General features: G+C 56.1%; 105 protein-coding genes, 4 pseudogenes and 1 riboswitch (1 of these 110 cut by a window edge). Of the genes and pseudogenes, 60 read left to right on the top strand and 49 right to left on the bottom strand.

The features are described from left to right. Nucleotides 1-1,288 carry the 3' portion of a fibronectin type III domain-containing protein gene (locus tag PEH01S_RS09860; RefSeq protein ID WP_025852116.1) on the top strand. Its footprint begins 521 nt before the window's first position, so only the last 1,288 of its 1,809 coding nucleotides appear in the window; its start codon lies off the left edge, out of view; its stop codon occupies nucleotides 1,286-1,288. A gap of 269 nt (nucleotides 1,289-1,557) precedes the next feature. Next, nucleotides 1,558-3,573 carry a right-handed parallel beta-helix repeat-containing protein gene (locus tag PEH01S_RS09855; protein ID WP_164827760.1) on the top strand — a complete coding sequence of 672 codons (2,016 nt, stop codon included), beginning with the start codon at nucleotides 1,558-1,560 and terminating at the stop codon, nucleotides 3,571-3,573. Between the two features lie 78 nt (nucleotides 3,574-3,651). Here the strand turns inward: PEH01S_RS09855 and helD are convergent, their stop codons facing one another. Continuing rightward, nucleotides 3,652-6,012: an RNA polymerase recycling motor HelD gene (gene helD / locus PEH01S_RS09850; protein WP_127485175.1), complete on the bottom strand. Its 2,361-nt coding sequence runs from the start codon at nucleotides 6,010-6,012 to the stop codon at nucleotides 3,652-3,654. A gap of 439 nt (nucleotides 6,013-6,451) precedes the next feature. Between helD and PEH01S_RS09845 the strand changes: the two genes are divergently transcribed. The 3 genes from PEH01S_RS09845 to PEH01S_RS09835 are packed head-to-tail and all read left to right on the top strand — an operon-like array spanning nucleotide 6,452 to nucleotide 10,823. Next, nucleotides 6,452-8,704, top strand: coding sequence for a putative bifunctional diguanylate cyclase/phosphodiesterase (locus PEH01S_RS09845; RefSeq protein WP_025852113.1), 2,253 nt, complete (start codon nucleotides 6,452-6,454; stop codon nucleotides 8,702-8,704). Nucleotides 8,705-8,728: 24 nt separating this feature from the next. Further along, on the top strand, nucleotides 8,729-10,375 hold the full coding sequence (locus PEH01S_RS09840) for a thiamine pyrophosphate-binding protein (RefSeq protein WP_127485127.1): 1,647 nt from the start codon (nucleotides 8,729-8,731) through the stop codon (nucleotides 10,373-10,375). 37 nt (nucleotides 10,376-10,412) lie between these two features. Beyond that, complete coding sequence (locus tag PEH01S_RS09835; protein ID WP_025852111.1) at nucleotides 10,413-10,823, top strand: carboxymuconolactone decarboxylase family protein; 411 nt, start codon at nucleotides 10,413-10,415, stop codon at nucleotides 10,821-10,823. Between the two features lie 71 nt (nucleotides 10,824-10,894). On the opposite strand, the pseudogene PEH01S_RS09830 reads toward PEH01S_RS09835, so the two are convergent. Beyond that, nucleotides 10,895-11,074 (bottom strand): annotated as a pseudogene (locus PEH01S_RS09830) (cupin domain-containing protein); the annotation flags it as partial. Between the two features lie 367 nt (nucleotides 11,075-11,441). Next, a riboswitch (purine riboswitch) is annotated at nucleotides 11,442-11,541 on the top strand. Between the two features lie 77 nt (nucleotides 11,542-11,618). Here PEH01S_RS09830 and PEH01S_RS09825 point away from each other — a divergent pair. The 6 genes from PEH01S_RS09825 to PEH01S_RS09800 all read left to right on the top strand — a co-directional run bounded on the left by PEH01S_RS09825 (nucleotide 11,619) and on the right by PEH01S_RS09800 (nucleotide 16,778). Beyond that, nucleotides 11,619-13,052 carry an NAD(P)/FAD-dependent oxidoreductase gene (locus tag PEH01S_RS09825; RefSeq protein ID WP_127485125.1) on the top strand — a complete coding sequence of 478 codons (1,434 nt, stop codon included), beginning with the start codon at nucleotides 11,619-11,621 and terminating at the stop codon, nucleotides 13,050-13,052. A gap of 163 nt (nucleotides 13,053-13,215) precedes the next feature. Beyond that, a complete protein-coding gene (locus tag PEH01S_RS09820) occupies nucleotides 13,216-13,839 on the top strand; it encodes a uracil-DNA glycosylase (protein WP_174807118.1) in 624 nt (207 codons plus the stop codon). A 237-nt stretch (nucleotides 13,840-14,076) separates the two neighbouring features. Further along, nucleotides 14,077-14,757: a stalk domain-containing protein gene (locus PEH01S_RS09815; RefSeq protein WP_025852106.1), complete on the top strand. Its 681-nt coding sequence runs from the start codon at nucleotides 14,077-14,079 to the stop codon at nucleotides 14,755-14,757. Nucleotides 14,758-15,029: 272 nt separating this feature from the next. After that, nucleotides 15,030-15,575 (top strand): general stress protein, encoded by a 546-nt coding sequence (locus PEH01S_RS09810; RefSeq protein ID WP_051570570.1) that lies wholly within the window; start codon nucleotides 15,030-15,032, stop codon nucleotides 15,573-15,575. 181 nt (nucleotides 15,576-15,756) lie between these two features. Next, the gene (locus PEH01S_RS09805; protein WP_025852103.1) at nucleotides 15,757-16,197 is read left to right on the top strand and encodes a MarR family winged helix-turn-helix transcriptional regulator; all 441 of its coding nucleotides are present in this window, start codon (nucleotides 15,757-15,759) and stop codon (nucleotides 16,195-16,197) included. Nucleotides 16,198-16,253: 56 nt separating this feature from the next. After that, the gene (locus PEH01S_RS09800) at nucleotides 16,254-16,778 is read left to right on the top strand and encodes a hypothetical protein (RefSeq protein WP_127485123.1); all 525 of its coding nucleotides are present in this window, start codon (nucleotides 16,254-16,256) and stop codon (nucleotides 16,776-16,778) included. Between the two features lie 75 nt (nucleotides 16,779-16,853). Here PEH01S_RS09800 and PEH01S_RS09795 read toward each other — a convergent pair whose 3' ends face one another. Then, nucleotides 16,854-17,327 carry a hypothetical protein gene (locus tag PEH01S_RS09795; protein ID WP_025852100.1) on the bottom strand — a complete coding sequence of 158 codons (474 nt, stop codon included), beginning with the start codon at nucleotides 17,325-17,327 and terminating at the stop codon, nucleotides 16,854-16,856. Nucleotides 17,328-17,558: 231 nt separating this feature from the next. On the opposite strand from PEH01S_RS09795, the gene PEH01S_RS09790 reads away from it, so the two are divergent. After that, nucleotides 17,559-18,821, top strand: a complete 1,263-nt coding sequence (locus tag PEH01S_RS09790; RefSeq protein ID WP_127485121.1) for a Glu/Leu/Phe/Val family dehydrogenase — start codon at nucleotides 17,559-17,561, stop codon at nucleotides 18,819-18,821. A gap of 473 nt (nucleotides 18,822-19,294) precedes the next feature. On the opposite strand, the gene dapA is transcribed toward PEH01S_RS09790, so the two are convergent. Then, nucleotides 19,295-20,167: a 4-hydroxy-tetrahydrodipicolinate synthase gene (gene dapA / locus PEH01S_RS09785; protein WP_127485119.1), complete on the bottom strand. Its 873-nt coding sequence runs from the start codon at nucleotides 20,165-20,167 to the stop codon at nucleotides 19,295-19,297. Nucleotides 20,168-20,294: 127 nt separating this feature from the next. Between dapA and PEH01S_RS09780 the strand changes: the two genes are divergently transcribed. After that, nucleotides 20,295-21,167 carry a LysR family transcriptional regulator gene (locus PEH01S_RS09780; protein WP_025852095.1) on the top strand — a complete coding sequence of 291 codons (873 nt, stop codon included), beginning with the start codon at nucleotides 20,295-20,297 and terminating at the stop codon, nucleotides 21,165-21,167. Between the two features lie 140 nt (nucleotides 21,168-21,307). On the opposite strand, the gene PEH01S_RS35385 is transcribed toward PEH01S_RS09780, so the two are convergent. The 4 genes from PEH01S_RS35385 to PEH01S_RS09760 all read right to left on the bottom strand — a co-directional run bounded on the left by PEH01S_RS35385 (nucleotide 21,308) and on the right by PEH01S_RS09760 (nucleotide 24,409). Further along, a complete protein-coding gene (locus PEH01S_RS35385; protein ID WP_084159703.1) occupies nucleotides 21,308-21,406 on the bottom strand; it encodes a dihydroorotate dehydrogenase in 99 nt (32 codons plus the stop codon). 189 nt (nucleotides 21,407-21,595) lie between these two features. Then, entirely contained in the window at nucleotides 21,596-22,096 is a 501-nt protein-coding gene (locus PEH01S_RS09770; RefSeq protein WP_025852092.1) for a DinB family protein, read from the bottom strand. Between the two features lie 72 nt (nucleotides 22,097-22,168). After that, nucleotides 22,169-23,110, bottom strand: a complete 942-nt coding sequence (locus PEH01S_RS09765) for a helix-turn-helix transcriptional regulator (protein ID WP_025852090.1) — start codon at nucleotides 23,108-23,110, stop codon at nucleotides 22,169-22,171. A 174-nt stretch (nucleotides 23,111-23,284) separates the two neighbouring features. Beyond that, nucleotides 23,285-24,409: a PdaC/SigV domain-containing protein gene (locus PEH01S_RS09760; protein WP_127485117.1), complete on the bottom strand. Its 1,125-nt coding sequence runs from the start codon at nucleotides 24,407-24,409 to the stop codon at nucleotides 23,285-23,287. Nucleotides 24,410-24,618: 209 nt separating this feature from the next. Between PEH01S_RS09760 and rsgA the strand changes: the two genes are divergently transcribed. Together rsgA and PEH01S_RS09750 are read left to right on the top strand one after the other, a co-directional pair. Beyond that, nucleotides 24,619-25,698: a ribosome small subunit-dependent GTPase A gene (gene rsgA / locus PEH01S_RS09755; protein WP_127485115.1), complete on the top strand. Its 1,080-nt coding sequence runs from the start codon at nucleotides 24,619-24,621 to the stop codon at nucleotides 25,696-25,698. Nucleotides 25,699-25,836: 138 nt separating this feature from the next. Next, a complete protein-coding gene (locus tag PEH01S_RS09750) occupies nucleotides 25,837-27,108 on the top strand; it encodes an MFS transporter (RefSeq protein ID WP_127485113.1) in 1,272 nt (423 codons plus the stop codon). Between the two features lie 56 nt (nucleotides 27,109-27,164). Here the strand turns inward: PEH01S_RS09750 and PEH01S_RS09745 are convergent, their stop codons facing one another. Together PEH01S_RS09745 and PEH01S_RS09740 are read right to left on the bottom strand one after the other, a co-directional pair. After that, nucleotides 27,165-27,773: a methylated-DNA--[protein]-cysteine S-methyltransferase gene (locus PEH01S_RS09745; RefSeq protein ID WP_025852084.1), complete on the bottom strand. Its 609-nt coding sequence runs from the start codon at nucleotides 27,771-27,773 to the stop codon at nucleotides 27,165-27,167. Continuing rightward, entirely contained in the window at nucleotides 27,767-28,408 is a 642-nt protein-coding gene (locus PEH01S_RS09740) for a bifunctional transcriptional activator/DNA repair enzyme AdaA (RefSeq protein WP_127485111.1), read from the bottom strand. The genes PEH01S_RS09745 and PEH01S_RS09740 overlap by 7 nt, the downstream gene beginning before the upstream one ends. 158 nt (nucleotides 28,409-28,566) lie before the next feature. Between PEH01S_RS09740 and PEH01S_RS09735 the strand changes: the two genes are divergently transcribed. Then, nucleotides 28,567-29,526 carry a DNA-3-methyladenine glycosylase 2 gene (locus PEH01S_RS09735; RefSeq protein ID WP_127485109.1) on the top strand — a complete coding sequence of 320 codons (960 nt, stop codon included), beginning with the start codon at nucleotides 28,567-28,569 and terminating at the stop codon, nucleotides 29,524-29,526. 1 nt (nucleotide 29,527) lies between these two features. Here PEH01S_RS09735 and PEH01S_RS09730 read toward each other — a convergent pair whose 3' ends face one another. Then, entirely contained in the window at nucleotides 29,528-31,852 is a 2,325-nt protein-coding gene (locus tag PEH01S_RS09730) for a bifunctional diguanylate cyclase/phosphodiesterase (protein WP_164827758.1), read from the bottom strand. Between the two features lie 220 nt (nucleotides 31,853-32,072). Here PEH01S_RS09730 and PEH01S_RS09725 point away from each other — a divergent pair, with 220 nt between their 5' ends. The 4 genes from PEH01S_RS09725 to PEH01S_RS35125 all read left to right on the top strand — a co-directional run bounded on the left by PEH01S_RS09725 (nucleotide 32,073) and on the right by PEH01S_RS35125 (nucleotide 35,354). Continuing rightward, the gene (locus PEH01S_RS09725) at nucleotides 32,073-32,780 is read left to right on the top strand and encodes a hypothetical protein (protein ID WP_127485105.1); all 708 of its coding nucleotides are present in this window, start codon (nucleotides 32,073-32,075) and stop codon (nucleotides 32,778-32,780) included. 103 nt (nucleotides 32,781-32,883) lie between these two features. Next, the gene (locus PEH01S_RS09720; protein WP_025852079.1) at nucleotides 32,884-33,576 is read left to right on the top strand and encodes a response regulator transcription factor; all 693 of its coding nucleotides are present in this window, start codon (nucleotides 32,884-32,886) and stop codon (nucleotides 33,574-33,576) included. After that, nucleotides 33,573-35,069: a sensor histidine kinase gene (locus PEH01S_RS09715; protein ID WP_127485103.1), complete on the top strand. Its 1,497-nt coding sequence runs from the start codon at nucleotides 33,573-33,575 to the stop codon at nucleotides 35,067-35,069. The genes PEH01S_RS09720 and PEH01S_RS09715 overlap by 4 nt, the downstream gene beginning before the upstream one ends. Nucleotides 35,070-35,228: 159 nt before the next feature. Further along, on the top strand, nucleotides 35,229-35,354 hold the full coding sequence (locus PEH01S_RS35125) for a sporulation protein YjcZ (RefSeq protein WP_216713110.1): 126 nt from the start codon (nucleotides 35,229-35,231) through the stop codon (nucleotides 35,352-35,354). 102 nt (nucleotides 35,355-35,456) lie between these two features. Here the strand turns inward: PEH01S_RS35125 and PEH01S_RS36290 are convergent. Beyond that, nucleotides 35,457-36,178, bottom strand: a pseudogene (locus tag PEH01S_RS36290) (transposase); the annotation flags it as partial. 545 nt (nucleotides 36,179-36,723) lie between these two features. Beyond that, nucleotides 36,724-37,845, bottom strand: a complete 1,122-nt coding sequence (locus PEH01S_RS09705; protein ID WP_127485101.1) for an amidase domain-containing protein — start codon at nucleotides 37,843-37,845, stop codon at nucleotides 36,724-36,726. Nucleotides 37,846-38,007: 162 nt separating this feature from the next. Here PEH01S_RS09705 and PEH01S_RS09700 point away from each other — a divergent pair, with 162 nt between their 5' ends. Beyond that, nucleotides 38,008-38,304, top strand: coding sequence for a hypothetical protein (locus PEH01S_RS09700; RefSeq protein ID WP_127485099.1), 297 nt, complete (start codon nucleotides 38,008-38,010; stop codon nucleotides 38,302-38,304). Nucleotides 38,305-38,309: 5 nt separating this feature from the next. Here PEH01S_RS09700 and PEH01S_RS09695 read toward each other — a convergent pair whose 3' ends face one another. The 4 genes from PEH01S_RS09695 to PEH01S_RS09685 form a co-directional block, all read right to left on the bottom strand. After that, nucleotides 38,310-38,549 (bottom strand): hypothetical protein, encoded by a 240-nt coding sequence (locus PEH01S_RS09695; RefSeq protein ID WP_246062863.1) that lies wholly within the window; start codon nucleotides 38,547-38,549, stop codon nucleotides 38,310-38,312. Beyond that, the gene (locus tag PEH01S_RS09690; RefSeq protein WP_127485168.1) at nucleotides 38,546-38,728 is read right to left on the bottom strand and encodes an aspartyl-phosphate phosphatase Spo0E family protein; all 183 of its coding nucleotides are present in this window, start codon (nucleotides 38,726-38,728) and stop codon (nucleotides 38,546-38,548) included. Before PEH01S_RS09690 ends, PEH01S_RS09695 begins: the two co-directional genes overlap by 4 nt. A gap of 176 nt (nucleotides 38,729-38,904) precedes the next feature. After that, nucleotides 38,905-39,468: a hypothetical protein gene (locus tag PEH01S_RS36000; protein WP_307720087.1), complete on the bottom strand. Its 564-nt coding sequence runs from the start codon at nucleotides 39,466-39,468 to the stop codon at nucleotides 38,905-38,907. Beyond that, nucleotides 39,414-40,322, bottom strand: coding sequence for a helix-turn-helix domain-containing protein (locus tag PEH01S_RS09685; RefSeq protein WP_307720086.1), 909 nt, complete (start codon nucleotides 40,320-40,322; stop codon nucleotides 39,414-39,416). Before PEH01S_RS09685 ends, PEH01S_RS36000 begins: the two co-directional genes overlap by 55 nt. A gap of 388 nt (nucleotides 40,323-40,710) precedes the next feature. On the opposite strand from PEH01S_RS09685, the gene PEH01S_RS09680 reads away from it, so the two are divergent. Further along, complete coding sequence (locus PEH01S_RS09680) at nucleotides 40,711-41,049, top strand: helix-turn-helix domain-containing protein (protein WP_127485097.1); 339 nt, start codon at nucleotides 40,711-40,713, stop codon at nucleotides 41,047-41,049. Nucleotides 41,050-41,500: 451 nt separating this feature from the next. On the opposite strand, the gene PEH01S_RS09675 is transcribed toward PEH01S_RS09680, so the two are convergent. After that, a complete protein-coding gene (locus PEH01S_RS09675) occupies nucleotides 41,501-41,905 on the bottom strand; it encodes a VOC family protein (protein ID WP_025852076.1) in 405 nt (134 codons plus the stop codon). 365 nt (nucleotides 41,906-42,270) lie between these two features. Here PEH01S_RS09675 and PEH01S_RS09670 point away from each other — a divergent pair, with 365 nt between their 5' ends. Both PEH01S_RS09670 and PEH01S_RS09665 read left to right on the top strand, forming a co-directional pair. Further along, the gene (locus PEH01S_RS09670) at nucleotides 42,271-42,867 is read left to right on the top strand and encodes a TetR/AcrR family transcriptional regulator (RefSeq protein ID WP_025852075.1); all 597 of its coding nucleotides are present in this window, start codon (nucleotides 42,271-42,273) and stop codon (nucleotides 42,865-42,867) included. Between the two features lie 203 nt (nucleotides 42,868-43,070). After that, complete coding sequence (locus PEH01S_RS09665; protein WP_127485095.1) at nucleotides 43,071-43,397, top strand: YnfA family protein; 327 nt, start codon at nucleotides 43,071-43,073, stop codon at nucleotides 43,395-43,397. 81 nt (nucleotides 43,398-43,478) lie between these two features. Here PEH01S_RS09665 and PEH01S_RS09660 read toward each other — a convergent pair whose 3' ends face one another. Continuing rightward, nucleotides 43,479-45,152: a glutamine--tRNA ligase/YqeY domain fusion protein gene (locus tag PEH01S_RS09660; protein ID WP_025852073.1), complete on the bottom strand. Its 1,674-nt coding sequence runs from the start codon at nucleotides 45,150-45,152 to the stop codon at nucleotides 43,479-43,481. A 279-nt stretch (nucleotides 45,153-45,431) separates the two neighbouring features. On the opposite strand from PEH01S_RS09660, the gene PEH01S_RS09655 reads away from it, so the two are divergent. Continuing rightward, nucleotides 45,432-46,010, top strand: coding sequence for a hypothetical protein (locus tag PEH01S_RS09655; protein WP_025852072.1), 579 nt, complete (start codon nucleotides 45,432-45,434; stop codon nucleotides 46,008-46,010). Nucleotides 46,011-46,096: 86 nt separating this feature from the next. On the opposite strand, the gene PEH01S_RS09650 is transcribed toward PEH01S_RS09655, so the two are convergent. From PEH01S_RS09650 to PEH01S_RS09620, 7 genes are all read right to left on the bottom strand, one after another. Beyond that, nucleotides 46,097-46,435 (bottom strand): hypothetical protein, encoded by a 339-nt coding sequence (locus PEH01S_RS09650; protein ID WP_127485093.1) that lies wholly within the window; start codon nucleotides 46,433-46,435, stop codon nucleotides 46,097-46,099. 206 nt (nucleotides 46,436-46,641) lie between these two features. Next, nucleotides 46,642-47,961 (bottom strand): 6-phospho-beta-glucosidase, encoded by a 1,320-nt coding sequence (locus PEH01S_RS09645; RefSeq protein WP_127485090.1) that lies wholly within the window; start codon nucleotides 47,959-47,961, stop codon nucleotides 46,642-46,644. Continuing rightward, nucleotides 47,954-48,940, bottom strand: coding sequence for an N-acetylglucosamine kinase (locus PEH01S_RS09640; protein WP_127485088.1), 987 nt, complete (start codon nucleotides 48,938-48,940; stop codon nucleotides 47,954-47,956). Before PEH01S_RS09640 ends, PEH01S_RS09645 begins: the two co-directional genes overlap by 8 nt. A gap of 27 nt (nucleotides 48,941-48,967) precedes the next feature. Continuing rightward, entirely contained in the window at nucleotides 48,968-49,978 is a 1,011-nt protein-coding gene (locus tag PEH01S_RS09635; RefSeq protein WP_025852066.1) for a LacI family DNA-binding transcriptional regulator, read from the bottom strand. Between the two features lie 133 nt (nucleotides 49,979-50,111). Then, nucleotides 50,112-51,482 carry an ABC transporter substrate-binding protein gene (locus PEH01S_RS09630; protein ID WP_025852065.1) on the bottom strand — a complete coding sequence of 457 codons (1,371 nt, stop codon included), beginning with the start codon at nucleotides 51,480-51,482 and terminating at the stop codon, nucleotides 50,112-50,114. 42 nt (nucleotides 51,483-51,524) lie between these two features. Then, a complete protein-coding gene (locus PEH01S_RS09625; protein ID WP_025852064.1) occupies nucleotides 51,525-52,406 on the bottom strand; it encodes a carbohydrate ABC transporter permease in 882 nt (293 codons plus the stop codon). Continuing rightward, the gene (locus PEH01S_RS09620; RefSeq protein WP_025852062.1) at nucleotides 52,403-53,296 is read right to left on the bottom strand and encodes a carbohydrate ABC transporter permease; all 894 of its coding nucleotides are present in this window, start codon (nucleotides 53,294-53,296) and stop codon (nucleotides 52,403-52,405) included. Before PEH01S_RS09620 ends, PEH01S_RS09625 begins: the two co-directional genes overlap by 4 nt. A 377-nt stretch (nucleotides 53,297-53,673) precedes the next feature. Between PEH01S_RS09620 and PEH01S_RS09615 the strand changes: the two genes are divergently transcribed. Continuing rightward, the gene (locus PEH01S_RS09615; protein WP_025852061.1) at nucleotides 53,674-55,017 is read left to right on the top strand and encodes a DUF2252 domain-containing protein; all 1,344 of its coding nucleotides are present in this window, start codon (nucleotides 53,674-53,676) and stop codon (nucleotides 55,015-55,017) included. A gap of 187 nt (nucleotides 55,018-55,204) precedes the next feature. On the opposite strand, the gene PEH01S_RS09610 is transcribed toward PEH01S_RS09615, so the two are convergent. Both PEH01S_RS09610 and PEH01S_RS09605 read right to left on the bottom strand, forming a co-directional pair. Further along, on the bottom strand, nucleotides 55,205-56,071 hold the full coding sequence (locus tag PEH01S_RS09610; protein WP_127485166.1) for a hypothetical protein: 867 nt from the start codon (nucleotides 56,069-56,071) through the stop codon (nucleotides 55,205-55,207). Between the two features lie 129 nt (nucleotides 56,072-56,200). Further along, nucleotides 56,201-57,094: a LysR substrate-binding domain-containing protein gene (locus tag PEH01S_RS09605; RefSeq protein ID WP_127485086.1), complete on the bottom strand. Its 894-nt coding sequence runs from the start codon at nucleotides 57,092-57,094 to the stop codon at nucleotides 56,201-56,203. 170 nt (nucleotides 57,095-57,264) lie between these two features. Between PEH01S_RS09605 and PEH01S_RS09600 the strand changes: the two genes are divergently transcribed. From PEH01S_RS09600 to PEH01S_RS09585, 4 genes are read left to right on the top strand one after another with little or no spacing between them, the layout of a single operon-like run. Beyond that, complete coding sequence (locus PEH01S_RS09600) at nucleotides 57,265-58,236, top strand: ABC transporter ATP-binding protein (RefSeq protein WP_127485084.1); 972 nt, start codon at nucleotides 57,265-57,267, stop codon at nucleotides 58,234-58,236. A gap of 18 nt (nucleotides 58,237-58,254) precedes the next feature. After that, nucleotides 58,255-59,346 (top strand): ABC transporter substrate-binding protein, encoded by a 1,092-nt coding sequence (locus tag PEH01S_RS09595; RefSeq protein ID WP_127485082.1) that lies wholly within the window; start codon nucleotides 58,255-58,257, stop codon nucleotides 59,344-59,346. 12 nt (nucleotides 59,347-59,358) lie between these two features. After that, on the top strand, nucleotides 59,359-61,029 hold the full coding sequence (locus PEH01S_RS09590; protein ID WP_127485080.1) for an ABC transporter permease: 1,671 nt from the start codon (nucleotides 59,359-59,361) through the stop codon (nucleotides 61,027-61,029). 5 nt (nucleotides 61,030-61,034) lie between these two features. After that, entirely contained in the window at nucleotides 61,035-62,327 is a 1,293-nt protein-coding gene (locus tag PEH01S_RS09585; protein ID WP_127485078.1) for an MBL fold metallo-hydrolase, read from the top strand. Here PEH01S_RS09585 and PEH01S_RS09580 read toward each other — a convergent pair. Then, entirely contained in the window at nucleotides 62,324-63,184 is an 861-nt protein-coding gene (locus PEH01S_RS09580) for an EcsC family protein (RefSeq protein ID WP_025852053.1), read from the bottom strand. The genes PEH01S_RS09585 and PEH01S_RS09580 overlap by 4 nt on opposite strands. A 500-nt stretch (nucleotides 63,185-63,684) precedes the next feature. On the opposite strand from PEH01S_RS09580, the gene PEH01S_RS09575 reads away from it, so the two are divergent. The 6 genes and pseudogenes from PEH01S_RS09575 to PEH01S_RS09550 all read left to right on the top strand — a co-directional run. Continuing rightward, nucleotides 63,685-65,421 (top strand): proline--tRNA ligase, encoded by a 1,737-nt coding sequence (locus PEH01S_RS09575; protein ID WP_127485076.1) that lies wholly within the window; start codon nucleotides 63,685-63,687, stop codon nucleotides 65,419-65,421. Between the two features lie 63 nt (nucleotides 65,422-65,484). Next, nucleotides 65,485-65,751 carry a hypothetical protein gene (locus PEH01S_RS09570; protein ID WP_025852051.1) on the top strand — a complete coding sequence of 89 codons (267 nt, stop codon included), beginning with the start codon at nucleotides 65,485-65,487 and terminating at the stop codon, nucleotides 65,749-65,751. Nucleotides 65,752-65,787: 36 nt separating this feature from the next. Continuing rightward, the gene (locus PEH01S_RS09565) at nucleotides 65,788-66,633 is read left to right on the top strand and encodes a DUF72 domain-containing protein (RefSeq protein WP_127485074.1); all 846 of its coding nucleotides are present in this window, start codon (nucleotides 65,788-65,790) and stop codon (nucleotides 66,631-66,633) included. A 368-nt stretch (nucleotides 66,634-67,001) separates the two neighbouring features. Next, nucleotides 67,002-67,241, top strand: a complete 240-nt coding sequence (locus tag PEH01S_RS09560; RefSeq protein WP_127485072.1) for a hypothetical protein — start codon at nucleotides 67,002-67,004, stop codon at nucleotides 67,239-67,241. Next, entirely contained in the window at nucleotides 67,232-67,735 is a 504-nt protein-coding gene (locus tag PEH01S_RS09555) for a HEAT repeat domain-containing protein (RefSeq protein ID WP_127485070.1), read from the top strand. The genes PEH01S_RS09560 and PEH01S_RS09555 overlap by 10 nt, the downstream gene beginning before the upstream one ends. Before the next feature lie 207 nt (nucleotides 67,736-67,942). Then, a pseudogene (locus tag PEH01S_RS09550) lies at nucleotides 67,943-68,158 on the top strand (SMI1/KNR4 family protein); the annotation flags it as partial. A gap of 311 nt (nucleotides 68,159-68,469) precedes the next feature. Here the strand turns inward: PEH01S_RS09550 and PEH01S_RS09545 are convergent. After that, complete coding sequence (locus tag PEH01S_RS09545; RefSeq protein WP_025852045.1) at nucleotides 68,470-68,697, bottom strand: helix-turn-helix domain-containing protein; 228 nt, start codon at nucleotides 68,695-68,697, stop codon at nucleotides 68,470-68,472. A gap of 264 nt (nucleotides 68,698-68,961) precedes the next feature. On the opposite strand from PEH01S_RS09545, the gene PEH01S_RS09540 reads away from it, so the two are divergent. The 3 genes from PEH01S_RS09540 (at nucleotide 68,962) to PEH01S_RS09530 (ending at nucleotide 70,544) form a co-directional block, all read left to right on the top strand. After that, entirely contained in the window at nucleotides 68,962-69,195 is a 234-nt protein-coding gene (locus tag PEH01S_RS09540) for a hypothetical protein (RefSeq protein WP_127485068.1), read from the top strand. Nucleotides 69,196-69,276: 81 nt separating this feature from the next. Then, a complete protein-coding gene (locus PEH01S_RS09535; RefSeq protein WP_127485066.1) occupies nucleotides 69,277-69,579 on the top strand; it encodes a hypothetical protein in 303 nt (100 codons plus the stop codon). 560 nt (nucleotides 69,580-70,139) lie between these two features. Further along, nucleotides 70,140-70,544 carry a hypothetical protein gene (locus PEH01S_RS09530; protein WP_025852043.1) on the top strand — a complete coding sequence of 135 codons (405 nt, stop codon included), beginning with the start codon at nucleotides 70,140-70,142 and terminating at the stop codon, nucleotides 70,542-70,544. 312 nt (nucleotides 70,545-70,856) lie between these two features. Here PEH01S_RS09530 and PEH01S_RS09525 read toward each other — a convergent pair whose 3' ends face one another. From PEH01S_RS09525 to PEH01S_RS09515, 3 genes are all read right to left on the bottom strand, one after another. Next, nucleotides 70,857-71,615 carry a DUF4367 domain-containing protein gene (locus tag PEH01S_RS09525; RefSeq protein WP_164827756.1) on the bottom strand — a complete coding sequence of 253 codons (759 nt, stop codon included), beginning with the start codon at nucleotides 71,613-71,615 and terminating at the stop codon, nucleotides 70,857-70,859. Between the two features lie 191 nt (nucleotides 71,616-71,806). After that, nucleotides 71,807-72,370 (bottom strand): RNA polymerase sigma factor, encoded by a 564-nt coding sequence (locus PEH01S_RS09520; protein ID WP_246062862.1) that lies wholly within the window; start codon nucleotides 72,368-72,370, stop codon nucleotides 71,807-71,809. 145 nt (nucleotides 72,371-72,515) lie between these two features. Continuing rightward, nucleotides 72,516-74,543 carry a peptidoglycan D,D-transpeptidase FtsI family protein gene (locus PEH01S_RS09515; RefSeq protein ID WP_127485062.1) on the bottom strand — a complete coding sequence of 676 codons (2,028 nt, stop codon included), beginning with the start codon at nucleotides 74,541-74,543 and terminating at the stop codon, nucleotides 72,516-72,518. Nucleotides 74,544-74,781: 238 nt separating this feature from the next. Between PEH01S_RS09515 and PEH01S_RS09510 the strand changes: the two genes are divergently transcribed. Further along, entirely contained in the window at nucleotides 74,782-75,855 is a 1,074-nt protein-coding gene (locus tag PEH01S_RS09510) for a YiiG family protein (protein ID WP_025852037.1), read from the top strand. A gap of 64 nt (nucleotides 75,856-75,919) precedes the next feature. Here PEH01S_RS09510 and PEH01S_RS09505 read toward each other — a convergent pair whose 3' ends face one another. After that, nucleotides 75,920-76,198, bottom strand: coding sequence for a DUF3784 domain-containing protein (locus PEH01S_RS09505; protein ID WP_025852036.1), 279 nt, complete (start codon nucleotides 76,196-76,198; stop codon nucleotides 75,920-75,922). Nucleotides 76,199-76,305: 107 nt separating this feature from the next. Between PEH01S_RS09505 and PEH01S_RS09500 the strand changes: the two genes are divergently transcribed. Beyond that, nucleotides 76,306-77,397 carry a M24 family metallopeptidase gene (locus PEH01S_RS09500; RefSeq protein ID WP_127485060.1) on the top strand — a complete coding sequence of 364 codons (1,092 nt, stop codon included), beginning with the start codon at nucleotides 76,306-76,308 and terminating at the stop codon, nucleotides 77,395-77,397. Nucleotides 77,398-77,478: 81 nt separating this feature from the next. Here the strand turns inward: PEH01S_RS09500 and PEH01S_RS09495 are convergent, their stop codons facing one another. Both PEH01S_RS09495 and PEH01S_RS09490 read right to left on the bottom strand, forming a co-directional pair. Beyond that, nucleotides 77,479-79,212: a sensor histidine kinase gene (locus PEH01S_RS09495; protein WP_127485058.1), complete on the bottom strand. Its 1,734-nt coding sequence runs from the start codon at nucleotides 79,210-79,212 to the stop codon at nucleotides 77,479-77,481. After that, complete coding sequence (locus PEH01S_RS09490; RefSeq protein WP_127485056.1) at nucleotides 79,209-79,934, bottom strand: response regulator transcription factor; 726 nt, start codon at nucleotides 79,932-79,934, stop codon at nucleotides 79,209-79,211. Before PEH01S_RS09490 ends, PEH01S_RS09495 begins: the two co-directional genes overlap by 4 nt. A gap of 172 nt (nucleotides 79,935-80,106) precedes the next feature. Here PEH01S_RS09490 and PEH01S_RS09485 point away from each other — a divergent pair, with 172 nt between their 5' ends. From PEH01S_RS09485 to PEH01S_RS09475, 3 genes are all read left to right on the top strand, one after another. Then, on the top strand, nucleotides 80,107-80,793 hold the full coding sequence (locus PEH01S_RS09485; RefSeq protein WP_025852031.1) for an ABC transporter permease: 687 nt from the start codon (nucleotides 80,107-80,109) through the stop codon (nucleotides 80,791-80,793). Further along, nucleotides 80,793-81,707, top strand: a complete 915-nt coding sequence (locus tag PEH01S_RS09480) for an ABC transporter ATP-binding protein (protein WP_127485054.1) — start codon at nucleotides 80,793-80,795, stop codon at nucleotides 81,705-81,707. The genes PEH01S_RS09485 and PEH01S_RS09480 overlap by 1 nt, the downstream gene beginning before the upstream one ends. A 105-nt stretch (nucleotides 81,708-81,812) precedes the next feature. Continuing rightward, entirely contained in the window at nucleotides 81,813-82,598 is a 786-nt protein-coding gene (locus PEH01S_RS09475) for an endonuclease/exonuclease/phosphatase family protein (protein ID WP_127485052.1), read from the top strand. A gap of 124 nt (nucleotides 82,599-82,722) precedes the next feature. Here PEH01S_RS09475 and PEH01S_RS09470 read toward each other — a convergent pair whose 3' ends face one another. From PEH01S_RS09470 to PEH01S_RS09440, 7 genes are all read right to left on the bottom strand, one after another. Next, on the bottom strand, nucleotides 82,723-83,592 hold the full coding sequence (locus tag PEH01S_RS09470; protein WP_025852028.1) for a carbohydrate ABC transporter permease: 870 nt from the start codon (nucleotides 83,590-83,592) through the stop codon (nucleotides 82,723-82,725). Nucleotides 83,593-83,604: 12 nt separating this feature from the next. Further along, nucleotides 83,605-84,489, bottom strand: coding sequence for a carbohydrate ABC transporter permease (locus PEH01S_RS09465; protein ID WP_025852026.1), 885 nt, complete (start codon nucleotides 84,487-84,489; stop codon nucleotides 83,605-83,607). A gap of 80 nt (nucleotides 84,490-84,569) precedes the next feature. Then, nucleotides 84,570-85,937, bottom strand: coding sequence for an extracellular solute-binding protein (locus PEH01S_RS09460; protein WP_127485162.1), 1,368 nt, complete (start codon nucleotides 85,935-85,937; stop codon nucleotides 84,570-84,572). A gap of 127 nt (nucleotides 85,938-86,064) precedes the next feature. After that, nucleotides 86,065-87,351 carry an extracellular solute-binding protein gene (locus PEH01S_RS09455; protein ID WP_127485050.1) on the bottom strand — a complete coding sequence of 429 codons (1,287 nt, stop codon included), beginning with the start codon at nucleotides 87,349-87,351 and terminating at the stop codon, nucleotides 86,065-86,067. A gap of 50 nt (nucleotides 87,352-87,401) precedes the next feature. Further along, a complete protein-coding gene (locus tag PEH01S_RS09450; RefSeq protein WP_127485048.1) occupies nucleotides 87,402-88,388 on the bottom strand; it encodes a substrate-binding domain-containing protein in 987 nt (328 codons plus the stop codon). Nucleotides 88,389-88,402: 14 nt separating this feature from the next. After that, a complete protein-coding gene (locus tag PEH01S_RS09445) occupies nucleotides 88,403-90,184 on the bottom strand; it encodes a cache domain-containing sensor histidine kinase (RefSeq protein WP_127485046.1) in 1,782 nt (593 codons plus the stop codon). Further along, nucleotides 90,181-91,803 carry a response regulator transcription factor gene (locus PEH01S_RS09440; protein WP_025852019.1) on the bottom strand — a complete coding sequence of 541 codons (1,623 nt, stop codon included), beginning with the start codon at nucleotides 91,801-91,803 and terminating at the stop codon, nucleotides 90,181-90,183. The genes PEH01S_RS09445 and PEH01S_RS09440 overlap by 4 nt, the downstream gene beginning before the upstream one ends. Nucleotides 91,804-93,044: 1,241 nt before the next feature. Here PEH01S_RS09440 and PEH01S_RS09435 point away from each other — a divergent pair. Next, nucleotides 93,045-93,710, top strand: a complete 666-nt coding sequence (locus tag PEH01S_RS09435; protein WP_127485044.1) for a hypothetical protein — start codon at nucleotides 93,045-93,047, stop codon at nucleotides 93,708-93,710. A gap of 357 nt (nucleotides 93,711-94,067) precedes the next feature. Here PEH01S_RS09435 and PEH01S_RS09430 read toward each other — a convergent pair whose 3' ends face one another. The 5 genes from PEH01S_RS09430 to PEH01S_RS09410 form a co-directional block, all read right to left on the bottom strand. Next, entirely contained in the window at nucleotides 94,068-94,796 is a 729-nt protein-coding gene (locus tag PEH01S_RS09430; RefSeq protein ID WP_025852018.1) for a GntR family transcriptional regulator, read from the bottom strand. A 69-nt stretch (nucleotides 94,797-94,865) separates the two neighbouring features. Next, nucleotides 94,866-95,648, bottom strand: coding sequence for a fructoselysine 6-kinase (gene frlD / locus PEH01S_RS09425; protein ID WP_127485042.1), 783 nt, complete (start codon nucleotides 95,646-95,648; stop codon nucleotides 94,866-94,868). A 63-nt stretch (nucleotides 95,649-95,711) separates the two neighbouring features. Continuing rightward, nucleotides 95,712-96,734, bottom strand: coding sequence for an SIS domain-containing protein (locus PEH01S_RS09420; RefSeq protein ID WP_025852014.1), 1,023 nt, complete (start codon nucleotides 96,732-96,734; stop codon nucleotides 95,712-95,714). A gap of 79 nt (nucleotides 96,735-96,813) precedes the next feature. After that, entirely contained in the window at nucleotides 96,814-98,172 is a 1,359-nt protein-coding gene (locus tag PEH01S_RS09415; RefSeq protein WP_025852013.1) for an amino acid permease, read from the bottom strand. A gap of 32 nt (nucleotides 98,173-98,204) precedes the next feature. Continuing rightward, nucleotides 98,205-99,029, bottom strand: coding sequence for a sugar phosphate isomerase/epimerase family protein (locus PEH01S_RS09410; protein WP_025852011.1), 825 nt, complete (start codon nucleotides 99,027-99,029; stop codon nucleotides 98,205-98,207). A 324-nt stretch (nucleotides 99,030-99,353) separates the two neighbouring features. Between PEH01S_RS09410 and PEH01S_RS09405 the strand changes: the two genes are divergently transcribed. From PEH01S_RS09405 to PEH01S_RS09350, 12 genes are all read left to right on the top strand, one after another. Further along, nucleotides 99,354-100,340 (top strand): cation diffusion facilitator family transporter, encoded by a 987-nt coding sequence (locus PEH01S_RS09405; protein ID WP_127485040.1) that lies wholly within the window; start codon nucleotides 99,354-99,356, stop codon nucleotides 100,338-100,340. Nucleotides 100,341-100,405: 65 nt separating this feature from the next. Beyond that, entirely contained in the window at nucleotides 100,406-100,678 is a 273-nt protein-coding gene (locus tag PEH01S_RS09400; RefSeq protein ID WP_025852009.1) for a hypothetical protein, read from the top strand. 222 nt (nucleotides 100,679-100,900) lie between these two features. Next, complete coding sequence (locus tag PEH01S_RS09395) at nucleotides 100,901-101,791, top strand: SMP-30/gluconolactonase/LRE family protein (RefSeq protein ID WP_127485038.1); 891 nt, start codon at nucleotides 100,901-100,903, stop codon at nucleotides 101,789-101,791. Next, nucleotides 101,781-102,449 carry a serine/threonine protein kinase gene (locus tag PEH01S_RS09390; RefSeq protein ID WP_246062861.1) on the top strand — a complete coding sequence of 223 codons (669 nt, stop codon included), beginning with the start codon at nucleotides 101,781-101,783 and terminating at the stop codon, nucleotides 102,447-102,449. Before PEH01S_RS09395 ends, PEH01S_RS09390 begins: the two co-directional genes overlap by 11 nt. A gap of 118 nt (nucleotides 102,450-102,567) precedes the next feature. Then, complete coding sequence (locus PEH01S_RS09385; protein WP_127485036.1) at nucleotides 102,568-103,341, top strand: sporulation protein; 774 nt, start codon at nucleotides 102,568-102,570, stop codon at nucleotides 103,339-103,341. Between the two features lie 137 nt (nucleotides 103,342-103,478). Further along, nucleotides 103,479-105,833: a PAS domain S-box protein gene (locus PEH01S_RS09380; RefSeq protein WP_025852002.1), complete on the top strand. Its 2,355-nt coding sequence runs from the start codon at nucleotides 103,479-103,481 to the stop codon at nucleotides 105,831-105,833. 96 nt (nucleotides 105,834-105,929) lie between these two features. After that, nucleotides 105,930-106,370 (top strand): Dps family protein, encoded by a 441-nt coding sequence (locus PEH01S_RS09375; RefSeq protein ID WP_025852001.1) that lies wholly within the window; start codon nucleotides 105,930-105,932, stop codon nucleotides 106,368-106,370. Nucleotides 106,371-106,562: 192 nt separating this feature from the next. Then, nucleotides 106,563-106,841 carry a hypothetical protein gene (locus PEH01S_RS09370; RefSeq protein WP_025851999.1) on the top strand — a complete coding sequence of 93 codons (279 nt, stop codon included), beginning with the start codon at nucleotides 106,563-106,565 and terminating at the stop codon, nucleotides 106,839-106,841. Between the two features lie 93 nt (nucleotides 106,842-106,934). Then, the gene (locus PEH01S_RS09365) at nucleotides 106,935-108,122 is read left to right on the top strand and encodes a PQQ-dependent sugar dehydrogenase (protein WP_127485034.1); all 1,188 of its coding nucleotides are present in this window, start codon (nucleotides 106,935-106,937) and stop codon (nucleotides 108,120-108,122) included. A 28-nt stretch (nucleotides 108,123-108,150) separates the two neighbouring features. Then, nucleotides 108,151-109,356: a class I SAM-dependent methyltransferase gene (locus PEH01S_RS09360; RefSeq protein WP_127485032.1), complete on the top strand. Its 1,206-nt coding sequence runs from the start codon at nucleotides 108,151-108,153 to the stop codon at nucleotides 109,354-109,356. A gap of 235 nt (nucleotides 109,357-109,591) precedes the next feature. Further along, on the top strand, nucleotides 109,592-111,574 hold the full coding sequence (locus PEH01S_RS09355) for a methyl-accepting chemotaxis protein (RefSeq protein ID WP_127485030.1): 1,983 nt from the start codon (nucleotides 109,592-109,594) through the stop codon (nucleotides 111,572-111,574). 115 nt (nucleotides 111,575-111,689) lie between these two features. After that, nucleotides 111,690-112,220 carry a DNA-deoxyinosine glycosylase gene (locus PEH01S_RS09350; RefSeq protein ID WP_246062860.1) on the top strand — a complete coding sequence of 177 codons (531 nt, stop codon included), beginning with the start codon at nucleotides 111,690-111,692 and terminating at the stop codon, nucleotides 112,218-112,220. 31 nt (nucleotides 112,221-112,251) lie between these two features. Here the strand turns inward: PEH01S_RS09350 and PEH01S_RS34525 are convergent, their stop codons facing one another. Further along, a complete protein-coding gene (locus PEH01S_RS34525) occupies nucleotides 112,252-112,401 on the bottom strand; it encodes a hypothetical protein (RefSeq protein ID WP_164827754.1) in 150 nt (49 codons plus the stop codon). 138 nt (nucleotides 112,402-112,539) lie between these two features. Between PEH01S_RS34525 and PEH01S_RS09345 the strand changes: the two genes are divergently transcribed. The 3 genes and pseudogenes from PEH01S_RS09345 to PEH01S_RS09340 all read left to right on the top strand — a co-directional run. Beyond that, nucleotides 112,540-112,929, top strand: a complete 390-nt coding sequence (locus PEH01S_RS09345; protein ID WP_246062859.1) for a hypothetical protein — start codon at nucleotides 112,540-112,542, stop codon at nucleotides 112,927-112,929. Further along, nucleotides 112,926-113,072: a hypothetical protein gene (locus PEH01S_RS35370; protein ID WP_246062858.1), complete on the top strand. Its 147-nt coding sequence runs from the start codon at nucleotides 112,926-112,928 to the stop codon at nucleotides 113,070-113,072. The genes PEH01S_RS09345 and PEH01S_RS35370 overlap by 4 nt, the downstream gene beginning before the upstream one ends. Before the next feature lie 117 nt (nucleotides 113,073-113,189). Further along, nucleotides 113,190-113,557, top strand: a pseudogene (locus PEH01S_RS09340) (hypothetical protein); the annotation flags it as partial.

Here is a 113,557-nt window from a genome sequence, read left to right as displayed (position 1 = left end):
TACGACGAACCCGGCTTCCAATGATACGCAGCCGCCGACGGCGCCGACGAATCTGACCGTCACCGGCAAAACGTCGTCCAGCATCTCGCTGTCCTGGACGGCTTCCACGGATAACGTGGGCGTCACCGGCTATGCGGTGGAATACGGCTCCGGCAGCCTGAGCGTCGCGGGAACAACGGCGACGGTGGCCGGACTTGCCGCCGACACGACGTATACGTTCATCGTGAAGGCGAAGGACGCGGCCGGCAACGTCTCGCCCGGAGCGAGCGTGCAAGGGAAGACCGACCCGGCACCGTCCGGAGGCGGCGGCAAGATCGTCGTCGGCTATTGGCACAACTTCGATAACGGGTCCTCGGTGCTCAAGCTGCGGGACGTCTCGAAGAAATACGATGTGATCAACGTCGCTTTTGCCGAGCCGGTCTCTCCTGGCAGCGGTACGATCGCCTTCACGCCGTTTAATGCCACGGTGGAGGAATTCAAAGCGGATGTCGCGTATTTGCAGGGGCTCGGCAAAAAGGTGCTGATCTCCCTTGGCGGCGCCAACGGCACGGTGACGCTGTCCGATGCGACGAAGAAGCAGCAATTTATCAGCACGATGACCTCGATTATTCAAACCTATGGCTTCGACGGCATCGATATCGATCTGGAAGGCAGCTCGGTGGCCCTGAACGGCGGCGATACGGACTTCAAAAACCCGACAACGCCGGGCATCGTGAACCTGATTGATGCGGTCCGTACGCTCAGCAGCACCTTCGGCAGCAAATTCGTGCTGACGATGGCGCCGGAGACGGCGTACGTGCAAGGCGGGATGGGCGCTTACGGCGGTCCTTGGGGCGCCTACCTGCCGATCATCCACGCGCTGCGCGACAAGCTGAATTATATTCACGTGCAGCATTACAATAGCGGCTCGATGATGGGGCTCGACGGCCGCTCTTACGCGCAGGGCACGGCCGATTTCCACGTCGCCATGGCCGAGATGCTGCTGAAGGGCTTCCCTGTCAATAATAATGCTAACAACGTATTCCCGGCGCTGCGTCCGGAGCAGGTCGCCATCGGCGTGCCTGCGGTGCCGAGCGCGGCCGGAGGCGGGTATACGCCGGCGGCCGAGGTGCAGAAGGCGATCACGTATATCGTCAAAGGCACGTCGTTCGGCGGCAGCTATAAGCTGCAAAACCCGGCCGGCTATCCCGGCTTCAAAGGACTCATGACTTGGTCCATCAACTGGGACGCTGCGAACGGCTACGGCTTTGTCAACAGCCATCGTCCGTTTTTGGACGGCCTGAAATAACGAACACGGCCTTCCGTCGTCGACTTTGCTCTGCGACGGGGGCTTTTTTTGCCTCTTCACACTTGTGCAGCGATAAGCCTCTGTTTATGGAAGAAATGGAACGCCATTTCTCGATGAACGGAGGCTTTTTGCATTTTGTGCACAAAATCACTGTGATTTGGGAAGGAAAATACCGAAATATTTCCATAGGAGGGAATGGACATCCCTTGCCAAAAACAAACGTCATGACGGCATCTGGCAGCCGGCACATTTTGAGGAGGATTATTACGATGGAAAACGAGCACGAACCCACGACATGGACCGGGTCAAAAATGACCCGCCGCAAGCTTCTTTCTTCATTAGGAATCGTCGGAGCCGCCGTTGCGACCGGAACGTCGCTCGGCAGTCAGGCGTTCGGCGCGACGGTAACGGAGCAGGTGTACGGGCCGACGATGCAGCCCGCAGCCGCTCAATCCGCAGCGGCAGATGCGCAGACAGCCGCTCATACCCTGATCATCGATCCGGCCAAGTGGGACATCCCGACGGACGGAACGAATTCGCGGAAAACGACGGACGGACTCAATGCGGCTATAGCTGCCGCCAAGTCCGGAGGCTTCGGCGAAGTGTACCTTCCGAAAGGCAGATACCTGATCGATGCCGTGAGCAAAACCTCCCATTCGCCCGAAATCGGGGGAGGAATCCGAGTTCCTTCCGGCATGAAGCTGACGATGCACCCGGAAGCGGAATTGAAGGTCGAACCGAACGGATCCTACGGCTACTCCTGCATTTTTCTGGACAACGTGCATAATGTGGTCATTAGCGGGGGGATGGTGACGGGCGACCGAAACGAGCACGATTACAGTCATAAAGCCAAGCCGACGCATGAGTGGGGCTTCGGGATTAACGTCCGCGGCGGATATAACATTACGATCGACAACGTGCGAATCAAAGACTGCACCGGGGACTGCATCTATGTCAATGCGATCGGCATGATTAATTACGGAACCGTTCCGTATACCCCGCCGCAGAAAGTAACCATTCAAAACTGTACGCTGGACAGCTCCAGACGCAACAATATATCGATCAGCGCCTGCGACGGCGTGGTCATTCGTAACAACGTTATCCTTAACGCGGGGATTCAGACCGAGGCGGGACCGGGGTTGAAAACCAAGATCGGCCCCGGATTCGGTATCGACATCGAGGGCTACGGCGAGGGGGCGATCGATTACGAAACCCCTCTGAATATTCTCATCCAAGGCAACTGGTTTCGCGGGAACCGCGTGTACTCGGTGTGCAACTTCAACGGGTACGGCGTAGCGATCGAAGGCAATTTTTCGGATAATACCCTCTCTTACGGGAACGGCACCGATACCGTCATTGCCAACAACGTCCTGATTCGCACCGATCGTCAGCGGACGGCGATTGACGGCCAGAAGGTATCCGAAGGCTTGGAAGGAAACAATGTCACCATCGTTGGCAATACGGTTAAAGGGTTCGGCAGCGGTGTGGATATCCGGGGGAAAGATGTGGTCGTTGCCGGTAATACCATATCCCATTTGGGGGAGGCCGGGGCGGGAATTGCCGCTTACGCCGCGGAAAATGTATGGATTGCGAACAACTCCGTGCATCGGACGAAAGGAACCTCATACCGGGTGGCCGGCGGCAAGGATATTCGGCTGGTGAACAATAAAGCGCACGGCTCGGACAAGACGGCGATCGAAGCCAATGCGTCCACCCAAGTCGTCTTGAGCGGCAATGTGATCCGCAATTGCAGCGGAGGCATCAGAGTGACCAATATCTCGAGCGAAGAGACCGGCAGCGAAGTCGTCGTGGAAGGGAACCATATCGATCTGACGGAATACAAGGGCAAGACCTCATACGCCATCTCCTTCGATCAAAAAAGCGATGTAACCTTGAAGGGCAATCGCATTCCGGGACCCAGAAACACTGCCATCTACGGCGAGGGCGGCGCCGGAAACAGGGTCAAAATAGTGGATAACGAGATAGCGGAAGCGAACAGCTTCACCGCCATGATCCAAATCGTAGGCGGAGCAAAGCACGAGATCGTGGGCAATCACGTCACCTTTAACAAGGCTTCCAACGGCGGGGTCGGGATCTATTTAAAAGATGCCAAGGATTCGATCGTGGCGAGAAACACCATCTATTCCAATTCGGAGTATGCTCTGGCCAATTCGATTGCGACCAAAGAATCGACAGGTACGAAAGTGCTGAACAACATCGCCGTGAAGGGAGCGGTGTCGCTTAACGAGAAGACGGATCTTAACGTTGGGAATACGGTAGTTTGACGCGGCCTTATCGCCGTTACGGAAAAAAGAAGGCGCCCCCCGCGGCGTTTGGGAGAAGTCGCAGGGGGCGCGTCTGGGCTATGCGTCGGATTCATGACCCGTGACATAGGTGTCAGGGGAAGCGCCGTCCAGAAACGGGCTGCGCCGGCCGATATGGTACACGTACAGCTCGTGCATCGCCCGCGTGCAGGCCGTGTAGAACAGCTTGCGCTCGGCTTCCCGGCCGTACTGCTCCATCGAGGCGTTGTAGATGACGACCGCGTCAAATTCGACGCCCTTGGCCAAGTACGACGGGATGACCAACACGCCGGGCTCGAAGGACGCCGTCTCCGTCCCGACGAGGCGAAGCGGGAACCCTGCGTCTTGCAGCGCGTCGTAGGCTTCCCGGCTCTCCGCCGCCGTCTTGCAGATGACGCCGATCGTCTTGTGGCCGTCCGCCAGCAGGGCCCGGATGCGTCCGGCGACCTTGATGCTCAGGTCGGCCCGATCCGCCGCTTCCGTGACGACCGGCAGGCTGCCGCCGCGGTTGAACGGCTCGATGGCGGTGCCGTCCGCCAGTAGGCCGCGGGTGAACTCCACGATCTCCCGCGTCGAGCGGTAGCTTCGCGTCAGCACGTTCGTCTCCGTATGCTCCGGCCCGTACAGCGAGGTCAGCGGCGCGAAGCCGTCCGTATTGGCCGAGGCGTGCGCGTAGATGGCCTGGTTCCAGTCGCCGAGCACGGTCATTTTACTGCGCGGGAACAGCCGCCGGATGAATGCGAATTGGAACGGCGTGTAGTCTTGACCTTCGTCAATGAAGACGTGACGGACCGTGTTATTCGTCTGGAAGCCCTCGATCCGCTCCTTCAAGTACAAGTACGGCGCTCCGTCCTCGCTGGCCAGCTCGCCGCGCTCCAGCTTTTCCGCCGTCTGCTTGCAAATGTCCGCCCAGCGCGGCGGCAAACCGTCTTCGGACGCGAGGCCCGCAAAGCGTTCCGGCTCCAGGAACAGCTGCCGGTACACGGCAGGAACGTCGACGAACTCAAGGCGCTTGGCGCTTACGCGCAGCGGCTTGAAATGCTCTTGCACGACCATAGCGGCAAGCAGCTCCTGCTCGCGCTGAAAGTCGTCGAACGTATCTTCGGCATACTGCTTTTTGCGCCGCAACTGCTGGTAGGCCTGGAGATACGCTTCCTTGTCGAGCAGCTCGATCTCGTCCTCGACCCACGGCTTGGACCGCTCCCGCCGTCCCAGCCGCTTGAGCTCCTTCAGCAGCCATTCGGAGGTCAGGATCATCCGGTTCGGAATCGGCAGCGCCGGATCGAGGCTGTAGAAAAAGTCCGCGATCCGTCCGCCCTCGACGATCGGCTCCCCGCGGAAGGTTACATCCTTGAAACGCAGCCCTTCTCTGCCGAGCCACTCCGCGTACCGCTCCAGCATATGCATGAAGGAAGTGCCCGCTTTGAACAAAATTCCCTCGATGCGCGCGTCATAGCCGGGCTCGCCGGCCGCCGTGAGCGTGTATTCCGCCTGCTCGAACGGGTCTTCCAGACGGAAGGTGCTGCCGAGCCGGTGTTCCAGATATTCCTGGAACGTCGTCTGCTGCATGTTCTCCTCTCCGAGCTCGGGCAGCACGGTGGAGACGTAGCTGTTGAACATCGGGTTGGGCGAGAAGAGCACGATCTGCTCCGCGCTCAGCGTTTCCCGGTACCGGTAGAGGAGGTACGCGACCCGCTGCAGGGCGGCCGACGTTTTGCCGCTGCCCGCCGCCCCCTGCACGATCAGCAGCCGGCTGCGCTCGTTGCGGATGATCCGGTTCTGCTCCTTTTGAATCGTGGCGACGATGCTCTTCATCTGCGCGTCCGAATGCTTGCCGAGCACTTCCTGCAGCAGCTCGTCGCCGATCGTGACGCCGGTGTCGAACAAGCTGCGGATGACCGCGTCGCGAATAATATATTGCCGCTTCAGCTCCATCTCGCCGGAGATGACGCCGCCGGGCGTCTCATACTGCGCCGGTCCCGGCGGGTAATCGTAGTACAGGCTCGATACGGGGGCGCGCCAGTCGTAGATGAGGAACTGCTCGCCGCTCTCGTCCAGGAACGAACCGATGCCCAGATACACGGCTTCGGCGCGTCGCTCCCCGTCCTCCCGAAAATCGATGCGACCGAAGTACGGGGACGTCTTCAATCGTTTCAGCTTCGTTAATTGCTTCTGGGCGTGCCGGTGGCTGTGCTCGCGGCTGGTCAGCACCTCCGCTTGCTGCTTCAGGCTTGCGTACGTTTCTATGACTTCGTCGGGAGCGTCCAGGTTGACGGTCACATCGTCCCAAAAATGCTTGCGGATATCGACGATATCCGTCCTCAGCTCGCCGACCTCCTGCTGCAGGGTATCGATGCGCTTGCCGATGTCCCGGGTGACCCGTTCGACCCGCTCCTGCTCTTCCTGCCACACTTGCTGCATGTTCACCACGTTACCGCCCCTTTGTTCAAAAGATTTGACAAATCGCCGATGCATGTGTTAATATGATAGTGGGTAAATTTAAAGAGTGGAACCACAATATGGGTGGCGACCAATCTCCATTTTAGCATGGTTCTGCATGCAATTCAATAGAAGTACATCACCGCACGCTAACAAACGGAGACGCACATGACGCCTCCGTTTTTTTGTTGCAGTCCCCAGCGCACCGCCAAAACCGAGAACCAGCCCGAAAATGGCCAGCGGCGAGGTGCCGAACCTTTCGCTTTCGCTAAGTCACTTCAACGCGCCATCAGAATAAAGCGGACATGAAAGTTGGTTTCCCTATTCACTATCGCCGCTTCTGGGGCGAAGTATACTATATACATATCGTTTTACAAGGGGATCGCACAGTCCTTATGTCACGTTGGAAGAGGGTGGGGGTATGTCGCTAAGTAACTACATTATGGCGTCAAAGTCGTATTGCAGCCATGCGGGGATGAATCCGAAAGAGATTCCGTTTCCCAAGGTCGTCATGACGCCGAAAGAGCTGGAGGACAAGCGAAAGGATTACGAGGAAATTTTGTCCGTGGTTCAGTTTTTCGGAAACAAAATTTTGGACTCGATGAAAGGCACGCCGCTCTTGTTGTCGGTGGCTGACGCACGGGGATTCATCCTGCATATGATGGGGGACGAAACCATCAAGAATATGGTCAATCAGCTTGGCATCCGCATCGGCATTCAATTCTCCGAGGAAGTCATGGGCACCAACGTGGTCAGTCTTTCTTTGAAGCACAGCGGCTACGCCATCCAATTGATCGGCCCCGATCATTACCACGAATACCTGCATCAAACCGCCTGCTACGCCGTGGCATTTCGCTATTCCGACGTCGATAATCTGCTCGGAAGCATCATTATTATGACGGCCATCGAATTCCAGAACCCGCTTATGGTGACTATGCTGTCCACCACCGTGGACTCGATCGAGAGGGAGCTGATGCTTCGAAAGCAGAACCGCAAGCTGGACATTATGAATCAGATTCTGATGGACAATACGCGCAACGGCATTATTATTACCGATAAAGAGGGGGAAATTACGGATTTTAATCACTTTGCTCAAGATCTGACAGGTCTGTCCAAAGAGCAAACGCTGGGGAGGCCGGTGCTGTGTCTTGAACCCATGGGGCAATACATCTACGATGTGATCCGCCACGGGAAGAAGTACGAAGATATTCAAATCAGCTTCGAGCGCAAGGGGAGCGGGATGCGCACGGTGTGCCTGTTCGACGCGTTCCCGATCTATGACGAGCACAAGCGGCTCATCGGGGCCTTCGGCCAGTTCCGGAACATTACGGACCGGTATGAGGCGGAGGAGAAATACAATTATTTGGCCAACCACGACGATCTGACCAAGCTGCCCAACCGGAGGTACTACAAGCAAGTGCTTGTCCCTCTGCTCGAGCGGGCGAAGCGGGGGCTGCATCCGTCCGGCATCGCCATTATGTACCTGGATCTCGACCGCTTCAAGCTGGTCAACGACACGCTGGGGCATTCCAACGGAGACCTGCTGCTCAAGCAGATCGCCGAGCGGCTGACGAGCAGTCTCGAGGCGACGGATCTGGTCGCCCGCATGGGCGGCGACGAATTCATGTTCCTGTTTCCGATCGTGACGGACGAGCAGCAGGTCGTACACCGGGCCGAGCGCATTCTGAGCTTGTTCCAGCATCCGTTCAACATGAACGGGTACGAGTTTCACATTACGGCGAGCATCGGCATCGCTTTCTATCCGGACGACGGTCTCGACATCGAGATGCTGATGATTCATGCGGATACGGCGATGTACCGGGCGAAGCAGCGCGGCAAAAATCAATATGTGATCTATTCGGACGACATGCAGACGAAATCCCATGAGAAGATCAAGATGGAAACGTCGCTGCGCCGGGCGATCGACAATAACGAATTCGTGCTGTATTACCAGCCGCAAATCGATATCAAGACTGGGGATATCAAGGGCGCCGAGGCGCTGATTCGCTGGATGCACCCCGAGCGCGGGCTTGTATCTCCTTATGAATTCATTCCGTTGGCGGAAGAAACCGGACTTATTATCCAGCTCGATCAATGGGTGCTGCGCACCGCTTGCATGCAGAACAAGAGCTGGCAGGAAAAAGGGCTGCCGCCGATGCGCGTTGCCGTCAACTTGTCCTCCCAGCAATTTTCCAAAGAGTATCTTGCCGAGACGGTTAAGGGCATTTTGGAAGAGACCGGGCTTGAGCCGCGGTTCCTTGAGCTGGAAATTACCGAAACGATGACGATGGATGTGGAGCATACGATTCCGACGCTGCGGCAGCTGCATGGCCTCGGGGTCCAGATCAGCATTGACGATTTCGGAACGGGATACAGCTCGCTTAATTATTTGAAAAAGTTTTCGATCGACCGCCTGAAGATCGACCAGTCGTTCGTGCGGGATATTATGACGAATTCCCACGATTCGGACATCGTCGGCACCATCATCGCGATGGCGCACAATCTGGGGCTGGAGGTCATTGCGGAAGGCGTCGAAGAGAAGGACCAGCTCCGTTTCCTGCAGTACCAAAAATGCAACGAGGTGCAAGGGTACTACTTTAGCGAGCCGATCCCGGCAGAGCAGTTCGAGCTGCATTTTCAGGAGCTGCAGGAGAAGGTCAAGAGAAAATATTGATGCTTTCAAAAAAAGGGGATCACCATGAAAACTGTGGCTCAATTGTTAGTGGAGCATTTGATTCGATGGGGCGTTACCCATGTATTCGGCATCCCAGGCAAGCCGGTGACGCCTCTGGTCATGGAGATGGACCGGCAGGGCATCGTATTCGTGCTGAGCAAGCATGAAGGCGGCGCAGGGTTTGCAGCGGCCGGCTACGCCTTCGAAGGCGGCCGGCTCGGCGCGGCGCTGGGCACGGCGGGGCCGGGCGGCATCAACATGCTGACCGCTGCGGGACAAGCGAAAGCGACGGGCGTGCCCGTCCTGTTCTTGACCGGGCAGCCGCCGATCAAAGAGATCGGCAAGGTGCTCGGACAGGACAGCACGCCGTTCGGAACCGACCTCGTCAAGATGTTCGAGCCGGTGACGAAATTCAGCGCGCGCATCGAGCGCGGCGAGCTGCTTGAGACGTATCTGCGCCATGCGATCGAACAAGCCTTCACCGGAGTGAAAGGCCCCGTCCATCTCTCCATCCCCTTGGACGTTCTGACAGAGGAAGTCCGACCTTTTCAAATTTCAATGCCGACGCACTATCCGGCCGTTCTTTCCGCGAACCTTGATCAAGTGATCGAATGGCTCGATGCGGCAAGGCGTCCGGTGCTGTTCGTGGGCGGCGGCGTGCACGCTTGCCGGGCTTACGAAGAGCTTCGGCAGCTGGCCGAACGATGGAGTATTCCCGTGATGACGATGCCGGGAGGCAAGGGCGCGTTCGTATCGGGACATCCGCTGTCGCTCGGACCGTTCGGTCTTGGCGGCAACGATACGTCCAAAGCCTATCTAAGCGAAGGCGTCGACGTGATGGTTGTCTTGGGCAGTCAGCTCAGCGACTTGGAGCTGCCCGGACTGACGCCGGATATGTACCCGCGGCGTATGATCCATTTCGACTACGAGCCGACGTTTATCGGCAAAGCGGTTCCCGTTCCGGTGCTTCCGGTGCTCGGGGACTTGAAGCGCAATCTTCAGGAGCTGCTGCGCTTGACGGATGGCCGTCGTGTAGAGCTGACAAGCTTTTACGCCGAGGTCGCAGCCGCATCGGAAAGGGCTGCCGAAACGGAGGAGCCGGCGGAGAGTCGCGGGCTGACCGGCCGGCAAACGATTCGGGTCCTGCGGGCGGCATTGCCGAAGGAGGCCGTGGTGTACGGCGATGCGGGCAGTCATTCCTTCTATGTCGTCAAGCATTTTGATATCGAGGTCCCGGGAACGTTCTACTTCGAAGAGGTGTTTGCGACGATGGGGCGCGCCATCGGGTACGCCGTCGGCGCCCAACTTGCGGAGCCGCACAAAACGATCGTATGCCTGACCGGGGACGGATGCCTGTTCATGAACGGGACGGAAATATCGACGGCGGTCAATTACGAGGCTCCGGTTATTTTCGTTGTGATGAACAACGGCAGTCTGGATATGGTGGAGAAAGGGATGGCCCGGCATCTCGGCCGCGCGATCGGGACGAATTACACGGTACCGATACACGTCGCCAAGTTTGGCGAAGCGATGGGAGCGGAGGCGTTCCGCTGTTCGACCGAAGAGGAGCTGTACGCCGCGGTGACGCAGGCACTGGCGATGAGGCGTACGGCCGTGATCGAAGTGATGGCCGACCCGCTGGAAATTCCGCCGACGATGGCGCGCGGATGACCGGAGGGAAAGGAATACATAAGCAGAGGTGAATACGATGGGAAGCGAAGAGCGGTTGACGAACGCCGAGCGGTATGAACGGGGCATGAAGACGTTAGTGGAGATGGTCGGAGAGGAAGGGGCGCAGACGATCGGGAATATCGGCGCCTTTTTTCCGGATATGGCGCATCAGATCGTCTCCTTCGGATTCGGCGATTTGTATTCGCGCAAGACGCTGGATCTGAAGCAGCGGGAGATCATTACAATCACCTCGCTCATTACGCAGGGGGCAACGGAGCAGCTGCCGTTCCATGTGCATGCGGCGCTGAACGTCGGCTTGACGCCGGAGGAAATTCTGGAGATCGTCCTGCACTGCGCAGGCTACGCCGGGTTCCCGAAAGCATGCGGGGCCTTGCATGTGGTCGGCGAAGTATTCAAAGCCCGGAACATTACGCCGGTTAAGGGGTAGACGCCGGAACGGATGGTCCAAGCGCGCTTAGGCTAAGCGCAGCTTGGGCCTTTTTTTTGTAGGCAATAAAACATCTCCCCTTCGAGTACGATAAACACCTCGTCGGTATCTTGATGATCATGCCATACAAAATCCCCCATAATTTTGACCAATTTAAATTGATAGTTATTCATTTCCCCAATGACTTTTGGAGACCAGTGATCGCTGAACTTGGATAATTTTTCAGTAAGATTAATAGCTTGAGAGCCAATATTAATCTCTCCTATTTCTGTATAAAAAAGAATATTCGTCAAAGCAATATATGAAACCTGCCCGTTCGTTTAACAGTCTAGTCTACAACTTTATTATCACGGTCTAGCAACAACGGAGAGGAGCCGGCCCTGGGCGCGGGAGTAGCCGAACCGGGGAGCGTACCGCGTACGTTGTTTTAGCTGAACGACACGCTGGACAGCACTCTGGGTTTATCGAGAAAGATGTCCGTAATGTTCGGAATTTAACTGTATGTTGGACAAGAATGCAGGGTGAACATATAATTTTTATGTAAAACACGAACGAAATAAAGATAATCCCTTGACACCGATCTGAAATTCCGGTACCCTAATTTACGTAAACCGAATAAGCGTTACAGATGAGACTGTTCGTATATCTTCGGCATGACGGGCCGGGGGTCTCTACAAGGAACCGACAATTCCTGGCTACGAGCGGCGGGTTTTCCATACCCGTTCGAGGCCGGGATTTTTTGCGTCTCCGGACGGGTAGGCATGAGAATATTCGTTCTATGGAGGGAAAGCGAAGATGGGTAAGCGCTTTGATGTGATTATTGTAGGAGCCGGACCGGCGGGGATTTTTGCCGCTTATGAACTGACGTTGAAAGCGCCTCACAAGCGCGTTTTGTTAATCGATAAAGGACACGATATCGACAGCCGCCGGTGTCCGATTCTGGAAGAAAAGATCCGGCTCTGTCCTCCCCCGGCGGGGAAGAAGGAATACGCGGGCTGTCTGCCGGCCTGTTCGATTACGGGCGGGTTCGGCGGAGCGGGCGCTTACAGCGACGGGAAGTTCAACATTACGACGGAATTCGGCGGATGGCTGACCGATTATTTGCCGCCGTCGCAGGTGCTGGAGCTGATTCGCTACGTCGACGGTCTCAATCTGCGGCATGGCGCTCCCGATACGATCACCGACCCGATGACCGAGGTTGTGCGCTCGATCGAGCAGCGCGGCTATGCGGCCGGACTCAAGCTATTGCGGGCGCAAGTAAGGCATCTGGGCACCGAGAAAAATTTGCAGATTTTGAAATCGATCAATGACTATTTGAAACGGCATATCGAGATGCGGTTCAAGACGGAAGTGGCCGACGTGCTGACGGTGAAAGAAGCGGAAGGCTACCGGGCGCGAGGGGTCGTGCTGTCCAACGGCGAGGAGCTGGAAGCGGACGCCGTGATCGTCGCGCCGGGAAGAGACGGATCGGCGTGGCTGACGGAAATTCTCCGCAAGCGGCGCATTCCGATGTTCAATAACCAGGTGGACGTCGGCGTTCGGGTGGAGACGTCCGATGTCGTCATGCGCGAGATCAATGAGCATTTGTACGAGGGCAAATTTATTTTCAACACCTCGGTCGGCACGCGGGTACGGACGTTCTGCAGCAATCCGTCGGGCCATGTCGTGGTCGAGAACCACAGCGGGGTTATGGCGGCGAACGGGCATGCTTTCAAGGACCCGGCGCTTGGCTCGCTCAATACGAACTTTGCGCTGCTCGTCTCCCACCGGTTTACCGAGCCGTTCGACAAGCCGAACGAGTATGCGCGGGAAATCTGCAAGCGGGCGAACGATTTGTCGGGCGGCGGCGTGATCGTCCAGAAGTACGGCGACATCATTCGCGGCCGGCGCTCGACGGCGGGGCGCATTCAGGAAGGGTTCTTGGAGCCGACACTGAAGGAAGCCGTTCCGGGGGATCTGGGCCTTGTGCTCCCTTACAACACGATGAAAAGTTTGATCGAAATGGTCGAGGCGCTCGACAAGGTGACGCCGGGCATCGCGTCGGATCATACGCTGTTCTACGGTGTGGAAGCAAAGTTCTATTCGGCCCGGCCGAAGCTGAACGAGCAGCTTGAAACGGTGATCAGCGGGTTATACTGCGGCGGAGACGGCGCGGGGGTAACCCGGGGGCTGGCCCAAGCGGGCGCAGCCGGAGTCTGGATTGCCCGGTCGATTGTGGAGCGGATGTAGCGGACGACAGGCGAAAAGCCGAGGGAGCCAGGGGCTGCTTCGGCTTTTTTCTATGGCCGGGCTTCGCCTGAAGGAGCCGTACAAGCGTCCTAAACGATGCATAAAAGCAGGACTTCCGGAACATCCTGTAGACCGACAATCCCATCGGAAGGAAGCCGAATCCATGACCGACAATCAACCCATCGTTCTGCCGGAGGAAGCCGCGCCGCTGCATGCGGTATCCTGCCAGCTATGCGAGCTGGCGAATCAGCGGACTCGCGTCATATGGGGGGAAGGCAACCCGGAAGGCCGGATCATCATGCTGCTGGATAATCCCGGAGCGCGGGAGGACCGGGAGGGCCGCGCCTTCGTCTGCGGTACCCGCGCTACGCTGCAGCTTGGTGCGGCGGAGGCGGGACTCGATATGAACGACGTTTACGTGACTTATGTGTTGAAATGCCGGCCGGTTCGCAAATACGACAAGGAAACGGCGAGGAATCGCTGCCGGGCGCACTTGCTTTCCCAGTTGGAGCAAAAACGGCCGAAGCTTATGATCTGCTTGGGAAACGTGGCGGTGCAGGCGTTTTTTCAAGATCCGGAAGCGGAGGTCAAGCAACTTAGGGGCAGCTGGTACGATATCGCCGGGCTGCCGACGACCGTCAGCTACCATCCGCTTGCCGTCCGGCGCAGGCCGGTGCTTATGCGTATGTTCTTGGAGGATCTGAAACGGGTGGCTGCAAGGTCTGTCGAAATCGGTGGAGCGTCAATCGTTCCGTCGGGCGAAGAACAGCCGGAGAAGGGGAACTGACGGAGCGATTCCCAACGGCAGGGTAGGATTGGAAAAGGACGATTGACCATACGCAGGCTGTCCCGCGGGCAATTTTATTCGAGGGGCAGCCTTTTTGTCGTCGATCGCACGCTAACGAGAAGATTTTTTTGTAACCTGACAGAAGTCCCGTCCGTATATAGAGAGAGTCATACATTTTCCCAAAATGTGAGAGTGCAGCCTTCGGGTTGGCTCCCAATGTTTAGGAGGTATTGGTGCATGAAACAACTTTCCAAACCGCTCAAGTTGACGGCAGCCGTCGTTGCTCTCAGCACGGTCTTTGCAACAGGGGCTTATGCCGGGTCGCAGCTTGAGGAAATACGCGCTTATTTGAACAACGGGCTCAAGTTAAAAATCGACGGAGCCGCATGGGAGCCGAAGCTGTCGGACGGCACGCCGGTACGTCCGATTACATATGATGGCAGCACGTATTTGCCTGTTCGTGCCGTTTCGGAAGCGCTTAACGTGGCCGTTAACTATGACGAAGCGACTGACACGGTGCTTCTCGGAGAACGTTCCGAGGGTGTTCCGATTTCAGCGGAAAAATATGATTTATGGCTGTTCTCGCAGACCCGGGAACCGAGTAAAACAAGCTATAACGGAGTAGAGTATAAGGAATTGTTCCATACGACGGCGATTAACGGCCTGCCAAACATCACTCTGAATCCGAACAAAAAATACCAGAAGCTGGTACTGGAAATCGGAGCGACCGAAGATTCGTTCGAAGTTGTCGTTACGAGCGGCGATGTTGAACTGGCGGCGAAGAAGCTGACCAAGGCGGATGGCCTGACGAAGATGGAAGTCGATATCGGCGGCGCGGAAAAAGTGAAGGTGGAAATCAAAGCGCCTCCGCTTAACAAAGGTGCAGCTATTATTTTGCCGACATCCTATTATAAATGACGATTTGACATTCTATTACGAATTCGAAGAAAGGCTCTTTCGCATGGCTCGCGAACAGAGTCTTTTTTTGCCTGTCGATGAATGCTGCCGTGGAAACGGCTCCGGCGATAAGCGGAATGATTAACTTGTCCTTCCTCGGGGTAAGAAGCTGTGTAGCGGAAGCTGCCAGAGGCGCCGATTCGGGCGGGCCGCGGAGAAATGCGGCGGCCGTCCGGTTTCGAGACGCCGACGAACCGCTTGCCGGTTCGTACCCAATTGAGGAGGTCATGACCATGAACAACGAGAAAAAAATCGTAGGCGTGTTTCAGACCGAGCAGGAAGCGATCCGGGCGATCGAAGGCTTGAAAAGACAAGGTTATCGGGCGGATGAGATATCCGTGATTGCCAAGGATAAGGAGGACGTATCCGCCGTGACGGACCAGACGGGGTCCAAAGCGCCGGAGGGTGCCGCGGCAGGCGCGGCTACAGGCGGCATGCTGGGCGGGATCGCCGGGCTGTTGGCCGGAATCGGCGCGCTCGCGATTCCGGGCGTAGGGCCGATTATTGCGGCGGGCCCGATTGCGGCGACCTTAACCGGGGCGGCTGTCGGGGCGGGAGCCGGCGGGATCGTCGGCGGATTGATCGGCATGGGGATTCCCGAGGACGAAGCGAAACGTTATAACGAATACGTCAAAGAAGGGAGCATCCTTGTGCTTGTAGACTCCCGGGCCGAGCTCGACAATGAGGTATACGATACGTTCCGCGCCAACAACTCCAGGAATGCGAGCACCTACGACGCCGACTACGGGGCGGAAGTCGGGTCCCGCAGGCTGCGCTGACCCGCACGCGCTCTTGGGGAAGCAGGTATCCTTCGGAAGCCTTGACCGGGGCCGTAGTCCCGCCGGGGCTTCTTTTTCGTGTGGGCGGAGAAAAAACATATTTTCTGTTCAAACGGTTGACAAGAAGCTGCTCTTGGTTTAAGTTATGTGTACATACAACAAAAAAGGCTAAGGATCGATTATGGAACAGCAAAGCAAAGTAACCGAAGACCATTTTGCCGAATGCCCCTTTTTTAACGTGAACTGGCTATCCCGCGTCATGAACCGGATGGCGGAAGAGGAATTCGCGCCTGCCGGCTTATCGCCGACCTATGCCTTTTTGCTGATGGTGGTAAAAGAAAATCCGGGGATTACCCAAAGAGACTTAAGCGAGACGCTGCATATCGCTCCTTCTACCAGCACCCGGTTCATTGACAAGCTCGTCGTCAAAGGCTTGGTCGAGAGACGGAACGAGGGCAAGCTGGCGCTCATCTATCCGACCGAAGAGGGGCTTAGGCTTCAGCAGACGATTAATCAATGCTGGCATCGCTTGATGGGGCGATTTATGGGAGCTTTAGGCGAAGAAGGGCAAGTGCTGACAGGGATGCTGCATCAGGCTGCCAAAAAGCTCGACAGTAAATAAAATTTTTTGCACAATTTGTTGTATGTACACACAATCATCATTTTGCCGGAGGAAAGGTGGAGTACGAATTGCGGATAACGATGAAAAAAGAGGTTTTCGAGACATTGGAGGATCGCGCGCTGCTGGAGGCTTGTATCGAGCCGACGATCCGGCAGATTCGCGGGAAGGGCCTTCGTCTCAAGCGGGAGGTGTATGCCGGGCTGACCCCGGGACAGCAAGCGCTGCTGATGTTCCAAGTGCTCTATGGCCACGCCCACTCGGAGCCCGAATATTACTGGTTTGTCTCGCATTACATTTCTCTGGGGGTGTGGTCCGAGGTGAAAGCCGGAATGCGCTATTTCGGGGATGAGGCCATGCTGCGGATTTACGAGGAGACGGAAGCGGCGGTTAAAGCGAAAAACCGCCAGCCTGACGGGGGATGGCGTCATTTTGCCGTGATGGACCTGGACGGGGATGCGGAGCTGGCTGCATCCATAGCCCGGCTGTTTGCCCGGTATCATCAAGCCGCGCCGGAAACGATAAGACGCATTGGCGAGCGGATTCGAAGCATCCCCGGCGAGTTCGCAGCGCTTGAAGGGTAAGCTGTTGACCGCTGTACAGGCATCTAAGGACATGCCCGCCCCGGCAGGCATGTCCGCCGCGGCGATGGACGGGAGCTATTGCCGGGAGAAGCCTTCTTCGGTCAAGTATTCTTCGGCTTCCCCGTACGTTTCGAAGGCCGCTTCGAGGTTCAAACCGGCATAGACGCACCACAGCTCGTTCTCGTACAGCAGCACCAAGGTCTGCTTATCCGGGCCGGTCCAGCGCTCTTCGATCTCCGCGTCGCCGGCGACGGCTTGTTCTTGCACCGTCTTGGGCGCAAGGGAGCGTATCGAGGCTTCCACGATCGACCGGAGCGCCTCTGCGGTGAAGTCCCGGATGTTCACCAGACCCCGCTCATCGGTATCGTAACCGGACAGATGACCGGCATAGACGAAGCCGTTGCCATTCGGGTGCAAATGGTACACAACGGTCTTCTTGTCATAAGCGCTTTGTTCGTAATGATAGTTGACCCGGCCCAAGGACACGTTCTTCCTCTCCAGCTCCGTAAACGATTCGATTACCGCAATCTTTTCCTCAAATGTCAGCATGATTTCCTCTTCCTGTCAGATAAATTTTGGATATATGTTAAATATACCATACATCATTTTTAAAACAAAAATAACGGATGATGAAAGGTTTGTATAGATTTCCTGACGCTTCGAATTTGCTGAATATTGTCAAAAAAAACGGTTGAAAGTGGAAGTCGATACCTATAGAATAAAAAACAACTCATTATTTCAGCATTACGTTAAAGCATAGAAGGAGATGGAGATGAATCGATGACTGTGACTACACTGACTGCCGAAAATCTAAATCCGTTTAAAATTGCTCAAAGGCAAATCGAGCATGCCGCTTCTCTCTTAAACTTACCCAAAGAGGCCGTAGAAATTCTGAAGCACCCGAAACGGGTATTGTCCGTCACATTCCCCGTGAAGATGGACAACGGCCAAGTCCGCGTATTTGAAGGCTACCGCTCCCAGCATAACGATGCGGTCGGCCCGACGAAGGGCGGCATCCGGTTCCATCCGGACGTTACGCTGGACGAGGTCAAGGCGCTGTCGATGTGGATGAGCTTCAAATGCGGCGTTGTCGGCCTCCCGTACGGCGGCGGCAAGGGCGGAGTCATCTGCGACCCGCGCGAAATGAGCAAGGGCGAGCTGGAGCGCGTCAGCCGGGGATTCATGGAAGCGATCGCCGATATCGTCGGACCGGAGAAAGACATTCCTGCGCCGGACGTGTACACGACCCCGCAAATTATGGGCTGGATGATGGATACGTTCAGCCGTTTGAAAGGCTTCAACAGCCCGGGCGTGATTACCGGCAAGCCGCTGATTATCGGAGGCTCCAAGGGCAGAAACGAAGCGACGGCCCGCGGCTGCGTCTTCACGATTCAAGAGGCGTTGAAGGATATGGGCAAGTCGCCGGAAGGCGCGACGGTGGCCATCCAAGGCTTCGGCAACGCCGGACGGATTGCGGCGAAGCTGCTGGCGGAGCTGGGCTGCCGCATTGTGGCCGTGAGCGACTCGCGCGGCGCAATTTACGACCCGCAAGGACTGGATTTGGCCCGTGTGGAGCAATTGAAGGATCAGGGAGACCTGTCCGCATACGGCGCGTCGTCCGCCATTCAGCCGGAGAAGCTGCTGGAGCTGGATGTGGATATTTTGGTCCCGGCTGCGCTTGAGAATGTCATTACATCGGCAAATGCCGCTCAGATCAAGGCGCGCATCGTGGCGGAAGCGGCCAACGGACCGACGACGCCGGAAGCGGACGAGATTTTGTTCGGCAACGGCGTGAAGGTGATCCCGGATATTTTGGCGAATGCCGGCGGCGTGACGGTTTCCTACTTTGAATGGGTTCAGAACCTGATGAACTATTACTGGAGCGAAGAAGAGGTAAACCTCAAGCTCAAGACGGCGATGACGGAAGCGTATCGCGCGGTTCAAGATCTTGCCACTCAATACAAAACCGATCTGCGTACGGCCGCTTACATGATCTCGATGGAGCGGATTTCCAAAGCGATGGAAGCCCGCGGCTGGGTGTAAGCGGAGCGCCTGAATTCCATATGCCATAAAACAGTCGCCGTCAGCGGCTTTGTACCTTGCCTTGGTACAGAAGCGCTGGCGGCGCTTGGCGTTCCCGGGGTTTTTGCTGTAAGATTATAGTTTGAAACTTATTGCCAGGTTCCATCGTCTAATAGGTGACGGTCCCTTCTGTCCAAAGACAACTGGAGCCGCACTTAGGCACCGTACGCCGGAAGCGGGGAGGAAGCACGGCGCTTCTATCGCGGGCGAACCTAAATGATATTGGAGTTGAAGAAATGAAGTTTTTGAAGAACGTTATCCTCATCGTGCTCAGCTGCATCGTTAGCTACTGGCTCGTTGGCGGGGCGTTTATCGATTTGTTTTTCCGTATGAAACATTAGGCTGGGTCCGAAAAAGCCCTCCGCTTACAGCGGAGGGCTTTTTCGTGCGTCTGACGGTTGTTGTTGCCCGGACCGTCGGTTTATTGTGCCGGCTTACCGGCTCAAATACGCTTCGAGCTCCTGCCGGAGCTTCGCGCTGATGCCGGTCATCGGGAGGCGGAGACCCTCCGAGGCGATAATGCCCTGCCGAGCCAGAACCCACTTGACCGGGGCCGGATTGGATTCTTGGAAAAGAAGCCGAATGAGCGGAAGCAGCCCCTCGAACGTTTGTTTTGCTCCGTTCAAGTCTCCTTCGGCGAACCGCCGGTGCATTTCGACGAATGCTTCCGGCACCACGTTGGAAGCGGTGAGGATGCCGCCCTTGGCCCCGCAGCAAAGCATTGCGTAAGCGAAGGAATCGTCGCCGCACAGCACCGGCTTGCTGCTTGAGCGGGACAATTCCGTCAGCAGCTGAATGCCGCCGGAGCTGTCCTTCAGACCGATCACCCCGTCCAGCTCCAGAACGGTCCCGGCCGTCTGTGCCGTAAGCCCCACCCCGGTACGGGACGGGTTGTCGTAGGCGATGACGGGAATGCCGACCTCCGCCGCTTTGCGGAAATGGGCGGCGATGCCTTCCTGCGACGGGCGGTTATAGTAGGGGACAACGACAAGCACGGCATCCGCGCCAAGCTGTCCGGCAAGCTCCGTGCGCTTCACGGTCGAGGCGGTATCGTTCGTTCCGGTACCGACAATCACCGGCAGTTTCCCGCCTACGGCGTTCTTTGCGGTCTTGACCAAAGCTTCGACTTCTTCCCATGCTACCGTCGGCGATTCTCCCGTCGTCCCGTTGACGATCAGGCCATGGATGCCGCGGTCCGCAAGCCAGCGAACATGCCGCTCGAATGAAGTTAAATCTACGGCGCCGTTGCTGTCGAACGGGGTGACGATCGGGACGTAAACACCAGTTAGCTGCTCTTGGGTTAGCATTTTTTACATTCCTCCATGGAGTCGAATAATTTTCTTGGCTCTACTTTACCATGGATCGAATCATCGGAGTTAGTTATAATAAGTGATAATCATCATCAATAATATTGATAATAGGGGCGAAGATCACATGGAACTGACGTATCTCCAGACGTTTCGCGAGGTGGCTAAACGTCAAAGCTTTACCCGGGCTGCTGAGGAGCTTGGCTATGCGCAATCCAGCGTCACGATGCAGATTCAGAAGCTGGAGCGGGAATACGGCGTTTCCTTGTTCGAGCGTCATGGCAGGCAGCTTCGGCTTACCCCGCCCGGTGAAGTGCTGCTGAAGCTCGCCGTGCAGATGCTGGATCTGTATGCCCAGTCCAAAGAAATCGTCGGGAATCAGGTTGGCGGGACGTTGACGATCGGCACCATCGATTCGCTGGCGGCCTACTACCTTCCTCCTTATTTGCAGCAGCTGAGGGAACGGTTTCCCGAACTGAACATTCATATCCAAGCGGAACGCGAGTCGCTGATCGTCAGCAAAGTGAAGGAGGGAGAGTTCGATATCGGTCTGCTGCTCGACGGCAAGCCGGTTGACCCGGCTCTTCGCTGCGAGACGATCCGGGAAGAGCCTCTGGTGCTGATCGCGCCGCCCGGCCATCCGCTCACGCAGCGTTCCGGCGGTGTAAGCGTGGATCATTTGAACGGAGCCGAGCTGATCATGTCGGAGGAAAGCTGCAATTACCGGGGCATGTTCGAGAACGTATTAAGAGCGCACAACATCTCGTTTCACATCCGCTTTGAGCTGGGCAACCCGGAGGCGATCAAGCAGTGCGTGATGAACGGGCTCGGCGTGGCCCTTCTTCCGCAGATCGTCGTCGAAGAGGAGGTACGGCGTGGGCGCCTCAAGGTGCTGCCTTTTGCCCATCCCGATATCCGGTTCGATCTGCAGCTGTTCGTCCATCCCAAGAAATGGATGTCGCAGCCGCTGCTGGCGTTTATCCGTCTGCTGAAGCCATGAGCGAATGTGTACAGCCTGAAGCGGGTTTCATTCATTTATAAAGGAACGCCAAAAAGGGGGATTCGCAGCGAGCCCCCCTCCCATATGCTTGTGCTTGAATAAAAAAGCCCAGGCCGCGGCCCGGGCCTTGTGCCCCGAAATTAGATCCAGAAAGCACAAGATACGATTACCAACAAAATAAACAATACGAGGATTACGCCCGTAGAAGTAAAACCGCCGAACCCTTTTACGCAGCTCATACATCCATCCTCCTTCCGTGTGACCTAGTATACCTTATGATGGTCACAGGCTCCTTGATTGGGTGGGCGGGAAAATGTGCGTTAGCGGAGATGCCGGAATACGGCGGCGGGTCATAAAGGAGCGTTTTCCGGCGGGCATTTGGATTAAAATTGTCTGCTCTTTCCTATGGACATGCAGCACAGCCTCAGTCACACAAGCGGCTGCATACCTCTCTCCAGCCAATCCTCCCGCGTCGGGCCGTAAATATCCGGAACTCTGAGCCCGGCTTGGCGCATCAGGACCGTCATTTGGCCCCGGTGATGAATCTGATGCTGGATCAAAATCCGCAAGGTCAGGCCGTTCGGCCACGTATCGCCGTACATCTCCGTCGTTTCTGCCAGCTTGGCGTCCGTCCACTGGGTTTGGACGGCATTCCATGCCGCTTGAGAGGCGTTCCGGTAAGCTTCGGCGATCGCAGCCGCCGAGGCCGGCGCATGCTGATCGTCTCCGGCCGATGCGAATTCCAGGCCGGTCCGCGACAGCATCTCATGCACCGTCGTCGTCAGGTGCCAGGCAAGCTGTCCGAGCGTCCGATGGTCCGGAGTAACTGCTTGGTTCAGGGCTTCGTCGGTCAAGGTATCCATGACTCTCTGTGTAGCGGCAGCTTCTTGCTGCCATTCGGCTATAAAATCGGCTGTTTTGACAAACATCTCGTATTCCTCCCTGCGCTCGCAATTTAGCGTACCTCTTTACAATAGCATGGATTCCCTGACAACTGTATGTCAGGGTTGCCCGTAGAGCCGCGCAATGGCGAGCGCCTCCTCCTGCACCCGACGGGCAACGGCTTCCGGCTCGAGCACCTTCACATTGGCGCCGTACGACAGCAGATGGGCGTACGTCCAGGGCGCGTCCGGATGGGAAGCGCGAACGATGAGCGTCCCGTCCGGGCCGTACTCGATTTGCTCGGGCTTGTAATAATCCTCCACCGGAACCCGGACCTTCGGGGTGAATTGCAGCACGAGGTTCACGGAATGGGGGGAGTCGCGCCGCGTCCAGCGGCTGTCCAGATCTTCCGCCGGCAGCTGACGGCGTTCGAACGTCTCCATTCCGGCCTGCAAATTCCGCATCCGGGACAATCTGAATATCCGAAAATCTTCCCGCAGCCGGCAATAGCCGTACATGTACCACACGTAGCCTTTGAGCACCACGCTCATCGGTTCGCACAGACGCTCGGCCTGCTCTCCTTTCCCGTTCGTATACTCGAAGGCAGTAAGCCGGTTTTCCCGGATCGCTTGCCGTAGCGTTTCCAGCTTTTCTTTGTCGGCGGTGCCGTTCCTCCAGGGGTTCATATCGATGATGATCTGCTTGGAGGCGTCCTTAACGCTTCCTTGCTCGGATTTCGCCAAAAGCGCGCCGACTTTGTCCAGCAGACTGCCGAAATGCCGGTCGTCCAAAGTGGTCTGCATGCCGCGCAGCGCAACGATGAGCGACTGGAGTTCGTCGAAGGACAGGAGCTGACGGTCCAGCCGGTAGCGGTCCGTAATCTCGTAACCGCCGGTCTGACCGGCGTAAGAAATGATCGGAATCCCCGCTTGGTTGATCGCTTCGATATCCCGATATACCGTCCGCAGCGACACTTCGAAGCGCTCGGACAATTCCTTGGCGCTTACCCGTTTGCGGTTAAGCAGCAGCATGGTGATGGCCAGCAGCCGGTCGAGTTTCATAAAAGTGCAGCCGTCCTTTGTTCCCGATTTGATGTGGTTTGGTGTTCATGCCTAATTCTCCGCACGTGCAGCCGAATCCTTTTTATCAGGGCGTCCAGTTGCTTTTTAACCATTATGAAGTAAAGCAAAAGAGCGCCGTTAAGCGCTCTTTCATGGTCTATAGGGGAATCAACATTAACGGATCGTGATCGTACCGGCTTCGGACTTCACGTCCGCCTTCAGGATGTCCGAGAAAAAGGCCAGCGGCACATACATTTTGCCTTCGCTGTTGATCGCCGGGGCGATGCCCAAGGAGACCGGAGCCATTTTGTTGATGACGTACTCATCCTTGCCCGTCCGCACGACCGTCCATTGGGCCCCCTTGTGCAGCTCCACGGCTTGCTGCTCGGCGTTCCATTTCAGCTCGTAGCCAAGGGCTTCGGCGACGATCCGCAAAGGCACGGTCACGGTGCCTTTGGCGTCCGTGTAAACGGCTGCGTCGACGGTGGACAGCTCGCTGCCGTTCACGATAAGCTTCTGCGTCCGGCCGCCCGGTGTCTGCGCTTGATTGGGCAGCGGGATGGTGAATTCCGGCATGCCTGCGGCGTAAGGCGCGATCTCGTACGGCCCGAAGACGATGACGGCGCTGCCTTGGTGGATATAGAACGACTGTGTATCGTCGATGCCTTCGAAGCCGTCTTTAAAATAATCGTCGGGATGCTTGGCGATCTCATCCTTGATGTGTTTGTCGATCGTCTGCTTATAGTCCGCGCCGAACAGGTCTTTCAGCTCGATCCGCTTCGCCGTGTCTTGATTCAGCACGTTGTATGTATCGGTGCGCGGCAAACCGTGAGCTCCTCCCGTATACGTATAGGTCGTCACGGCGATAGAGAACAGGCCCGCATCGGCCGTGCCGCCCCCGGCCTTCACTTTGTATGTTACGGTGACCTCGTACGGTCTGAATTCGTAGCCCGATTTTTTGGCATCGGCTGCGTCATTTTCCGCTTGCTTCTTCAGCAGCTCCAAGTCTTTCATCGCATGACGCTCCAGGATATCGTTCAACTGGTCTTGATACTTTTTATCTTTCAGCCCTTCGATAACCGGGATGCTCAGGTCCGCGGAGTACAAATCGGTCTTCTCTTGTACGGGCTTGGCCGATACCTTGACGGCATCCTGTTGAACGGCTGCGGAGATCGGCACGGCCTGGACGGGAGCGTTCGCGGAGGAAGGCTCGGCGCTTGCCAGGGAATCAGGGATGCCTGCTGTCAGCAGGCAAGCTCCTGCGATACCGAGGGTCAATAATTTGAACGGTGTTTTCATAAAAGTCCCTCCTAAGTTGTATGACTTGATGCTTTGATTATAGGACGGATGGCTGGCAAGAAAGTTACAATCAGGTTACAAACTCCCGCTGACGGCCGGTTTCGGTAGAAGATGATTAGAAGTCTTTTTTTACTTTGATGCGGCTGTGCCGGTTCATTACAATAAAAGGTACATCAATTTTGTCGGGTACAAGAATGGGAGGAAAACAATTGACCGTATGCCATCTGCACGATTGGGGCTGGAACGACCGGCGGGAGGAGGCGTTCGCCTCTTACCGTGAGGCCGGACTTGAGCCGGGGCGCATCATTTTGGAGCATAAGCACGTTTACCGCGCCGTTACGGCTGGCGGAGAGCTGCTCGCCGAAGTGTCCGGGCGGCTCCGGCATCAAGCTGCGGGCCGGGCCAATTATCCCGCCGTCGGCGATTGGGTGGCGCTTCAACCGCGGATGGAGGACGGGCGTGCGATCGTTCACGCCGTGCTTCCGCGGGATAGCAAGTTTTCGCGCAAAGCGGCGGGGAGTGCCGTCGAGGAGCAGATCGTCGCGGCCAATGTCGACACGGTATTTTTGGTGCATGCGCTGAATGCGGACTTTAATGTGCGGCGGCTGGAACGCTACTTGACCTTGTCCTACGAGAGCGGCGCGGCGCCCGTCGTGCTGCTCAGCAAAGCGGATCTGTGCGAGGACGTGCCGGGCAAAACGGCCGCTGTGGAGGCCGTGGCGCCGGGCGTGCCGGTGCATGCGATCAGCTCTGCGCGCGGCGAAGGCTTGGATGCGCTGGCCCCTTATCTGAAGCCGGGGCGGACGGTGGCCCTTCTCGGGTCCTCGGGAGCCGGAAAATCCACGCTGGCCAATCTGCTCTACGGCGAGGCCATCTTGGATACCGGGGAGATCCGCGAGGGTGACGGCCGGGGTCGCCATACGACGACCCACCGTGAGCTTGTGCTGCTGCCCGGGGGCGCGCTGCTGATCGATACGCCGGGAATGCGGGAGCTGCAGCTGTGGGAGGCGGAATCCGGCCTTGACGCCGCCTTCCGCGACGTGGAGCTGCTTGCCGTGGACTGCCGGTTCGGCAACTGTACGCACCGGGAGGAGCCCGGCTGCGCGGTGAAGGAAGCGCTGGAGAACGGCACGCTCGACCGGGGACGGTATCATAACTACGTGAAGCTGCAGAAGGAGCTGGCGTTCCAAGCCCGTAAGGAAGACAAGAGCTTGCAGCGGGCAGAGAAAGACCGGTGGAAAAAAATCCACCAGTCGATGAAAAAGCATCCGAAGCGTCCGTTGGATTAACGATACCGTACAAAGCCCATTCCCTTCGAGCACCGGAGAGAATGGGCTTTGCGCTTGGTTTTGCCGGACGAGTCTTTCATTTTCGGCCGGTTCGGTATACAATCCAGAGACAGCTTCAAATATAAGGGAGAACCGTATATGTGGACGAACCGGAACGTGTGGATTGTCCTGGCGGGGGAGTTTATCGCCGGGCTTGGCTTGTGGATGTCGATTATTGCCAACTTGGAGTTTATGCAGCAGAAGGTACCTTCCGACTTCATGAAGTCGCTTATATTATTCGCCGGACTGCTCGCCGGCGTGCTGTTCGGTCCGCTGGCCGGGCGGGTCATCGACACGACCTCGAAGAAAAAGGTGCTGATGCTTTCGGGTGCCGGCCGCCTTGTCAGCGTCTGCTTTATGTTTGTCGCGCTGTATTTCGATTCCATCTGGTGGATGGTGCTGTTCGCCGTGACGCTGCAAATATCGGCCGCCTTCTATTTCCCGGCTTTGCAGTCCGTCATTCCGCTGATCGTGAAGGAGCGGGAGCTGCTCGCCTTAAACGGCGTCCATATGAACGCGGGTACGATCGCGCGTATTCTGGGGACGACCTTGGCCGGGCTGATGCTGACCGTGATGAGCCTGCAAGGCTTGTACGTCGCCTCTTTCGTGGCGTATGTGGCGCTGCTTGCGTCTACCGCCTTCCTGAACGTGCCCGAGTCCGGCCAGCGGCAGGCGAAAGAGGCGTCGGCCGTACCGGGCGGGGAGCCGGCGGAAGCTGAAAACCGCGGCAGCGATCCGGCAGGACAGGCGCCGCCTGTGGAGCAAAGCGGCTTCAAGGCGCTGCTGCCGGTGCTGCGTTCGGAGCCGACCGTGCTGACGGTGCTCTGGCTGACGCTGGTGCCGACGCTGTTCATCGGCGGGTTCAACCTGATGGTCATCAACATCAGCGAGCTGCAGCACGATGCGCAGGTGAAAGGGCTGCTTTACGCCGTGGAAGGGGTCAGCTTCATTCTGGCCGGCTTTCTGGTCAAATGGATGGCCGACCGGGGCGGCTTGATGAACCGCCTGTTCCTGTTTGCGGCGGTCGTGGCGGCGGCGCAGTGTCTGCTGTATTTTGCCGATTCCAAGCTGTGCGCTTTGCTTTCGTTCGGATTGTTCGGCTTGGCGGCGGGCGGATTTTTCCCGGCCGCGTCGACCTTGTTCCAGAAGCAGATCCCGAAAGCGTACCACGGCCGGTTTTTCTCGTTCCGCAGCATGCTCGACCGCGTCGTGTTCCAGGTCGTTCTGCTGAGCACGGGGCTGCTGCTGGATTCGATCGGGCTGCAGCTCATGGTGCTGCTGTACGGGGTGCTGTCGTTTCTGCTCGTCGCCGTCTTTGCCGTTCGCGAAGCCAGATCGGCGAAGAAGGATCGCGCAGAAGCTTCGTTATGATTCGAAACAATCGAAAGCCGGCACTTTCCAAGTAGAAGGGGCCGGCTTTTCGGCCTTTAATTTTTAGGCAAGCTGCGCTCTGCCCGGAACGGGAAGCCTTCCAGACGCAGCAGCCGCGTTTTGGCCTCCAGGCCTCCGAGGTACCCGGTCAGGGAGCCGTCCTTGCCGATCACCCGGTGGCAGGGCAGCACGATCGGCAGCGGATTGGCGCCGACGGCCGCACCGACGGGCCGGGCCGCCAGCGGCCTTCCCAAGACCGCGGCCAGCTCCGCATATGTCCAGGTGCTTCCGTACGGAATGAGCCGGAGCGCTTCCCAGACCTCAAGCTGAAACGGGGTTCCCCGCACGTCGAGCGGCAGGTCGAACGGGGTACAGTCCCCCCGGAAATATGCGGCGAGCGGCTCCATATAGGGGCGCAGCGCCTCCGCGCTTTCCACCAGCGCTGCTCCAGGCCAATGAAGGCTTGCCCAAGCCGCCAGCTCCCCGGGCTTCTCGTTCGGAAAACGAATGCGGCAAAGTCCCTGATCCGTCGCCGCGATCCTCAGCAGCCAATCTCCGTCCCGATAGGCGGTCCAATAAACGTACGGCGTCTGTGTGCCTTCGCCAGAGCCGTCCGAAGCCTGCGAAGCGTTCCGTGCGTTGGAAATAGCGGCTGCCTTTAACATGAGCGTCCCTCCTCCATTCTCTTCTTCGATGGATATAAGCCCGAGGCTTCCTGCGCCTGCCGATAGGCGGTCGGCGAGAGCCCGGTTCGTTTATGAAACACGGTCGAGAAATATGCGGCATTCGGGAAGCCCGTGCGGAGCGCCACTTCGGTTACCGTCTCCCCGGTTTCCTTCAGCCGCCGCTTCGCCGCCTCCACGCGCGTGGCTGCGATATATTCCGCGGGTGTGACCCCGGTCAGCCGCTTGAACGTGCGGTGCAGATGATAAGGGCTGGCATGCTGTGCTTCCGCCAGCACGGCGAGAGTCAGCGGCTCCGCATAATGCGCCTCGATCCACTTGGCGGTATGCCGGATCCATTCTTCGTCCGGCATCCCCTTGCCGTCGGGACGGCATCGCTTGCAGGGGCGGAAGCCTTGAGCGGCGGCATCGGCCGCGCCGCGGAATATCCGCACGTGCTCTCTCTTCGGCGGCTTTGATTTGCAGGAGGGCCGGCAAAAGATTCCCGTTGTCTTCACGGCGTAAATCAATCGGCCATCGAACGCGGCATCATTGGCGATGATGGCGTTCCAGATATCGTCGGTTAACACCGGCTCCGTCCGTTGGCGGTCCGCCGGCCGTTCATGCTGGTCAGTCATAGCGATCACCTCACGAGCTCAGTATACCCCGGCAGGTCCTGCGATGTAAGGGGGGACGAGTGAGAGCGCAAGATTTCAAAAGCGAACGAGCCCGGAGTATGGTAAAAAGGTATCATGAAGAAAAACAGCGCACGTTGGTTGGACAAAGGAGAGAATGGATGATGAACGAAGCACGGCTTGGGGCAGAGCTTGCATTTCAAGAAGGATGGAAGGACGGAGGACGCGAGGGGGAGCTCGTCCCGCGGGGGCCTTTCCGGTTTTCCGCGGCTCTCGCCTATATGGCGAGGTCGGAGAACGAATGCCTGTTTTACGTTGACCAAGACCGCGTGTACAAATGGATCGAAGCCGGGAACGAGCGGGTGCTCGTCGAAATCTTCGGCGGTCCGGAGGATCGCACCGTACGTCTGCGGTTTCTTGACGAAGCCGCGCATGGGAAGCCGCAGGCACGTATGGCGGCGGCCCGCTACGTGTGGGAGTGGTTCGACTTGGGGACAGATCTCGATGCGTTTTACCGGCTGGCCGAGAGCGACCTGCTGCTGGGGCCGTTGGCGGACCGGTTTTACGGGCTCCGCTGCATCGGCATTCCGGATATGTTCGAGGCGCTGTGCTGGGCCATTCTCGGGCAGCAGATCAATCTGGCGTTCGCCTACACGCTCAAGCGGCGGTTTGTCGAGTCGTACGGCGCTTCCATGGCATGGAACGGCCGGGCGTATTGGACGTTTCCCGCGCCCGAAGCGATTGCGGGACTGTCGGTGGCCGATCTCACGCCGCTGCAGCTCACGGCCAAAAAGGCCGAATATGTGCTCGAAACGGCGGCGCGGATGGCGGACGGCCGACTGACCAAGGAGCGGCTGCTGCGCTTGCCTGACGCGCAAGCGGTCGAACGCGAGCTGACCGCTATACGCGGCATCGGGCCATGGACGGCCCATTACGTGATGATGCGCTGTCTCCGGCTGCCGTCGGCTTTTCCCGCCGGAGACGTCGGGCTGCAGAACGCGGTCAAGCATTTGTTCGGCATGGACAGCAAGCCGACGCCGGCCGAGCTGCAGCGGCTTGCGGCCGGGTGGAGCGGCTTCGAAGCGTATGCGACCTTTTATTTGTGGAGGGTGCTGTATTGAATTAAGCTTCCGCAGCGCCCTTGTCCCCGTGCCGGATCGAGGCCAGAAACTCTTCCATCTCGCAGGCGGGCAAAGGTTGGCTGAGCAAATAGCCCTGCACGGTATCGCAGCCGATCTGCTTCAGCCGGGCGAGCTCCGCCTCCGTCTCCACGCCTTCGGCGACCGTTCGGAGTCCGAGCGCATGGGCCATGTCGACGATCGCTTGGACCAGAGCCCGGTTGACCGGATCATGGTCCAGCCCCCGGATGAACGTCTTGTCGATTTTGAGCACGCTGAAATCGAACTTTTTCAAGTACGCGAGCGCGGAATGGCCGGTGCCGAAATCGTCGATGGCCGTCCCGACGCCAATCCGGCGCAGTTCCTTCAGCAGCCGGATCGTCGCCTCGGCCTTCGTCAGGCCGGCGCTTTCCGTGATTTCAATCTCCAATTGGGCAGGATCGACTTGGTGCCGCTGCAGGGTTTGCCGGATGCGTTCCGGCAAATGAGGCCGGTGCAGCTGCCGCGCGGATAAATTGACGGCTACTTTGACCGGATAGCCCAATATTTCTTCCCACCGGACGTGCTGCCAGCAGACGTTCTCCAGTACCCATTCGTCCATATCCGCAATCATGCCGATTTCTTCGGCCACCGGGATGAACTCCTGCGGGCTGATCAAGCCCAGCACCGGATGGTTCCACCGCGTCAACGCCTCCAGCCCGACGAGGCGGCCTGAGCGGCAGTCCATCTGCGGCTGGTAGAATACCTCCAGCTCGCCGTCCATCGCCGTGGCGCGGAGTCCGTTCTCCAGCACCAGCCGCCGGGGCAGCGTCTCGGTCCAATGGGGAGCGAACAAACGGTAGCCGTTGCGCTGTTCCTTGGCCGCGTACATCGCGGAATCGGCATGCTTTACAAGCGTTTCCAGGTCGCTTCCGTCTCTCGGGTACAAGCTGATGCCGACGCTTCCGGTGATATACAATTCGTGCGGGTCCACATGGAACTTCTGCGCCAGCTCCTTCAGCACGATATCCGCGACGTCGGTCGCCTCCTTCGGATCCTGCAGTCCTGGCAAAATCACTGTAAATTCGTCGCCTCCAAGCCGGGATACGATCTGAGGCTCCTGGATGCAGCGGCGCAGCCGGTTTGCCGCCTGCACAAGCAGCCGGTCCCCGATCTCATGGCCGAGCGAATCGTTGATGATCTTGAACCGGTCGAGGTCGATGAAGAGCAGTCCGACCATCGTGCCGCATTGCTTCGCATCCAGCAGCGCCGCGTTCAGCTTGTTCTGGAACTGACGGCGGTTCGGCAGCCCGGTCAGCATGTCGTAATGGGCCAAATACCGGAGGTTCTCCTCCGCCTGAATCCGTTCCGTAATGTCCGAGAAAATGCCGACATAAGTGCGGATATTCCCCTCGTCGTCTTTGACCGCTTTGATCGTCAGCCATTCCGGGTAAATTTCGCCCGTTTTGCGCTTGTTCCAAATTTCGCCTTGCCAGCCGCCGGTCTCCCGGATGGAGGCCCACATCCTCACGTAAAATGCCCGATCCTGACGTCCCGATTGCAGCATGCTCGGCTTCTTGCCGGCCGCATCCCTGGCGGTGTAGCCGGTCACCGCGGTGAAGGCCGGGTTGACCGCCAAGATCGTGCCTTCCGTATTGGTAATCATGATCCCTTCGTGGGACGATTCGAACACGCTGGCATGCATCCGCAGCGTTTGCTCGGCTTTTTTGCGTTCGGAGATATCCGAGAAAATGCCTACATAATTGGCGATCCGGCCCGTCTCGTCTTTGACGGCATTAATGATGAGCCATTCGGGGAACACGCTGCCGTCTTTCCGCCGGTTCCATATTTCGCCTTGCCAGCTTCCCTGCTGGCGGATCGAGGCCCACATGTCGTCGTAGAACGCCTTGTCCTGCTTATCCGACTGGAGAACTCGCGGCGTCGAGCCGATAATCTCGCCGGCTTCGTATCCGGTCATACGGGTGAAGGCCTGATTCACATCCATAATCCGATTCTTGGCATCCGTGATCACAATGCCTTCCTGCGCCGCTTGGAACACCCGCGCATACAGCCGCAGATGCTTCTCCGAGCGTCTCCGCCGATTGGCCTCCCGCAGCAGCCGGGCGTTGTAGCGGCGGAGAATAAAGTAGAATACGACCGAATTCAGAAGAAACAGCCCCCACCGCAGCAGCAGCGGCACGTCCGGCATGCCGTAGCCCAAAGCATTGAGCAAGCCTGACACCTTATCCACGGCCAGCTCGGCCAAAAAAATAAGAATTAAATTCGATATAATAAAAAACATCGTCAAGGAGTCCAAAACGGGCAGCTTGCCCCGGTTAGCGGATTTCATAGTACCTTCCACCTTTGTCGTAATATGGGTTCGTATCCGGAGGTGAAGCGGTCCCATTTTACCAAGCGTATACCAGCCGGGCACGGCCGCCTATGATATAGATCACACAATTTCCCATAATGCTGCGATATTGTGTCCGTATTGCCTTGCTACTTTAAGGATGCGGGGAGACAAGAAGTAAGGCCCCGACAATCCGGAGAGAACCAAGGAGTGTATGAACATGAAAAACATCGTAAAGTTCGGTACGATTGGCACTTTGCTGCTGGCAACGGCTTTCGGAGCGGTCGGTTCGGCAGCGGCCGAGACGGCCCCAGACCGTACGGCGGCCGTTCCCGCACTGAAGGCGGAGGGCGCGGTAAAAGTCGTGCACCGCATGGGCGGTATGCTGCTGCAGCCGGCGCATGAGCGGGCCTATCTGAAGCTGCTGGCGAAGACGTATGCGCCGGAAAGCGTGGAGGCCTGGAACCAGGCCATAGCGGAGCGTCAAGAGGTGGAGAAGGAGATGCCGAAGCCGCCGGCAATGCCTATCGTAATCCGCAAGGATAAGGCCGATACGGATGCGAAAGACGATGCGGGCTTGAGCAAGGATGCGGTTGGCAAAGAGGGGCCGGTAAAAATCCGCGTTCTGGACAGCGGGAACAAGGAGAATTTATCATCGCAGCCGCTTCGCGTCGAAATTGTGAAAGATGGCGCAGTGGACGGCCAGAAAACGTTGGGCGTCGCGCTTACGGATGATATAATGAAAGCGGAGCCGTCCGAAGAGATGAAGCGCCAGGAGGCGCTGGCCGAAGCGGCCGAAGCCGGCAACGGGGAAGCGATCCGCGGGCTGCTGCCGCAGCTGCTCGACGATTACCGCAAGGAAACGGCGGAGCTCAGGACGATGGCCGCGAAGCTCAAGGCGGAGCTGCAGAAGACCGAAAGCAAGTAATCCGATGTCATAAGGGCGTTCTCTCCGGCCTCTTCAGGCTGCAGATAATCGCCCTTTTTTCCATGGGCGGAATTAGGATAGCGAACATACAGGGGGATGGCAGATGTACCGTATTTTTTTGGTGGAGGACGAGGAGCATCTGAACGGAGTGCTGACCGCTTACTTGGAAAGCGAGGGTTGGCAGGTGCGTTCGTTTCTGGACGGCGCAGAAGCGCGTCAGGCGATAACGGAGCGGCCGGACCTGTGGATCCTTGACATTATGCTGCCCGGTATCGACGGGTACCAGCTGCTTCGCGAGATCAAGGCGGATCAGCCGCGGCTGCCGGCCATCTTCATCTCGGCACGGGATGCGGATATCGACCGGGTCGTGGGGCTGGAGCTGGGGAGCGACGACTATATGGCCAAGCCCTTTTTGCCGCGGGAGCTGGTCATCCGTACGCGCAGGCTGCTTGAGCGCGCGTACGGAGAAAGAGGCCGGGAAGAAACTGCGGGAGCCGGGAACCGCGTCCGGCTGTCCTTGCCGCCATATCTTGTCGATGAAGGAGCGCGGGCGGTGACGGGAGAGGACGGGCAGCCGATGGAGCTGACTTCCAAGGAGTTCGATTTGCTGCTTTACTTTGCCCGGCATGCCGGGCAGGTGCTCGAGCGGGAACAGGTGCTGGCGGGGGTATGGGGCGACGATTATTACGGCTCCGACCGCGTGGTCGACGATCTGGTCCGGCGGCTGAGGCGCAAGCTGCCGCAGCTGCGGCTGGAGACGGTATACGGATATGGGTATAGGATGGTGAGAGGATGAGACATTGGCCGCTTTCTGTCAAATTGTGGGGCATTTTCACGGCTTTAATGATCAGCAGCTTCGCCCTGCTTGCGGTTTTGCTGCCGTGGCTGCTGAAAGGCTTTTTTACGGAGCAGCTGTACGATATTTTGCTTGATTCGCAGCAGGCCGTCCGCATCGAACCGGCCGCAACAGTCGCAGCAGGGCCTCCGTTTGTGACAAGCGCCGTGCCTCCGGTGTTATCGCTGGATGTCACGCGCGTCCCGGATCGCGATATGAGCGAGATGAGGGTGCGCATCGCCTCCAAGCCTGCATCCCAGGTAGAGACGGCATTAACCGAAACGGCGCGGAGAAGCGCTCTTGTGCAAGCGCCGGAAGGCCCGGTCATCAAGCATATGATGATCGTGAACCAAGGTACGGCGATTACGGCAACCGCCGCGGCGACCCCGGCCGACCCGCTCGTCCGGCTGGTCGAGCAGGATGCTCTGGTGCAGCAGGAGCCGATCAAGAAATATGCCCGCTATGTCGAGGATAAGCCGGTATTTTACGTGATTCGCAAGGAGCAGGTTGAAGGCAATCCCGGCTTCATGGTATCGTATGCCTCGGGCAATTACCGCAACGACCTGGTGATGACGATGTTCGGTCAGCTGGCGCTGCTGATGGTGGCGCTGATCGTCCTGAGCTGGCTCCCGTGTCTGGGGCTGGCCAAATATTTGACGCGTCCGCTCGTGCAGATGGAGCGCCACGTCGGCCGGTTGGCCAGGCGCGATTGGCACGAGCCCCTGGAAACCGGACGCAAGGACGAAATCGGCCGATTGGGCTCGGCCATCGAGTCGATGCGCCAGCAGCTTGTGAGACAAGATAAGGCGCAGCAGTTTTTCCTTCAAAACATCTCGCATGAGCTCAAGACGCCCGTTATGGTCATCCGCAGCTATGCCCAGTCGATTATGGACGGCGTCTTTCCGCGGAAAACGCTGGCCGGCAGCGTCGACGTCATTATGAAGGAAGCGGAGCGGCTGGAGAAACGGATCCGCGACCTGCTTTATTTGAACAAACTGAATTATTTTACGTCCCGGGGGAAGCCGCATCAGCCCTTCGATCTGAAAGCGCTGCTGGACGACACCGTGGATAGGCTGCGCTGCCGCCGCGCAGACATTGCTTGGGAGGTGCACGCCCCGGAGGCGGTCATGCTTACCGGCGACCGGGAGCAGTGGAGCGTCGCGCTGGAGAACCTGGCCGACAACCAGCTGCGGTATGCGCAAACCGGCATTCGCCTCGAAGTCAAGCCGGGGAGCGAAGGAGCTCCTAGCGTCCGCCTATGGAACGACGGACCGCCGCTGGATGAGGAGACGGCGCAAAGCTTGTTCGAGCCGTTCCGGACCGGAGGAGACGGGCAGTTCGGCTTGGGCCTTGCCATTGTCAGGCAAATCGCCGTCAATCACGGCTATACGGCCCGGGCCGTGAACGAAGAAGGGGGCGTCGCCTTTTATTTGGAGCCGGCCGCTGCGGGCTAATCGCTTTTTCCAATTTACACGCGATAACTGCCAAATCAATTAACCTGACGGTACGAATGAAACGGATTGGGAAAAGCACACATTTTGTCGCACAGTCCAAACAAGCAGAAGGGCAAGGCCATACGATATACCATGCAAACGAAAGGAGGGGACCTACCAATGGGTTACTTTGGCGGTGGTTGCGGAGGCAGCGGTTATGGCGGTTGCGGAGGGTTTACCAGCACAGGTGTCATTCTCGTTCTCTTCATTCTGCTTGTAATCGTTCTTCGTTCCTGGTGGGCCTAATTATGCAATTCCCGGAAGATCCTGTCCCAAAAGTAACTATTTTAGAATCTGTGGGATAGTCTCGCATGGTAAAAAAGGTGAATCGTTGAATGAATAAAGGAGCTAAGCGGCTTGTCTGTGCTTAGCTCCTTTATTTTTGGCGTCTATTGCTGCTTTTTTCAGCAGGTATGGGCAAGCGAAAGCCACCCGACCTCTAGATTTACTTTTGGTAAGCCTCGAAGCAGGAATCTTTTGAACCCGCGGTTGTTCTTGATATCCCCAAACACACGCTCCGGTTCACTCATACGCCTAACCGTCAGTGTATAGCCTTCTTCGCTGCAGAGTTTTTCACGTGCCTGATTCCTTAATCGCAGATACTTCATGCTTACTTTGATTTCGCGATTCTCCTGGGCTTTCGTACACTGCGGTTTCAGCGGGCAGCCATCACAGCTGGCACTATACTCGATTTCATGTCCACTTTCAGTCCTCTCTTTGCTCCCTCTGCGAAAACTAAGGGTTTGTCCCGCCGCTCATATCCATGTATCTTGCTTAGTGTTATAGGTCCAATTATCGATTTTGCCATGCTTTGCTTTTTTCACGGTGGTAGATACCGTATTTAACAATCGCGCTTACTTCGTTTTGCTCCAAATAATCGTAGTTTTCTTCGCCACCGTATCCAGCGTCGGCGATAACGGTACCTGGCAGCTTGCCTAGCTGCGACTTCATTTTTTCCAGATGAGGGATCAGGCAGCGTGTATCGGTAAGCCTTTGGTGCACACTATAGCCTAAGGTAAATTGATTTTCAGTTCAATCTGCACGTTGTTCCCCGGCTGACCGTTTCGCATGCGAACCCACGGCGCGCAAAGTTAATGAACTAAGCGAAACCCACCGTCAGGCAGCCAACCTTACGCGGTGGGTTTTCGCTTGTTTAGCTTCCGTTTAATCCATCGATGGAGCTTCCGAATACTAAACACCAAGCTTAGTATGGTAGCAACCTATTTTAGGATGTCCAGTAGCGCCACAAGTGCGACCATGGCAACACCCGCTCTCGGAAGTGCTAAAGAAACTAAGCTGAATAAATTCACCATAAGCAAATTGGCAAACAAAAAGGATCATATCCCCAGTGGACGAACGATGAAAAAAATTTTGGAAGCCCTACGCAAGATTGACCCTAATGTAAGGCAAGATGACTTTTGGAGCATGTAGAAACTATATAAGAAAATAATGTAGACTCACGCTGCGGCGCTGAACAGAACGGCCCTTGCCGCAAAGGATGCGAACAAGGACCGTTTTTTTTGTATTGTTCCACGAAATCAAAATCGCCGCTCAAGACCTAAAATCAAGGGTGGGAGAATTTTACTTGCTGTCTAGTGGTCATTTCCTTTTAGATTTATCTGAAACTGTAGAAATCTATGTTAGAATAAGCCTTGATTGCATCTAAAAGGGGATAAGCTTGTCTTTCATTAGAGTGACCTGCAAGTTTAAAATCTTTATTCGTTGAATCGTACTCAGTTATGATCATTACATGTGTCGCTACAGTTATCCAACCGGAAAGACCTTTAGAAAATATTACTAGATCACCTCTATAGATACTTCTATCAAAAATTTCTTTGTGTTTTTCTTCATAATTTTCACGAGAAGTACCATAAACGTATTTTCCTCTCCAGAACGAATAGAATTCTTTAACGCTTGTCCACGGACTTGGATCGGAAAGGCTCCAACTATAGTTCAATTGTTCTGCACTCTCAGGAACTAAATAAGTATTGTTTTTTTTGTAGATATACCAATTTCCTGTCATGGCCAAACCGCCTTTTAATAGGGCTTGTGAAACAAAATTCGTGCAATCGCTCCCCCATTTTGTAAATGCCGGGAAATCAGTACTGTATCTGTTATAGTTATTGTATGCCCATTCGGCTGCCGCAGCTGCGTTGAAACTTGAGTTTAAGGTAGCTGCTGGATTTTGAGCTGTTGAAGTAGATACACCTTTCTTTTTATCTTCTTCTGGTTGTGGTATCAATGTTTTAGTTGGTTGAGGTCTGACAGCATCTAAAAATTGAATTGACGCAATGTCTTTGGAATCTTTTGCATATCTTTCAATAAAATCTACTAAGACCTTTTGATCACTCGATTCTTTAACAGAAGAATAAACTTCTTTTATTTTATGCATCACATCTATCTTATCTTCTTTTTTCAGAGATGTAGCTTTTATCTGGACATCCGTATCCTTGGCTACTTGCGCAAGGATTTTTCCAACCTTTACATCTTCTTGGTAGTAGATTGTCAGCGTTTTGTAAACTGTTTCATCATCTTCTGACAATGATGAATTTAAACTTTTCGATGTAATTCCATTTTCTTTATTGTATTGCTGGATGTAAGGATTGTTTTGAGTTTGCGACGCATGGACTTCAGTATTAAGTGCATTATTCTCGTTAGATGCGTAAGAGACTGGAATGATAGACGATGATACAGAAACAAGTGCGATCAACCCTGCAATAACCTTTTTTTTACTCAAAATACATCACCTTCCTTGAAAAATTTTTACAAATACAGTTTAATTAAACCATATTTTTATTTTTTGAGCAACATTAATTTGTAATAAATACTATATTATGGAATATGGATATTGTTACTTGAATGTATTATTTTAAAAATAAACGAAAAGGAGAGGAAAAATATGGTTAAATTCAAAAGAAAAAAAACTATTATACTTAGTATTATTTTATTCATTATTTTAGTACTCCATGTGACGGGCCCAATTCAACGTGTAACCGCACGGTTAACTTTATCAATTTATATAACTATGAAGTATAACGAAATGGGATTAAAATATAAAAAAATAGAGTATTCCTCACAATTTGGTGATTATATTGTTTCATACGAATCTAAAGAAGGTATTGTGTATAATTTCATGGTGACTCCAAAGTTTATGCCAGTTATTATTACGTTTGACCCTATTCATCCAGATGTATAGAAGGTCTAATGTCCCATGTTGTTTACCCTATAAAAAAACAAGCGCTCGCGTAACAGGTTCTCAACTTGCTCGTCGGTATAGCCAATCTCGGCCAGCCTTCGAGCTCCGGCACCTGTAGATGCTCGATAAACCGCATCGTGTAAATCCTTGATACCGTATAACCGTTCGAATATCGCGCCGATCCGAGCGAGATACAGAATCCGTTCCTGACTTTCCCCGACCAACAACTTTTCATAATGCATCATCCGTACACCTTCAGCTTAGAAGAAGATTTTTGAGCCATCAGAATATACCGATCTAAACGCTGACTGAGTTTCACCACCTCCTTGTCGGAAAACGAACCCTTTTTCTCGACCAACCGTATCAACTGCTGTCTTAATTTTCTGATTTTCCGTTTTAATTTTTTATTGTTCACTTCACCCATCACCCGATTCAATTATAATACTAAAATTCCAAATTAAGGGCATTCCTGCTTTGTGAAGTGTTTTTTGTAAAAAAAAGCATTCTGCTCAAAGCAGAATGCTTTTTAGGGATGGGTGTTGATGATTGTTCACATATTAGCCTTCCGTGCCATGGTCAAGCAGCTTAACTACCGGTCCATCACTTGGACTCGGCGGCACAAATGGCCCTGCTGTACCAAGTAGCCCCAATGCGATAATCAGGGCTAGGAAATAGGACTTCATCCAAATACACCTCCTCTCTCACCCCCATGACTGAACGATACATTTTCAATTGTTCAGCCGACGCCCATTCGCGATAAGTTTCAAATAACGCAACACACTGAATACTATCCTCATATTTTTTCATAACGTTAGCCAAGGACAGACAATGTAGCGTTTCGTTGATTCCTTGTTGAACCCGATCATTCCTAAATTCATAAATTGCTTTGTGATACCTGAATCGAAGATGTCGTTCCGAAAGAATCGGATCACTGTTAAGTAAATCGAAACGTGCAATGGGGCCGGAAAAACGCGTCAACACATGATCAACGTTGAACCCATACGTATTCGCTGATAAAACGATAGCATTCAACCCGGATACAACGTCGTTCAGTCGGTTCAAGCTCGCTAGATAGTCGGCATATTCGTTAACAATTCCTTGGTTTCCAGTTAACAGTTCAAGCGTGTATAAATTCGCTTTCCCCCAAATCTTGAACTGCTCCAATTCTTTTTGGCCAAACTCATCGAGAGGTTCCGGCATTCTAAATTCATATAGTTAAGCACATACTCTTTCGCCCGATCGTAAAGCCCTCGCCTTTCCAACACAGCGCCTTTATATAGCAAGCCCATACCATAATAATACACGGGATGCCGTTTTGGAGCTATCTCCTCAAGCCCAGATAGAACCGTGCTTAGCTCCACCAACTCTCCCGCATATTCTTCGACCTCGTTCCACTTTTTGAGAGAATAACAAACTTTCGCGAGCTGGAATAACGCGTCCAAACGATAACTATCCGGCAACCGATTTCGATACGGATCGAATCGGATAACAGCCTTCCAATTCTTTTCCGCATCAGTGCCTTGCATGACCGTAAACAAGCGGTAGTGACTCACCGCCAGCATTTCGGAGAAACTGTCTTTAACGCTATCCACAACAATTTCGTAAAAATGTTCCGATTCTTTTCGTTTCCCCTTCTGATATAGTTTTTCTGCCGCAGCAAAAATGACCTTGATGTTTTTCGGGTTATCGAGCATTTTAGCTACGACTGCATTAATACAATCACTTCTGCCTATTTCCGCACATCGAACTAAATAGCGGATCAACCGCGGCCGGGATAATTTTTCATCGGAAATGCATTCTTCTGTGTATAGCTCATACAACCATCCGGGCACCTTTCCAAAAACTTTTGCCAAAGAATCCAATTGACTTATTGTCATCGAGCGAGTAATGCCATTAAGCGCCATGTTTAGATTTCCTGGATTAATCCCGCTGAGTTCCGCCAATTGATTTATGTTATATCCATGCTGTTTCATTTGGTCTTCGATTTCGAAACGCAAAGAACGATTCACAATCCGCATAAGAAAAAATACCTCCCATAAAAATACAAAACGATCTTACCATATTACACCTTGGGATTAAACGTGAACATAAAATAAATTTTATAAATTAAGCAATATTTTTACATTTAAAAGTATAAAAGCAGCCTGCCTCTGTTTTAGAAGAAGTGGCTAGATATTTAATTTTACTTAGATTCCCCTCCCCCTTTCAGCTCGAGTTACATTCTTCATGTTCAAGAATTCGCCTTCGTTCGAAGCAAGTACACAAAATCATTCATAATGTAATGCTCCATTTTATCCATCTTAGATTTTTGAGGCCATATAAGGCCAGTTTATTTTAGTTTTTAGGCCATGTAAATACCTGAATTCTTTTCGTCCATTTGTCTACACTTTTATTGAGGTGTGGCAAATGGAGAAATCTTCTGTAACCAAGCGGATCGGCGTCAAAATTCGAGAATTCCGAAAAGCCAAGAGAATGACTCAAGAACAGCTTGCGGAGCGTGTGGCTACGAATCCTTCCTATATCGGAAAATTGGAACGTGGTGAACAAAATTTTAAAATACAGACCCTTGAAAAGATCGCGGAGGCGTTGGAAGTAAGCACATTCGCATTGTTTGACTTTGATCAGTTCGAAGATATACGCCGGTATGATATTGTTTGGAACGCAATTTCTCTGCTTCTCGAACAAAGCGAAAGCGAGCAACGGAAAGCTTTGGCTGTTTTGGAAGCTCTCTTTAAACCATATTGATCATTTTCGGAAATAAGCTTCCCTGTCAAGGGAAGCTTATTTCATGCTTTGAGCAGCGTTAGCGCAGCGGTACGACTAACACTTTATTTTCGCCGGACAATAAAAATGAAAATGTATACAAATTTATGACTGGCCAGCGATCTGCAGAACGTTTTTTGTATACAAAATAAAAGTTGCCGGCAAGATCCGGATTGAATTTTTGTATACAAAAACTAAAACGTCCAGAGCAGATCGCACCTGGACGCTTTAGTTTTTTGTATACGTTTATTCTTGCTCCCCACCTGCTGTAATTTGTTTTTTCAGATGATCGAAGTTCCCCTTCTCAATTTCCTTTATAATGTCCTTGACCTTAGCCATTTTCACGGCTTATGGGACACCCTCTTTGGTCAAAACTTGCCGTTACAGACAGCGCGAGAACCGTATCATAAGGAACGGCAAGGAACGCTGTCCGTCAAGGCCTGCCGCTGAACCGCTCGAGCGCTTCCTCGGTAACCGGTGCGAAGAGGTTGACGAGGTTGCCGTCGGGGTCGCGAAGCAGTGCAGAGCGGTTCCCCCATGGCATCGTGGCCGGTTCCTGTACCCACTCGTCGACAAGCGGCTTCAAGCGCGTGTACTCGGCATCAACGTCGTGGACGCGAAACTCGATGATGACGGTGTGGTTGTCGGCCGCGCGCGCGGAACCAGCGCCGAACAGTTGCACCGTCTGGGAGTGGCCGATCGCCAGGGTACACGATGGCAGAACGAACTCAGCGAAGACAGGCGCGGGGCGCTTCGCCGAAACACCTGTGACTTTCTCATAGAACACGACGAGTCGATCCAAGTCGTCGGTAATGATACGTACAGAAGCGAAATTCACGAGACATCATCCTTTCAATAAGGGAAATTAACGCTACGATACCGTATCGTATCATATTCACCTGAAAAATACAAGTGACCGTATGACTAACCAAAATGGCGCTCGAAATTGATTCGTTGCCTCACTGTAGCACAAGCAAGGAGTGCTGTAATGGCAAGCCGAAATCCCCGGCGTCAAATCCAGGAGGAGATGCCGTTGCCTGAACGTCAATCTGAACGACGTGAACTCGCCCACCTGTAAAATCGTCTCTGGGCCCAGGCGCGGTCGTGGACCCGGCGCCAAGGATGCCCTCATGGTATAATGTGAAGGACTATTGATTTTAAGGCAACGAACCCCAGTTTAAGTATTTTTATGTTGGAGGGAAGATGGTGACTACGTCTAATAAATCTGAACGTGTGCCGTCGGACAAGGTGAATAGACGCGTCGAGCGTTCACGACATACCGTCCTGACTACTGCATTTGAACTGCTCAGCGAAGGCGGTGTGGCTAGCTTCACCGTCGATGAGGTGGCGCGTCGTTCCGGGGTCGCGAAGACGACTATCTACCGCCACTGGCCGACGCGGGAAGCACTGGTGATCGACGCCTGTTCACGGATGATTGCCGAGCAGGAAACGCCCGACACCGGCTCACTCGAAGGTGACGTCACGGCTATCCTGCTGGAAATCGCTCACCTGCTACCGACGGCGAATTGGTCCTTCGTTCTGCCGTCAATCGTCGACACCGCCGAGCGGAATCCGGAGTTTGCGGAAATCCACAGCCGGATTCAGCGCGGACACGCTGCACCCCTGCGAGAGGTCCTGCAGCGCGCGGTAGGCAGGGGCGAGCTGTCGGCACACGCCGACGTGTCAACGATCGTCGCAGCCCTGCTGGGGCCACTCTTCTACCGCCGCTGGTTCTCGCGCGAACCGATCGACGACCAGTTTGTAAAGGCGATCATCAAACGCGTACTCGCTTCACTTTAGTACGAGACGCCTACCCCTGCTTGGCCGGACCGTTATCTATAGGTAAGGGACAAGTAAAAAAAGGTGTCCCTCAGCCATTTTCACGGCTTATGGGACACCTTCTTTATTATGCCTGGCTTTAGGGAATCGGTATACATTCGGGGGGAACGGCGTTAGAATGGAGAAAAACGCATTGCCGGAAGCGCGGGGAAAGGAAGGCTGCGATGGTACAGGCCGTCATCTTATTTATTCTCGCGGGGCTGGCCGAAATCGGGGGAGGGTACCTTGTCTGGCTATGGCTCCGGGAGGGAAGGGCGATCGGCTACGGCATCGTCGGTGCGCTTATTCTTATCGTGTACGGGATTATTCCGACACTGCAAAGCTTTCCGAGCTTCGGGCGGGTGTATGCGGCTTACGGCGGCGTCTTCGTCGTATTGTCGGTATTATGGGGCTGGGGGATCGACAAGAAAGCCCCTGATGTCTACGACTGGCTCGGAATGAGCCTGTGCCTGGCCGGCGTTGCCGTGATGCTGTACGCCCCGCGGTCCTAACGCGAAACCCGGCAAGAGAGCAAAAAAGAAGCCTTTCGCAGCGGATGAAACATCCGGCGAAAAGGCTTCTTTGGGTTGCGGTTATTTTTTCGGATCGAACGAGCTCTTCAGCGACACGATGCGGTTGAACACCGGGTGGCCCTCCGTCGAGTGCTTCGGATCGACATTGAAGTAGCCGTGGCGGAAAAACTGGAACTTGTCCTGAGGCTTCGCATCCCGCATATTGTTCTCGACGAAGCCTTGCACCGCTTCGAGCGACTTCGGATTAATATTGTCGAGGAACGAATCGCCTTCTTCCGCCTGCTCGTCGAGAATGAGCGGCTCGTACAGGCGGAATTCCGCCGGGACGGCTTGCGTCGCTTCCACCCAGTGAATCGTCCCCTTGACCTTGCGGCCGGTAAATCCGCTGCCGCTCTTCGTTTCGGGATCGTACGTACAGTGCAGCTCCGTGACGTTGCCGTCCGCGTCCTTGATCACGTTCTCGCATTTGATGAAGTAGGCGTGCTTCAGACGCACTTCGTTGCCGGGGAACAGGCGGAAGTAGCCTTTGACCGGCTCCTCCATAAAATCATCCCGCTCGATATAAATTTCCCGCGAGAACGGAATTTGACGATGGCCCATCGCTTCGTTCTCCGGGTTGTTCTCCGCGTCCAGCATCTCCACTTGCCCTTCCGGGTAGTTCGTGATAACCACCTTCAGCGGCTGCAGCACGGCCATGGTGCGCGGCGCCTTCAATTTGAGGTCCTCGCGGATGAAGTGCTCCAGCATTTTCTCGTCGACGACGCTGTTGTTCGTCTTCACCACGCCGACTTCGCGGCAGAACGTGCGGATCGCTTCCGGGGTATACCCCTTGCGGCGCAGACCGGAGATCGTAGGCATCCGCGGGTCGTCCCAGCCGTCGACGACTTTCTCGTCCACGAGCAGCTTCAGCTTCCGCTTGCTCATGACCGTATTGGTCAGGCTGAGCCGGTTGAATTCGTACTGCCGCGGCACGTTCTCCATCTCGCACTCCTGCACGACCCAATCGTACAGCGGACGGTGATCGGCGAATTCCATCGTACAGATGGAGTGCGTGACGCCTTCGATCGCGTCCTCCAGCGGATGGGCATAGTCGTACATCGGGTAAATGCACCATTTGTCACCGGTGTTATGGTGATGCGCATGGGAGATCCGGTACAGGACCGGGTCACGCAGGTTGATGTTCGGCGATGCCATATCGATTTTGGCGCGCAGCACCTTCTCGCCGTTGGCATACTCGCCTTTGCGCATCCGCTCGAACAGGTCGAGGTTTTCCTCGACGCTGCGGTTGCGGTACGGGCTTTCTTGGCCGGGTTCGGTCAAGGTGCCCCGGGTTTCGCGGATTTGCTCCGCCGTCAAATCGCATACGTAGGCTTTGCCCTTGCGGATCAAGCGTAGGGCGCGCTCGTACATTTCATCGAAAAAGTTCGAAGCAAAGTACAACTGCTCCCATTCGAAGCCGAGCCACTTGACGTCTTCCTGGATCGAGCGTACAAATTCCTCGTCTTCCTTCGCCGGGTTCGTGTCGTCGAACCGCAGGTGCGTGCGGCCGCCGAATTCGTCGGCAAGCTCGAAGTTCAAGCAGATCGATTTCGCGTGCCCGATATGCAGATAGCCGTTCGGCTCCGGCGGAAAGCGGGTGACGATGGTTTTCACTTTACCCGTGTTCAAATCTTCGATCACGATGTTTTTGATGTAATTGGAGGATGATGCAGAAGCCGGTTTCGTCGTGTCCAATGGGATCAACCTTTCTCACAAGATAGCTGTCAAAATCTATTACTCTCTATAATACACAAAATGGAGGGCAATTATAAATGGGTTTCCGTACGTTTCTTTGAAGAAAGCCCTTACTTGGCGGACTTTTTTGCGTTTTCCGTCAGAGCTTTGGGCGCTATCTATGAAAATGTGGCAATTTTTTCTCTCTCTGTTGCAAGAGACATCCCAAAATCCGCACCTTGCGGCCGAGAGAACATAAGGTGAAACGAGGGGAATGGTCATAGAAGGGAGAGATTCATTGTGAAAACGAACCATGCAAAAGAAACGAACCGTCTCGTAACGGTGCCGGTGCTGCGGAAGACGCTGGCGGCCATGATTCCGTTCTACCGGCGGATTGCTTCGGACCCCGCTTATGCTGCAGTGTGGACCCGGGGCGTGCGCCGCGCGGACCTGGATACGCTCCAGCGGCTGCTTCGGCAAGTCGGCTTGAGCGAGCGGCGGTATGCGTCTTTGTCCACGAACGGCATCGGTTACTTCGTCGATTTCAACGCCCCCAAGCCGATCATGCTGTATTCGAACGCCACCACGGTACGTCCGGGGACGGCGCAGTTTTATTTCAACACCAAGGTTCACCGCGCCATCGCCAAGGCGATTCTGCCGTTCTATCGGGAAATCGTCGTGAACCGCCCGTTCGCCTGCATCGTCGTCCGGGCGATCCGCAGCGGCAATCGCGGGCTGCTTGACCGGGTGGTCCGCAGCATCGTCGCGACCCCTCGTCTGCGCTCCGTCGCGATCGAAAGCTCGGGCTTCCGGCTCGGCTTCAAATACGCGGCCAGCCCGTTCCGCTTCGACAACCTGACCTTTGGCGGCGCGCCCTGATGGCGGCAGGAGGTCCGTATACGGCAAATCCCCTGCGTCCGGGCGCGAAGCCGTCGGAGCAGGGGACTGCTTGCGGGGATATAAGATTAGAGCAGAACCGAGGTTGCCGGCTGCTTCTCTTCATACTGCTGCAGCAGCTCTTCGGCTTTGTCCAAATCTTTGGTGTGCACATCGAGCTTCAAGCGTTCGGGGTGATGAAGATCGACGGCTTCGGCTGCCGTCTGGATGGCGCTCAAGCCTGCATCGGTATCGGACTTCACCCGGCACTTGACCTGCTTCGACTTTAAGAAGGCATGCCTCGCTTGAAGGTCGCGGGCTTCGGGCCCGGAAGCAGCCATCACCGTCTTCCACTGGGAAGAGCGGCTGTATAGCAGGCAAATCGCGGCAATAACGGCCAACAGGAACAAGAAACCTCCCATTACCATTGGAAAACACCACCTTCGTCTTATTTGCTTTTGCGGACGGAGGGCTGACGGTAGTCTGGGGCGGACGCTTGCTTGCCATTACCCGTTTCCAGCCGGGGTGAAACATGGATTTTTTTGCCGCGTATCCCGAACAAGCCGGCGATCGGCTTGGCGACCGATGCCGGCTTGCTGCAAGGCTACTTTAAAGCGTTAAGCGTCAGAGCTGCTTACACGGTCTGCGCGGCGAAAAAATGCGGCAAAAACGCTTTGTTCTGCTCCAGCATCTCTTCAAGCATCGGCTCCGCTTTGTTGACCGAAGTCACGAGCGGATGGTGGGCGAGCGCTTGCAGCGCAAGTCCGCGATCGCCGGAGACGGCGGCGGCGATCGCGAGTCGCTCGTACGTTTTCACCGCATGGATCAAGCCCTTGGCGGCTTCCGGCACGAGCGAAACCGGCAGCGGAATCGGCCCCTGCTTCGTGACGACGCAGTTGACCTCAATGCAGGCGTCCGCAGGCAGGAAGTCGAGAATGCCCTGGTTGCGGACATTCAGCGTCTGGATGTCGCGCGTATCGTTATACAGCGATGTCATCAGCTTGACGGCGGCCTCCGAGTAGTATGCGCCTCCGCGCTTCTCCAGCTGCTTCGGCTTCTCGGCCAGCTCAGGGTCCTTGTACAGCTCGAACAATTCGTCCTCCAGCCGCTTCACCACTTCGGCGCGGGTGCCTTCCCGGGCGGACGATTCGACTTGGTCGGCCAGCATCTCTTCGGTCAAATAAAAATATTTCAAATAATAGGTCGGAATGGCGCCGAGCGAACGGATAAACGAAGCGTTCCATTCGTACTGCGGAACGTTCTTGGCGGAATAGCCGTCGCGGTTCGCCAGCAGCTCCTCCAGCTTCGATTCGCCGTCGATCCGCACCTGCGTGACCCAGTGCAGGTGATTCAAGCCGACGAATTCGGCGTAGATGCGCTCCATCGGCACCTCGTAGAGGCCGGCCAGCCATTTGTATACCCCGATCGGCGAATTGCAGATGCCGACTGCCCGAATTTTCGAATGGTTGAGGATCGCTTCCGTCACCATCCCGGCCGGATTCGTGAAGTTCAGCATCCAGGCGTCGGGGCACAGCTCCTCCATGTCCTTGGCGATATCCAGCAGCACGGGAATCGTGCGCAGCGCCTTCATCATGCCGCCCGGCCCGGTCGTTTCCTGACCGATCATGCCGTAGCGCAGCGGAATCGTCTCATCCCGGATGCGGGCCTCCAGCAGACCGACACGCAGCTGCGTCGTGACGAAGTCGGCGCCTGCCAGCGCTTCTCTGCGATTGGTCGTTAAACGGACCGCGATCGGCAGCTTCGATTTCTCCACCATGCGCTGCGCGAGTTGTCCGACGATGCGCAGCTTGTGCTCCCCTTCCGGGATGTCGACCAGCCACAGATCCGTGACGGGAAAGCGGTCATGATGCACGATAAATCCTTCGATCAGCTCCGGCGTATACGACGACCCGCCGCCGATGACGACGACCTTGAGTCCTTTGGCTTCAACCACCTGCAAGCACTCCCTTCAAATCGGAGATGCGTCTGACCTGCTCCTGCACCGGCTCGGAGACGGTCGTGCCGTCTTTCTCCATGGCCAGCAAGATCGCCCCGACCACCGGCTCCACACCCAGCACTTGAAGCCTGCAGCCGGGCGCCTCCGGCTGAACAATTTCTTCAATATATGGATGAATGAATTGCCCGTCCCCCCGGGTCAGCACGCTGCCCGCAAGCACCAGATCGAAGGTCTCGCTCTGCATCCCGAGACGACGGATAACCGCCCGGGCCGCCAGCCCGAGCTCCGTTCCCTGCATGCGGAGGATGCGGGCCGCCACGCGGTCTCCCTGAGCGGCGGCTTCGAACAGCAGCGGCGTCAGTTCAAGCGGGACAGGCAGCGCATGGTCCAGAAAATGGTGAAACATACGTTCGACCGAGGGGTAGCCGAGTTCCTTCGTGACCAACGCGGTCAGCAGCGTCTCTTCCTCGCGGCCTTCCCATGCCCGGATGACCGCCCGGAACGCTTCCGCCGCCAAGTCTCCGCCGCCGCCGAAATCGCCGTACGGATAGCCGAAGCCGCCGCATTGATACGTCTCGCCCGAAGGGGAGACGCCGACGCAGTTCGTGCCGCTGCCGCAAATCGCAACGACGCCGTAGGGCTTCGATGTGCCGGCGCGCAGGGCGATGACGGTGTCGCATACGATGTCGGAGCCGGGCAGTCCCAGCTCGGCGATCATCGGCCGCAGGATGCGGAAGTCGGCCTCGCGGTCGGCCCCCGCCAGCCCGAAGCAGGCGGCGGCAATATCCTGCTCGCGCAGGCCGGCTTGGCCGAGCGCTTGCGCGACGGCTTGGCGGATGCTCCGCGCGGCCGTATCGCGGTCGATCTGATGGTTGCCGGGGCCGCCTTTGCCGGCTGCGACCAGCCGGCCCGTTTCGTCCGTAATGACGGCATACGTCTTGCTGCCGCCGGCATCCATCCCCAAGTAGTATTTCATGTACTCCACTCCCGTCCTTGGAGCCAGCTACGGTGCGGGGGAATAGGGCGACGTGGATTCTCTCACGATCAATTCCGGCTTCAAGCAGACCGAAGTGTTCCGTTTCATCGAGCCGTCGATCAGCTTGAGCAGCAGACGGACGGCCTGCTGTCCCATCTGCTCCATCGGCTGCCTGACGGTCGTCAGACGCGGATGAATATCCGCGGCGAACACTTGGTCGTCGTACCCGACGATGGAAAGGTCGCGCGGAATGCGGTACCCTTCGTCCCGGAACGCATCCATGACGCCGAGCGCAAGGCCGTCTTCTCCGGCGAAGACGGCCGTCGGCACGTTCCCGCTGCGCAGCCATTCCTTGGCGACGTCGAAGCCGCTGCGGATGTTGAATTCGGTGCAGGCCACGGCCAGCGGCGTCAATCCCGCTTCGGCCATGGCCGCTTCGAATCCGCGTCTGCGCTCTCTGGCGCTGAGAAACAGCTCCGGCCCGCTTACGTGCGAGATGCGCGTATGTCCCAGGCCGATCAAATGCTTCGTCGCCTCGTAGCCGCCCGTATAGTTATCCACATTCACCGTAGTGGCATTTGTTTTTTCAATCTGATTATCGATAATGACAAACGGGATTTTCTTCCGTTTGAGCTCCAGCACATACTGCTCTTCTTCCATGGGCGACAGCACGATGATGCCGTCGACCCGGTCTTCCTGAAACAAAAAGTTGGTCGGCTTCAAAGCGCCGTCCGGAGAGGAGCACACATTGAGTGCCAAAAAATAGCCGTTCTCCTCCAGCGCTTCGTTCACGGCATGCACGATGCCGTCGAACACCGAATCCTGCAGGGTGATCAGCGTCAGGCCGATCAGTCCCGTCGATCCCCGCGCCAGGTTGCGGGCGGCCGCATTGGGGCGGTAATCCAGCTCCTGGATGGCCTGCAGCACCTTCTGGCGGTTGCTCTCCCGGACGGTGGGCGAATTGTTAAGCACCTTCGACACGGTCACGAGCGAAAGTCCCGATTTTTTCACGACGTCCCATATGCTAACTTTTTTCATAATCAGATCAAACTCCCGGATCGGTATTCGTATAGATAAGCAATAGTATACCATAGCTCCGTATGGCCCCTCCGCAAGGAGGGGCCCGGGCGCAGGGGAGTCGTTGCGCGGCAATGTCGGAAGACTTGTGCGCTTATTTGTTGGCTTTGCCGGCGTTTTTCTCCTTCAGCAGGTCGTTCACCTTTTTCTCCAGCTGCGGGCTGACTTCGGCTACGGTTTTTTGCCCGTTGTCCACGAGGTCCAGCTCGTTCTTGACGATGTTCAAAATCTCGGAGTAGTGGGTGATCAGATGGTTATACGACTCGACGCCGTATTTCAGCCCGCCTTCGACGACGTTCTTCATGTCCTTGGGATCGATCGCGGGAGCGTACAGATTGAAATACTTTTCGGCGGCCTGTTGGTTGGCCGGAGGCGTACCGCCGCTCAGCTCGATCGATTTTTCCTGGATGTCTTTGCCCAGCTGGAATTTGATCCATTCGTACGCTTCCTTCGGATGCTTGGAATCCTTCAGGATGAGGAGCGGGTCGACGTACAGCACGTTGCGGTTCTTGTCGCTGCCGCTGTACGGGACCGCGGCCACGCCGATCTTGAAGCTGTAATCCTTGACCGAGGCGAGAATCCAGGCGCCGGCGACCGACATCCCTACGCGTCCGGTGGCGAACGGATCGCCGCCCTGCCCGGCGACGGCTTTGGTGAATTCCGGCGACGGCATCACCTTGTCCTTCAGGATCAAGTCGGACAAGCGCTGGTTGATTTTGACGACCTCGGGCGAATTGAAGTGGAAGGACGTCGCGTGGCCGCCGTTCGTCCACGTGTCGTCGGAGTAGACTTTGGCTCCGAAATAAACCGGACGCATATCCCTCTCGCCCCAGCCCCAGTCCAAGCCGAACTCCACCTTCTCGAAATCGTCGCTCGGCTTGCTCAGCTTTTTGGCGGTTTCGATCATTTTGTCGAACGTCCAAGACTTGTCTTCGTAGCTCGACGGCGGGTATGGGATGCCCGCTTTGTCGAACATGTCCTTGTTGTAGAGGAGCATCGTCACATAGCTGTAAACCGGGATGCCGTAGTTTTTGCCGTCGATCTTGTAGATGTCCATCAGATTGTCGGGAATGCCGTAATCGGACGCTTTGAAGTTGTCCTCTTTCATCAGGTCGGTCAGGTCGCGCAGCAAGCCCTTGTCGTAATATTCGATGAAGCCGCCCTCGCCCCAATGCGAGGTGACGTCGGGTGCCGTCCCGGCGGCGATCATCGCCTGCAGCTTCGAATCAAACTCTGCGTAAGGCGTCTTCATGATCTTGACCTTGATGTTCGGGTGCTTCGCCTCGAATTCCGGGACGAGCTTCTCGACGAAGGTTTTATCCGGAATATCGGGAACGAACTGCGTGATCGTGACCGTGGAGTCCCCCTTGGACCCGCCTTCTTTCGTGTCGCCCGAGCAAGCAGGCAGCAATACTGCGCCGGTCAGCAGAATCGCGCCGAGACAAGCCGTCTTGTTTCTTTTCATCTTTCCTCACTCCTTCATTTGGTGACCCCGTTGACGGGTTATTCATTTCACTCCAGTCAGCACGATGCTTTCTACGAAATATTTTTGTGCGACTGAAAATAAAACCAGGATCGGAACGAGAGCCAGAACGGCGGACAGCATGACGAGATTCCACGGCACCAGCCGCGTGGCGGTCGAATACATCGCGGTCATGCCGATCGTCAGGGTGAAATGCTCGGACGAGTTCAGGTACAGCACCTGGCCGAGCAGATCGTTCCAGCTGTACATGAAGCCGAAGATCGCTACGGTCGCCAGCACGGGACCGGAGAGCGGCAGCGCGATGTTCCACCACTGGCGCCACTCGGAGCAGCCGTCGATTTTGGCCGCGTCGTACAGTTCGTTCGATAACGAAGTGAAGAACTGCCGGATGAGGAAGATGTTATAGGCCGAGCCGAAAAAAGCGGGGACGGTAATCGGCAGAATCGTGTCCATCCACCCGAGATTTTTGAACAAAATGAACTGCGGAATCATGAGGGCCGGGTACGGGATCATCATCGTGCTGAGCAGAAACAGGAACAGCACGTTTTTCCCCCGGGCGTGATAGCGCGCGAACCCGAACGCGACGAGGGACGACGAAAGCACGGTCCCGATAACGCTGAAAAAGGCGATCAGCAGGCTGTTTTTGTACCACAGGCCGTACTGGTATTGGGTGAACAGGTTCTTGAAGTTGCCCCAGGCGAACTGCTCCGGGATGAGTCGGGGCGGGAATTTGAGCACTTCCGCCTGCGATTTGAACGCGGTCGAGAACATGTTGAGCGTCGGAAAAATCATGATGACCGCGATGACGACCAGCAGCAGAAAGACCAGCCATTCGAACGGGGTTGTTTTGCGCTTGCTGTCCTTTTGCCGCACCGGACGCTTCTGCGTTACGGATGCCGTACTCATACGCCGCCGCCTCCTTCATAATGAACAAGCTTCCGGGACACTCGCATGATCAGGAACGTCATGAGCATGATGACGATCAGCAGCAGCCATGACATCGCCGAAGCGTAGCCCATCTTGAAAAATTTGAAGCCGTTCTGCCATAAGTAGTACACGTAGAACTGGGTGGCGTAGTGCGGCCCCCCTTTCGTCATGACAAACGCCTGCGTAAACACCTGAAACGAGTCGATGATGCCCATGATGAGCTGGAACAGCACGACAGGCGAGATCATCGGCAGCGTGATGCGCCACAGAGACTGCCAACGGGTGACGCCGTCGATCTTGGCGGCTTCGTACAGGATCGGAGGCACGCCCTGAAGGCCGGCGAGGAAGATGACCATGCCCGCCCCGGCGCTCCACATCGTCATAATGATCATAGAAGCCAGCGCCCAGTTGCTGTCTTCGAGCCATTTGGGCCCGTCGATCCCGAGCAGGCCGAGCGCCCAGTTGAACATGCCGATCTTGGAGTTGAACACCCACAGCCAGACGAGCGACATCGCCACGCCGGAGATCATGCTGGGGAAATAGATGGCGGTCCGGAAAAACCGGCGGAACGGAATTTTCTGGTTGACCAACACCGCCAAAAACAGCGAGAGCAGAAGCTGCAGCGGTACGCTGAATATCGTGAACAGCACCGTCGCTTTCACCCCGCGCCAGAACAGATCGTCCTGAAGCATCTTGGTGTAGTTCTGCAGGCCGACCCACTTTGGCGGGCTGGTGATGTTGTATTCCGTGAAGCTGATGTACAGCGAATACAGGATCGGGTACAGCGTGAATACCGCCGCTCCGATCAGCCACGGCGAAATAAACAGGTAAAAATATTTGGTCTCCCGTCTGCGCGCCCCCTGCCGCATGGGCAATCCCTCCTTGAAGTATAAACGTTTATATTTTCATCGAATTGAAGCATGCCCCCGCTGGCCGGTGCGAAGCTGTGTATCCGGTTCCCGGTAACGAAGTTTTGCCAGTTGAACTCGGATGTTGTTGAAATGAGGGGGAATTACGGATGGTATCGAAGCTTCAAAATTATAAACGTTTATATTTTTATACGCCTATAGTAATCGTTTTCAAGGATGGCGTCAATCCCTAATTTTCCAGTATTTCCTTCGGCGGGCCGCGGGCAGGACATCGGAAGGCGGAGAGGGCCGCTCCGCATGCGAATTGACACGCTGTCGGCGCGTAAGCTACCATGAGAAAAATACTCGCTTATCGCCGCAAAAGGGGGAAACCGCGCATGAAGACGGAGCTGCTTACGGAACGTGTCCGGCTCACGCAGAAAAGATTGCGCAAGGAGCTGCTGAGCAGCGTGCTGGACGAGTTCGACGGACAGATCATGGCGCTGCCCGAAGCCAAACGGCAGCAGAAATACGCCAAAATGGCGGGAAGCCCGTTTTCGTTCTTCCGGGGGACCGCGTACTTGTTTTATTTCGATGTCAGCCGGGAATGGTTTCCGTACCACAGCTCGCCGGAGCGGCCGACATGGATTCAAGGGGATCTGCATTTCGAGAATTTCGGGGCGTTCCGCAGCGAAGAAGGGCGGATCGTGTACGATGTGAACGATTTTGACGAGGGGTATCTGGGCTCCTATCTGTACGACCTGCTGCGGATGTCGGTCAGCGTAGCGCTTGTGTGCCGGACGAAGGGCATCGGCGCCGACGGGCAGAAGGAAGCGATCACCGCTTATTTGGACGCGTATGCCAACCAGATCCGGCGCTTTGCCCGGCGGAAGGACGATCCGCGCACGCTCGTCTTCGATAAGGACCGCACGGACGGACCGATCCGCAAGCTGCTGAAAAAGACGGAGAAGCGGCTCGCGTCGCAGTTTCTGGAAGGCGTGACGACGCTGACAAGGACGGCGAGGCGGTTTGCCAAATCGGAGGAGATCGTTCCGCCGACGCCGCAGGAGCGCCGCATGCTGGAGGAGAGCTGGCCGCATTACCTGCAATCGCTGGAGCGGAGGACGAAGCGTTCCGATAGCTATTACGCGATCAAGGACGTGGCGGTGAAGCACGGCTCGGGCACGGCCTCCATCGGGCTGGACCGCTTCTATGTGCTCATCGAAGGCGAAGGCGGCGAGCAGGCGCTGGACGATATCGTGATCGAGGTCAAGGAAGTGCGCGCGCCGGTCCCGGCTTATTTTATGCCGTATAACGAGTCATTCTGGACGTATTTCGGCCATCAGGGCAAGCGGGTCATCGTGACGCAGCAGGCGATGCATCACGAGGCCGACCCGTTTCTCGGCTTCTTGACGATGGACGGGCGGCATTTTTACGTCAGGGAGCGGTCGCCTTACAAGAAGCGGCTGAAGGCGGACAAGCTGACCGGGAAGGAAGACCTGCTGTCCGTGCTGGACTGCATGGGCCGGATTACGGCGAAGCTTCATGCGCGGGCGGATGCGGATATGGAGCACGGGCTGATGTCGTACCACAGCGAGGAGGAGATTCATCGCGCGATCGGGCCGGACACGGACGCGTTCTGCGACTATATCGCGCATTGGGCGATCGCCTATGCGCATCAGGTTGAGGAGGATTATGCGCTGTTCGTGGAATGGCTGGGCGAGCGGAAGGAGCAGGAGTAAGCTCCGAAGCGCGGCTGGCCGACAGCGGTTGATGAGCCGCAATTCTCCCGCTGCGAAAAAAAGGAGCTGTTCCCTTGCATCCATAAGTGGGTGCAGAGGGGGACAGCTCCTTTGGTGTTGAATGTGAAAAGGCCAGTGCGCCATACGGTTGCGGTGAAGCTTGCTTATCCGCCCGGTGCGCGCAGGCTTAGTACCGGTCCATAATCAGCTGCGTTTTCAGCGAATCCTGGGCCAGGAACCAGCCTTTGCTTTGCAGATAAGTCACCAGCTCGTCGTGCTTCTGCGAGGCGGTGTCCCGGTCGTCCGTCTTGAACGAAATTTCGACCACGTTCTCCGTACCGGAGCCGTTTGCGCTGCGGATCGGCCACACCTCGATGTACGTTTTCAGGCCGCTCCACGTGCCGGTGTACCGCTTGGCCAAAACCGGGCCGTAGATGCGGGAGTTTTGAAGCTGCTCGGTGCCCCAGCCGGCGTACAACCACTTGTCGAATTTGCCCGGGGCATTATCGATCAGCAGCTTGCGGGAATCTTTGACCGAAGGCAGGTCCACGCCGCTGTAGCCGGATTTTTTGACGTCTTTGGAACGTGTGATGCTGAGCGTCTTGTTCTGGTAGCCCCATTCCACCTGCGCCTCGTAGTTCGTGTCCGACGCGTCGAAGCCTTCCTGATTGGCCTTCGTCAGCGCCGCATCGATATTGCCGTTGGCGATCGGGTACCGCTTCTTGTAGCTCAGCTCGAACTTGCTGTCGCCTTCCTTCTTCCGAATGCGCGGGCTCCAGCCGTTGCCGTAAATGTCTTTGCCGTCCGTATCCAGAAACTGCACGTTCATCTTCGTCACCTTGTCCGACATGCCGAACGCGCTGCGGACGTCGCTTTTCAGCTTGTCGTCCGAGCCCAGCACGGCGTTTGCGGGCATGAGCAGCTTCACCTCATAGTCCGGCACCATGTTGCTTGCGGCTTTGACAGGTGCGGCAGGAAAGACGGAAGATACCGTCAAAGCGGCGGACAGGACGACTGCGGAAAGCGCCCCAATCCATTTGGATCGTTTGTTCATCATCGACAACTCCTTCATGTTCTGGAATAGGCTTACATGCTAGACTGTAATGACCGTTTGTTATCTAGATGTTAAGCAGATATGTTGTTTTTGTAAAGAAAAATTTGGAAGTACATATAAATACTAGATTTATCGGGCCTCTTTTCGCAGAAAATCGATGAACCGTTCCATGACGGCGGACTGCCGCCGGTCCGCATTGTAAGCGCAGTACACGTAGCGCTTGAACGGATTTTGCGGAATCGGGCGAAATTCGAGCTCCCCGCGCTCTACTTCCCGCTGCACGGCCTGCCGCGAAACGAATGATACGCTCTCCCCCTGCATGACGACCTGCTTGATCGCTTCCAGCGAATCGAGCTCCATGTGCGCTTTCAACTGGACCCGGTTGCGCTGCGCCCACCGGTCGGTCATTTGCCGCGTGCTGGACTCCGGTCCGTGGAGCAGAAAAGGCGCCTCGGCGAGCTGATCGGGATACAATTGCGGGCAGGCGGCCAGCCGGTGACCCGGCGCAAAGACGACGACCAGCTCATCCTCGCACACGGTTTCGGCAATCAGCGGAGCCGATTGGAACGGCTCGGTGGACAGGATGCCGAGATCGATCTCGTGATTGCGCAGCAGCTCCCGGATGACGGGAGCCGTCTTGACCTGCAAAGACAAGGTGATTCGCGGATACGCCTTGGCGAAGCCGCTGAGCACCTTCGGAAGCAGGTACGTCCCCGGCACGTAGCTGGCGCCGATCTTCAGCGTGCCGCGGCCCAGTTCGTCGAATTCTTTCACGACCCGCCCCGCTTCCTGCGCCAGCGCGTTGATTTTGACCGCGTAATGGTAGAGCGACCGGCCGGCCTCGGTCAGAATCGTCTTGCCCGAGCGCGTCTCGAACAGCTGCACCCCGAGCTCCTGCTCCATGCTCTTCATGTGAAACGTCACCGTCGGCTGCTTGAGCCCGAGCTGCTCGGCAACGGCGGTAATTTTCTTGTGCTTGTCCAACAGCTCCACGATTTCCAGCTTCAGCAGACTGAAATTCAATGTGCCCACTCTCCTTGTTCGGCTCCGCATTTTCCCACAGTATAGAAAAAATCTATGAGAATGAATAGTATCCATTGAATTAATTAACATAATCTTTACGTCCCGCTGACAATCTTCTGCATTTCGCCATGTACACTAAAGCTAGTTTGCAAGATAGGAAGGGTTGCAGCATGGATGTGGTCATACGGGGGTTGGAAAAATCGTTCGGGGCGGTGCAGGCCTTGCACCGGACGGATCTGGTCATCAGAAAAGGGCGGTTTACGACGCTGCTCGGGCCGTCGGGCTGCGGGAAGACGACACTGCTGCGGATGATCGCCGGATTGGAGCGGCCGGACCGGGGGGAAATCCGCCTCGGAGACGAATGCTTGTTCTCGGCCGAGAAGCGGGTCGATCTTCCGGCTCATAAGCGGCATTTCGGCATGGTCTTTCAGGACTTCGCCTTGTGGCCGCATATGACCGTGTTCGAAAATGTCGCCTTCGGCCTGCGCGCCACCGGACAAACGAAAGACCTTAAGCAGCGGGTGGAGGAAGCGGTAGCGAAGGTGCGGCTGCAAGGGATGGAGAAGCGGTACCCGCACCAGCTTTCGGGCGGGCAGCAGCAGCGGGTGGCGTTCGCCCGGGCCGTCGCGCTAAGGCCGCAGCTTGTGCTGTTCGACGAGCCGCTCAGCGCTCTCGATGCCGTGCTGCGGGACGAAATGCGGCTGGAGCTGATGAGTCTCGTGCGGGAGATCGGGCTGACGGCGCTGTATGTGACGCACGATCAGACGGAGGCCATGTCGATGTCCGACGAGATCGTCGTCATGCAGGAGGGCCGCATTTTGCAGCAGGGCGCGCCTGAGGACATTTACCGCACGCCGGCCCATCCGTTCGTCGCCCGCTTCATCGGCAAGTCGAACTGGCTGGTGCCGGACCGCAGCTTGCTTCGCCCCGAGCATGTCCGGTGGTCGCCGCCGGAGGAAGGCGCGGCTGCCGCTTATCCGGGCACAATCCGCAGCGTCAGCTATGTCGGGGACCGCTACGAAATCGGGCTGGAGATGGGCGCGATGGGCCTGTGGACGGCTTATCATTCCACCCGCTTGCAGGCGGGAGAACGCGTGACGGTGTACGTATCGCCGCAGCATATTCACCATATTGCCGAATAGGACGAGGAGGAACGACGCATGAACATGGGGAAGGGATTGAAAAACGGGGCCTTGCTGCTGCTGACGGCCGTGATGGGCTTCGGTATCGCCGGATGCGGAACGACGGCTGCGGACAAGTCCGCGAATACGGGTGCAGCGCCTGCGCCGAAGACGGAGCAGGCGGCCGCCAAGCCGGAGGACAAGAAAGGGGACAAGAAGCTCGGAGGCAAGCTGGTCGTCTACAGCGCCGGTCCGAAGGAGCTGGCCGAAAGCATTCAGAAAGGGTACGAAGCGAAGACCGGCGTGAAGGTGGAAATGTTCCAGGGGACGACAGGCAAAATTTTGGCCCGGATGGAAGCGGAGAAGGCGAACCCGGTCGTGGACGTCGTCGTACTGGCTTCCCTGCCGTCGGCTCAAGGGCTCAAAAAGAGCGGGCTCACGCTGGAATACAAAAACGCGGCCAACGCGGACAAGCTGATTCCCGATTGGTCGGACAAAGACGGCCATTTCTTCGGCTACAGCGCCTCCGCGCTCGGCATTGTATATAACACGAAGCAGGTGAAGACGCCGCCAAAGGAATGGAGCGATCTCGCCAAGGACGAGTGGAAGGGCAAGGTGAACATCCCCGACCCGGCGCTGTCCGGCTCCGCGCTGGATTTCATCACCGGCTATCTGAGCGCCAAGGGCGACGGGGGCTGGGAGCTGTTCGAGCAATACAAGAAAAACGGCGTCGCTTTGGCGGGCGCGAATCAGGAGGCGCTTGACCCGGTCATCACCGGGGCGAAAAGCATCGTAGCGGCAGGCGTCGACTACATGACGTACCAAGCGAAGGCGAAGGGCGAGCCGGTCGACATGGTGTATCCGGCCAGCGGTACGGTCATCAGCCCCCGCCCGGCGGCGATTCTGAAATCGAGCAAAAACACGGACAACGCCAAAGCGTTCATCGATTATCTGCTGTCCGACGAAGCGCAGAAGATGGTGGCAGACACCTACCTGCTGCCGGGACGCAAGGACGTGAAGGCGAAGGACCGCGCGAGCGCCGACGAAATCGCGCAGATGAAGATCGACTGGACGTGGATGGATGCGAACGGCGACGCCGTGACGAAGAAATTTACCCAAATGTTTAAATAAGACGGTGACGGCATGCAAGCAAGAAGCTGGATTTCTATCCGATCGGTAGGGATGACCCTCGCCTTGTTTCTTTTGGCGGTCCTGGTGGTCGTCCCGCTTTTTTTCATCTTTCTGACGAGCGTCTATCCGGAGCAGACGCTGGATTTGTCCGCGCCGCTGCGGACCATTCTGGAGAACAAGCTCGGCGAAGTTTTCTGGAACTCGATCCGGCTCGGCCTGTGCGTCGTGCTCGGAACGACGGCGCTGGCGCTGCCGCTCGCCTGGATCTTGGCTAAAACAAGCCTCGGCCGGCATGCGTGGCTGGATATCGTGCTGCTGATCCCGTTCATGACGCCGCCGTATATCGGCTCGATGGGCTGGATTTTGTTCATGCAAAAAAACGGCTATATGGAGCAGCTTCTTCCCTTTACGGAAACGTGGACGCCGAAGTTTTTCAGCGTCTTCGGCATGGTCGCGATCATGAGCCTGCACTTGTTCCCTTTTCTCTATTTGATCCTGCGCAACGCTTTATTGCAGATCGGCGGGAGCAAGGAGGACGCTGCCGCCGTACACGGAGGCCGGTTCTTCTACAGCTTCCGGAGGATCGTGCTGCCGCTGCTGCTGTCCAGCTACGCGATGGGGGCGCTGCTCATTTTCGTCAAGACGATTGCCGAGTTCGGCACGCCGGCCACCTTCGGCCGCAAAATCGGCTTTTACGTGCTGACCTCGGAAATTCACAAATACATTTCCAGCTGGCCGATCGATTTCGGCAAGGCAACGGCGCTGGCGTCCGTGCTGCTGAGCACGTGCCTGCTGCTGTGGTACGCGCAGACGGTTGTCACCCGGCGGTATACGTACCGGTTGGTCGGCGGCAAGGGAACACGGAGCAAAATGTACCCGCTAAGCGGGCTGACGCGCCTATTGGCTTGGGGCTACGTGATTGTGCTGCTGGTGCTGTCCGTAGGCGTCCCTTACTTTTCGATTATTTCCGCTTCGTTGATGAAGCTGCGGGGCGTCGGGCTCGCCTGGGGCAATCTGACGCTGAATCATTACGCGGAGCTGCTGACCTGGGGCTCCAAAAGCATGACCGCGCTGCTGAACAGCCTCGGCTTGTCGCTGGTGGCGGCGACGATCTCGGTGCTTCTGGGCACGTGGTTCGCGCTGACGATCAAGCAGTCGAAAACATGGCCGCAGCGGATGACCGACCTGTTCAGCCTGCTGCCGAATACGGTGCCGGGCATCGTGCTGGTCGTCGGCCTGATTCTGCTGTGGAACGCGCCATGGATGCCCGTGCCGCTGTACAACACATACGGAATGGTTGTGCTGACGTATGTCGTGTTTTTTCTGCCGTACACGGTGCAGTACGTCAAAGCAAACTTTTCCCAGCTTGACGATGCGCTGTTTCAAGCGGGGCAAGTGTTCGGCGGCCGGCCGGCTTACATCTTCCGCCGCATTGTACTGCCGCTAATCGTTCCGGGGATGCTGGCGGGCTGGATGATGACGTTCACGATCTCGGTCCGCGAGCTGGTGGCGTCGCTGATGATTTTGCCGCCTTCGATGGAAACGTCGGCCACATATATTTTCGCGCAGTTCGAGCAGGGGAAGGTGTCGCTCGGCATGGCGATGGCGGTCGTCTCGGTCGGTCTGACGACGCTGATGCTGCTCGGGATCGACCGGCTAAGTTCAAAACAGAAAGTGGATTGAGACGCATGCAGCTCGACATCTGGGGCGGAGCGGGCGAGCACGGCCGCTCCTGTTACCTTCTGCACAATGACCGCATCCGCGTGCTGCTGGATTGCGGCGTCAAAAAGACGGGCGCGGGACAATACCCGCTCGTCGACCCGAACGTCATTCCGCGGCTGAATGCCGTTTTTTTATCCCATGCGCACGAGGATCATTCGATGGCGCTGCCGCTGCTGTACAAGCACGGCTACCGCGGCGTCGTCTGGACGACCCGGGCGACGGCGCAGCAGTTGGACACGTATTTCGCTTCTTGGAAAAAATATGTAAGGGGGCAGTCGGCCGAGCTGCCATACGATGACGAACACGTGGAGGCAATCCGGTTCGCCTATTTGGAGGAGGCCGGAGCTTCGGGGGAGTGGATCAACGCGGCGCCTCACGTGAGAGCCTGCTGGGGCCGGAGCGGGCACTTGGCCGGCTCCGTCTGGCTGATGCTGGAGCTGGAGGGCAGACGGGTCTATTTCTCCGGCGATTACTCTTCGGAGTCCGTGCTGCTTGCGGCGGACGGACCGGAGGCACTGCCGCCGGGGACGGCGGACTGCCCGGCCGATCTGGCGGTGATCGACGCCGCCTACGGAATGGACGCCGAGGCGCAGCCGGTTCTGCTGGAGCGGCTTGCCGCCCGGATCGGGCAGGCGCTGGCGCGGGGCGGGTCCGTGCTGCTGCCCGTTCCCGCCTTTGGGCGCGGGCAGGATATGCTCGTCTGGGCGCGGGAGCGGTTCCCGGACGTTCCGCTCGTCGCGGAGCGGGAGCTGCTTCAGGCGTTCGGCCCGATGCTCGCTCGGCCCGAATGGCTGAAGCCGGGGGCGGCCGAGCGGATTCGGCGCTGCCTGGAAGACCCGCGCGTCGTTAGGGTGGCGACCGATGCGCAGCGGGAACAGGCGCTGTCGGCCGGGCGGAGCGCGCTTTATTTCACCGCCGACGGGATGATGCAGTCGGAGCGCGCGCAGTGGTACTACCGCAGGCTGGCGGCGGCGGGGAACGGCTGCGCCATCTTGACGGGCCACTTGGCTGCCGGCAGCTTCGGACAGCGTCTGCTGGACGACCCGGAGGCCGGGGACGGCTGCTTGGCCGAAGCGATCCGCTACAAGGTGCATCAAGGCGTGGCCGATGTCAGGCGGATGCTGCGGGCTTTCGGCAGCCGTCGGACGGTCCCGGTGCATACGGGGCGCAGCGCGACGGACGCCTTGTGCGCCGCGCTGGCCGCGGAGGGCTTCGCCGGGCTGCATTCGCTTGGGCCGGGCGAAGCGCTGCGCTTCTAGCTGCTGCGCAGCCGCTCCAGCACCCGGCGCTTGCGGTACAGCATTTTGCCTGCCTCGGCGACGTCCTGCAGTGTGCTGCGGTTCAGCACCGCGCCGAAGATCATCCCGGCGACGGGGACAAGCTGGAACAGCTTCTTCCAGCCGAAATTGTCGCGGTAGATCATCACGACCTCGCGCCAGCCTTGAAGCTGGGAGATCGCGTCCCGCTGCCGGTGCTCGTTGTCGAAGTCGGCCAGCTCCTCCAGCACGGCCTTCTTCCCGACGATGTCGGAGGAGGCGAACTGCAGGCACTTGATCACGAAGACACGCTCGCGCTTGTCGTTCGGATCGTAGCCGTACACCATCGCCATCTCCTGCAGCACCTTGAGCGACAAGCCGAGGATGGCCGGAATGTCGATGGCGAGCGTAAAGATGCCCCCGAAGCCGGTCGTCGCCCCTTGGGCCGTCGCAAAGAGAGTACGGCTGCGGGCGAATTCGTCGGCGGCGCCGTCCATGACGGCGAGCGGCAACGAGGCGACCTCGTCTAAGGTGTGCGCACCGGCAAGCGTTGGCTCTGATGCGTCCGACCGGCTCGCGAGCTGCCGGTTCAGTTGGTCGAGCACGCTTTTCTCCGAGATCAGGTATTGTCCGCCCGTTTGGACGAAGCTTCCGACCTCGTCCATCGCCTGCGCCAGCTTGTTCTGCAGCGCCTTCGGCGTGATCCGGTCGAGCAGTTGGAAGGGCAGTCTGCCGAGCTTCTCCCAGAACCATAAATCTTTCTGGCTGTTCTCCCACGCCGTAATGTCTGCAAGCGCCTGCTGGAGTTCCTCTTTCGTATCGGGAGCAGGCAGCGGATGAGGGTTATCATGTATTGTCATGGATGATCAGCTCCTTTATATCCCAGTATTACGGTGCGAGTCCTTGGAAGGATGCAAATGCGAGGTCGGGCTACCTTCCATGCTGCGTCGGGGTGGCGGGTTATGGAAAAAAATTGTGCCCGGCGCGGAAGGAGCTGGTTGAAAGCACTTGCATCTTTGGTGGAATTGGTGTAAATTGGAATACACAACATTGCGATTGCTCGGATGTTATGAAGCGAAAAGCGACGATCAAGGACATGGAACGTGCGACCGGTTGCGCCAGAGAGGGCGTCCGAGGCTGAAAGACCCCCAACCGCCGTATGCTTCACCCACCTTGTAGCTGCAGCGGGGAACTGAGCTGGACGTATCCGCTGCCGGGCCTCCCCCGTTATCCGAATGAAGGACTGTGCGCGCCTGGAATCCGAGGCACATGCGGTTGAACCAAGGGTGGTACCACGACACGTTTTCGTCCCTGACGAAGGCGTGTTTATTTTTTATATTCCGAACTTGGAGGGATTCCCATGCGACAACAAAATCTGCTCATGCCTACTCTGCGGGAAGTCCCATCGGATGCCGAAGCGGTCAGCCACCGACTGATGCTGCGGGCCGGCTTGATCCGGCCGCTTGCAGCGGGGGTGTACACGTATTTGCCGCTTGGCCGCCGCGCGCTTCGCAAGGCTGAGGCGATCGTCCGGGAGGAAATGGACCGGATCGGCGCGCAGGAGGTGCTGCTGCCGGCCATGCAGCCTGCCGAGCTGTGGCGGGAGTCCGGCCGGTACGGCGTATACGGACCGGAGCTTGTCCGGCTGCGCGACCGGCACGACCGGGAATTCGCGCTTGGGCCGACGCACGAGGAGGTCGTTACGGCGCTCGTTCGGGACGAGATCAGCTCGTACCGCAAGCTGCCGCTGACGGTATACCAGATTCAGACGAAGTTCCGCGACGAGCGGCGCCCGAGGTACGGCTTGCTGCGCGGAAGGGAATTTCTGATGAAGGACGCGTATTCGTTCGATACGGACTGGGAAGGGCTGGACGCGACCTACCGGGTGATGTACGAGGCGTATCACCGGATTTTTACCCGTTGCGGGCTGATTTACCGGGCGGTGGAAGCGGATGCGGGCGCGATCGGCGGCGAGGGCGAGACGCACGAGTTCATGGCGCTGGCGGAGATCGGAGAGGATACGGTCGTCGCCTGCAGCGGCTGCGACTATGCGGCCAATCTGGAGAAGGCGGAAGCGGCTGTCTCGCAGCAGGCGCAAGCCGGAGCGGATGAGGGGGCCGCGCCGCCGCTGGAGCGATGGCATACGCCGGACATCCGCACGATTGCGCAGCTGACGGAGCTGCTCGGACCGGAGGCTTCGCGGCTGATGAAGACGCTGTTGTATGTGGCGGACGGGAAGCCGGTGGCCGTCATGGTCCGGGGAGCCGACGAAGTGAACGAAGTCAAGGTACAGCGGTATTTGGGCGCGGAACAGCTGGAGCTGGCCGACGCGGAGACGGTGCAGACCGTTACCGGCGCGCCGGTCGGTTTTGCCGGACCGGTCGGGCTGAGCGTGCCTCTTCTGGTCGACCGCGAAGCCGCCGCCTTGAGCGAGGGCATCGCCGGTGCGAACGAGCGGGATTACCACTACCGTCATGTCCGGCCGGGCCGGGATTTCGCGTTGGCGCATACGGGAGACTTCCGCGAGGTGCGGCTCGGAGACCGCTGTGTCCGCTGCGGCGAGCCATTGACGCTGTACCGGGGGATTGAGGTCGGGCACGTGTTCAAGCTCGGCACGAAATACAGCACAGCGCTGGGCGCGAGGGTGGCGGGAGTCTCCGGCACGGAGCAGGACGTCATTATGGGCTGCTACGGTATCGGCGTTTCCCGTCTGTTGTCCGCAGTGCTGGAACAGCACCACGACGAGCAGGGCATCGTCTGGCCGCTTTCTTTGGCGCCGTTTTACGCGCATATCCTTCCGGTGTCCATCACGGATAACGCCCAGCGGGAGCTGGCGGAGGAGCTGTACAACCGGCTGCAGTCGCTGGGCGTCGAGGCGCTGCTGGACGACCGCGAGGAGCGGCCGGGCGTCAAGTTCAAGGACGCCGATCTGATCGGCCTTCCGGTCCGCCTCGTCGTCGGCAAGAGAGCGGGCGAGCGGGTGGTCGAGTACAAGGAGCGCCAAGCTCCGGAGGCGGAGTCGCTTGCCGTGGAAGAAGCGATACGGCGGGTGCTGGAGCTGGTGAAGCCTTCGGCGTCTTTCGTAGGTGTTAAGTAAGTACATAGGATGAATTGTTTGAATGATTTCGCCAAAATTAGGAATGCCGAGGAGGGGTTACAAATGCATACCGTTTCGGACTATTTGTTTATTGCCTCATTGCTGGCGCTTATTTTGAATTTTTTATTCGTGGGCGGAGGAGGCCGCGGAGTTACGTATAACGGCGGTTCCGCGGAAGCGCACTACGCCACGGATTTGCAGATGCAGCAGGACCCTGGTAAAGTATTCAAACGACAGGATAGCGTGATAAAAAGATACTTCAAATCGAAACTGTTTTGGATCGCTGCGGCGGGCATCGTCATTTCGGTGATATTGTCGGAAATGGGATAAGCCATACGGCGCAGCAAGGCAAGGAGGCACACGTTCATGATCCGAATCGGCTTGGCCGGGTGGGGCGACCATAGCGACTTATACGAGCAGGGCCTCCCGGCCCGAGATAAACTGAAGGTCTATGGCAGGTACTTCTCGCTTGTCGAGGTGGACAGCTCGTTCTATGCGGTGCAGTCGCCCGCCAACTTCGAGCGGTGGGCCGGGGATACGCCGGACGGCTTCGCGTTCGTGGTCAAAGCCTACCAAGGCATGACCGGTCATCAGCGCGGGAACAACCCTTTCGAGGATGCGGACCATATGTTTCAAGCGTTCCGCGAGTCGGTCGAGCCCTTGCGGACGGCGGGCAAGCTGAAGGCGGTGCTGTTCCAGTACCCGCCCTGGTTCGACTGCAACCGGCTGAACGTCGAGCAGCTTCGGGAAGCGAAGCGGCGGATGGGCGACCTGCCCGTGGCGCTGGAATTCCGTCATCAGAGCTGGTTTGACGGAGAGATGAAGGCGAAGACGCTGGCCTTCATGGAAAAAGAAGGCTGGATTCACAGCGTCTGCGACGAACCGCAAGCTGGCGTCGGCTCGGTGCCGACCGTGCTGCATCCGACGGACCCGGACGTCACGATCGTCCGCATGCACGGCCGCAACGCGGCTAACTGGAACCAAGGAGGCGGTCCGAACTGGCGCGAGGTCCGCTACTTGTACCGGTATAACGCGGACGAGCTTGCGGAGTGGAAGGAGCATCTCGCGAAGCTGCAGGAGCGGAGCAAGGAGATTTGCGTCATTTTCAACAACAACTCAGGCGGTGACGCCGCGGCAAACGCAATGCAGATGCTGGAGCTGCTCGGACTGCCGACGAAGCCGTTCGCCCCGCGGCAGTTGGATTTATTTTGAGACAGGCTCAGGCCCGGATTCTCCGGGTTTGGGTCTTTGTTTTTTTGTTCCCGGGCACCAGATTGGAAACTACTGGTTTCAGTTCTGTGAATCTTACCACTTTATCGCTGCAAACCTAAACTTTTCAATAAACAAGGTCGATAAAAATGCAATGCCAAAAATTACAAAAAAAACTCATAAGCACCTCGGTTGATCATATTTGGGAGAGATCCGTATGGGAGGTTAGGTCATCACCTATGGAAACATCGAAGTGGGACCTTTTGAATGGACAAATCTGCAAGATTTGCAAGTGGTAAACCTTCAACGATCATGCAAAGCTGACTTTAACCGGGATTGTGCCGGAAGAGCGAAGGGACAGCTACGTCCAAATGGCCAATGCGCAAACGCAGGTCAAAGTTGTCCTGACCGACGATGATGGAGAACAAAAAACGTGGTTTCAAGGTATCTTCCGGAACATTCAGGTACAGGCCATCCGCGGCATTTATTACTTAACGGTCGAAGTTGCCTCGCATACCTGCCTGCTGGACGTGAAACTGCATAAACGCTCCTTCCAAAATCCGAAAATGCCGTATACCGAGCTTGTTGAAAGGATAGAAAAATGGATTTAGAACTAAGAATACTAATAAAAAAACTTATTGGCGGTGAAATAACAGATCTAGAATTTTTGGATTTGTTCAAGGGAAATATGGAAATAACTTGCTACTTTGACAAAATGTTAGAAGTTATTTGTAGAGAAAAAAATAAAGATGACCTAGGATTAATATTTTATATAGGATTTACATTTGATTTGTTTGATGAAAGACATTTGGAAATGTTAAACCAGTTAATTACCGAAGCTTGGCACAAGGCACACGAGGATATTGCTGGCTTGCTTCAATATTTTAAATCAAATTCATCGGTAGAAAGTCTCTATAAAGCAGCAATAACTAAATTTGAGTATCTTCATTACACAAATGCCCTTGCCGTAAAATGTATCTGGGCTCTAGGTGATATTAATACGCCAGAGTCTAAAGAGAAGTTAGAACTCTTAAGTAAATCAAAGGAAAAAGAAATTAAAAAGTATGCTTTACACCAATTAAAAAGAATCTCTATAAAAAAGTAGTATAAAATAATTTACCAAAGTGAACACATTTATGAAATATTCGAAAAAGCGACAGGTGATTTAGTTACTTGTCGCTTTTGAAATTTTTTACAATCCAATTTTGGTAAGGAAAGAGAATAAGGATTCGGATCCACCAGTACCGGCACCTGATAAAGCACCTGCAGGTTATATATGGCATCATCATGAAGATGGAACAATTATTCTTGTTATGAATATAGACTACCTGAAGGATTTATTCCGATAGGAGATGACCCTGGGGGGAACGTCATATGCTTAGGAACAAAAGAGCCATACAATGAAACTATTTATTTTTGGGATCATGAGGAAGAGCCTGAAGACTCCGAGGATATGAGCAATATGTACTTTCTTGCGAATGATATTTTTGAGTTTCTTGATAAATTAATTGAAGACTCTGAAGAATAAAGTGTTTACATCTTAGAAGTGAGGTCGTACAATACAACCAGCAATGCCGCAATGCTAGATTGCCGCCCGTGTTGCGTTTTCTTTCATCCGTTGCTATATCACAAATTACCACTCAACGAATGAGTATGAGCAGCGGCTATTCAAAAAGACCCTGCCCAGTGCCGAGTAAGTGATCCCACTAAACATATATAACTCATGTAATACCCGTATAACGATTTCACTATTCAAAAGCTTATTCCGACTTGAACTTAAAGTAGGAATAAGCTTATTTATATTACATGCTGCCGAATAGTTCGGAAGATGCAAGGAAATTAAAGCAAGGTTCGATTATTTGAGCGGCCAACCAGGTAATCAAGACTCACTTCGAAATAGTCAGCAAGAGCAATGAGAGTCGGAACACTTGGGATATTCTTTCCTTTTTCCAACGAACTCATGGCTTGTTTTGTGATGCCTAGATGTTCTGCCAAGTCTTTGGCCATTACTTTCCTTTCATTGCGAAGTTCAAGTAATCTTGCGGAAAAGGATTCTTTGTCAAACATATAAAAACTCCTTGAAAGTCAATTGTTAATTTACTAATATCTAAAATATAGTCAATTATTAGTTGATCAAAGAAAAATCGTAAAGATAATACAGCTAATGCAATTCTACCAATATTAAATCTGTAATGAAAGAGGGGGCGACCGCTTTAAAGAATCAGAATTAAACCAATGACCATTAATCGGGCTGTAAAAGCTGCATTTATTGCTTATTTCATATTTAAAATGAAAAGTCAAAAAACTGTTCAAAGGATGGAGGAAGCAAGCATGCAAGATGTCGTAGAAACCTACCAACAAGAGGAAATTCATTTACTCGGAATGATTCAAGTATGCGAAACGTGCAGAGATATTATTTTGAACTTTGTGCGGCAGCAAAACGGTAAAATTAACTGTATCGTAATGGAAGACTTGCTGATATCTCTTTTTAAAGTAGAGATGGAACAACGTGAGAATTTGCTTCATATGCAATTAGCCAAAGCAAGACTAAGCAGCGCTACGTAGTAAGCTTTTTATCACTGGAAAATCAGAAGTAGACGAATTGAACGCTAACAAGCGCAAGATGGTTTTGGAGGGAAGAATAGCGTGGACTTATCTTATTCTTTCTACACTGATTTTCAAACGAGAGAAGAAATAGATGAATTTTTACTGGCCCAAGCGAGAAAGGCAGTAGAAGATCATGCCTATTTTAAAATTAGCAGGCAGGGAGAGAGTGAAGAGGGAGATACGCTGGATTTTAGCTGCAAGTCCTTTTGGGTCAGCACGAATTTAAGCTTCGTCACAGATACAGCTAAAGAATTTGATCTCGATGTAAATTTTTGCTTGTGGATCAGCGTTTATCCTAGTGGAGGCGCGAGGTTTATCCAGTTCATAGGCAATTACTTATAACTATAAACCGCTATAGAACTAAATTCAAAGAAGAATTGTATCTGTATTCCGATATATCATTTTTGTTAATGACGGAATAGCGTTACATTCAAATTTTGCAGCGAAACTACCCTTAAGGATCGATTGGATGCCGAAGAACGAGACCTGATGCAGCAAATTCAAACCTATGAAGCTTGTACCATGGCTATATTGAATATGACCATCGGTCAATTAATGTCATTACATAAATTAACGGTTGAAGACATTGTTTCGACCCTTCATCGCGCAGCTCTCGATCTGCAAACCGAATTGCTGTAGGTGCGGGTAGAAAAGGCACCGAGCCTATTGTGACAACATGAAACAGGGGTGGTCTGAGATCCAGAGATACGCGACTTTACCGAGAGGTTAAATAAAATAATGATCACGTTAACTTCAAAAATTTGTAACTTTTGGATAAAAAGATTGTGTAATTTGATTGAAAAATATTTCAAATAAAGGGTTTATATGGTATTAATTGCTTGAGGGCACTGGCCAGACCTCAAAAATTATTTTGCACGGTATTATTCGGAGGAGGAGAAAAAATGAAAAAAATGACAACTGCTTTAACGATTGCCGTGATTGGAGCAAGTCTTGTATCAAGCCCCGGCTTTGCGGCGGAAGGAACCCCAGTTCAACAAGCGCCTCAACAACAGATTATTGTCGCGCCGCCGGAGGGCGAGGTTACGTATCATTTGGAGCCGGGGGCCGTCGCGGTTGCGGGTCCTTATGTACTCCAGCCAAACGAGGGGATTCGCCTAACCTCGATTATTGCCGACGAGTACGATTGGTGGCTTGTGGATCTTAGGAACAACAATCAGACGATCCGGAAAGAGCAGCCGGAAAACAATACGATTTATGTTAAGCAGAGCAGCCAGTATATGCTGTTCATCCAAAATAAAAAGCAATGCACCAACTTTATGAAAGTGAATATCCGGGTGGTTCGCTAACGGCGTCCCGACATAGAACAGCTCCTTTGCGCCACGGTGCTGAGAAAATCCTATATAAGCAGCAAAGCTCATAAGGACTCCCGGCCGGGAGTCTTTTTTCAATTTACCGGAATACTTCAAATGTACGAAACGTGCAGGGAAATTAGTTTGAACTTTAGGTAAACATTACATGTTAATGACTTGAATAGTAAACGCAAAAAATCCCCGCCTTGAGATGAAAGGCAAGGAACTTTTTACGGTATTTATGATTCGGCGTGTTAATAGTAACAAGATGCGATCGGGGATTCACTTTTTTTCGCGTGCACCACTCGGTTAGTTCAAGAACGATTCGGCGATTTTAATCAAATCCTCTTTGCTCATATTACAGAACTCGTCGATTTGATACGTATATTCGGCGCCCGAACTGCCGTTGATCCAGGTGATATTTTTTCTTCCGCCTTTTCCGTCTTTGTCTTTGTAAACCGTATAAAGCATTTCGACACCTTTGACCTTAATTTTTTCCTGCTCGAAATCAATGTCTTCTTCGATATAAGCCGTAAATGGGCCATTATTGGATTTGACGATAGTAACGTCTACTTCATCGTCCCCCTGTTTATAAACCGTTCTCAAATGAAAAAAATCATCAGATAGCTCGAGGGGCATCATCGCATAATCCTTGCTCGATTCCTCCGCCTGCTTCCGCAGCTTTTCCGCCGTTGCCGCCTTTTCTTCCGGGGTAGGAAGATTCACCTCATTGACCGGCGCAAAGAAGACCTTGGCGCTTTCGAACTTGAAGCTCTCTCCCAAACGATCAAGAATTTTAACTTGCTTGCCTGCCAATTTGGCACGGAGTGCCGCTGCATCGTTAAACATGACCGGCTTGTACCTGGTGTCCGTTTGCTTGTCCGGATTGTGGGGAACGACATAAAAGAGACCCGCCGAACCATCCGGCAACAATTGCTCCGCCAAATCCCGGACCTTTATCAAGCGTTGGCGTTCTTCTTCCGAAGAAGTGGGAGGAGGAGACTGCTTCAACGGTTTGACCTCATAAATCACTTCGCCCTGCTCGTTTTTCAAAAAATCGTATTTCATCGCGGCAAACCCTGACGATACCGTCAAAAGCATTCCGACTGCGACCAGTATACTGACTTTATATTTCACAAAAAAACGCTCCTTCTTGTTCTGCTCGGCGTGCAGCTTCCTCATCACTTCTCCAGTCAAGTCAACATCGGGAAGCTGCGGGTCATGAAAAAGTGCTTTCAAATCCTGATCCTTGTCCAATGTCATACCAATCCCACTTCCTTCACTTGAGCATAGTACTTCCGGAATTTTGCAGCCGAACGTCCGTATTTTTTTCGCAGATTAGCGCTGCTTTGATTCAGAATCAGGCTGATTTCCTCGTAGCTCTTATCCTCCACACAGCGCAAAATTAACAAGTTCCGCTCTTCTGTCGTTAATCTCGATAAGGCCCGATGTACGAATTCATTAAAATAGTTGGCTTCGATCTGCTGATCTATGTGTTTATTTTCCTTCTCATCCCGGTAAAAGAAGGGCAGATATCTGGCCAGCTTTCGCTTGCGAATGACATCGATGCAATGATTGTAGGCAATCTTGTACAACCAAGCGCCAAACGGCACATGCTGACTGTACTTCGTCAAGTTGCGAAAGGCCTTTAAAAATACTTCTTGTCCGCTATCCTCCGCTTCCGTATCGCTGCCCAGCATGTGATAACAGTAGCGGAAAATCGGTTTTTGGTAGTTCTGCACGATTTTCTCGAACTTGTCGATATCACCCTCCAGGACGTCAGCAATCGTCTGACGAAGCTCAGAATCATCCACCACGTTCATCCCCTTTCACCCTGTACAACGAACCACCCGTGCAAAAATGTGACAGTACCAACAGAATAATTTAAGCGCGTCAGCTGGGCAAGCAAGAAAAAAAGCAAGGCTTGCTCCGGTCCTCATTCGAGAAGGAGCAAGCCTTTCCACATGCTTACTTATCGGCGGCCGCTTTGGTTCCCTTGGGAACGCCGTCCAGGCCGTAATATTGGTCATACGCGTCGAATATTTTGCGGGCGATCGGCGCAGCGCCCCAGGCGCCGAATCCGCCCTCCGGGACGACGACGGCTACGGCGAGCGTCGGATTTTCCAGAGGCGCGAAAGCGATGAATACGGCGTTATCGACCAGTTTTTTGCCGACGGACTGCGTGGAGGTGCCGGTTTTTCTGGCAAAAGAATACGGGAAACCGTCGAAGCCCTGCACCTTGACATTGGCCATGCCTTGGAGCACGGCGTTCCACTCGGCCGCGGCAAACTCCGTTTCGTCCAGTACGACCGGTTCGTCGAATTTCTGGATGAGCTGGCCTCTGTCGTAGCTCTCAATCTTGTCCACCAGCAAAGGCTTGAGCCTTTTGCCCCGTGTAGCGAGGGTTGTGGCGAACTGGGCCAATTGCAGCGTCGTGTAACGTTCGTTCTGCCCCCAAGAGGCAAATACCATCCGGGATTGGAACGATTCGCTCTTGTTCGTTTTAAACTCGTTGACGCCTTTATACTCTCGCGGCAGGCCGCTTTGCGTGGAAACCCCCAGTCCGAACTTGGCCAAATAGTCCTCCCACACGTCTACGGCTTTTTCGCCGTACTTCGAGTGCAGCGCATTGCCGATTTTATCCGACATAAACGTGTTGGACGAGTGTGCGATGGCCGTGGCCGGTGTCAGCCACCCGTAAGCGGCCCGGTCGGAGTTGGTTAGGCGCGAGTTGTCTTTGCCGTAGGTAAATACGCCGGTATCGTAATATTGGGTTCCGGGATGGATGAGGCCTTCCTTGAAGCCGATCAAGACGGACAACGGCTTGATCGTCGAGCCCATATAGACGATCGATGTGGGATGCTTCTTCCGTTCTTCCTCCGGAAAATTGCCGTAGGCGGTCGTAATGGTGCCGTTATTGACAAAAGGCTGGATGCTATCGAAGTCGCTTTTTGTCGAGAACCCGCTGATCCATAAGTTCGGATCGTAATCCGGCATGCTGGCCATAGCGACCACTTTGCCCGTCTTCACCTCCATCGCTACGGCGTAGCCCGCCCGGGCATTCGGGGCGTAAGCGAACCGGTTGCCGGAGGACTGCAACGTTGCCAGATGGTCCATAATCGCTTGTTCCGTCATAAGCTGGACATCCTTATCGATCGTCAAATACAGATGGTTGCCCTTCTTCGGAGTCTGCAGCGTCACCTCGGGGCCGGCAATTTTATTGGCCGCATTGACCGGGAACGCTTTGTATCCGCTTTCGCCGCGCAGCTCCTTCTGGTACATCAGCTCGATCCCATCGAATCCGACATCCTCCGTATCGACGTACCCCTCCGTATTTTCTTTTTTCCGATAAAAGGGAAGTCCGTTATTCGGTTCCCGGGCGGCGGAAAACGGCTTCATATAGCCGACCAATTGAACGGCAATCGTATTCTCCCGGTCGTAGGTCCGCGTGCTTTCCTCTACGACTTGAATCCACTTCAGTTCGTCGCGCCATTCCCCGATATATGCGATTTCGTCGCGGGTGAGATCCGTTTTGATTCGTCGCGGGACGTAATAGAAGGAAGGCTCCTTCGTTTTTGTTTTGGTTAGATCGTATCCGACATCCATCAGCCTGATGATTTCTTCGGCGGTCAGCTTTTTGGGAGACGGGGCTCCGCGCTCCGAGAAAATTCGTTCCAGCTCGCGCGCGAGAGCAATGACCTGATCCTGGGTTTGTCCTTGCTCGATACGAAAATAAAGCGATTGGGTAGGCGTGGTATAGGCGATCGGAGCGCCTTTGCGATCGAAAATATTGCCCCGGGTGGGCGGTATGGGCCTGTTTTTATTGTTGGCTTCTTCTTCCTTCAAATTCTTGCTTTCCACCAATTGAAGCATGGCAAGACGGAGAATCAAGATCGAAAACAAACAAAACGTAATAAAGAAAAAGACATTAATTCTGGATGCAAGGGGAAGCCCGCTGCTTGGCGGACGCATCCGTTCGGCTAACTTTTTCAACATCGCGCCTCCTGAGGGTGAATAAGGAAGAAATTTCTGATATTGTAGAGACGATCCAGAATGGAGAAAAGGTGCATAAGCTGAGAAAAAGGGGATTTATTTTTTTGTGCTTTTTAAAATTGTGAAAATTACCACTTTACTGGCTTTTGTCCTAAAGCTTTCAAGCCTATTCGCCGATAAAACAAGCTGTTATCTCTTACTAGTCTGGACCGAAAATTTGAATCGCTTGGAGGCTTCTGTTTTGAAAAAGTTAAGCTCGTTTGTTGCGCTCGCGCTGCTATGCGCGATGTTTACCGCCTGCTCCAATCTCAAAGTGAACCCGCCGGCTGCGGAGCCAAGCGGCACGACGGCCGACAAACCGTCTGCAGGCGCGGCCTCGGGGGAATCGGGTAAGAATAAAAACGACGCGGCAAACATCGAAGCCTTGGAAGAGGCGATGGAGATCGAGAAGTATAACGCGTATGTGCAGCTCAATAATTACATGACAGGCCGCTTGGAGCAGGTGCTAACCCGTTATTTTGAGAAGCTCGGGGACGGCGAGCAGCCGATCATCGGGAAGCATTTCAGCTTCACCATGCTGTCGGTTTCGGCCAACGACAAGTCCGCCTTGAACAAGCAGTTCGGCTACGCCGATAAAACGCCTGCTTTTCCGACCGTAGACCCCGCGGTTGTCAAGCTGAAGCCGGTGATGAACGAGCTGGTCGCCATCCTGTCCGAGGCACACGATTACTACGAAACCAAAGGGTATGTCGATGATAATTTTGCAAAGAGTAAAGAGCTGCATACGAAGATCGTTAAGGCGGCGGATGGTTATTATGCAGCCTCGGGCGAGTTCTTGAAGGCGATGGCCAGCATGGGAGCCGAGCGCAGGCAGGAAAGTCTGAAGAAATATCAGGACAATGACCAGCAGCTCAGGTACAGCGCTCTGAAGTTTTTAATGGATGCGCAGGCACTGTCCGCCGAGATGGAAGAGCAGGGGGTAACGGCCAAAAACATCCTGGATCTGGACATGGGCAAGTTTAAAGCGAAGTACGACGTGCTGGTTGAGGATCTTACCAATTTGACACAACTATCGCAGGACGCCATGCGGGCGAAGAAAGAAGGGCTTAGAAGCGATTTGGTGGAGGATTATGTGGACGAAGCCAAGGAGGTTAAGGTTGCCGCTTCCGAAATCATCGAGCGTGTGAACAAGAAGAGTGCGGTCGACGAATTTGACTTGAGTAACAGCTTTTTTCTCGAAAATCGAAATGGCACGCCGGAGAAGTTCAAGAAGACGCTTCGCGACGCCATCCAAGAATACAACCGCTTGAAGTAAGGTTCAGATTTCCCGGACTACAGGCGGCATGGGGGGGCCTGTGGGGAACATGCCCCCCTGCCTTTCAGTCCAACATATTCATGTTCACATAGACGAGAAGGATGAAATATCCCAGGACTACAAGAGGAACGAGTGCGTTGCCGTAAGGAAGGTTGAGCGCGCCGGCCAGGACGAAGAGCACGCTGACGATCAGATTGTAGGTCCCGACGATTTTCGCCAGCTTCTCTTTATCGCGGACCCGGCTTTCGTTGAAACCGGATAAAAAACGGGTATATTTTTTGGCGCCGATCAGATAAGCTAAGAGATAGGTGATAAATCCCAGCAGAATGAGATGATAGTTCATAGGCAAGAGACCTCCTCGTATCATCGTATATTCATAGCCTTTGATTCCATTATACCAAGGATTTGTCGCCCCGGCATGAAAACATGAAGGGCAGGGGAGAACGATATATGAACGACAGAATTGCCAAGCTGCAATCTTACATGGAACACCGTGAATTGGACGCGATGTTGATTACGCTGCCGAAGCACGTCTTTTATTTGACAGGCTACGCGTCGGATCCGCACGAACGCTTCCTCGGGGTACTGCTTACCCCGGATAAGGAGCCGACGCTGATCGTCCCTGCGCTGGACGAGGAAGCCGCCCGCGGAGCGGCGGCGGGGGTCGGCGCGTTTGCCACTCATACGGATACGGACGATCCGTACGCCGTGCTTAAGGGGCTGCTGCCGGGAGCAATCCGGCGGTTTGGTCTGGAGAAGACGCATCTGACCGTCAGCCGGTTCGAGCGGCTTGCCGCGGCGGTCGGCGCTTCGGAATACGTCGATGTGGACGAACCGCTCCGCGAGATGCGGGTCGTGAAGTCGGATGACGAAATCGTACGGTTGAAGCGGGCCGTGTCGCTGGTGGAGGAGGTGCTTCGACGCGGGCTGGAGAAGGTCACGCCGGGAGTCACGGAAATCGAGATTGTCGCGGAGCTGGAGTACCAGATGAAGAAGCTCGGCTCGGAAGGCCCGTCGTTCTCCACGTCGGTGCTGGCCGGCGAAAAGTCTGCGATGCCGCACGGAACGCCGGGAATGCGGAAGATCCAAACCGGCGAGCTGCTGCTGATCGACTTGGGCGTGTTCGCGGACGGGTACGCCTCCGACATTACGCGGACGTTCGCCGTCGGGGAGATCGACGACAAGCTGAAGCGTATCTACGACACGGTGCTGCAGGCGAATTTGCGGGCGATTGAAGCGGTGAAGCCCGGAGTAACGTATGCCAGCATCGACAAGGCGGCCAGAGATGTGATCGAGGCGGCCGGGTACGGTCCGCAGTTCGTGCACCGGCTCGGCCACGGGCTCGGCATCGATATTCACGAGTTCCCGTCGATTCATGCCGGAACCTCCGACCTTCTCGTGGCAGGCGCGGTCTTTACGGTCGAACCGGGCATTTATGTGCCGGGTCTCGGCGGCGTGCGCATCGAAGACGATGTCCGGGTGACCGGCAGCGGCGTCGAGGTGCTGACGTCGTTCCCGAAGGAACTGACGGTGATCGGATAAACTTGGCATGAGGAAAGGTCTGCTTGCTTGTCCTTCGGACGGCGGGCAGACCTTTCTATTTATTGAATATTTTCTTGAGCGTCAAGCTCTACCAAAACGCAGCACAATCTCCGTCCCCTCGCCCGGCTCGCTGCGTACGGCGATCTCGCCGCCATGCGCCAGCGTCAGCTGCTTGGCGATCGTCATGCCGAGGCCCGAGCCGCTCGTCGTTTCCTCCGTATTCGTGCCGCGGTAATAGCGATCGAACAGCCTGTCCAGCGTCCTCGGGTCCATCCCCGCGCCGTTGTCCCGGATCGTGACCGAGAAGCCTCGTCCGGCCTCTTCGTTTACCGCGATGTCGATAGCCGTCCCCGCCGGATTGTGCTTGATCGCATTGGAGATCATGTTATCGACGATGCGTGTGAACCATTTGCGGTCGACCGGGTAAATGACCGGGCTGCCCGAAGGGGAGAACGTGATGGCGTAGGAGGCCGCCTGCGGATCGTTCATAAAGGCGACGACCGCCCGGCGCACGACTTCATTCACGTCCGAAGGCTTCCGGTCGAGCGGCAGCGCGTTGTTTTTCAAGCGGTACGTCAAGCTCAAGTCCTCGATCAGCTCCGACATGAAATCGGACTTCTCGCGCAGGGTGCGGCCGATCGTCCGCAGCTCCTCTTCGGACCAGGAGTACGAGGCCGATTCGAGCACATGCGCGTAGCCGCTGATGGACGACAACGGCGTCTTCAGGTCGTGGGATACGCCGGTAATCCATTCCTCGCGCGTCTGCTCCAGCCGGTTCCGCAGCTGCTCGCTGCGGGCAAGCTCCAATCTCAAGCCTTCGAGCGATTCGCCCACCTCCCGGAACAACCGGAAGGACCCCTTCGGCTTCCTAAGCCGATCGCCGCTGCCGCGGGACTTCCCCTTGCCCGTCCGGGGCGGCTGCGTATAGTTCCCCGAAGCCAATTGCTCGATGAACTCCAGCATCGCCCGGAACGGACGGCCGAAGCGGACGCCGTATACGTAGGAAAGGATCAGAATGAACGCGGCCAGGCCGATAAAATAGGCAAGAAACGCATTCGAGATGATCCGCTCCATCCCTTCCCCGGCCTCCGCGGACATGCCGTCCGAGGTACGGACAATCCACGTCTGCCGGGTCGCCGGGTCAAAGTGCACCGCTTCCTCCGCCTCCGTCTTCCCGGCATCTGCGGCGCTCCCTAGCATGTCGCCCAGAGCAGCCTCCGGACGGGGCGCAGACTCCTCCCCAAAGGCGTGAAGCAGCCGGCCGTCAGGGCCGTAAATACGCAGCGAAGCCTGCTGCTGCCGCAGCGCCTGCTCGCTTGCCGGCGATAACGTGCGCCCGTCGAAGGCGGGCAGCGCTTGCTGCAGCGCCTGTTCGGCCTTGCGCTTCTCGCCATAGACGACGATGTACGTTTTGCCGTCCTTCTCCACTCGATTGATGGTCAGCGCGTATGGAAAAGGCAGCTTTTTCTTCCAGAAGGCGAACAGCTCTCCCGGCGCGTACTGACCGGGGACATCGGCGGGCGCCGCCGTTGAGGCGAGTACTGCCCCCTCCGGACTCACGACCTGGAGCCAGCCGCCGCGCTCCGGCAAGGCGGACGCCCATGCGGCATCGACGACGGCTTGACCGCCCTTCACGGCAAACGAGTAACGGAACGACCCCAACTCCCGGAGGCCTTCGGGATCCGCTCCGGCGTGCTTTTCCGTCTGCAGGCCAATGTAGACGATCAATACGAGTGTTCCCAGCGCCATGACCCCAATGAACAAGACCAACTGCGCGACGAATTGAAAGGTAAGCCTGCGGCTGATCCGGTTCATGGCAGCTCCTTGGGCGGGACGAGCTTGTAGCCGAGCCCGCGGACCGTCACCAGGTAATCCGGCTGTCCCGGATCCCGTTCGATACGCTCGCGGATGCGCCGGATATGGACGATGACCGTATGATCGTCGCCCATGCTGTCGATGCCCCAGACCGCTTCGTACAGCTGGTCCTTCGTGAAGATGCGGTTCGGATGCTTGCAGAGGAAGAGCAGCAGCTGGAACACCTGAGCGGGACAGGCGACCGGTTTTCCCTCCACGCGCAATTCTCCCGCCAGTTCGTCGACCTGAAAACGCCCGTAATCGTAGACGGGCGCATTCGCACGGGCGGACTTGCCCGGTTCCTCCGCCTGCGGCTTGGAGCGGCGCAGCTGCGCCTTCATGCGCGCGACGACCTCCAGCGGGTTGAACGGCTTCGTAATATAATCGTCGCCGCCCATCGCGAAGCCGGTCAGCTTGTCCAGATCCGAGCCCTTCGCGGTCACGAACAGGATCGGGGCATCCGTCGTCTCCCGGATAAACGGGCAAATCTCGAAGCCGCTTTTATCCGGAAGCATCACATCGAGCAAAATGATATCGTAGCGCTTCTGTTTGCACCGGGCAAGCGCCGCGGCGGCCGATCCGGCATGATCGATGTGGCGGAAGCCTTCTTTTTTCAACACCATATCCAGCATCCCCAGGAGAGCCGGTTCGTCGTCCACCAGCAAAACTGCCGTTTCTTCCATAGGTATCGTTCCTCTCTATAGTCCCTCAAAATGATTCTGACATTAAGTATAACGCTTCCGGGTTAACAGAACCTAAACGTCGCGGCGCACGATTCATCTTGTCTTTATCCGGCGTTTCGCCGTGGTTTAGCTCCGCGGTGTATGCTGGTTGGTGTGAAAGGGGAGAGGCAAGATGTTGGCCATCTGGAAAAAAGAATTCCTGCAGTCCTTTAAAAGCGTGTTTTCGCTCGTGACGATTGCGATTTTTACGGCGGTCTCTTATTTTTTGTCGGACTTCGTAGCGAAGAACGGCGCGTTACTCGGCAAGGAGGTAGCCGAAGAAGGCTATGTCGGCGGTCTGGTGCTGCTGATTAATCTCTTCGGGTTTCTGTTTATGTTTTCCCTCTTCCACGATACCATGAATCGCGAGCTGGAAAGCCGGACCATCCGTTTTCTGGTGACCAAAACGTCGCGGCTGTCGATCGTGCTGGGCAAGTTTCTCGGCATTTTTACGTACTGGTTCGTCTGCTTGCTCTTGTCGTTCGGCATCATTACGACGTTCGCGGAGAAGTTTTATTTCAAGTCGTTCGGCCAGCTGTTGGTGATGCTTCTCTACATGGTGTCGATGTGTCTGCTGCTGTCCAGTCTGATTCCAAGACGCTCGATGTCGATGTTTACCGGTCTGCTCGTCGGCTTGGCCATCCCCGTGTTCGGGCTGTGGAGCCAGTTTTCCGACAAGCTGTGGCTGAAAGTGATCAAGTACGCGACCCCGTATTATTATTTTTTGGATGGCGGCTCGTGGGGCTGGACAGTCGTTCTGCTGATGGCGGCCGTCCTGTTGGGCGGCACCATCCTGCTGCTGCAGAGGAGGGATCTATAATGCTCGCCATCCAAACGAATGAGCTGAGAAAATCGTACGGCAAGCACGAGGTGGTGCGCGGTATTTCGCTGCAGGTGAACCAAGGGGAGATCTTCGGCTTCCTCGGCCGCAACGGCGCAGGGAAAACGACATTTATCAACATGCTGACCGGCATCGTCCGGCCCTCCGGCGGGGAATTTTCCATTCTGGGCACGCCTCACGGACAGTTGGACCGCGTCAAACGGCATATCGGCGTGCTGCCGGATTATACGGAATTTTACGGGAACGACACGGCGCTTGAGCATCTGCGGTATTTTTCCGGTGTGAAGGGGCTGAAGGTGTCCAGGCAGGAATGTCTGGACGTGCTGGGCAAGGTCGGTCTGAGTCAGGCGGCGCATGTGAAGACGAAGAAATTTTCGTTCGGGATGAAAAAGAAGCTCGGGGTCGCGCAGGCGATTCTCGGACAGCCCGCACTGATTTTTCTGGATGAGCCGACCTCCGGCATGGACCCTGAATCGGCCTTGGAGATGCAGCAGCTCATCCGCACGCTTGCGGACCAGCGGCAAACGATCTTCATGACCTCCCATAATCTCCATGAAGTGGAAAAGCTCTGCACGCGCATTGCGATTATGAAGCAGGGGAACATCACAGGGCTGGGCACGATCGAAGAGCTGCAGCGAACGTTCCAGCCGGGCATGCAGGTAACGGTCAAGCTGGCAGCGCGGAGCGAAGAGCTGTATGGGAAGGCGCGCGAAGCCTTGCAGCAGCAGAGCATTTGCCGAATCCAAAGCTGGGACGAGCGGCACCTTACGGCGGAGATCGGGGACGAAGCGGACATTGCCGCCGTCATCCGCGTGCTGTGCTCGCATGAAGTGGACATGTTCGGCGTACAAACGGCCCGTCTGTCGCTGGAGGATATTTTTATGCTGGATTAGCTCTTGCGGGATCTCTCCTCATGGTTGACAATGGAAATGGAAAAAGCCCATCTGTGAAGATGCGTTCACGCCGAAGTACATCACTCATTGGAGGAGAATGCCACGATGGAACTGAACGTCATGACGTTTAACCTGCGTGTAAATACGTCCGTAGACGGAGACAACGCTTGGCCTTACCGCATCCGGCACGCGGCCGCCGCCATCAAGAAGACGGCTCCGCTTGTCGTGGGGACGCAGGAAGGGACGAACGCGATGCTGCTCGACTTGGACCGGGAGCTGCCGGGGTACGGCCGGCTGGGCGAAGGGCGAAGCGGCCCGCTGAGCGAGGAGGACAAGCTCCGCGACGAAGGCTGCGCGATTTACTACCGGCAGGATCGGCTTGCTCTGGTGTCGAACGGACAGTTCTGGCTGTCGGAGACGCCGGGTGTGCCGGGCAGCAAGAGCTGGGACAGCAGCCTGCCGCGAATTTGCACATGGGCTTGCTTTGAGGTGAAGGCGTCGGGCCGCCGCTTCTATGCGTTCAACACGCACTTCGATCATCTGGGGCAGCGGGCCAGAGAAGAGAGCTCGCGCCTCGTGCTGGAGCGAATCGGGCGCTGCCGGGAGGAAGACGGGATGCCGGTCGTGCTAACCGGGGATTTCAATGCCTTCCCCGATAACCCCGCAATCGTCGCGCTGAAGGATCGGCTTGCCGACGCCTTCGACGTGCTGTACGAGGAGCCCGGCCGGACGTTCCATGCCTATGAAGGCGGTACGGAAGGCCAGCCGATCGACTATTTGTTCGCCGCGGAAGGCGCCGAATTTACGAAAACGATCGTACATCGTGACCGCTGGGAAGGCATGTATCCTTCGGACCACTATCCGGTCGAGGCGCATGTGCGGCTGCTCTAGGAGGCGGTACGGCACAAGGGGTGCCCTGCTCGTTCTTTATTGATCCGCACGCGCATAAGGTCTGCTTCCTGCCTTCACCGGGCGCAGAGCAGACCTTATTTTTGTTGGAGGAATCTTCCACCGATCACCCCTTCAGGGCCCCTGCGGTTAACCCGCCGGTAATTTGCCGTTGGAAGAAGCTGTAAGCAATGATGACCGGAATCATCGAGATGGCGAGTCCCGCGAACAACGGCCCCCATTCCGTACGATACTGCATCTCCCCCTGCATGATGGCGATGCCGACCGGAACCGTATATTTCGTCGGATCGTTGATCAGGACGGTCGCCATAATATACTCGTTCCAGACGGTCAGCGCGTTCATAATGGCGACGGTGACCAGCCCCGGCTTGGACAACGGCAGCATGATGCGGAAGAACGTTCCGAAATACGAGCACCCGTCGATGGTCGCCGCTTCCTCCAGCTCCTTCGGCAGCGATTTGTAGAAGCCGACGAGGAAGAAGACGCCGAAGGGCAAAATGCCGACCGCCCCCACCGAGTAGACCAACGTCAGGCCCAGCAGCGAATTGGACAGGTGCAGCGTATTGAGCAAAAAGACGAGCGGAATCAAGCCCAGAATCGTCGGAATCATCATGGAGGCGACGTAGACGAAATAAAGCGCCCCTCTTCCCTTGAATTCGTAGCGGGCGAGCACGTAGGCGGTCGTGGCGGCCATCGCCAGCGAGAGCAGCGTGCTGCTTGCGGTGACCAGCGCCGAATTGATGAAATAATCGCCGAAGTGCGCGCGGCTCCAGACGTTGGCGTAATTCTCGAAGATGAGCGGGGACGGCAGGTCCCACGGCTTGCCCTGAAGCACCTGCGGGTTATCCTTCAGCGAGGTGAAGAAGGTCCACAGGACCGGGTAAATGACAAGAATGCTCCATACCAGAGGAAAAAAACGGACGAGCGCTTTCGTGGCGCCATGTGCGGGTTTGCCTGCGGCGGAAGTCCCGGCCATACGTATCCCTCCCTACAATTCGATGGTTTCCCGCTTCAAGAACCGGCTCAAGATCAGCGTGGTCAGCAAAGACAGGATTAAAATCAGGACGCCGATGGTCGCGCCGTAGCTTAAGTGATACTGCTTGAACCCCATCTGATACAAATAGTAGCCCATCACCTGTGTCGCATTGTCGGGACCGCCGTCGGTCATGAGCCGGACGATAATGAACGATCCGTTCAGCGTCGTAATGACAATGTGCAGCACCGAGGTTTTGAACTGCTCCCAGATGAGCGGCAGCGTCACGTTCCAGAACTGCTGCCACTGCCCGGCGCCGTCGATCTCCGCAGCTTCATAGAGCGAGCTTGGAATCGCCAGGATCGAGGCGATGATCAGAATCATGTAGAAGCCGATTCCGGCCCAGACGCTCGGGGGCAGCAGCGACCACATGGCGAGCTTCGCGTCGCCCAGCCAGTTCGTCTCGACCGGCTTGTCGGTGAAGAGCGACAGGAACGCATTGAGGAAGCCGAGCTGCGGATTATAGATGAAGCTCCACAGCACGCCGATGACCGCGACCGAAATGATGTTCGGGAAGAAGAAAACGACGCGGTAGAAGCCGTACTCCCGCAGCTTCAGCCGGGTCAGAGCCACGGCGAAAAAGGTGGCGATCAGCATGATTAGAACCACTTTCCAGAAAACGAGAAAATAGTCGTTCTTGATCGCTTGGCCGACAATCTCGTCGGAGAGCAGCTCCCGGTAATTGCCGAGCCCGATGAAGTTCATCGTTTCCGAGCCGCCGGACCAGTCGAAGAAGCTCAAATATAAGCCGCGGAATAACGGATAGATTGTGAACACCAGAAACACCGCGAAGGTCGGCAGCAGGAAGGTCGTAATAAAAAGCGCGCGGTTCCATTTCATAAGACATCCTCCACTGCTAGGAATTGGAAGAGGCCAATCGGCAGGAAGAGGTCCTGCCGATCGTTCCCGGGGACGAGACGCTATTTGCTTCCTCTGACTTTAGCGGCGGCTTTCTCCATGCGGTCCATCCATTCGTCCGGCGTAATTTTCTTTTGCAGCAGCGCGATCGTGGCATCGCTCTCGGCCTGCTCTAAGTCGGCGTTCAGCTTGAATACGGGGGCGACGATGGTGTTGCTGCTGTTGAAATATTTCATGGCCGTCTTCACGACGCCGCTGGCCGTTGTCGCTTCCAGATCGGCCTTCACATTCATGATGGCCCCGGTCAGCTCCGCCCAGCGGGTCGCCGCTTTCTTCGTGAAAATAAATTGCACGAACGCCTTGGCCGCTTCCGGATTTTTCGCTTTCTTCGCGATGGCGATATTGCTCGTGTAAGGAATGGCAATGCTTTTGCCGCCCGGCTTCTGCATGACGGAAGGAATGAAGCCGAATTTGAAGTCGGCCGGGACGTCCTTCTTCATTTCGTTTTCCAGCCACAGCCCGTTCGGAATCATGGCGTCTTTGCGTTGGAGGAACAGCATTTGCGAATCGGTGTGGTTGATGCCGAAGGAGGCGTTGTCAAAATACCCCTTGTCCCGCATAACGACCAGCTTTTGCAGCGTTTTGGCGACAGCGTCGTTTTTGAATGCTTTTTCCTTCGCCGCTTCCTGATCCTTCAAAATTTGCGGGTTGTCCCCGTTCTCGGACACGAAGCCGGAGTTGAGCAGCCCGCCGACGATGTAGTACGGGTATTTGCCGGTATGGATGTAGGGGCTGATCCCCGAGGCTTTGATCTTCTCGCTGGTGGCGAGGAAGCTGTCCCAATCGGTCGGCACGGTCCAGCCGTTCTTCTTGAACAGCGTTTCGTCGTAGAACGTGCCCCAGGAGCCGAAGACGAGCGGGATCGTATAGTTTTTGCCGTTGTAATCTTGAGGAGGGGCGATCAATTGGTCCGTCAGCTTGTCGCCGTCGGCGTTCTTCGCGGATTTCACCCAGTCGGAGATGTCCATGAGCTGGTCGTCCTTGACCATCTGGGTTTCGTTCGATCCGGCTCCGTCAATGTAGACGACGTCGGGCGGATTGCCTTGAATCCAGCGCGGCTTCATTTGATCGTTGATTTGCGACCCGGCCGATTGCTTGATCTTGAGGTCCGGGTACTTCTTCTGGAACTCGCCGATCACTTCTTTCCACCAGCCGTCGCCGTAGCCGCCGACGAAGTACTGGATCTCGAAGTCGCCTGTGATTTTGGCCCCGTCCGCAGGCTTCGCTCCGTCGGCGGGCTTGGCGGCTTCGCCCGGCTTGGCCGTGTCGGCCGGTTTCGCCGCCGGAGCGGCCCCGCAGCCGGCCAGCGAAAGCGCGCAAAGCAGGGAGGCCATGCCCAAGGCCGCGCTTTTGGTCAATGCTTTTCTCATCATTCGAACCCTCCTAAAAGATGATCGTTACAGCACATCTGGATTGCGTAACCTTATCTTAGGAGGTTTGGTCCGAAAGCTCCATTGAATATCTTCCAAGAGTTCTTTATTTTTTTATTTATTGGCATTACTCCTTGCTTTTCGTGAGCGCGATTTGCTGGAGCTGGTCGAGGGCGGCTTGGGGCGGCATGCGGTCAACCAGGACGGCCTGGCCCATTTTTCGCGTTCCGTCCATGACCTTCTGCCAGGCAGGGTGGTTGACCGGATAAAATTTGGCCGTCCGCAGCGCTTCGAGACTATCTTTAACGTTCTGGTCCTTAGCCCCAAGCTTGTCTCCTACGGACTTGGTCACCGGCAGGAAGCCTTCGCGCAGAATGATGCTTTCGTAGCGCGCATCGTCGTACAGAAAGCTGATGAATTTGGAGAGCGCCTCTTTGTTCGTATGATCCGTCTTGAAGGACACCAGCATATCCTGCACGCCGAAGGAGATGGGCGGGGTCCCGTCCTTGACAGGCATCGGTCCGATGCCCCATTTCAGACCGGGAAATTCCTTGGGGACGACGGAGGTGAAATAGTTGCCCGAAATCATCGTCCCGAGCTTTCCGTTCCCGAGAATGCGGTGCTTCTCGTCGCGCGTCGTGACGGTCGGCTCGGCATCGGTCAGCCCTTGGTCGTACAGCGACTTCAGAAAGGTCAGCCCCTCGACGTTTTCCGGCGAATTGATGGTCCACCGCCCGTCCTTCATCCAGCCTCCGCCCGCCCCGAAGAAGAAATAGGACAAATAGGCCTGGCTTTCGTTGTCCGTCAAGTCCACGCCGAAGCCTTCGGCTTTTCCCGCCTGCTTGATTTTCCGCGCCGTCTCGACCAGCTCGGACCACGTTTTCGGGGGCTCGGTCAGTCCGATTTCGTCAAAAATATCCTTGTTGTAATACAGATTGCGGACGGTGGCGAGATAAGGGATCGCGTATTGGGCGCCGTTCCAATAATCCATTTGCATTAACATCGGCGAGAGGTTCGCCTTCAGCTCCGGGGACAGGATGTCGTTCCAATCGTTCAGCAGGCCGTCCTTGGCAAAATGGGCGTATACGTTCGTGTTCAGCAGGTCCGGCGGCTGGTTCTTGCTGATCATGGTCGTATAGACGCCGTCCAGGATGTCCCAATTCGCCACCTGCAGCTCGACGTCAATGTTCGGATATTTCGCTTCGAAATCTTTCACGATGCCCTCCAGCAGCGGTCGCGTATCCGTGCTGTACTCCGCGGCCAGGAACTGGATCAGCGCCTTCGGGTCCGCCGGAGCGGGTGAAGGGGAAGGGGCGATCCCGCAGCCGGACAGCAGCGTCAACGGCATAAGCATCAGCAGCATGGCCGGCACGGCCGCTGCGGCGGGCAGGACGGGGAGCTTCGGTCGGTTCATTCGGTCCACCTCGATTCTTGGAGTGTAGCCCGGGCCGGGGCACGTTTTTCTTACCTTTCCACAAAAGGGAAGAGCAGCTTTTGATTTTCCGGATCGTACATGTTCTCCTTGGTGACGACCGTCGAATCGATGTTGTCGCGCGGGTTCGCTTTTTTGCCGTCGATGAGCTCCACGGCCGCCTTCACGCCCAAATATCCGAGATTAAAAGGCTTCTGGACCAGCGTGGCATGCAGCGTGCCTTCCTCCAGCAGCTTGATCTCGTAGATCGAAGCGCCGAAGCCGACGAGCTTGAGCGAGGCGCTTTTGTTCAGCTCCTTGATCGCTTTGGCCGCGCCCAAGGTAGCCGTCTCGTTCAAGCAGATCATGCCGTTAATCTCCGGATGGTCGGCCAGCAGCTGCTTGGTCGCCCGATAGGCCCGCTCCTCCTGATTCGCGGCATACCGCGTGCCGACGACGACCGCGGACGGATCGGCGGCGAGCGCCTCCCGAATGCCGGTTTCCCGGTCCGTGGCGGTGGGCGAGCCGCTCTTGTCGCTCAGGATCGCCACGGCGGGGCGGCCCTTCGTCATGGAGGCCAACGCCCGTCCGGCTTTTTTGCCTGCGTCCAGATTGTTGCTGGCGATGAAGCTGTCGGCGGGATTGCCGCCCAACGGCGAATCGATCACGACCAGCTTGATTCCCGCTTTGCGGACCTTCTCCGCCACAGGAACGAGCAGGTCGTCATCGGCGGGGGCCAGCACGATCGCTTGGGGCTTCTCTGCAATCGCTTGCTCCACCAGACCGATCTGCTCGTGCACGTCGGTTTCCTGCAGAGGACCGCGTACGTCCGCCTTAGCCTGAAATTCCTTGGCCGCCGTCTTCGCGCCGGCCCGGACCGTCTGCCAAAATTCCGTGCGGATATCGTTGCTTTTCATAATGACGATGATGCTCTTGTCCTTGCCGCTTTCGGTCCGGACGGACTGGAGCAGGATGGCGGTATAGGCGCCCAAGGCCAAGAGAGGCACCAGCATCCACACGATTTTTTTATGCGTCTGCATCGGCTGCTCCTTTCCTACTCGCTTTTCGGGATCGTCAGTGTGACCCGGGTGCCCTTCTCCGGTTCGCTTTCGAAGCTTACGCCGTAGCTCGTTCCAAAATAAAGCTGAATCCGTTCGTGCACGTTGGCGATGCCTACGCCCGCGCCCTTGCCGCGCTCCGTTCCCGTCTTCGGCAACAGAATATGCCGCAGCTGCTCCGGCGTCATGCCGAGTCCGTTATCCTCGACGGTGAACACGAGCTTGCCGTCCTTCTCCCCGCCGGAAATGGTAATGAGCCCGCAGCCCGGTTTGTTTTTGATCCCGTGATAGATCGCGTTTTCGACGAAGGGCTGGAGCAAAATTTTGATCGTTTTGCAGGCCATAATGTCTTTGGAGACGTCGATCCGGTAGTCGAGCTTTTCCTTGTACCGCATCTTCTGGATCAGCAGATAGCTGCGGATATGCTCGATTTCGATGAAGACGGGCACGAGCTCGTCGCTTTTGTTGATGCTGGCGCGGAACAGCTTGGCGAGCGCGGAGGTCATGAGCACGACTTCCTCGTGCTTCTTGCCCTCTGCCATCCAGATGATCGAATCGAGCGTATTGTACAGAAAGTGCGGGTTGATCTGCGACTGGAGCACCTTGAGCTCGCTTTTGCGCTTCGTTTCTTCGTTTTTGATAATTTCGCTCATCAGCTCCTTCGTGTGGCCGACCATCAGGTTGAACGTGCGCCCGAGCTGGCCGATCTCGTTCTCCTGCTCGATCTCGGCGCGGATGTCGAAGTTGCCTTTTTCCACCTGCTTCATTTTATCCTGAAGGTTCCTGATCGGCTTGGAGAACCGGTGTGACAGCACGAACGACAGCAGCAGGGTGATCGCCAGCCCGAAGACGGCCAGCAGAAGAAACGAGCTTTGAATGGTGTGCTTGTTGGTGACGAGCTCGTCCGTGTAGGCGACGCCGACGATTTTCCAGCCGAATTTCGTATCGTGGACCGAATAGATCCGCGATTCGGCGCCGTCGTACGTGACGAAGCTGTCCGTATGCATCGCCTTGTCGATCAGCTCGCTCTTCAGGTTGCTGTAGATGAGCTGCTGCTGCGGGTGGTAGACGATGTTGCCGCCGCTGTCCACAATGAACACGTAGCCCCGTTTGCCGAGGTTGACCTGACTGCAGATTTCGCTGATGACGCTCAAGTTGAGATCGACGAGAAAAATGCCTTCCCCCGCGATTCCGTCGGTGCTTTTCAGCTCCCGGCTGAGGGAGACGACCCAGCGGTATTCGTTCTGGATCACATGCTGGACGTGGGAGGAGGAGACGACCGGCTTGCCGCCTTCCTGCTTCGCCTGCTTGTACCAGAGCTGCTCCTCCGGCCTCGCGTGCGGATTGAGGCTGGTGCTGCGCCGGTCCGACACGAACTTGCCGTTGTAGCCGAACACCATGATGGAGGCGATGTCTTTGCGGGTGTACAGAATCGACTGGAACATGTCCGAGATCCGTTTCTCGTATATCCGGCGGTCGGCTTCGCTGATGAACACCGTGTTGGAGATAAAATATTTGATGTCTTTATTCGTTAGAGCCAGGGTGGAGATGTTCTCCATGTTGGTGAAGTAGGACTGGATGTTGGCGCCGACCTGCTTCATGATTTCCGAGAGGTAGGCTTGCGAATTTTTCTCCACGGCGTCGGCGGACAGCCGGTAGGAGATGAAGCTGGTGATGCCGACGGAGACGAGGATTAAGCAGGAAAACGCCGCAGCGATGCTGGAGCGGATGCTCTTGAATTGGAACCATGGCAGCGGAGGGCGGAGCGTCGGCTTCATCGGCGGTGCTCCTTGGCGGTGTTATCCCGGTATTCCGTCGGCGTGAGACCGGAGTGCTTCTTGAAGATCAGGCTGAAATAGTTCGGATCGGCGTAGCCGACCTTCGCCGCAATCTCATAGGATTTCAGCGAGGTATGCTGCAGCAGTTCCTTCGCCTTGTCGATGCGCACCCGGGTCAAATATTCGACGAACGTTTCGCCGAGCTGCTGCTTGAACACGGTGCTGAAATAGCTGGTGCTCATGAGCGTATGCCGGCACAGCTCCTGCAGCGACAGCTTGTCGTTCGCGTAATGCTCGCGGATATACTCGGTGGCCCGCAGCACCTGCATATGCGTCAGGCGGTTCCGCTGCTCGGAGATTTGGTCCAGCGCCAAGCTTAAAATTTGCTTCAGCCAGTCTTGGATTTCGTCCAGCGTCTTGAACCGGTACACGTCCGTCAGCCAATTGCGCCCGCCAATGGCCGCCCACGGCTCGTCCGCTCCGAGCTCCCGGACTGTGTTCATCAGCGTGACGATCACCGATTGGATCTGCCAATAGCATCCTTCGATCGGCATCCGGGACGTTCTCAAGTGGGCAACTAACTGCTCGATCAGGCGGTGAACGTCTGCGGCTGTGCCTGTTTTCACGGCGGAGGCCAGCAGCCGGTTCCACTCCGCGCCGTTGTCCGGAGCGGCCGGTGGCTGTCCCTCCATATCGACGATGCCGATTACTTGGTTTTTACCGAGCAGCAGCCGGTATTCGAGCGCAGACAAGGCGCTTTTGTAAGAGAGGGGAAGCTCCTCCAGCGAGCCGCCTACGCGTCCGACGCCCAGACTAACCGTCAATTTCAAATATTTCTCGACAAACTGCCGGATCGTTTCGGCGAGCTGGTACGCGAGCTCGTACAAAGGCATGGCCGCAAGCCCGGACACGATGGCAACGATGCGCTCTTCGCGGGTGCGAAAGGCGATTCCGTTCTCCTGGCCCACGATTTCCTCGACCATATTGTACACGGCAAAGCGCAGCAGCTCCTGATCCTGATCGGAGGGCAGATGTCCGTCGCCGCCGAAATCGTCGATGTCGGCGACCATCGCCACATAGTCGGGCAGAGGCTCGGGAAGCCCGAAATAGTGAAGCCGCTCGCGGATTTCCGCCTCTCCCATGGCGGTCGTCGCCCATCGTTCGAGAAAGCGTTCCTTCAGCAGGGGCAGACTTTGATTCAGCTGCATGTGCAGACGCGTCAAATCTTCCCGCTGGCGGGTTTCCTCGTCGAGCTCGCCCTTCACTTTCGTCAGCAGCGCACGGAGGTCTGCCGCTGTAATCGGTTTCAAAATAAAGTCGTAAGCTTTGAGCCGCAGCGCCTGCTGCGCATAATCGAAATCGTCGAAGCCGGTCAGGATGATTACCTTCACGAAAGGGTACCGGGTCCGGATCAGCCTTGTCAGCTCCAGCCCGTCCATAAACGGCATGCAAATATCCGACAGCACGAGGTCCGGTCTGAGCGGCTCCATCGCTTCCCACGCTTCCCGGCCGCTCGCATAATCGCCCACCAGCTCGAAGCCAAGCCCGTTCCAGTCGATATGCTCCTTGATGCCCTCGCGTACGATCGCTTCGTCGTCCACAATCATGATTTTGTACATGCGCACCCCCGCATTTCCAGCGTAACTTTGTGTTGAGTGTACTGTAAAAAGGGAAATTCCGGCAAGAGGAAGGTGCGCGCTTTTGCATTTTTTTGTAGAAACTTAACAGTTCCCCGCCCGGAATTGACGGTAATTGAAAAAATCCCCTTCGGCCGTCAGGAAAGCTCCTGATGGGCTGAAGGGGAGTGCGCGTCCGAGGCGTACATTGCAAATGGAAATCGGAGATTCAATCGAATTTTTGTTATTGATGCAAAAGAGCACGTGCTAATCCGGAAATAGCGGACGGTAGAATGTATCTTTTGTTCCTCTATTGAGCCGCTTGTTTACAAGAGCGGTTTCTCTATCAGGATGTTTAAAAGAGCTGGCTAGGAATGGTAAGCAAAGCTGGAAACTGGACTCTAAGCGAAAACCAAGAAATCTGAACACGAAGCTTCGCTTGGATGCGGTGATGGAACAATATCCGTCTGCCTCGTAAAAAGAATGGGCGAGCATGATTGGCGTATCGCAGAACTGGGTTAGCCAATTGATCAAAGGATCGAAATAAAATAGTCCGAACCATAGCATAAATATATTGGAAAAAACGCCGACACCTGATTACTAGGGGCACGGCGCTTTGTTTTGTTCGTTTTTTCCCAATACAGCTCGGCCCGGGGCGAGCTGTAGGCAGCGGCGGGCGCAGGGTTTGCTGTCCGAAGATTAGCTGAGCTTGGTTATAGCGAGGAGCAAGTTGAGAAACTGTTACGTGAGGGATTGTTTTTTTATAGAGTAAATAAAATGGGGAACTAAGCCAAAAAACCACTTAGTCAGGTACTAACCTATTATCGACGTGGTGGTTTTAAGCCCTTCTATTCAATTTATTGATTAGCTATTTTTTTCGTCTCCACATTGCCATTGCAATAATTTCTATTAAACCCACTACGATGAAAACTATTGATCCTACCATAAGAGATGTTTGAAGATCCACGTTCAAAGTGCTAGGCAAAACTACAAATAGAATAATAAAATTCAAAATGTTCCATGGAAGTCTTTTTTTAAAAAAATCCATTAGCACTTGTCTCATTGTACAATTTCTCCCTTTTAAGTTTATTTAAATTTTACCATATTATCGAATTTCTTGCTCAATGCTAACTAAAAAAAAATTTATATATTAAGATTTAAATTGAATATATATCCTTATATTGATAATATTAATTTGTTGGTAAAAATATTCATATATTTCAAAAAAATAGGAGGTTATCAAGGTGAAAAAAATTATTGTCGCTTCGTCTTTATCATTTGCTTTATTGGGAAGTCAGGTCGGCTCTGCTTTTGCTGCTCCTCCGGAAGTTACTGTTCAAGCTGATCAAGCAATTTCACAACTTTCACAGGCTTTTATCGAGAAGGTCAATCCGTATGTAAAAATTGATTCTGCTAAACAGTTTTATTTGACCAAAGAAGCAGATAAAAATTTAAGCAAAGCAGACGTCCAGACAGCCAAAGAAGTAATCGAAAAAACGAATGCTTTTGTGAGAGAACATGCACAGGAGTTGTCCATCTCCAGCAACGGTACATTAGTACCGACACAATTCGAACGTTCTGCTATCAATTTAGGTGATCATTTTTCTTTTGATATCGCTTGGTGGGGAACGCAGATTCACTTCTCTCATGAATTTGTTCAAAAATTTAAAGACAATATTCTTTTATATACTGCATCTGTTGCAGGAACAATTGCTGCTATGCAAGCGACTATGCTTTTCTTTTCGGTGACTCCTCCTGCTTGGTTTGCTTCTGCGGTGACCGCCGTTGCCGCAGCAGGAGCATGGATGCTTATAAGCACAGACAAAGGAGCAGGCACTTACGTAGACTTTTATGGATGGTATGGAACCATTGGCATAACAGTTCCAGTTCCTATTTTCCACTCTTATTAACTCTGAGCCGGCGATTTGATTTCGTGGAACAATGCAAAAAAACGGCCCTTGTTCGCATCTACGCGGCAAGAGCCGTTTTCTCTTTCATCGAGTTTATTTTGGAGGTCCTTTGGCTTCTCAGTAGAGGGCATCTAGAACACCCGTTACCAAGATAAAAGGTCGTATTCATATCCGTCCGGATTATTTCAGCCTAGCGCTGTAGCTCTTTTTTCTATGGGTCCCCCGGTTCCCCGGTTCACCGGCCCTAAATCCTCAGCGACCCTGGAACACCACCGGGTTCCATTGGGATTTTTTACGGGCCTCGCATGGAAGCAAAACCTTCGCGGGTATGGCTCTACGGGGCAGGGCGGATAAGCCTCACTTCGCGCGATGCACGGTCAGGTTCACCTTGTTCGTCTCGCACATGAAGGTGGAGAGGTGAACCGGCCGGTCGTGCGAATCGTAGGCGATTTTGACGATGCGGAACAGGTTGGCCCCGACGTCGCATTCCAGCGCTTTCGCCAGGTCCTTCGTCGCTCCGATCACATTGATAATTTTATCGTTGCTGTCGATTTCCGTTCCGTAATCTTGCTTTAAAATCTTGTACGTCGATTCGTCGCGCGCGATCTTTTTCTCCAGATCGGGGAAGCGCGTCAGCGGGTAGTGGGCCAGATCGTAAAAAAGCGGCCGTTCGTTGACATACATCAGCCGTTCGAGCTCCAGCACCGGGCTTCCTTCCTCGATCTGCAGCCGTTCGGCCATATCCGCGGAAGCCGGAACCACTTCGCTGCGCAGCGTGCGCGAATTGGGGATCATCCCCAACTGGTGGCTGAATTCCGAGAAGCCGCTGACCGACAGCAGCTCGTTCTGGAATTTGCTCGAGGTGACGAAGGTGCCTTTGCGCTGGATGCGGGTGAGCGTGCCGTCCTTGACCAGCTCTTCGATCGCTTTGCGTATCGTGATGCGGCTGACCTGATAGATCTCGCACAGCTCCGCTTCCGTCGGAATCTGCTCGTCCGGTTTGTATTTTCCTTCTTGAATATCGTTCTTCAGCATCTGCCGGATTTGCATGTATAAGGGCTGCGCTGTCGATGGATTTAGGTTCATAGCGTAAAATCGACTCCATGTCGCCAATGTTTCTTCTCATTATACATGCAACTTTGCCGCCATTTCCAGCTACCAGGCCCCGAAATACGTGATCGTTTGCGCCGCGGATCGCGTTCCCTGCTCCAGGCACTGCGTTAGGGGAAGTCCGTTCATGATCCCGTACAGGAAGCCGGCAATGAACGAATCGCCTGCGCCCATCGTGTCCACGACGGTAACCGCTTCCGCTTCGCGCCGGAAATAACGTTCGCCGTCGTAGGCGAGCGAGCCGTTTTCCCCCAAGGTGGCGACGGCCACCCGGGCTCCGAGCGCATGCGTTTCTTTCAGGTAGCTGCGGATATAAGCGTCGTCCTGCGTATAAGAGAAGAAAGCGTAATCCATAAAGGCCGGGAGCTGCCGGGTCAAGTCATGGTGAAGCTTGTCGGAGAAGTCGAAGGAGGTGATCAGGCCCTTCTCCTTGAACCGCGGGAAATACGGCTCCGCGTGCCCCCAGATTCCGGCATGCACCAGCGCATGCCCTTCGATAAACCGCAGATCGGCCTCCGTCAGCCGGAAATGCTCCATCACCCCTTCGTGATAGTCCCCGAATTGGCGGTCGCTGCCGATCAGCTCGACGTAGGTTACGGCGGTTTGGCCTTCTTGTTGATGCAGATGGCTGACGTCGATCCCTTTGTCCCGTAGCGCCCGGCGCATTTGCCCGCCGTAGTCGTCGGTGCCGACCCAGCCGATATACGAGGCATCGGCCCCGAGCCGCTTCAAGTAGACGGCCACGTTGACCGGATTGCCGCCCGGGTAGCTTTCCTGTCTTGACAAATAGACGTCCATACAGTTATCTCCGACGGTAGCAGCTTTCATCTTCCCATTCGCCTCCTACAGGAGCTGAACCCCCTGTCCGGAAGACAGGGGGAAAGCGCCTTTCTAGTATTCGACGACTCCGTAGTAACGGCGGTCATCGGGGTTATGGTCTCTCGCGACGGCGAAGTAGTAGGAGAACCATTCCAGCGGCACGAACATGACCATCGGGGCCAGATCCGGATGCAAGCCGCCGGACAATTCTTGATAATCGAATACGATGTGCTCGCCTTTGTATTTTTTCACGAAACGCAGGGCGCGTTCCGTAATGTGGCGGGAAGCGTCGGTGCCGACCAGGAAAACGAAGGGAACGCCGGGCTCGACGATTTCCAGCGGGCCGTGACGGAACTCGCCGCTCTCGATCACGGCGCCGTGCCCCCACATAAATTCCATATTCGTGATGACGCCTTCTTTATAAGCAAGGGACACAAGCGGTCCGGCCGCTACCGTATAGAAGCCTTTCCAGCTGCTGACCGATTCCGCCAGCTTCAGCGCCTTTTCTTCGAACGAGTCGATATGGCCTGCCAGGACGCCGGGCAGCTTCGGAATGTCGGCCAATATTTGCTCGACCTCTTGGGACGGCTCGACTTCCCGAATCCATTGCAGGGACAGGAAGTACAGGGCCAGCAGGTGGCATTCCCACATCGCATGAGCATTGTAGTCGATCACGAACTGGGCTTCCTCGCCGAGCGGATTGCCTTCCTTCTTGTTCACGACGCTGATCGTGACGGCACCGGCCTGGTTCGCTTTCCGCAGCGATTGAACCACTTCCTCCGTCGTGCCGGAGTGGGAGATGACGACGACCGCCGTGGAGGAGTCAAGAGCACGGGGAGTATGGTCGACGAATTCCCAGCCGGTATACACGTTCGAGACAAGCGTGCTGTATTTGTCGATCAAATATTTGGCCGCCGCGCCGACAGCCTTGGAGCTGCCGCAGCCGACGAAGTAGACGCGTCCGATCTTTTGCTGCGCCAGCTTCTGCGCGATGCCGGCAATTTTCGGTTGTCCCTCCCGGATGAAGGTTTCAACCTCGGGGATCATGCTCGACGTTACCAGAAAATCGACTTTTGTTTTGTCCAAGTGCAGCATGGGTTCAACACGCCTCTCTTTTTTTATTTATTTGTTATGTTTTGTATTATAACAAAATAGAATTAAAAATCAATCCCAATTAGGCTTCCTTCGGAATTTCGTCATGGCCGAAGCGGGGATCGCGATGCAAGCGATTTCTTTTTTCCCAGTAATGGTAGACCGGGAGGCCGGTGACGATGACGATTCCTGCCGCAAGCAAGCCCTGCCACGGGGCCCAGGTGAACGTCCCCCATGCGAGCCACGAAGCGCCCAGAATCGCGAGAATCGTCGTCAGACGCCATACCGGCATACGGTAAACGGGCTTGTAATCATCACGCTTGCGGCATTTGTAGACCGCAACGAAGTCCATGATGTTGATGGCCAATTGCGTCAGCGTAAAATAACCGAGCAGCGTCGTCAGGTCGCTTAAAAAGACGAGCACGCATGCATAAACCACCTGAACGATAATGGAGAAGCTCGGCGTCTCGTATTTCGGATGTACTTGGCCGAACCGCTTGAAGAACAGCCCGTCCCGCGCCATGACGTATTCCAGGCGCGGCTGGAACATGATGCACGAGCTGAGCGAGCCGAGAATGACGATGATGGCGGTGATTGCGACAAACGACGAAGCGATATGCGAAAGCCCGGGAATAAACGAAAGCGCCTCGGACACCGGGGCTTCCGATTTCATCAGCTGCTCGAAGGGCATTAAGCCCGTAACGGAAACGGCCAGCGTCGTATAGAGGGTCAGCACGATCAGCACCGAGCCGATCAGGGCGCGGGGGAGCACCTTCCCCGGATTTTTGATTTCGCCGGCCATGAAGCAGATCGCCGCCATGCCCGTATAGGCCCATGTCGTGGCGGAAATGCCGCCTATGAGACTTGTATTGGCTGCGCCGCCCGGAGGGGTGTAGGCAAAATGGTCCGTATTCATATACATAAAGCCTAGCGCGACGACGATGACGAACGGAATGATTTTGACTGCGGTAATGAGGACCTGGAACACGCCGCCTTCCTTCACGCTGCGGTAGTGGATCGCGGTGATCGCCAGAATGATGGCGACGGCCAGAAATTTTCCCGCGATGCCTGCAAAGAACGGGAAAAACACGGCGGCGTAGGAGACGATCGCAATAGCCATGATGGCAATCGACGGAGGGTCGAGCGCCCAGAACGTGGCCCAGCCGTACAGAAAGGCGAGCGGCCGCCAGCCGGCTTTGTTCAGGTACACGTATCCGCTGCCGTTCTCGGGATAAGCGGTAGACAATTCGCCCAGAACCATCATCTGCGGAATGGCGATCAAGCCGCCGATCAGCCAGGCCATGATCGAGACCGTCGGGGTGCCGGACGCGCGGGCCACCTCGCCGACCGATACGAAAATGCCCGAGCCGATCGTGGTCCCGACGGCCAGCGCCAGGGCGGACCAGAATCCAAGTTTTCGTGTGAGACTGCCGTTGCTCATACACGATTCCTCCATATTCAAGTTGATAAACCCTATGAGGAAAATCCAAACTGCCGGAGCTTGTCCAGCGACTTTTCAATGGCTTCTTGCGGATTCGCATAATAATTTGAGCCCATGATTTCGAGTGTGCAGCTTCCCCGGTACCCGTGCTTTTGCAAGCTTTGCACCCAGCTTTCCCAGTTCAGCACTCCGTCCCCAAGCGCCAAATGCGCATCCGATTGACCGTCTCCGTCGATCAGATGGACATGCGGCAGGCCGCCGGGTGCGGCGAAATAATCGTCCGGCGTTTCGCCGGCCAGCTGCATCGCGACGGTGTCGATCATGCCGCGCAGCGAAGGGGAGCCGATCTCTGCCATCAGGTTTCGGACGTCCCGAAGACTCGTAATCAGGTTGGTTTCAAATGGCGTCAGCGGTTCCAGAGCCAGAAGCAGGCCTTCCGCTTCGGCGATTCGGGCTAATTGCGCAATGGAATCGCTTGCAAAATTCCAAGAATCAGCCCGCGGGACGGCAAAATCGCCGATTCCCGACGTCACGAGCATCATCGGCGCCTCCAGCTCGGCCGCGGCGTACAGGTTCTCCCTGAAATACGCCACGCTCCTCGCCCGCCAGTCCGGGTCCGAGGCGGCCAAATTATACGGGTAGACGCACTGCTCGGGGGTATAGCATACGACGTTCAGCTTTCGCGCTTTCACCTCCTTTCGAATGCTCCGCAGCGTGGAGAGCGGGTTTCGTCCCACATAAAAGTGGGGTTCCCCGGCCCATAATTCGATGCTGCCGATTCCCGCGCGTTCCATCCCGTTCAAGAAATGCTCGAACGGAAAATGACGATACGTAATATTCATGCCTGCGATGTTCATGTGAGCGGCTCGCCTCCTGCATGGGTTTATTTGTTATGTTTTGTATTATAATTAAACAGTACATAAGTGGCAAGCGCTTTCTTAAAATTGTTCGTTTTTCCTCGCGGACGGCTTCACGGTTTCGTCAAAAACGCACGGTCCTCGTAAACCGGCATGGAAATGGTCATACTGACATCATGGAGCGAGCCGGCGGGTAAAAAATCTCATGGATAGGATTGACAGGGGCTATGCGATGATGCATAATAACATATGAACACATGATCATATATAAAATTTACGGTCGGAACGCGCAGCGGATCGCCCGTATCTTGGGAGGGACGACCTATGCACAGTCATAACCATAGCGGAGGAGCAGCTCATAAGCACGACCATGGACATGGTCACGGTCACCATCACGGCCACGGCCACCATCATCACGGGCACGGGCATCACGATCACGCCCGCGAAGGGAATAAAAGAGGCCTGATCATCGCTTTGTCCATCACCGCGGGCATTTTGCTGCTGGAGTTTTTCGGGGGACTCATCACGAACAGCCTGGCGCTGCTTTCGGACTCCGGGCATATGCTCAGCGATGCCAGCTCGCTCTTGCTCAGCTTGATCGCGCTCACCTTCGCCGCAAGACCGGCTTCCCCGGCCAAGACGTACGGCTTTTACCGCTTTGAGATTCTGGCGGCGCTGTTCAACGGCATTACGCTGTTTCTCATCGCCGGCTTTATTATATGGGAAGCGTACGGCCGCTTCTTTAACCCGCCGGAAGTCGCCAGCGGCTCGATGATGCTGATCGCCTCCGTAGGGCTGCTCGCAAACCTGATCAGCGCATGGGCGCTCATGCGGAAGGGCGACGTGAAGAACAACGTCAACCTGCGCAGCGCTTATCTCCACGTGCTCGGGGATGCGCTCGGCTCCGTCGGCGCCATTATCGCGGGGCTGGTGATGCTGGCCTTCGGCTGGTACGTCGCCGATCCGATTATCAGCGTGCTTGTCGCGCTGCTGATTCTTAAGGGCGCTTGGGGCGTCATCTCCCATACCGTTCACGTGCTGATGGAAGGAACGCCGGCCGGCGTGAGCCAGGAGGAAGTGAAGCGGGCGCTGGAGAGCATCAAGGGCGTCGTGGACGTGCATGACCTGCACATCTGGACGATTACGTCGGGCCTCGATTCGTTCAGCTGCCACCTGCAGATCGAGGACGACCGGGACAGCCAGGACGTGCTGCAGCAGGCGATTCGGCTGATGGCGGAGCGGTTCCATATCCACCATGCGACGATCCAGGTCGAGAAATCGGCTATACGCCACGAGGAATTGCGGGTATAACGAATAAAAACGGCCGTTTTTTCCCATATTAACAGCAACCCTGTATGTGGAAAGGATGACCAAGAATGACCCGTTACGAATACGACTCCAGCCTTCAATCGCAAAATCCGGTCTCGCAAGCGCAAAATTCGGTAGAAAAGGCGCACAACGCCGTAGCCCAAGCGCAGAGCCATCCGTCCGCGCAAATGATCGAGCAGGCCGAGACGGCCGTGGAAAAAGCCGAACGTTCGATCGCCCAAGCGGGGCACGACGAGAATAAGCCTGCCGTTGAGCAAGCGGCCGCCTTGCTTGCCGAAGATCAATCGGCTCTGCAAAATCTGCAGCCGATGGAAGAATAGCTGCCGATGCGAATCTCGAGACCCGTTAGCCCCTCCGCTTATGAGAAGTGGGGCGACGGGTCTTTTTCGGCTCCATCCAGGCGGCCGGTAATACCCGGCAGCAGCAAGGCTGCCAAGATTAGCCGGAGCATCGTAACCGCATCGCATTTGGCTTTTCCTTTGTGCTACAATGGGGGCATACGGCACGTGCTTGGAGGCGCGTGAGGAAGAGGAGGGCTGCATTTGGAACCGTGGCAGCTAACGGCGGAATTGATTTTGGACACGAAGGCGGCGCTGGGCGAAGGGCCGGTATGGGATCACCGCAGCGGACGGCTGCTGTGGGTCGACATCGAGGGAATGCGGGTTCATCACTATGACCCGGTTCAAAGAACGGACCGTTCGATTCAGCTGGACCAGCGGGTCGGAACCGCGGTGCCCAGAGCGGAAGGCGAAGGACTGGTGCTTGCGCTGGAGCATGGCTTTCATCTGCTCGACATCGCGACCGAGCGGCTGACGAAGCTCGCCGACCCGGAGGCGGGGCTTCCGGACAACCGGTTTAACGACGGCAAATGCGACGAAGCCGGGCGTTTCTGGGCGGGGACGATGAACCGCAAGAGCGGCGGCCCGACGGGGGCGCTCTATTGCCTGGAGCCTGCCGGGGCGGTGCGGAAGGCGATCGATGGCGTGAGCTGCTCCAACGGACTCGGCTGGAGTCCCGACGGGCGCACGATGTATTACATCGACTCGCCTACCAAGCGGGTCGTCGCCTACGACTACGAGCCGACAGCAGGGACGGTCTCGAATGGGCGCACGGTGGTGACGATTCCGGAAGGCGAAGGCATTCCTGACGGTATGGCCGTCGATCGCGAAGGGATGCTGTGGGTTGCCCAGTGGGGCGGCTGGCGGGTGTCCTGCTGGAATCCGCAGAGCGGCGAGAGGCTCGGCTCCGTCCGCGTTCCGGCTGCGCAGACGACCTCCTGCGCGTTCGGCGGTCCGGACTGGGACGAGCTGTACATTACGACCGCCCGAACCGGGCTGGGCGGGGAACAGCTGGCGCAGCAGCCGCATGCCGGCGGCTTGTTCCGCGTCAAGACGGGCGTGAAAGGCAGACCGGCTTGCTTTTATGGCGGATAACAACTGGACGATGGCAGGCGAAGACGCCTGGGGTGAGCGTCACCCGTTCATTGCGCAAATCGAGCGCCGACTCCTGCCGGAGCTGAGCATCAGGAGCGAACAGCCGCACGATCCGATTGTCGTCTACCGTGTGCCGGCCCCTTGGCGGTTGCTAGGCGCTGGCAACTATGCGGCGGTGCTCGCACACCCGGATTACCCCGAATACGTGGTGAAGGTATATGCGCCGGGCCGGCCGGGGCTGCGGGAGGAGGCCGAGGTGTACCGCCGTCTGGGGCGGCATCCGGCGTATTCGGAATGCCTGTACTATGGCGACGGCTATCTGGTGCTCCGGCGCTTGAACGGCATCACGCTGTACGATTGCATCCGGAAGGGGGTCCCGATTCCCCGGCAGGTGATCGACGATATCGACCAGGCGCTTGCCTATGCGGTGGGCAAAGGGCTTCGCCCGCACGACGTTCACGGCAAAAACGTCATGATGCGGGACGGCCGCGGCGTCGTGGTGGACGTATCGGATTTTTTGAAGCCGGAGCCATGTATGATGTGGGACGATCTGAAGAAAGCGTACGACCGCTTTTACCTTCCGCCCTTGCGGCGTATCCCGGTTCCCGGCTTTGTGCTGAACGTGGTTCGCAAAGGCTACCGTTTGCTGAAAAGATAAAGACTTAAACAAGCTGCGCCGGCATGATGGTCCGGGTGAAACCGCCCGGCACTCCGCCGCGTATTGAACCGCAGAGCAACAAATAACTTTGGCGTACTTCAGGCGGGAGGCAAAGATCATGTCCATTTTTAAGAAAGTGCTTGCAAGTGTAGGGATCGGTTCGGCGAAGGTGGATACGAAGCTGGAACATGCGCAGGTTTCACCGGGAGATACGCTTGGCGGAATCGTGCACATTCAAGGCGGCCAATTGGAGCAGCAGATTGAAAGCATCTATGTGTATTTGAAAACACAGTATGTTAGGGAACAAAATGATTCGAAAGTGACACACGTAGCGGAGATTGCCAAATACCGCATCACCGACGCTTTCCTGCTGCGTGCCGGCGAGAGCCGGGAGATCCCGTTTACGCTGGCGATTCCCGAATACGCTCCGCTGTCGCTGCGAAACACGCCGGTCTGGGTGGAAACGGGACTCGATATCAACATGGCGGTCGATCCGACGGACCGGGACCGGATCGACATCGTTGCCGGCCCGAACGTGGCTACCGTGATGGAGGCGCTGGATGAGCTCGGCTTCCGTCTGCGCGAAGTCTCCAACGACTACGCGCCAAGATTGGGCGGGCCGCTGCCGTTCGTGCAGGAGTTCGAGTATGTGCCGACGACGAATTTCCGCGGCGCGCTCGACGAGCTCGAAGTGCTCTACTTCCCAAGAGGAAACGATCTGGAGCTGTTCCTGCAGATCGACCGCCGCGCCCGGGGCTTCCGGGGAAGATTGGAAGAACAAATGGGGCTGGACGAAAGCTTCGTCCGCGTCACCATTCCGGGCAGCGAGCTGCGCCGGGGCTCGACCATCGTGGCCGGGCAGCTGCATGATCTCATTTCGAGGTATTGTTAATTGAATCGTCGTTCGGGAAGTTCGTTCCTTCGGGAAACGGGCTTCTTTTTTTTCGCGGCGGCAAGCAGGAGAAGAATGTCCGGCTAGCGAAAAATGTAAGGATTAGGATAATAACCGGACCCTAGGAGAGTATACATATGGCTGAACCGCAAGTGAATATACTGATTGTCGACGATCGGCCGGAACATTTGCTCGCTATGTCTTCCATACTGCAATCTCCCGATTATCGCATCACCACCGCCAATTCCGGAGAGGAAGCGCTGCGGCAAGTGATGCAGGAGTCTTTTGCTTTGATTCTGATGGATGTTGAAATGCCGGGAATGAACGGCTTTGAAACCGTTCGCATGCTGAAATCGCAAGAGCGGTACAGGTCGATTCCGGTCATCTTCGTGACTGCGCTCAGTCAAGCGACGGAGCATATGGTACGAGGCTATGAAATCGGAGCGATCGATTTTATATTCAAGCCGGTGCAGCCGGTTGTGTTGAAAGTGAAGGTCAAGCAGTTCGCAGGCATCTACCGGGACCGGGAGCAGCTTAAGGCGCAAAAGGAGCTGATCACCCGGCGCACGATCGATCTGGAGCAGGCGCATGCCCGGCTTCTGGACAATACGGACAAGCTTCGACAGATGGAAGCGATGGCCCGGGCCATCAGCGAGACATCGACCGATGCTTTCTTGACCGTCGACGCGCTGGGAACGATTCTGTCGGCCAATCCCGCCGTCCGGCCGCTGTTCAGGTATGACCCGGAGGAGCTGATCGGGAAGCCCGTGTGGCTTGTCGTGCCGTACACCGAGCGGCTGTTCGGCTCGGGAGAAAGCGGCTCCCTGCTGCCGGTTAGCGGCACGGGGGAAGCGACGGACGTTACAGCCGTGCGCCGCAGCGGCGGGACGTTTCCCGCGGAGCTGCAGATCGGAAGCGCCTGTATCGGCGACCGGCCGATCTATGTCTGCTCGGTTCGCGACGTGACCGAGCGCAAAATGCAGTACATCCGCATGGAGCAAGCCGTCGAGCAGCGCACGTATGCGCTGCGCGAAGCCAACGGAAGACTTCAGGCGGAAATCAGGCGCCGGCATCAGGTAACCGAGCAGCTGCTCCGGTCGTACGACCGAATCAACGATATTTTGGAGAGCATCACGGACGCGTTCTACGCGCTCGACCACGACGGGGCGATCGTCTACATGAACCGGTCGGCCGAGCAGCGTCTCCGCATCGTGAAGGAGCAGGCGCTCGGCCGGCCGTTCTGGGATTATGCGCCGGTGGAACGCTCGAAGTGCTACGATTTATTTCTGCGCGCCGCCCTGGAGCAAGCGCCGCAGCGGGCGGAATTTTATTCGAACCTGACGGAAAGCTGGGTCGAGGTGAGAGCTTTCCCGTCGTCGCTGGGCATCAGCTTATATATTCAGGATACGAACGAACGGCGGCGCATGGAGCAGGATGTCCGGGAATCGCAGGAGCGGTTTTATACGATTTTCCAGGCGACGCCCTGTCTGATGGCGATTCAATCGCTAAGCGACCGCGCTTATCTTGATGTCAACGAGAGCTGGATGAAGCATACGGGATACACGTATGAAGAAATGACGTCGGGAACCGCCGATCTGCAGATGACGCTCATTTCCGACGAAGGACTGGTCGAGACGGCCTCCGTGGACTTCGCCGATACGATGACGGACGTGAAAGTGCAGTATGTGACCAAGTCGGGCGAGCGGCGGACGGGGCTGTTGTCCACGGAGATCATTGAGACGCCGGATGTGCCGTGCGTGCTGGCGGTCATTACGGACATTACGGACCGGGTGGCGTTGGAGAGGGAGATTGCGCGGCTGGACCGGCTGCATATGATCGGGGAAATGGCCGCGGGCATCGCGCATGAAATCCGCAATCCGATGACGACCGTCCGCGGCTTTCTCCAGCTTATGCGCGCGAAGAAAGCCTTACCGCCCAAGGACATCCTCGATGTCATGGTGGAGGAGCTGAACCGCGCCAACGGGATTATCAGCGAGTTTTTGGCGCTGGCCAAAAACAAGACCACCGACCGCCGCCCGCAAAATTTGGCTCAGGTGATTGAAGCCATCGGTCCGCTCATTCAAGCGGAGGCGACGCTGGCCGGCAAGCAGTTACACCTGCGGCTTGATTCCTGTCCCGAGCTGGAGCTCGACGAGAAGGAGATCCGGCAGATGGTATTGAATCTCGCGCTGAACGGGCTTGAAGCGATGGAGGCCGGAGGACGGCTCGAGATCGCCACGTACACGGAAGAGTCAGAGGTCGTGCTGGAGGTCAGCGACCAGGGCCACGGCATGGACAAGGACGTGCTGGCCAAGGTCGGAACCCCGTTCTTTACGACGAAGGAGCGGGGGACGGGGCTCGGTCTGGCGGTCTGCTTCAGTATCGCCGCCCGGCACGGAGCCAAGCTGATGTGGCAGACCGGACCGGAGGGCACGGCCTTCTATGTCCGGTTTGCGATACCGCCTGAGCCCGTCGCTGCCAACGACCCCTAGCGATTCCTTCCGTATGCGATGTATAAAAGCGGCTTCAGTATTTCATATTAATTAGGGATAAGCTGGAAAAGAACGCGATCCAAGGAGGAACGACCCATGTCCAAAAGCTTAACGGAAGTGCTGAACACCCAGATAGCGAACTGGAGCCTGCTGTTCATCAAGCTCCACAACTACCATTGGTATGTGAAAGGACCGCAATTTTTCACCCTGCACGCGAAGTTCGAAGAGCTGTATAACGAGGCGGCTGTTCACGTGGACAATTTGGCCGAGCGGCTGTTGGCGCTCAAAGGGCAGCCGGTGGCCACCATGAAAGAAATTTTGGAGAAAACGACCCTGCACGAAGCTTCCGGCAGCGAGAATGCCGAGCAGATGGTCCGTTCCATCGCCAACGATTTCGGAACGTTGATCGGGGAGCTGAAGGAAGGAATGGAGATTGCCGAAGCGGCGGACGACGAGACGACCGGCGATATGCTGCTTGCGATTCACAGCGAGCTGGAGAAGCACGTTTGGATGCTGGAATCGTTTTTGGGTAAATAGCGTCCCGGACCGGGGGCATGGCGACTTGCGGATTGCGCAGGAAGCCGTGCCTTTTTTTGTAAGTAGCGGCCTGATTACGCACTGCCGTTGTGTAATCGTCGCTTCGGCGGGAAGGCTTGTCGCATATACTGTAGAGCGGAACCCAGTCGGCAGACCGCTCGCGGACTGCTCAGCAAAGGAGTGACAAAAACAATGAACGCGTATCCGAATAAAGACGGGGAACGTTTAATGAAAGTCGAGACCCGGCTCGAGAACATCGAAGTCGCCGTCACGCGCATGGAAGAAAAGCTGGATAATTGGCATGGCAACTATATATCCCGTGTGGAAATAAACGAGATGCTGCGCGCTCGCGACGAACGCCTCGAGCGGATCGAAAAAGAGCGGTTGGTCAACAAGCAGCTTTACCCCGGCTGGATCAATATTCTCATTGCTTTTGCCGCATTGCTTGTCGCGTGGTTCCACAATAAATAAAGCAGCAGGAATGAAAAATAGCTCGAACAGGTCGCTTTTCCTAGCGCCGTTTGGGTATAATGGGATGAAAAGGGATGGGAGGCTCTGACCCTTATGAATCGAACGATTTCGCGGACCGCGGCGGGACTGCTCCTAGCGCTGCTGCTCGCCGGCTGTGAGGAGGAGCGTCAGGCGGCTCCTGCCACGGGCACGGCCCCTTCCGCCCCGTCGGCGGGTACAGCGTCCAAAGCCGGCTTTCCATATAAGGAGGAAATCGTAGCCACAGGATTGGCCGTGCCGTGGGAAATCGATTTTGCGCCGGATGGCCGTATTTTCTTTACGGAGCGCGGCGGCGCGCTGCGCGTCATCGACAAGGGAAAGCTGATCGAGGAGCCGGTATTTCAATTTAACGGCAGTTTGTACAAGCAAGGAGAAGCGGGACTGCTTGGCTTCACCCTTGATCCGCAATTTGAACGAAACGGCTATATTTATGCCTATTATACGTACTTCAAAGACGACCGGCCGTTCAATCGGGTCGTCCGGCTGAAGGAGCAGGGCGGGAAAGCCGCTCTGGACAAAGTGCTGCTGGATCATCTGCCGGGCAACCGGATTCACGACGGCGGCCGGGTGAAGTTCGGGCCGGACGGCATGCTGTATATCACGAACGGAGACGCCGACGACCGCCCGTCCGCTCAAGATGTGACGGCATTGTCAGGCAAAATATTCCGCATCGCCAAAGACGGCTCCGTGCCGCCGGACAATCCGTTCCCCGGCTCGCCCGTCTACAGCCTCGGCCACCGCAATCCTCAAGGCCTTGCCTGGCATCCGGAGACAAAGTGGCTGTACAGCTCCGAGCATGGCCAAACGGCTCACGACGAGATCAATCTCATCGAGGCCGGAGCCAACTACGGCTGGCCTCTAATCGAAGGCGACGAGACAGAGATCAAGCCGGCCGATGCCGGGAAAAAAGGACCGGGACCGCTAAGAGCGCCGGTCGTGCACAGCCGCGACGTCACGTGGGCGCCGTCGGGCATGACGTTCGTCAGCCGCGGACCGTGGAAAGGCCACCTGCTGGTGGCTAACCTGCGCGGGACGCAGGTGCTGCATATCGTGCTGTCGCAAGACGGCAAGAGCGCCCAATCCGTCGAGCCGCTGCTCGCCGGTGAGCTGGGCCGGCTCCGGACGGTGGCGGAAGCGCCGGACGGCTCGCTCTATGTGCTGACGAACAACCGGGACGGCCGCGGACAGCCGCAGAAGGACGACGATAAGATCATCCGGCTGATACCGGAATTGAAATCATGAACTAATGGATTGGAGAACGTGAAGCGGGATGCAAGAGCAGCAATTGACGGAATTAACGGGCCGATTGTTTCAGGAAGGGACGCTGATCCAAGCGACGCTGAGCCAAGTGCGGCGAAGCGGTCCGGATGGCGGCGGCTGTACGAAGGTGACGGTGAAGCCCGTTCAGCTCAAAGGGGCTTTGCACTATCAATTCAGCTCCTTCTGCGGGCCGAAGGTGCTGCACGAGAATCTGGCGCCGGAAGCGGCGGAGGCGAAGCTGAACACGCTGCTTGCCGAGCAGTTCCGGCAAGGGCTGCTGCAGACGGGAGAAGCGGACTATCAGGTGCTGATCAGCAAGAAAGGCAAGACAGGCATTCTCCGCAAGCCGCCGACCAAGCAAGCGGCGGGCGGAGCGCCCGCCCATAACCGGAAAAAAAACTACGTGCTGGAGGAAGGCGTTCCCATTCCTTTTCTGATCGAGCTCGGAATCATGAACGCGCAGGGGAAGGTGCTTGCCCCTAAATACGATAAATTCCGCCAAATCAACCGGTTTGTCGAGATGATCGCTGATGTTTTGCCGCATTTGCCGAAGGACCGGACGCTGACCATCGTGGATTTCGGCTGCGGCAAATCGTATTTGACGTTTGCGATGTATCATTTTCTGAAGGAGATGCAGGGCTTCGACCTGCGCGTCGTCGGCCTCGATCTCAAGGAGGATGTGATCCGGCACTGCAGCGTGCTTGCGGAGAAGCTCGGCTATGACGGGCTGCGGTTCCTTGTCGGCGACATCGCCAAGTATGACGAGCTGCAGCAGGTCGACATGGTCGTGACGCTGCATGCCTGCGATACGGCGACCGATGCGGCGCTGGAGAAGGCGGTTCGCTGGGGCGCTTCGGTCATCTTGTCCGTGCCTTGCTGCCAGCACGAGCTGTTCCGGCAGGTGCGCAGCGACGTGCTCGGCCCGCTCCTGCAGCACGGCATTTTGAAGGAGCGGTTTTCCGCGTTGGCTACGGATGCGATCCGGGCGAAGCTGCTCGAGCTGGTCGGCTATAAGACGCAGCTGCTTGAATTCATCGACCTGGAGCACACGCCGAAAAATATTTTAATCCGGGCGGTTCGCAGCGTGCAGCCGCCGAAGCCCGCCGAACGGGCCAAGCTTGCGGAAGAGTACGAAGGATTCCGGAATTTCCTGCAGGCGGAGCCTTATTTGGAGCGGGCGCTGAAGGATAAGCTGACGCCGCGGCTGGAGCGGTAACCGTTTAAACCGAAGCTGTTATTGCTTCAATAAGAGAGAGGGTCCCGTGACTTAAGGAGGGGCTTCCTCTCTCTTTTTTTGATTGTATCGTCCGTTTGTCCTAAAATTCGACAAAAGTTCTTCGCTTATTGTGAAACTTTTCTCCTAGTTTCCGTAGTACAATGGATGTTAAACTCCAATTGGAATATGGTTCCATCCATGGCTGGGGAAAACTGAGAACCGAGGTGCTTGTCTCATGAGAAATCCACTTCATTCGTTAACGGGCCGATTTATGCTATACAGCAGCTTGGTGCTCCTGCTCTTAATGGGTGTGGTGTTCGCCTATCAAAGCAGCATCATTCGCCGTCACGCGGAAGCTTCGCTGTTCGACAAAGGGCGGACGATGGCCATCTCGCTATCCAAAAGCTTGCAGAGCCTGACCGAATCGGATCTCCGTACCGGAGTGATGCTGAAAGACGGAACGAAGCTGTCCGGGGAGGAGCTGCGGACACGGTTGTTCGACGACCGGCTGGAGCCGATCGCCGCGAGCCGGGAAGAGGCACAGAAGCGGTCGAAGGATAAGGAATACGCTTCGGCGAAACAGAAACGATTCGACGGCCAAGACATCCCGCTCGCGCAATACGAGATGAAATATACCAGCGCTTACGGCGCTTATACGGACGAGCGGTGGCAGGCGATGATCGACGGATTTTTGACCGATCCGCAGATCGTATTCGCCATTCCGATCGCCTACTCGGCGAATCCGGAAGCGGTTGGCTTCATCGCGACGCACAACAGCAGCTACAGCCCGCAAGGCGAGTCGTCGAAGGACAGCTGGGGTGCGGAGGGGCTGCTTAGCCAGAAATACCGGGCCAATCGCGTGTTCAACGACCCGACGGGCTACGCGGCCGCGACGTACAAGGACACTTCCGAAGTGCTGCTGCAAACATACCCGCGAAGCGTGGAAGGACGGGTCGTCGAGACATGGGACATGTCTTACCCGCTGTATTTTGAGGGCAAGCATTGGGGGGCGGTTCGCGTCGCGCTCAATAAGGAACAGTCGGACGAGCTGATCGCACGGCAGCAGCTGACGGTTGCAGTAGAGCTCCTGATCGTGCTGCTCGTTGTGCTTGGCCTGCTGTTCGTGTTGGCGAAGTTTTCCGTCGCCCGCAAGCTTCAGGCGATGCTGGAGGCGACGGCCAATCTCAACTCGCAGGAAGCGGATTTGACCTATCGCCTTGCCGTCAGAGGCAAGGACGAGATGGGCCGGCTCTCCGGGGAGATTAACCGGTTTATCGCCCATTTGCAGCAAATGATGAAAGGGGTGCATGCCCTTTCTCTTCGCGTAACGGACGGCTCGCACCAGCTGGCGGCGCATGCCGCGCAGTCCCGCGAAGCTTCGGAGGCCATTGCCCATACGCTGGACGAATTGGCGGCGGGCGCCGAAAGCCAAGCCGCCAGCGCCGGGGACAGCGCCAAGGCGATGGAGGAGATGGCCGCGGGCATTCAGCGCATCGCCGAGGCGTCGGCTCACGTCACGGAAGCGTCGCTTGCGATGGTGCAGGAAGCCGAAGCCGGCAACCGCACCTCGGTGGGCGCCATGGAGCAGATGGGGACGATGCGCCGGTCGGCGCAGCAGGTCGGCCAAGCGTTCAGGGAGCTGGAAGGCCGCATGCAGTCGGTGCGGGAGATGGCCGGCGCCATATCCGGCATTGCGTCCCAGACAGGCCTGCTCGCGCTGAATGCGGCGATCGAAGCGGCCCGGGCCGGAGAGCACGGCCGGGGCTTTGCGGTTGTCGCAGGCGAGGTGCGCAAGCTGGCCGAGCAGTCCGAAGCGTCGGCGCAGCGCATTCACGAGCAGATCGAGTCCATCCAGGCCTCGATGGCTTCGGCAGTATCCGCGATGGACAAGGGCGGCCGCGAGGTGGAGAAAGGCGTCGGGGAAGTCGAGCAGGCGGGTGCAGCCTTCGGTCGGATCTTGACGATGGCGCAGGGCATCACGGCGCAGATTCAGGAGATCTCCGCCGCCTCCGAGCAGCTGTCTGCCGGCACCGAGGAAGTGACGGCCGGCATCGAGGAGATGGCCCGTATCGCGGGCAGCGCCTCGGAGCAGACGCTACGGGCGGCTTCGGCCTCCGCCGGTCAGCTTGACCTGGCAGGTCAGGCGTCAGGGGAAGCCGAGCAGCTGCAGAAGGCGGCGGACGAGCTTCAGCAAACCGCGGGACGGTTCAAAGTGTAACCGCGTCCTGCGGTTTTTCTTTGCCTTCGCGGTGTGTTTGTGTTTGTACCGGGCGGCTATGCTACAATGAGGCTGCTTGGGTGTGAATCGACGAAACGGGAGGCGATGCATACAGATGGCAGCAGACAAGGAACGTCCCCGCTTGACCGGCTTGCCGCCGGTCGTGGATGAGCGCTGCCGGCTGCTGATTCTCGGATCGATGCCGGGGGAAGCGTCCTTGCGGGCGCAGCAGTATTACGGTCATCCGCGCAACGGCTTCTGGCCGCTTCTCTATGCGCTGCTGGACGGCGGGGAGCCGGCTGCGTCCTATGAGGAAAGGCTCCGCTTTGCGTTGTCCCGCGGCGTAGCGCTGTGGGACGTGCTTGCGGCGTGCGAGCGCGAAGGCAGTCTCGATACGGCGATCCGCCGTCCGGAGGCCAACGACTTCGCGCGGTTCTACGCGGCGTATCCGGGGATCCGCCATGTCTTCTTCAACGGCAGCGCGGCGGCGGATCTGTACCGCCGGCAGGTCATGAAGAGGGCTGCGGATGACGGCAGGAGCTACACGCTGCTGCCGTCATCGAGTCCGGCGCGGGCCATGTCGCAAGCGGCCAAGCTGGAAGCATGGCAGCCTGTGCGGGCGGCTTGGATCGACGTACGGAGCTAACGGCCGCCCGGGACCGCGGGAAGCGAGCGGGTTACTCCTTCTCTTTCTGCGTAGCTCCGATCTGGTTGACTGTCGTTTTCACTTGATTGAGCGTATCGTTCACGAATTCCATATCTTGATTGTCGGCTTCCATCGAAGCCGTGCCTTCGTAATTGCCTTCGTGCTTTTTATTTTCCGACATGCCGTTGCCTCCTTTCGGGACAAGCTTCATCGCCGATTCATGCTTAACGTGCGCAGCCTGCCCGGAAAATATTCTCTTTTTCCGAAAGGCATACTAAGTGAAAACCCATTTCTGCAAGCGACGGGAGGAGGATGCCGAATGGCAAGACAGACGGGCAAAGTTCCGTTCGGATACGAGCCGCCGAATGATCGCGAGACGGACCGCGGAAGCTTGTGGATTTACGATGCGTTCGAGGACTATACAGAGCAGGAGCTCGTACGCGTCCTGGCGCTGGCAAGCGGGCGCGGCATCGCCAAGGCGGTGTTTTACCCGCTGCATGAGGAGACGGTACGGCGAATGGAGAAGCCGCGTTCCGTAGCTCCGTATCACCGGAGGGTCGAGGCGCTGCAAGCGCTGCTTGCCGCGTCGGATACGGATATCGATTATGTGGTCGAACCGTTTGAAGGCAAGCGCAAAAAGTACACCCCTGCCGACACCGCTTTCCGGTTTCTGGAAGAGAAGTATGCCGCTCCCCATTCGTCTGGGTGACTGCGACGACCGCCGAGCTGCTGGCAGGCTACGAATCGTTCGAGACGTGGATTAAAAAAATCCGCTGGTTCATAAGCGCGGAGGGAAGCCCGGTCACGCATCCCCGGCTGCAAGCCTATGCCGACCGTTGGGACCCGGTATGAGAGTATCGTCCGGTCTGATCCCCTGAAAATGGCAAGAAAGCCCGAACCCTATAACGTACTCCATTCGAAAAATACGGGCGGGAGCTTTGCAGCGCCTGTTACAGGGGGAGAGAAACGATGGGGAAACTTAAAAAAACAGTCGTGTGGGCGCTTGCCGCCGCGCTGTTGGGCGGACTGATTTATGGCGTCACCTGGGCGGGAGATGCGCCCGTGTCGGCTGAACTATCGACAGAAGCCAAAGGGCGGTTCGTCGGCTTGACGGACGGCGGCAAAAACATCAAAGTGACTTACGACGGAACGGAAAAAATCTATCCGCTGACAGCGGACGTGTGGGTGTACCGTAACTTGCAAAAAGCGGCGATCACGGAATTGAAGCCGGGCGATTCACTGGAAATCATATTGAACAGCAAAAATCAAGCCGCCTATATTAAGGCGGCGGCGCCCGAAGGGACCGCATCGCCGCAGAGCCCGGCCCCGCCGGCTGC

This window comes from Paenibacillus ehimensis NBRC 15659 (assembly GCF_004000785.1).
GTDB lineage: Bacteria > Bacillota > Bacilli > Paenibacillales > NBRC-103111 > Paenibacillus_G > Paenibacillus_G ehimensis.
The sequence above is the reverse complement of the archived record's forward strand: the minus strand, read 5'-3'. Positions and strand labels throughout refer to the sequence as shown.

Coding starts and splice junctions, on each gene's coding strand:
- PEH01S_RS09855 (WP_164827760.1), top strand. CDS start 1,558: ATGGAAAACGAGCACGAACCCACGACATGGACCGGGTCAAAAATGACC.
- helD (WP_127485175.1), bottom strand. CDS start 6,012: ATGCAGCAAGTGTGGCAGGAAGAGCAGGAGCGGGTCGAACGGGTCACC.
- PEH01S_RS09845 (WP_025852113.1), top strand. CDS start 6,452: ATGTCGCTAAGTAACTACATTATGGCGTCAAAGTCGTATTGCAGCCAT.
- PEH01S_RS09840 (WP_127485127.1), top strand. CDS start 8,729: ATGAAAACTGTGGCTCAATTGTTAGTGGAGCATTTGATTCGATGGGGC.
- PEH01S_RS09835 (WP_025852111.1), top strand. CDS start 10,413: ATGGGAAGCGAAGAGCGGTTGACGAACGCCGAGCGGTATGAACGGGGC.
- PEH01S_RS09825 (WP_127485125.1), top strand. CDS start 11,619: ATGGGTAAGCGCTTTGATGTGATTATTGTAGGAGCCGGACCGGCGGGG.
- PEH01S_RS09820 (WP_174807118.1), top strand. CDS start 13,216: ATGACCGACAATCAACCCATCGTTCTGCCGGAGGAAGCCGCGCCGCTG.
- PEH01S_RS09815 (WP_025852106.1), top strand. CDS start 14,077: ATGAAACAACTTTCCAAACCGCTCAAGTTGACGGCAGCCGTCGTTGCT.
- PEH01S_RS09810 (WP_051570570.1), top strand. CDS start 15,030: ATGAACAACGAGAAAAAAATCGTAGGCGTGTTTCAGACCGAGCAGGAA.
- PEH01S_RS09805 (WP_025852103.1), top strand. CDS start 15,757: ATGGAACAGCAAAGCAAAGTAACCGAAGACCATTTTGCCGAATGCCCC.
- PEH01S_RS09795 (WP_025852100.1), bottom strand. CDS start 17,327: ATGCTGACATTTGAGGAAAAGATTGCGGTAATCGAATCGTTTACGGAG.
- PEH01S_RS09790 (WP_127485121.1), top strand. CDS start 17,559: ATGACTGTGACTACACTGACTGCCGAAAATCTAAATCCGTTTAAAATT.
- dapA (WP_127485119.1), bottom strand. CDS start 20,167: ATGCTAACCCAAGAGCAGCTAACTGGTGTTTACGTCCCGATCGTCACC.
- PEH01S_RS09780 (WP_025852095.1), top strand. CDS start 20,295: ATGGAACTGACGTATCTCCAGACGTTTCGCGAGGTGGCTAAACGTCAA.
- PEH01S_RS35385 (WP_084159703.1), bottom strand. CDS start 21,406: ATGAGCTGCGTAAAAGGGTTCGGCGGTTTTACTTCTACGGGCGTAATC.
- PEH01S_RS09770 (WP_025852092.1), bottom strand. CDS start 22,096: ATGTTTGTCAAAACAGCCGATTTTATAGCCGAATGGCAGCAAGAAGCT.
- PEH01S_RS09765 (WP_025852090.1), bottom strand. CDS start 23,110: ATGAAACTCGACCGGCTGCTGGCCATCACCATGCTGCTGCTTAACCGC.
- PEH01S_RS09760 (WP_127485117.1), bottom strand. CDS start 24,409: ATGAAAACACCGTTCAAATTATTGACCCTCGGTATCGCAGGAGCTTGC.
- PEH01S_RS09750 (WP_127485113.1), top strand. CDS start 25,837: ATGTGGACGAACCGGAACGTGTGGATTGTCCTGGCGGGGGAGTTTATC.
- PEH01S_RS09745 (WP_025852084.1), bottom strand. CDS start 27,773: ATGTTAAAGGCAGCCGCTATTTCCAACGCACGGAACGCTTCGCAGGCT.
- PEH01S_RS09740 (WP_127485111.1), bottom strand. CDS start 28,408: ATGACTGACCAGCATGAACGGCCGGCGGACCGCCAACGGACGGAGCCG.
- PEH01S_RS09735 (WP_127485109.1), top strand. CDS start 28,567: ATGATGAACGAAGCACGGCTTGGGGCAGAGCTTGCATTTCAAGAAGGA.
- PEH01S_RS09730 (WP_164827758.1), bottom strand. CDS start 31,852: ATGAAATCCGCTAACCGGGGCAAGCTGCCCGTTTTGGACTCCTTGACG.
- PEH01S_RS09725 (WP_127485105.1), top strand. CDS start 32,073: ATGAAAAACATCGTAAAGTTCGGTACGATTGGCACTTTGCTGCTGGCA.
- PEH01S_RS09720 (WP_025852079.1), top strand. CDS start 32,884: ATGTACCGTATTTTTTTGGTGGAGGACGAGGAGCATCTGAACGGAGTG.
- PEH01S_RS09715 (WP_127485103.1), top strand. CDS start 33,573: ATGAGACATTGGCCGCTTTCTGTCAAATTGTGGGGCATTTTCACGGCT.
- PEH01S_RS35125 (WP_216713110.1), top strand. CDS start 35,229: ATGGGTTACTTTGGCGGTGGTTGCGGAGGCAGCGGTTATGGCGGTTGC.
- PEH01S_RS09700 (WP_127485099.1), top strand. CDS start 38,008: ATGGTTAAATTCAAAAGAAAAAAAACTATTATACTTAGTATTATTTTA.
- PEH01S_RS09695 (WP_246062863.1), bottom strand. CDS start 38,549: ATGATGCATTATGAAAAGTTGTTGGTCGGGGAAAGTCAGGAACGGATT.
- PEH01S_RS09690 (WP_127485168.1), bottom strand. CDS start 38,728: ATGGGTGAAGTGAACAATAAAAAATTAAAACGGAAAATCAGAAAATTA.
- PEH01S_RS09685 (WP_307720086.1), bottom strand. CDS start 40,322: ATGCGGATTGTGAATCGTTCTTTGCGTTTCGAAATCGAAGACCAAATG.
- PEH01S_RS09680 (WP_127485097.1), top strand. CDS start 40,711: ATGGAGAAATCTTCTGTAACCAAGCGGATCGGCGTCAAAATTCGAGAA.
- PEH01S_RS09670 (WP_025852075.1), top strand. CDS start 42,271: ATGGTGACTACGTCTAATAAATCTGAACGTGTGCCGTCGGACAAGGTG.
- PEH01S_RS09665 (WP_127485095.1), top strand. CDS start 43,071: ATGGTACAGGCCGTCATCTTATTTATTCTCGCGGGGCTGGCCGAAATC.
- PEH01S_RS09650 (WP_127485093.1), bottom strand. CDS start 46,435: ATGGTAATGGGAGGTTTCTTGTTCCTGTTGGCCGTTATTGCCGCGATT.
- PEH01S_RS09640 (WP_127485088.1), bottom strand. CDS start 48,940: ATGAAATACTACTTGGGGATGGATGCCGGCGGCAGCAAGACGTATGCC.
- PEH01S_RS09635 (WP_025852066.1), bottom strand. CDS start 49,978: ATGAAAAAAGTTAGCATATGGGACGTCGTGAAAAAATCGGGACTTTCG.
- PEH01S_RS09630 (WP_025852065.1), bottom strand. CDS start 51,482: ATGAAAAGAAACAAGACGGCTTGTCTCGGCGCGATTCTGCTGACCGGC.
- PEH01S_RS09625 (WP_025852064.1), bottom strand. CDS start 52,406: ATGAGTACGGCATCCGTAACGCAGAAGCGTCCGGTGCGGCAAAAGGAC.
- PEH01S_RS09620 (WP_025852062.1), bottom strand. CDS start 53,296: ATGCGGCAGGGGGCGCGCAGACGGGAGACCAAATATTTTTACCTGTTT.
- PEH01S_RS09615 (WP_025852061.1), top strand. CDS start 53,674: ATGAAGACGGAGCTGCTTACGGAACGTGTCCGGCTCACGCAGAAAAGA.
- PEH01S_RS09610 (WP_127485166.1), bottom strand. CDS start 56,071: ATGAACAAACGATCCAAATGGATTGGGGCGCTTTCCGCAGTCGTCCTG.
- PEH01S_RS09600 (WP_127485084.1), top strand. CDS start 57,265: ATGGATGTGGTCATACGGGGGTTGGAAAAATCGTTCGGGGCGGTGCAG.
- PEH01S_RS09595 (WP_127485082.1), top strand. CDS start 58,255: ATGAACATGGGGAAGGGATTGAAAAACGGGGCCTTGCTGCTGCTGACG.
- PEH01S_RS09590 (WP_127485080.1), top strand. CDS start 59,359: ATGCAAGCAAGAAGCTGGATTTCTATCCGATCGGTAGGGATGACCCTC.
- PEH01S_RS09585 (WP_127485078.1), top strand. CDS start 61,035: ATGCAGCTCGACATCTGGGGCGGAGCGGGCGAGCACGGCCGCTCCTGT.
- PEH01S_RS09580 (WP_025852053.1), bottom strand. CDS start 63,184: ATGACAATACATGATAACCCTCATCCGCTGCCTGCTCCCGATACGAAA.
- PEH01S_RS09575 (WP_127485076.1), top strand. CDS start 63,685: ATGCGACAACAAAATCTGCTCATGCCTACTCTGCGGGAAGTCCCATCG.
- PEH01S_RS09570 (WP_025852051.1), top strand. CDS start 65,485: ATGCATACCGTTTCGGACTATTTGTTTATTGCCTCATTGCTGGCGCTT.
- PEH01S_RS09565 (WP_127485074.1), top strand. CDS start 65,788: ATGATCCGAATCGGCTTGGCCGGGTGGGGCGACCATAGCGACTTATAC.
- PEH01S_RS09560 (WP_127485072.1), top strand. CDS start 67,002: ATGGCCAATGCGCAAACGCAGGTCAAAGTTGTCCTGACCGACGATGAT.
- PEH01S_RS09555 (WP_127485070.1), top strand. CDS start 67,232: ATGGATTTAGAACTAAGAATACTAATAAAAAAACTTATTGGCGGTGAA.
- PEH01S_RS09545 (WP_025852045.1), bottom strand. CDS start 68,697: ATGTTTGACAAAGAATCCTTTTCCGCAAGATTACTTGAACTTCGCAAT.
- PEH01S_RS09540 (WP_127485068.1), top strand. CDS start 68,962: ATGCAAGATGTCGTAGAAACCTACCAACAAGAGGAAATTCATTTACTC.
- PEH01S_RS09530 (WP_025852043.1), top strand. CDS start 70,140: ATGAAAAAAATGACAACTGCTTTAACGATTGCCGTGATTGGAGCAAGT.
- PEH01S_RS09525 (WP_164827756.1), bottom strand. CDS start 71,615: ATGAAATACGATTTTTTGAAAAACGAGCAGGGCGAAGTGATTTATGAG.
- PEH01S_RS09520 (WP_246062862.1), bottom strand. CDS start 72,370: ATGAACGTGGTGGATGATTCTGAGCTTCGTCAGACGATTGCTGACGTC.
- PEH01S_RS09515 (WP_127485062.1), bottom strand. CDS start 74,543: ATGTTGAAAAAGTTAGCCGAACGGATGCGTCCGCCAAGCAGCGGGCTT.
- PEH01S_RS09505 (WP_025852036.1), bottom strand. CDS start 76,198: ATGAACTATCATCTCATTCTGCTGGGATTTATCACCTATCTCTTAGCT.
- PEH01S_RS09500 (WP_127485060.1), top strand. CDS start 76,306: ATGAACGACAGAATTGCCAAGCTGCAATCTTACATGGAACACCGTGAA.
- PEH01S_RS09495 (WP_127485058.1), bottom strand. CDS start 79,212: ATGAACCGGATCAGCCGCAGGCTTACCTTTCAATTCGTCGCGCAGTTG.
- PEH01S_RS09490 (WP_127485056.1), bottom strand. CDS start 79,934: ATGGAAGAAACGGCAGTTTTGCTGGTGGACGACGAACCGGCTCTCCTG.
- PEH01S_RS09485 (WP_025852031.1), top strand. CDS start 80,107: ATGTTGGCCATCTGGAAAAAAGAATTCCTGCAGTCCTTTAAAAGCGTG.
- PEH01S_RS09480 (WP_127485054.1), top strand. CDS start 80,793: ATGCTCGCCATCCAAACGAATGAGCTGAGAAAATCGTACGGCAAGCAC.
- PEH01S_RS09475 (WP_127485052.1), top strand. CDS start 81,813: ATGGAACTGAACGTCATGACGTTTAACCTGCGTGTAAATACGTCCGTA.
- PEH01S_RS09470 (WP_025852028.1), bottom strand. CDS start 83,592: ATGGCCGGGACTTCCGCCGCAGGCAAACCCGCACATGGCGCCACGAAA.
- PEH01S_RS09465 (WP_025852026.1), bottom strand. CDS start 84,489: ATGAAATGGAACCGCGCGCTTTTTATTACGACCTTCCTGCTGCCGACC.
- PEH01S_RS09460 (WP_127485162.1), bottom strand. CDS start 85,937: ATGAGAAAAGCATTGACCAAAAGCGCGGCCTTGGGCATGGCCTCCCTG.
- PEH01S_RS09455 (WP_127485050.1), bottom strand. CDS start 87,351: ATGAACCGACCGAAGCTCCCCGTCCTGCCCGCCGCAGCGGCCGTGCCG.
- PEH01S_RS09450 (WP_127485048.1), bottom strand. CDS start 88,388: ATGCAGACGCATAAAAAAATCGTGTGGATGCTGGTGCCTCTCTTGGCC.
- PEH01S_RS09445 (WP_127485046.1), bottom strand. CDS start 90,184: ATGAAGCCGACGCTCCGCCCTCCGCTGCCATGGTTCCAATTCAAGAGC.
- PEH01S_RS09440 (WP_025852019.1), bottom strand. CDS start 91,803: ATGTACAAAATCATGATTGTGGACGACGAAGCGATCGTACGCGAGGGC.
- PEH01S_RS09430 (WP_025852018.1), bottom strand. CDS start 94,796: ATGAACCTAAATCCATCGACAGCGCAGCCCTTATACATGCAAATCCGG.
- frlD (WP_127485042.1), bottom strand. CDS start 95,648: ATGAAAGCTGCTACCGTCGGAGATAACTGTATGGACGTCTATTTGTCA.
- PEH01S_RS09420 (WP_025852014.1), bottom strand. CDS start 96,734: ATGCTGCACTTGGACAAAACAAAAGTCGATTTTCTGGTAACGTCGAGC.
- PEH01S_RS09415 (WP_025852013.1), bottom strand. CDS start 98,172: ATGAGCAACGGCAGTCTCACACGAAAACTTGGATTCTGGTCCGCCCTG.
- PEH01S_RS09410 (WP_025852011.1), bottom strand. CDS start 99,029: ATGAACATCGCAGGCATGAATATTACGTATCGTCATTTTCCGTTCGAG.
- PEH01S_RS09405 (WP_127485040.1), top strand. CDS start 99,354: ATGCACAGTCATAACCATAGCGGAGGAGCAGCTCATAAGCACGACCAT.
- PEH01S_RS09400 (WP_025852009.1), top strand. CDS start 100,406: ATGACCCGTTACGAATACGACTCCAGCCTTCAATCGCAAAATCCGGTC.
- PEH01S_RS09390 (WP_246062861.1), top strand. CDS start 101,781: ATGGCGGATAACAACTGGACGATGGCAGGCGAAGACGCCTGGGGTGAG.
- PEH01S_RS09385 (WP_127485036.1), top strand. CDS start 102,568: ATGTCCATTTTTAAGAAAGTGCTTGCAAGTGTAGGGATCGGTTCGGCG.
- PEH01S_RS09380 (WP_025852002.1), top strand. CDS start 103,479: ATGGCTGAACCGCAAGTGAATATACTGATTGTCGACGATCGGCCGGAA.
- PEH01S_RS09375 (WP_025852001.1), top strand. CDS start 105,930: ATGTCCAAAAGCTTAACGGAAGTGCTGAACACCCAGATAGCGAACTGG.
- PEH01S_RS09370 (WP_025851999.1), top strand. CDS start 106,563: ATGAACGCGTATCCGAATAAAGACGGGGAACGTTTAATGAAAGTCGAG.
- PEH01S_RS09365 (WP_127485034.1), top strand. CDS start 106,935: ATGAATCGAACGATTTCGCGGACCGCGGCGGGACTGCTCCTAGCGCTG.
- PEH01S_RS09360 (WP_127485032.1), top strand. CDS start 108,151: ATGCAAGAGCAGCAATTGACGGAATTAACGGGCCGATTGTTTCAGGAA.
- PEH01S_RS09355 (WP_127485030.1), top strand. CDS start 109,592: ATGAGAAATCCACTTCATTCGTTAACGGGCCGATTTATGCTATACAGC.
- PEH01S_RS09350 (WP_246062860.1), top strand. CDS start 111,690: ATGGCAGCAGACAAGGAACGTCCCCGCTTGACCGGCTTGCCGCCGGTC.
- PEH01S_RS34525 (WP_164827754.1), bottom strand. CDS start 112,401: ATGTCGGAAAATAAAAAGCACGAAGGCAATTACGAAGGCACGGCTTCG.
- PEH01S_RS09345 (WP_246062859.1), top strand. CDS start 112,540: ATGGCAAGACAGACGGGCAAAGTTCCGTTCGGATACGAGCCGCCGAAT.